We start from the raw sequence: 107,411 nt of genomic DNA on the forward strand, positions 1-107,411 counted from the left end.
TATCCATGTGCTTGCGTTTCATAGAGCGCTTGGGCAATCGTATTTAATAGTTGCTCTTGATTTTCTACCCTTGAAGTGACCGTCATTAGCTGTTCAACTGATTCTGCAAACCGTACCTCGTTATGCTCTAAAACCGTCGAAATTTTATCGTAAAGTGCTTTACGGTCCACTTTTTCATCATGAACAAGCGCCACATGGTCACTTAATCCTAAACTACTCATCCGTTGATACACAACATCGAGTGCCGCGCGCTTTTGACAAACGACCAATATCTTTTTCTTTCGATGAAGGGCGTCCGTGATGAGATTAACAATGACTTGTGACTTTCCTGTTCCTGGAGGTCCGTGTACGACTAACCCTTTTTGATAACGCGCCTCTCGTAAAATTTCTTCTTGTGAACCATCTGTATGTAATAGATTCAGGATTGCTTCTTTTTCTCTCGTTTTTTCCTCTTCTTCTATGCCACTTGGTAATAGCCCACCAGTAATCGAGGAATTTTCTTTCGGCTGAATTAGGTCTTGCACAAGCGAAAGAGAGCTATTTTCGGATAGGTTCAGCAATTCGTCATAGTCACGAACAATCGAAGAACCACCTTGAGGAAAATCACCAATCACCGCATTTTCTACTAACGTTAAATTCGCCACTTCTGGAATATCACTTGCCTTATACTCTTTTAATGGTCGAATTCCCGTCTCAGTAAACTGGACCTTCAACTGATATTTTTCTAAAAAAGCAATCATGGTATTAAAATCGTGGGAACTGGCAATTGGAACGGCCTCTTCAAAAATTTCCTCAGAAAAACCAATTTTATTTAATTTCTTTAAGGCTAAAAACAGTGTCCGATTTAACTGTGGTTCCTCTTCTTCCACATGTAACACCCAATTTTGCATCGCATGTTGGTCTTTTTCCAACCGAATTGGGTATAAGAAAAGAGGGGCTTGAATAAAGGTTCCATCAAAGAGAACACCTGATAAAAACGGATAACCTAAGTAAAAATCATGAACCCCCGACTCATCTTCCATTGCTTTAATTTGCCGATAGAGATCCGTTAACTTTTGGGATAACATCATGGACTTGTCATTATCAAGAGAGGGATTTACTAAAACAATCTTCCCTTTTGATTTCTGCTCGATAATTTTCGTGACAATGGATTGGGCATCTTCTTTTCCATTGATCGAATCGATAGAGGCAAGGTCAAAACTCCATTTCTGATACATTTTCAATAAGCGAATGGAGCGATTTCGTTTATTAATATTGTTCAGCTTATCGCGCATATGCATTAAATTAGCTTTCAATTCAATCACTTCTTTTCTGTTAATGCGATACTAGATACTCATCTATTTGGTGATGAAACAATCCATCATTGCTATAACGTACGTCAAACTTTTATAAAAAACAGTATAGACAAGATAACTTAATCGTAATACTAAATATAATGAGCATTATTATAAGTCTCTACTTTACGACTACATAGTTAAAATGGAAAGAAACCGCCTGGATAAAATTAGTATCCAAGCGGTTTATTTTTTTCCTTATACAGAATACTGTTTCGTTAATTCTTGTAGATTTGAGCATGTCATGGCTTCTGACATTATGCAATAACCTTTTGCACCGGTTGCCATGATTTCTTTTACTTTATCCTTTGTGATCCCACCGATTGCAAAAACGGGAATCTGGACCTTTTCGCATACCTCATGTAAAAAACAAAGACCTCTTGGCGGAAGATCTTTTTTACTATTGGTGGAGTATATATGCCCAGCAACTACATATGTTGCACCTAAGTTTTGAGCTTCTACAGCTTCCGACACCGAATGAACAGAAGCGCCAATCTGAAGAAATGGCTGCAATCGATCTTTATATTTCCTTAAATTCGGCATGGATAAATGGATGTTCGGTACGTTTAGTTTTTCTGCGACGGTAATATTTTGATTTATGATCAGTGGCACGTCATGTTTTTCACAAATCGCGAATACTAGTTTAGCTAATGTTTCATAGTCTTGTAGATTCAAATCCTTTTCTCGTAACATGATTGAATACGGTTTACTTCTTGCTATTTGTTCAATTCGTTCTAAAAAATTATCTTGGCAAAGTGTGCGATTCGTGACACAAATTAGCATAATCCCACTCCTAAAGGCGGATATAATCCGAATATACCGGTTGTAGCCCTTTATTAATTAGCATTTGGTGAATATCAGCAACCGTTCGTTCATCCGATATTTCAAATTGCTTATCCCCTTTTTGCTCTTCTTCATGACCACCGACACCAACATTAACACCTGCTGACATCTTTGTTGCAACAAGTCCTACTACATGATCACGGAATCCAGCACGTTCTCTTGTAGAAATCGTAATGCCTGCATATGGCATAAACAATCGGTATGCAAGCATTACTTGTAGTAGTTGACGTTCATGCACATCCTTCGAGTTATTCTCTTTGTTGTTAATATAAGGACGCAAACGTGGCACAGAGAAACCGATTTCTGCATGCGGGTATTTTTGTTGAATAAGGTGTGCGTGTAACCCGGCAGCAAATGCATCTTTACGGAAATCATCTAACCCAAGAAGTGCCCCAAACGATACGCCGCGCATCCCCCCTAATAGGGCACGTTCTTGTGCATGGAAACGATAAGGGAAAATGCGTTTCGATCCCCAAAGGTGAACCTGTTCGTATGTCTCGGGATTATACGTTTCTTGATAAACTGATACAAAATCAGCGCCACATTGATGTAAATAAGCATATTCATCAATATTTAACGGATATATTTCAATACCAACTGTCGTGAAATAGTTTGTTGCGAGCTTAACAACTTCACCAATATAATCCACATCGGATAGATGGCGTGATTCCCCTGTAAGAATTAAAATTTCTTCTAACCCTGTTTCATGAATGGCTTTTAATTCTTTTTCTGCTTCAGATAGCGATAAAGCCGCACGATGAATTTTGTTTGTCGCTTTAAATCCGCAATACGTACACTCATTTGCACAGTAATTTGCGATGTATAACGGTGTAAATAAACTAATCGAATTGCCAAAGTGCTTTTGCGTTTTGCTTTTTCCTCGTCTAGCCATCTCCTCTAAGTACGGAAGGGCAGCTGGTGATAATAAGGCACCATAATCATGAAGTGATAGCTGATCTTTCGCTAAAGCCGTTTCCACATCTTTAGCGGTATAACATAAGTAGTCGTACTGATCGACTGTCGTTAGTACTTTTTCCATGATGTCAGAAGGAATCTTTTCCATTCCATCTAAATACTCCATATGATTGACTCTTTTTTTCGCCATTTTTAATCCTCCAAAAATCCTGTCAGTGGACTGGATGCTTCGGCTGTTTGTAGGACACGTCCCAAGCCAGCAAGGTAAGCAGCACGACCAGCCTCGATCGCTTGTTTAAAGGCTTTTGCCATTGTAGGAATATCATTAGAAGTAGCGATGGCTGTATTACACATCACGGCTGCTGCACCCATTTCCATTGCTTCACATGCCTGCGATGGTCTTCCTATCCCCGCATCCACGATGATTGGAAGGTTAATTTCATCTATTAATAGTTGAATAAAGTCTTTTGTTTGAAGTCCTTTGTTGCTACCAATTGGAGAACCAAGTGGCATGACAGCAGCTGCTCCTGCGTTCACAAGTGATCGAGCAACTTGCAAATCTGGATACATATAAGGCATAACGATAAAGTCTTCTTTTGCTAATATTTCGGTAGCTTTAACTGTTTCATAGTTGTCGGGTAGTAAATATTTTGAGTCATTGATTACTTCTACTTTTATAAAATCGCCACAGCCAATTTCTCGTGCTAAGCGTGCAATTCTTACAGCTTCTTCAGCCGTTCTTGCACCCGATGTATTTGGCAAAAGTGTCACGTTTTTCGGGATATAATCAAGAATATTTTCTGCACCACCGACATTGGCACGGCGTAAAGCAAGGGTAATCATTTCAGCACCGCCGTTTTCTACCACCGCTTGAATAAGATCTAATGAAAATTTCCCTGAACCTAAGATGAATCGTGATTGAAACGTATGTCCGCCGATAGTAAGTGTGTCGTTCATATTTTTTAATCCTCTCCTCATTAAATGTCTTCTGTTCCTACTAATAGTCGTAAAACCATATTTGCTTGATGACCTGCACAAATTTGTACGCGTGGAGCCATTAAACCTTTCCCAACTTCTGCTGCATTTTCTAAATCACCACATACATATAAGCGCTTCATGGGCCTTGTTGTTCGAATTAAATTTGAGCTTTCATAGCCTGCCATTCCAGAGGCTGATACAATTTTGATGGATGGAAGTTGTTCTAGTGCAGCATTAACGAGCATTGCTTTTTGATCCGGCTTATCGAATGCCTCACAAATGATGTCAAAGTCACAAAACAACTCACGAACATTATTTGGTGTAATTTTAACGGTTTTGGTGTTGATTTGAATAAAAGGGTTAATTTCTTTTAGTTGTTCTTCTAAAGCGATTGTTTTAGGCATTCCTAAATGTCGTATGTAGTAGCTTTGTCGGTTTAAATTACTTGGTTCTACAATGTCAAAGTCTACTAATAATAGCTCCCCAACACCGATTCGAGTAAGCATGATGGCGATATTTGATCCAAGCCCTCCAAGACCAGCAATTGCTACTTTCCCTTGTTTCAGCATGTTGTGAACATGTGGTGTATGTCTTGCCATCATCATACTTTCAAGTTCTTCTTGTTCTGGCATAACACCTTTTGAAATGATGGTTAGCGTGTCGTATTCCTTGATAGGATGGTTCTCGCTTATTTGAAATCCGTTTAAAATGACAATATCACTTCCATTTCCTAGTTCAGTTCGAATATCAAAAGCAGTTTGAGCATCTGTCTCATATTGTTTTCCATTCACTGTAACTTTCATCAATCAGCCACCTCCTACAAAATGGACAATTTCTAACTGATCATTTTCTCCAAGGATGGTAGATTGATATAAATCTTTTGGTACAATTTCTCCGTTTCTTTCTACGGCAATTTTCGTTAAATCGTAGTTTTGTTGACGTAGGTAATCGATAAGGCTTTGATGTTGTGTCAACGTTGTTATTACGCCATTTACTCTCACTTTTTTCTCCTCCTTTTTTGCAAATGAACCCAAAAAAAGCGCAAAAGGGGGTAACACCCTTTCGGTGGTGTTCCCCATTTTGCGCTTGCTATTTAATTTGGATTATTTAATTAAAATAATAGACTAGTCTGAATTCTTCGTCAAGGATTATCTTTAAAGTACAATTTTTTCTTAGATTCGTATACTCCGATATGATCATTTGTTAAATCCCCCAAAAAAACGGCAGCCGCAGCCACCGTTTAATTTAAATCTCATATTTATTTACTTCTTCTGTTTCAAATCGGTTGTATCGTTTTTTCACTAAACCGTATAAATGGGATACAATGACCTTTAATAAGGCATACCCTGGAATACCGAGGATAACCCCTGCAACACCAAATAGGGATCCCGCTGTTAAGAGGACGAAAATGATGGTAATGGGATGGACAGATAATGATTTCCCCATAATGTTAGGGGTAATAAATTTCCCTTCCACTAATTGTACAATCGTCCAAACAATAATTAGTTTCACTAGCATAAACGGCGAACTTACGATAGCAATAACGATGGCAGGTGTAATGGCAATCACTGGTCCTAAATATGGGACAACACTTGTAATCATTGCTAAAAATCCTAGTAAAAAGGCATAATCTAAGCCAATGATTACAAATCCAATGGTCATCATAGCACCGATACAGATAGAGACTAAAATTTGCCCTTGTATGTAAGAACTCACTTGTTTGTCCATTTCTTTCATTACTTGCCCAACTTCCGTACGCATTTTTGGAGGAAGAATACGTAAGACGAATTTTGGTAATTTTTCACCTTCATATAATAAGTAAAATAAAATGAATGGTACTGTTACAAGAGATAATAAAATTCCTGTAAGTGTTGATACAAACCCTGTAATCCCTGAAGCGACAGAGGAAGCGATATTAGCGAACGTATCTTTCACAGTTAAGACAAGGTCATTTGTAATATCTGTTAACACTTTATCGTAATCAAAATCTAGCTTTGTAAATAATTCATTAAACTTTGAATTATTTAAGAAGGATACGATACTTTCGATTAGAGACATAAAATAGACAGGAAATTCTTGTACCAAATTCATAAATTGGTCTCGTAAAAATGGATAGACTAGTAACGAAATTAATGTGATTAAGGCTGCTACGATGATGTATAGCATTAATATAATGATTCCTCTCGGGACTACACCTTTTCCCTTCCCTTTTTCAGCTAAACGAATAAATGGGCGAAGCAGGTAATAACCAATGACGGCCAATACACCTGGTAAAATAACTACTTCAAACAAAACTTGCAATGGGTAAAAAATAAACTTAATCTTTTCAAAAATAAAGATCGCTAACCCGAGTAACACTAATGAAATTAACGAAAATAATAAATTTTTCCCGCCTAAAAAACGGATAAATCGTGTTGCAAATAGATGCGACTTTTCACTGGGCAATCGATCCCCAAACCCTTTTTCTCTTTCCAAAAAACCACCTCGCCCAAACTATGAAAATTAATAATTATCTCTATTTTATCACGGATTACCCCCAATTGAATAAATATTACTCCTCTTCCAATTGTAAAAAATTATGAAGCTGTTGTTTATTTGTTTCTACATCGATTTCTAACACTTCCCCGGCGTGCTGATAGTGTCCGATTTGGTACGTCCCTTCAGTAGGAATGGTCATTTTTTCGATTTCAACATCCCCTCCAGCCACTACAGATAATACCGTTTTTATTTCTTCTTTTTTCGTTAAATCTGTTGTAATGTACCCTTGTGTCGCCCCTACTAGTTTTGGCAGGTTTGGTAAGTTCTTTGGAGATAATAATTCGTCCTTTAAAGCTTCGATTACTTTTTGTTGACGTTCTACTCGTCCAAAGTCTCCATTCGCATCATAACGGAAACGGGCATAACCTAATAGTTCTTTTCCATCTAATTGATGAACACCTTGCGTTAAATTCACATCAATAAACGCGGACATATCCTTTTCCACATCGATTTCAACCCCGTTTGGCGCTAAAATATCGATGAGCGATTCAAAGCTTTTAAAATCAATAATTGTATAGTGATGAATTGGAATATCAAACATTGTATTTAACGTGTCCTTTAACAATTGGACGCCGCCTAAATAATAAGCCGTGTTTAATTTATACGATTGGTACCCTGGTATATCGGCATAGATATCTCGCATAAAGGAGACCAATTTTAAGCTATTTGTATCCCGATTCCAAGAAAGGACCATCATTGTATCAGAACGTGATTGTTCCTCTCCCCTTGTATCAATCCCAATAATTAAATAATTGGAAATGGTCTCTGTCTTTTCGTCGCCCTCAAATTCGATTACTTCTTCTTCAATGGGTGCTTCCAATTCTTTTGATTGTTTTGCTAGTTGAAGCCCACTGCGATATTGGTAGACCGCAAATGCACTAACGACTAAAATAAACGAAAACAAAAATAATAAAAAGATCCTACCCTTCCGCAATTTTCTTTTTTTATTACGGTGTTGTCTAGTCTCCACATTGTGATTATCTTCCATAAAATTCTCCTTTATTTCACTACAAATTACGAGACGAAATAGATTATTGAAAGGTTCATTTTTCCATTATTATACTACTATTGATTGGAAGATTGCTCAAAAGATTATTGTTCAAAACGTAAAAATTGTTTCATTTCTACTAACATGTTACAATACTTTTTATTTTAACCATGGGAGGCGTAAAAAAGTGGAAAAAGCGACATTTGCAGGAGGATGTTTTTGGTGTATGGTCAAGCCCTTTGTTGAATGGGATGGGATACATAAAGTAACATCAGGCTATATGGGTGGCCATATTGAAAACCCTACATACGAACAAGTAAAAAAAGGAGATACGGGGCATTTAGAAGTTGTCCAAATTGAATTTGACCCATCCATATTCCCGTATGATAAATTGCTAGAAATTTATTGGATGCAAATCGACCCAACGGATGATGGTGGACAATTCCACGACCGTGGAGAGTCTTATAAAACAGCGATTTTCGTTCATTCAGAGGAACAACGCGTATTAGCCGAGCAATCAAAAGAACAGCTCTCTTTAAGTGGACGCTTTAAAAAGCCCATCGTTACGCCTATTTTAGAAGCAAAAACATTCTACGAGGCAGAAGAGTACCACCAAGATTTTTATAAAAAAGATCCTGACTACTATAAAGAAGACCGTGAAAAATCAGGACGTGATGAATTTATACGAAGTCATTGGAAATAGGAAACGAGCCGACACACGTTTGTCGGCTCGTTTTTATACGTATTCTTTTATCGCAGCAATAAAGAATTCGCCATATTTCACTAACTTGTTCTGCCCTACCCCACTAACTTCTAAAAACTCCTCTTCATTCATTGGCATTTTGTCGCACATGTCCCGTAACGATTTATCTGAAAAGACAACAAATGGTGGAACGCCTTCTTGTTCTGCAATGTGCTTACGAATGCTCCGTAATTGTTCAAATAACGGATCGTCTTTTTTCGTCACGCTCGCTTCCACTACCGCGCGTCGTAACACTTTTCGTTCCGCTAAAAGGACGCCTTTTCCCTCTTCAGATACATAAATCGTTGGGTATTGACCAGGTTTTACAAGGAGCAATTGTTCCGCAATTAAAAAGTCGATAAACTGGGCAATTTCTTTCGCATTCATATGTTTTAAAATGCCATAGGTTGATAGATGCTGAAAATCTACTACCTTTTTATTCCGAGAACCTGCTAGTACTTGTGCCGTAATCGTTTTTCCGAATTTTTGACCCATACGCACAACACAAGATAATACTTTTTGCGCATCTTGTGACACATCGATTTTTGGTCGTTCATCCGCGCAATTTGCACATTTGCCACATTCGGTCACACCTTCATCACCAAAGTACTCAACAATATAACTTTGTAGACATTTCTCGGTATGGCAATAATCAATAATATGTTGCAGTTTTTGTAGTTCAATTGGAATTCTCGCTTGGTCTTGGGCTTGATCGATTAAAAAGCGCTGCGTTTGTTCATCCGATGAACTATAAAGCAAAATACATTCACTTGGTAAACCATCCCGTCCCGCGCGTCCTGCTTCTTGATAATAGCTTTCAATATTGCGCGGCATTTGATAGTGCATCACAAAGCGTACATTCGTTTTATTTATTCCCATCCCAAAAGCATTGGTAGCCACCATCACTTGGGCTTCATCGTTAATAAATCGATTTTGCTCATGATTCCGTTCTTCTTCATACATGCCCCCGTGATATTTCGCAACGGCAATACCACTTTGATAAAGCATACTATAGATGGATTCAACGGATTTTCTTGTAGCCGCATAAATAATTCCAGCTTCATTTCGATTATTTTCAATATATTTCTTCACGTACCGCTCTCGATTTTCTCCGGTTAACACTTTGAACGTTAAATTGTCTCTCGAAAACCCTGAAATAAACACATTATCAGGATCAATCTGTAATAGCTGGCAAATATCTTCACTTACATTTGGTGTAGCCGTTGCCGTTAATGCAATGACAGTTGGCTTTTTTGACCATAACGTAAAAATTTTATGAATTGAACGATAGCTTGGTCGAAAATCGTGCCCCCACTGAGAAATACAATGGGCTTCATCAATAGCAATTAGTGAAACATTTAACCCCATTAAGTCCTGGCAGAACATATCATTTTCCAATCGTTCCGGTGCTATATAGAGAAGTTTTGTGCCTCCATTCCGAACACTTCTCATGACTTCGGCTACTTCTTGAAAGGATAAAGAACTATTAATAAATGCAGCTGGAATGCCATTGGATCGTAGCATGTCCACTTGATCTTTCATAAGGGAAATAAGTGGCGAGATGACAATCGTTAAACCTTCTAAGGCGAGGGCTGGAATTTGATAACATAAGGATTTCCCACCCCCTGTTGGCATAACACAAAGGGTATCTTGTTCATTTAGGACATTGTCAATCACTTGTTGTTGAACCATTCGAAACGTATTGTATCCGAAATATTGTTTTAAAAGTTGCTCTGCTTGTTGCAATAGACGATACCTCACTATGTACTGTTGTCACCTTATTATACTACGAATTATAGTCAATCTGTTCAAACACTTTAGTTTACATAATAAAATTATATAAACCTACCATTATAAAGAATAGTAGGTTTAAGAGTTTTACGAGCTTGTTAGTTGTTGTAAAAGACCTTTCGCAAAGTTAGCCGCATCCATCATTGCCTTTTCATCCATTCCGGTCTCGATGTTCATCTCATGAAACAGTTTCACTAACCCTTCTGTTGAGACATTCCCAGTAGCACCTGGTGAAAATGGACATCCCCCTAACCCTGCGATCGAGCTATCAAATTTTGTAATCCCAGCTTGGAGGGCTGCTAAAACATTGGCATAGGCAAATTGATTTGTATCGTGAAAATGGGCAATGAATTGTGTCTCAGGAAAATCATGCTTCATTCTAGAAAACCGTTCATACACAATGCGCGGATTTGCCTTACCATTCGTATCACCAATTGAAATTTCATCGGCACCTATGTTAACAAAATGACGGACAACTCGCGCTACTTGTTCATAAGCAACCGTTCCTTCATAGGGACAACTAAAACCCATGGACACATAAGCACGAATTTTCATGTTACAGGCTTTCGCTTTTTTAAAAACCAATGTACATTCACCTAATGAATCGGCAATCGATGAACGAATGTTCCGTTGGTTAAAGGTTTCCGTCGCACCCACAAAGACAGCAATTTGCGGTACGTTGCAATCAATTGCCCGCGCTAATGCTCTCATGTTTGGCGTTAACGCAATATAATCAATCCCTAGTTCATTACTAAAGGTTGCCAATTCTACGGCATCGGCCATTTGGGGTACAGCTTTTGGATGAACAAAGGAAGCGGTTTCAATTCGACGGACCCCCATTTTTGATAACTTTCGAACGAGTTCTTTTTTCATTTTTGTAGGGACAAAAACAGACTCATTTTGTAAGCCGTCACGTGGACCAACTTCAATAATTTCTACTTCTTTTGGAAAAATCATTGCATCCTCCCACCTTCATATTTTAAGAAAAATAGACTTTACTCAAAATATTTCAGGATGGACTGTTCTATGACAATTTTAACTACATAGAAAACTACTGATTATAGGCTATATCATTGGATTTTAGTATGGTTTAATAGCTTTTATAGTCACCTCATGCTATAATTGAAACATTGTGTACAAAAGAGAAAGCAATAATGACTTTTTAAAACAATCGAAAAATTGAATGAAGGAGGAACTTACATGATTCAAGTTAGTAATGTAGGTCTTCGTTATGGCGATCGCAAATTATTTGAAGACGTAAATATTAAATTCACACCTGGGAACTGTTACGGTCTAATTGGGGCAAACGGTGCAGGTAAATCAACATTCCTTAAAATCCTTTCTGGTGAAATTGACCCTCAAGAAGGTCACGTTTCTATGGGGAAAGATGAACGTTTATCCGTTCTGAAACAAAATCACTTTGAGTACGATGAATTTAATGTACTTGATACGGTTGTAATGGGAAATAAACGTCTTTGGGAAGTAAAAGCTGAAAAAGACGCAATTTATGCAAAAGAAGATTTTTCTGATGAAGACGGCATGCGTGCTGCAGAATTAGAAGGCGAATTTGCAGACTTAAACGGGTGGGAAGCAGAATCAGAAGCTGCAACTTTACTTAACGGTTTAGGTATTGGTGATGAGCTTCATTACATGCAAATGGCAGACTTAGAAGGTTCAGATAAAGTGAAAGTATTACTTGCTCAAGCTTTATTCGGGAAACCAGATGTTCTATTACTGGATGAGCCTACCAACCACTTAGATTTAAAAGCAATCAAATGGCTAGAAGAATTTTTAATTAACTTTGAAAATACAGTGATCGTTGTATCCCATGACCGTCACTTCTTAAACAAAGTTTGTACGCATATTGCGGATTTAGACTTCTCTAAAATCCAAATTTATGTGGGGAACTACGATTTCTGGTATGAGTCTAGCCAATTAGCACTTAAAATGGCACAAGATCAAAATAAGAAAAAAGAAGAGAAAATTAAAGAGTTACAAGCATTCGTTGCACGTTTCTCTGCGAACGCTTCGAAATCAAGTCAAGCAACTTCACGTAAAAAAATGTTGGATAAAATCGAACTTGAAGACATTAAACCTTCTAGCCGTAAATATCCTTTCATTAACTTCCAAATCGGGCGTGAAATTGGGAACGACGTATTAACAGTGGATGGTTTATCAGCTTCTCAAGAAGGCGAAGTGTTATTTAAAGATATCCGCTTTATGATGAATAAAGAGGATAAAATCGCTTTACTTGGTAGCCCAAATGCAAAAACTGCATTAATGGATATTTTAATGGAGCAACGTGAAGCTGATAGCGGAACATTTAAATGGGGTGTAACAACATCTCAAAGCTATTTTGAAAATGACCATGATAAATATTTTACAGGTAGTGAAAAATCATTAGTTGAATGGTTACGTCAATATTCACCTGAAGATGAAACAGAGTCATTCTTACGTGGTTTCTTAGGCCGTATGTTATTCTCTGGTGAAGAAGTGAAAAAGTCCCCTTCTGTTCTTTCAGGAGGAGAAAAAGTTCGTTGTATGCTTTCGAAAATGATGTTATCGAATTCGAACGTCTTATTATTAGATGAACCTACGAACCACCTTGACTTAGAATCGATCCAAGCACTAAATGAAGGATTAATTCGCTTTAAAGGCGCAATGCTGTTCACTTCACATGACCATCAGTTTATTCAAACAATTGCCAACCGTATTATTGAAATCCAAGAAGACGGTTCAATTTTAGATAAGCAATTAACATATGATGAGTTCCTTGAATGGAAAGACGCACAAGGAATTAAATAAGCAACTTAGGGTGTCACATTAGTGTGGCACCTTTTTTATATTCTCCTATAGTTTACATAATAATATTATTTATTAACCATCTTATAAAATGCAATCCGAAAAATAATACGTTATAGTATTATCAAAAGGAGGATGACATTGTGAAAAACGTACTGATTATTTTTGGATTATTGCTTCTAATTGGTTGCAGTGACAATAGTGAAAAGCAAACTGTAGACTCTTCCCCACCTTTAGAAGAAGTTAAAGAAGAACCAACAACTACTGATGAACAAGTTAGAGACGAAACGACTCCGTTAGATTTCAAACAATTTTTCAAACCAGACAATACAACAGCGACCTTTTTAGGTGAAGGAAATGAATTTGCAAGTTATACAGAAAAAACGAAATGGCTTTCCGATGAATTTGTTGCAACCATGATCGATAATGGCGGCGCTGTCACGATGAAGGTATATCGTGTGTTTAAAGACCGAATTGACAAAGTATACGATGAGCTTGTTGAGGGTATACCTAATGAGGTAGTTTATCCAGAGCTGTCTAAATTAGAAAATGCAGAAGTCATTGAAACATTTTTAGCTGGCCCTATTGAAGTTGGGACGACTTTTGGCAAATGGAAAATCATTGAGGTAGGTACCACATTAGAAACTCCATATAAAACTTTTGAGAACGTTTTTGTCATTGAAGAAACTGGTGATGGATATGTAAATCGAAAGTATTTTGCCGAGGGTTACGGGGATGTTAAAACCGAATCCATTATGAATACGGATCAAAACGAAGAATTTATTGTTACTTCCACATTAGAGAGTATTAAATAGGAAAAATAAGAGATACTAGTTGTAGGGATTGGTTCACGTAATTACCGTTTAGAGCCAATCCCTTGTTAACTTTGTAGGCAAAATAAAAGAGACATCCCCATCTTGGAATGCCTCCGATTAACGAATGTAAGTTTAATTAAAAATTAAAGTTTAACAACGTTAGCAGCTTGTGGTCCGCGGTTGCCATCTACAACTTCGAATTCCACTTTTTGACCTTCGTCAAGAGTTTTGAAACCTTCACCTTGGATAGCTGAGAAGTGTACGAATACGTCGTTTTCACCTTCAACTTCGATAAATCCAAAACCTTTTTCTGAGTTAAACCATTTTACTGTACCTTGTTTCATTTAAGAAAACCTCCAAAAAATAAATGTTAACAATATGTGATTGTTTACCGAAATAAAAATTCACATATTACGAAGAGTACCGACTTTACACCGATCACTCTTTGTAATATGTGAATCAATTTGTACCCGGTCAAGCAATTTTATTGTTAAAATAAGTATACCATCATATTACAAATTGTCAAACAGTTTCTAAGACTTTATTTACAATTTTCTCTACTTTCTGTTAATTGATCGGCTTAAGTTTATTGTGTACCTATTTTTCGATAATTATTCCGTGGAAAATTTGGGCATCATCTTCGCATGCTTCACAATACTCACATTCATCCTTTGACCAAAATGCATAATACTTCCCTTCCCTACTTTCCTCATGGTCATATTTATTCCGAAAATCGTCTAACATATTGTTTAATGCTATATTGAACTGTTCTTCAGTATTATATACATGTGTTGTTACAATATTTGATTCCCAACCGTCAAATTTCCACCATGGTTCAAAATCTGCTTTCATATATATTAACTTATACATATATTTCAAACCCTTTCCTTCTAATACTTTGTATTTTAGTTAAATCATGATGGAATGTCTATTTTCTAAAACTACTCTGTGATAAAATAACCTTAACAAGTGGGATAAGGAGAGATATTATGTTTTCATCTTTAAAACCTAAAGCAAATTTAGACCAATTATTCCAAAGAGGTACTGACATCCAAGCTTCTGGGCGTTTTTTAAAAACACTCGAATATAATCATTTTGCAACTTCCGACCAACAAAATTTACAAGATTTATATAACAAATTACGCAACACAACGAAGATGGATGAAATTTTTACTCATTATTTAGAGGAAATCTCACCTGATGGGAAAAATCATATTCCGAATGAACAAATTAATACATACTTACATCGATTTTTTGTAGCTGAGCGTAATGAACAATATGTGAATGACACGATCCAATTTTTCAATTTGTTCAGAGCCAATCATTATGAATTAGGGAAATTAATCGTTGTATTTAATCAATTTTCGTTTTATATCACTACCCATGTGCTAAATAACTTTGGGTTAAAACCAATGAAGGCATTTGACTATATGAAATCCTTATCCGCAGCAGTGAATATTGATCAACAATTATTAGTCGAAGTTTTGACGGAAAAGGTTATTGAAAATGTTGTAAGTGAAATTTCGTCTTTAATGGATGTAAATGCAAAAATTATGTACATGAAAGATCTCATTGTAAGTTTAGATAAACAGTTTTTAGAAATCCAAACGTCCACTTCGGCAACAGAGGAATTAACTGCTTCCATTGCAGATGTTGCTCGTTCTTCCAATTACATATCTGAAAAAACGTCAGAATCCGTTCAATATGCCACGAATAGTAAACAGGCGATTGAGCATGCATTAAATGAAATCTTTAAAACAGGCGATACCTTTGCAGAAATAGTCGACTCATTCGATCATTTAAAAAGACATGTGGATGATATAGAAAATGTCGTGACGCTCATTAATGAAATTGCTGATCAAACAAATTTATTAGCACTAAATGCCTCTATTGAAGCAGCTCGTGCTGGAGAGCATGGAAAAGGATTTTCCGTAGTAGCCCAAGAGGTTCGAAAATTAGCTGAAAATACGGTATCCGCATTAAGCCAAGTATCTAAAAACGTCGGGTCCTTAAAATCTTATTCTACGGATGTAGCCAAATCCATTACAGACACAAATGATATTATTAAACATGCCACAACGGAAGCAAAAGAAACATTACCGTTACTTTCACAAATCGTAGAAGCAGTGGAACATATTAATCAGGATATTTCCAATACAGCAGCCATTACCGAACAACAAGCAGCTGCAATTGATGAAATTTCACAACGCATGAATCAAATCCTTCACTTGCAAGAGGATATTCGACAATATAGTTCTAATACGTCTCGAGATATTCATTTATTGGGTCAAGAGATTAATCGTTTCCGTAATGATGTCATTCACAATAATACGTCCACATTATCCAGTACGTCCCTATTACATCTATCAAAAGCAGATCATATTTTGTGGAAATGGAAAGTATACAATATGTTTTTAGGTTTAGAGAAGCTCCAACCAGGCGACGTATCATCTCATAAAGAGTGCCGCTTAGGTAAATGGTATCATTCCGAAAAAACGCGTGAACGTTTTGGCCAACAGAAATCTTACATTGAATTAGATCATTATCACGAACAAGTGCACTACTTTGCTAAAGAAGCGGTTACTCAATATACACATGGGAATATTGAACAAGCAGAAAGTTGCTTAAAGGAAATTGAAGTTGCCTCCGAACAAGTTTTATATTATTTAAATGATTTAATTCAAAACATTTCAAACGAAGCAAAAAACTAGTTTCATAATAAAAGGAGCAAGATTTACATGGCAAAACGGGCACATATTATTTTTTTCGGAGATGTCGATGGGACAGGCTATCGCTTTTTTATTAAGCAAAAAGCGATCGTCCTCGGGTTAAAAGGCTTCTGCAAATTAAACGCAAAAAAACAAATTGAAGTTGAGGTTGAAGGAAAAACAAATTCCATCGATGAATTTTTAAAATTTGTCGAAAAAGGCGTCAGTCCTCAGGCGGATTCAAACGGATTTACCGTTGAGATATATGATGAATTAAAAGGATATGTTACGATGGAGTCGGATATTGTTTAACCGACTCCACTTTTATTGTAAACTAAAATAAAACATATGAAACTTTTCCATGCTAATGTACGTATTACAATTATAGAACAATAGGAGGTACGAGTATGCTTGGAGCAATGAATTTTATTACCCGTCATGCGCTCAATTTTTTAATAAGCTCTTCAATTTTTGTAGTATCGATTGTTAATTTGGATCTTGGCATGTTTTTCGTGCCCGTTTTAACAATTGCTTCATACTACTTAAGTAATAAAGGGATTAAAGCGTTTCAAAAATCAAGAAAAAGTAAAGAGTTCGGCATGTCCCGCTCTGAATATAAACAAATTGAAGCACAACTAAAAACGGCGAAAGGTCATTTAAATGCTTTAACACAACAATTTGTTCGTGTACGTTCTTTACGTTCTTTCAAATTACTAAATGAAATGACAAAACTTTCGAAACGCATTATTAATATCGTCCAGTCTAATCCAAATAAGTTTTACTCAGTTGAAGATTTCTTTTACTCCCATTTACCGTCTGCGGTAGAGCTAACAAAAACATATACAATGTTAAGTCAGCAACAAGTAAAAGATACCGAAATTCATTTAGCCCTAGAAGATACACGAAAAACATTAAAAGACTTACATGGTACAATGGAACAAGATTTAAAAGCAGCATTAGAGTCTGATTTAGAAAGCTTACGAATTGAACTCGATTTTGTTAAACTTGAAAATGAAAAGAAACGTCAACAAATTGATTTTCGGGGTGACCAACGATGACAGAAAAAAAGAGCTCTAACAATCCACTTGAAGCGCTTCCAACTAGTGGGGGCTCTTTTTTTGATGTGGAATTAAGTCAAAACACCACATCCTCCCCTACGTTTTATACGTTAAATACAGAAGACCAATCCCGCGCACTTCTCGTTGCAAGTAAACTGGATGTTTCCGTTTACGAGAATGTGCTAAAGTTTGGAAGCGATGTTCAACAATCATTAAAAAACTTTACCCATAATATGCTAGTGCGCGTACAACGAAACGATACGTCTCCAATTCGTGAAGTGCTTCATAAATTAATGGAACACCTCGAATCCATTAATCCTGATGATTTAATCGAAAATGAACGAGGATTTTTTAGTAAATTATTTAAAAAGACAAAATCATCGATACAAGAAGTGGTTTCGCAATACAATCGACTAAGCAAACATATTGACCGCTTAAGTATTCAATTGCAGCATGCTCAAAAAGGTTTGTTAAATGATATGAACATGTTAAATGATTTATATCATTTAAATGAAGACTACTTTCACAATTTAACGATTTACATAGCCGCTGGGGAAATGAAGCGGGATGATTTATTAAAAAATGAGTTGCCTAAATTAGAAGCCCTTGTGGCGACGTCGTCAAACCCGATGGATCAACAGCGTTTAAATGACCTAAAAACGTCCATTGAATGGATTGATAAACGAATTTATGATTTACAAATATCTCGTGAAATCGCGATCCAAACCGCACCACAAATAAGGCTAATCCAACAAACGAATCAAATGTTAGTTGAAAAAATTCAAAGTTCCGTCATGTCCACGATTCCGTTATGGCAATCACAAATTTCGATGCTCATTAATATAAACAACCAGCGACGAGCAAACATGACAACCCAACGCTTAATGGAAACATCCGATAAAATGATTCAAAAAAATGCTAAGATGCTAGACGTAACCGGAAAAGATGCAAAACGTTACAAAACGATTACCCACGAAGACGTCGATCATTTTAAAGAAACACAAATGAAATTACTCCACTCCATTGAAGAAACATTACGTGTACAAGCAAAGAGCAACGAACAACAAGCGGCCATCGATGTAAATATAGAGCAGCTTAAATAAAGACAAAAGACGCATCTCTCGAATTACGAGAATGCGTCTTTTTAATAGTAAAATCACTCAAAATAATCTTTATAATACCCGCCAACATTGCCAGTGTTATCAATGACAAAAATAAATTCTTCTGTTTCATTTTTCACTTCATATTCTTTTCCAACTGTTAACACGTTTGACACTAAATATTTTTCAGCGTTCGTATTCACACATGTTACTTTACGAATTGTTGGAGCATCTTTCCATTTTAAATTTAGCATTCAATTTACCTCGCTTTAACTTTCTTTCATGTTTCTATATTATATACGATTTCGGTTGTTTGTGGAAATTAAATCTAAAATTTACCCCTCCTATTCTCATCTATTGTGTTTTAGTTGTCGATAATGCTACCATTTAGATAGATTCAACGAAAAAGGAGGTTTTTACTATGGCTTTTGGCGGTGTACCAATGTGGTTTTTTGTCATCGCAATCATTTTTGCAATTGTCTTTATTATCATATCTGAATGGAACTCAAGAAGCTGAGCGAACTATTATATATTCATACTAAATAGAATGGTAATCATTAATATGCCGATCGATGAACAAATTAATAAATACAACGCAGCATTATTTTGTGCATATTTCTTTTCAATGTAAAAACTAATTGCGATTGTAACAATGAAGACAAGCAGTATCCAGTATAAGTGAATGATGAATTGTAATAGAATTGTCGAAATTAGGAATACACCATATAACGTTATGCATCCATAAATAATTGCCTTTGCAATCTTATTTTCCCCGCCATATACGATTTTCTCCAAATCATATTTTCTTTTTAAATATCTCTCTAAAACAAAAGAAATGATGGCATTAGCAAGAATAACAATTGAAACCCAGCTTGATATCTGATTGTCATCTAATACTTGCCAAAGTATGTGATCTAACGTTGCCAATTCCATGTCATCTTTTGTTTCAATAAAGTACCATTGTTTCTCGTCTACATTGTAGAGATAGCCTATTTTATTTTGTAATATTTTATACTTCCCTTCCGATCCATCATCATACTTTAATATAACATCGGAATAGATCCCATTTTGATAAATTGCAGAAGGCTTTGGTACATCCACTTTTATCATTTTCTCTAAATACGTTTCGAGCTTCCCTAATTGCTCTTGATCATCATTTTTATGAATATAGGTATAGTAGTTCGAGTTTTTCGCTTTAAATTCATCGTATTCAGTGTCATTGATAAAAAAGATTGCTTGTAGTGTTGGATTAATAACCGTTCCTTGAAGCGGTTTTTCAGTAAATTGTGTTGAATTTAATAGCGCAAACACTAACATCACGATTGCAACTGTCACAAAACCAGATAACACTTTAACTCCAGATTTAGGCTTTTTCATTTTCTTCTCAATTTTTTGCCAGGATTGTTTTTCATTGTTCGGATTGCGTGGTAAATCGTTTAGTTCATCCCAAATTGACTTTTTGTTATTCATCCTCCTCCACCCCTTTCCATATACCTCTTAACGCTTTTAAGGCTGCCCTTTGCGTATTTTTCACTTTATCAGTACTCCATCCTAACACTTCGGCTGTTTCTTCAATTGATAGTTGCTCAATTTTCCTTAACACTAATACTTCACGGTAGCTTACTTTTAATTTCGATAATGCATAAAATAGTTCTTTTCGATTTTCGTTCTCCACGATGTACGCTATTGCGCTATCCTGTACGATTTGTTCATGCGATTGTATAAAGGGGATGAATTGAATAATACGCTTTCGTCGCAAATAATCATACACTACATTTCTCGCAACTTTTCGAAGCCAGGTCAGCTCGCTCGCTTCATTGCGAAAGTGATCGTAATTTTTATACGCTTTTAAAAACGTATCCTGCAATAGATCTTCAGCAATCGTTTCATTTTGAACAAGATAAAATATGTATTTAAAAATGCTTCTATTATGTGCTCGATATAATCGTTCCAATACCTTACCTCCTTCCCTACAACTATAGACGAATATGTGTTGGAAAAAGTGTAAAAATAATGCTAAAAAACGCTAGAGTATGTTATTAAAGGCTCTATTAACATGTTGAATCCTTAAGATACAGTAACATACTCCAACTTTAAAGACGCGGCCTACCATTGTAAGCCGCGTAATAAATCTAGAAAGTTTTGTTGATTCTATCTTATGTGAGCGGACCTTACACTAAGCACAATAACAAGTCGAAAGACACGTTTCAACGTGGCTCTGCGGCTTGTGTGCTAAGTCCGCTCACAAAGCAACTCCCAATAAGAATATTCATTAGTAATTCATTAAACATTTTCTACAAGGCCAAATCCCTAAAAAAAAGGCAAATCCCACATAATATGGAATTTGCCCTTTAATTATTTTAATGTACGTTTTAAAAACTCTTTTGTTCTTTCATGTTTTGGATTGACAAGGACTTGCTCAGGCGGTCCTTCTTCCACGATGACCCCTTTATCCATAAAGACAATACGATCGGATACTTCTTTTGCAAACTCCATCTCATGGGTAACAATTAACATCGTGTTTCCTTCATCGGCTAATTGACGCATGACCTTTAACACTTCCCCAACCATTTCTGGATCAAGCGCAGACGTCGGTTCATCAAATAACATCACTTCTGGATCCATCGCAAGTGCTCTCGCAATGGCAACACGTTGCTTTTGACCCCCAGATAATTGTTTTGGTTTTGCATTTATGTACTGATCCATTCCAACCGTTTTTAAGTATTTTAAAGCATTAGCTTTGGCTGCATCTTTCGAACGTTTTAGTACCTTCAGTTGTCCGACCATACAATTTTTCAAGACATTATGGTTGTTAAATAAGTTAAACTGTTGGAAAACCATTCCTAAATGAGTACGGTATTTTCTAACATCGTGTTTATCGTCTAAAATATTTTCGCCATTGTAAATGATCTCTCCACCACTTGGCACTTCAAGAAGATTAATACAGCGTAATAACGTCGATTTCCCTGAACCAGAAGAACCGATTAAGCACACTACTTCACCCTTATTTACAGTAAAGTTTACATCGCGTAGTACTTCATGATTGCCAAATGATTTATTTAGATGTTTGATTTCAATAACTTTTTCCATCATTCTATCTCCTTACGCGAATTATAGCATTTGTTGTTCTCTTCGTTGTTCTACTTGGTATGCATTTTGACCATCCATCTTCTTCTCAATTATACGTAAAATTCGTGATGCGATAAATGTCATAATTAAATACATAATACATGTAATTACGTACGATTCGGCAAAGCGGAAGTTCGCCCCAGCAATGGATTTCGTTGTAAAGAATAATTCTGTTACACTAATTACGCTTAATACAGCAGAATCTTTAATATTCATAATTAATTGGTTACCTGTCGCTGGTAAGATGTTACGGAATACTTGAGGTAAAATAACATGAATCATCGTTTGGAAATGGCTCATACCAATTGCTTCCGCTGCTTCGTATTGACCTTTTTCAATCGATACAATACCACCACGTACGTATTCAGCCATATATGCTCCCGTGTTTAACCCGACAACGACTACCGCTGCTACAAATCGATCCATTTCGTATCCGTAAGAAGCAACTCCATAGAATACGACCATTGCTTGTACAATCATTGGTGTGCCACGGAAGATTTCTACGTAAACAGTCAATAGGAAGTTGAAGATTTTAAGAATAACAGACTTAATTGATTTCTTACGCATTGGGATCGTATGCATAACACCGATGAATAATCCGATAAGAGCACCAATAATTGTACTAAATAGCGCAATTAATAATGTCATATAAGCGCCACGTAAATAACTTGGCCAATTTTCTTGTAGAATTGAAAGTATTATTTCAAAACTCATAAATATCCTCCTAAATTGATAAGCAGCATACGCTCACGAAAGCCCTTGAGGAGCTTGCGCCTGTAGCTAGACACTGTTCAAACTCTCAAAATTTATCGTTTTCTTGTTCTTTAAAAAAGTTATCACTGGCCGAGTGCGACCAGTGATAATCCACTTGCTATTATTGAGCAGCCGGTTGGTTAGCAATTGCTGCTTCCATAATTTGTTGTCTTTCTTCTTCAGAAATACCAGCTAAAGCTTCGTTAATTTTAGCAATATTTTCGTCACCTTTACGTAGACCAATTGCAACGGATACATCTTCTTCTTTTGTTTCAAATCCTTTTTCTAATTCCACAAATGCAAAGTTTGAATTTGCAGAAGTTGAAGAAATTGCTTCAGGTCTTTCCGCAACATATCCATCAATTACGCCAGATTCTAAAGCTACACGCATATGTGCGAAACTTTCCATTGCTGTTTCTTTTTGAACACCAGGAATTTGATCGATTACATCATAGTTCGTAGTGTTCAATTGAGATGTAATTTTAGCACCAGTAAAATCTTCTAAAGTTTTAGCATTTGCATATTTCCCATCAGCTTTTACTACAATAACAAACTCACTTGTATAGTAGTTTTCAGTAAAATCGATTGCCTCTTTACGTTTTGCAGTTGGACTCATACCAGCAATAATTGCATCAATTACATTCGATTGTAATGCAGGTAATAAACCATCCCACTCTGTTTTTACGATCACTAATTCTTTGCCAAGAGCATCTGCTACACGTTTTGCGATTTCCACGTCATAACCGCCAGCATACTCTTCTGATCCACTAATTTTCACTGCACCATTTGAATCATCTTGTTGCGTCCAGTTAAATGGAGGGTATCCAGCTTCTAATCCTACTTTAAAAACTTCTTTTGATTCTGATGAGTCAGTTGTTGAAGAAGATGTACCTTCTTCTTCAGAAGAACCACATGCAGCCAGTACCATTATTGCGAATAATGTCGTCATGAATAATAATAATTTTTTTGACATAATAATTCTCTCCTTCTATTTTTTATAAGAATTAAAGTATACAAAAAGCGACCTAAGATGAGACTCAGGTCGCTTATACTTTAATAGCCTAAATCCTCTTACAATCCCGCTTGAGATAGCACAACTCAGCAAGTAGGGTACAAGCTGAGACAGTCCTGCAATTATTCACTGCAGGCCCAGCATGAAGTAGTGAGCCTAATTCATACTTCGGCGATATTTCCTCATTTTTATTTCATTGTCTGCTCTTGACTCCATAAAAACTAATAAAGATCGCGCCTCTACCCCACTAGAAATGTGAGGTTTTAATATTAAATTTCTATTAAAATGTTACTATATTATCATTCGACTGTCAATGTGCATTTTTCTGATAATAGAAAAATACTAGAAAAAATTATGACATTTAGGTATTGTGACGAGTTTGGCTAATAATTGCACAAGTTTGGCTAATAGTTAGCTGTGTTTGGCTAATATCCCCCGCAACCTGGCTAATAATTACCCCAGTTTGACTAATATAACTCAGCCTCACTCTCAAACCATAAAAAAACTCTAGCGAATATTCACCCGCTAGAGTTTTGTGTTATTAAGAATTTAAAAGTAGATCTTCTGGATTTTCGATTAGTTCTTTAACTGTTTTTAAGAATCCAACTGAATCTTTACCATCGATAATACGGTGGTCATAAGATAATGCCACGTACATCATTGGACGGATTTGTACTTCACCGTTTACCGCAACTGGACGATTCACGATTGAGTGCATTCCTAAAATACCAGCTTGTGTACCGTTCATGATTGGTGTTGACATTAATGAACCGAATACACCACCGTTAGTGATTGTAAATGATCCACCCGCCATGTCGTTTAAGCCTAATTTTTTGTCACGAGCTTTTGCTGCAAGTTCAGCAATGTTTTTCTCGATTTCCGCGAAGTTTTTGCTGTTTGCATCACGTACAACTGGTACTACTAAACCTTCTTCAGTTGATACCGCAATACCGATATCGAAGAAGTTGTTTAAGTGAATTTCGTCACCTGAAATTTGAGCATTTACATAAGGATATTTCTTAAGAGCTGCAACTACTGCTTTTGTGAAGAATGACATGAAACCTAATTTGATGTCGTTATCTTTCACAAATTGCTCTTGTTTACGTTTACGAAGAGCCATAATGTTTGTCATGTCGATTTCGTTGAACGTTGTTAACATCGCAGTTGATTGTTTAACTTCAAGTAAACGTTTTGCGATTGTTTGACGACGACGAGACATTTTCTCGATTGTAACACGGTCAGTTTCTGCAGCTGGTGCAAAAATAACTGGACCATTGCTTGTTACCACTGGAGCCGCTACAGGAGCTGCTGCTGGTGCAGTACCATGAGCTGCTACATCTTGTACACGTACGCGACCTTGTGGATCTACTGGAGAAATTGCACTTAAGTCAATTCCTTTTTCACGAGCTAATTTACGTGCAGCTGGAGAAGCTACAACGCGTTCATTTGAAGTTTCTTCAACTACAGGTGCAGCTGTTGTTTGAGCTGCTGCTGGCGCTGGTGCTGCAGCCGGTGCTGGTGTAGCCTCTGCTTTTGGTTCAGCTGCTGGTGCTGGTGCAGCGCCTTCTCCTGCTTCCACTACTGCGATCACTTGACCTACAAGTACTGTGTCGCCTTCTTCAGCAAGAATTTGAGTTAAAACTCCTGCTTCTTCAGAGATGATTTCTGCATTTACTTTATCTGTTTCTAATTCAACGATGAATTCGCCTTTTTCAACGCGATCTCCAACTTTTTTAACCCACTGGGCAATCGTTCCTTCTGTAATCGATTCTGCTAACTCAGGGACTTTAATTTCAGCCACTTTAATATCCTCCTTTAATAACTCCTGTGCATTTCTTTTTTACACAAGAGATCGCTACAACTTTTCGTAGCAAGTATGATCAATGATTGAATATTAGTTTTATTTTGCTAAAGCTTCGTCAATAACTTTTGCTTGAGCGATTTTATGTGAATCCATATCACCTTCAGAAGTAGAAGACATTTCTGGACGACCAACATATCTTACCTTTTTACCGTCAGCAAGTTCAAGTAAATATTCTAAAGCATATTTCCATGGTCCTTGGTTTCTCGGCTCTTCTTGTACCCAAACAATTTCTTTCGCATTAGGGTACTTCGCAATAATATCAGATAATTTTTGTGTAGGGAATGGATATAGTTGTTCTACACGAACGATATGAAGATTATCATAACCTTCTCCATTTTGTACACGATCTGCTAAATCAATTGTTACTTTACCAGATGCTAAGATAATGCGTTCAACTTTTTTCGCATTTGTACCTAATCCAGGTTGTTCAATTACTTCTTCAAATTTGCCATTTGCTAATTGCTCTAAAGACGCAGCAGCTAATGGATGACGTAATAATGATTTTGGAGAAGTAATGACTAATGGACGCATTGCCTCTGTGCCTAACATTTTTGCTTGGCGACGTAATAAGTGGAAGTAGTTTCCAGCATTAGAAACGTTCGCTACGATCCAGTTGTTTTCAGCAGATAATTGTAAATAACGTTCAATACGTGCTGAAGAGTGTTCTGGTCCTTGTCCTTCCATTGCGTTAGGTAATAGAAGTACTAATCCTGATTTTTGTCCCCACTTAGAACGAGCAGATGAGATGAAGTTATCAAACATAACTTGTGCCATGTTTGCAAAGTCACCAAATTGACCTTCCCAAATTGTTAACGCTTTGTCATTTTCTAAATTATAACCATACTCGAAACCAACAATACCAGTTTCAGTTAATGGTGAGTTGTGTACTGCAAATGAAGCTTTAGCATCTGTGATGTGATGTAATGGTGTATATTCTTGACCATTATCTTTATCGTGCAACACTAAATGACGTTGAGAGAATGTACCACGCTCAGCATCTTGACCAGTAATACGGATTGGATTGCCATCACGTAAAATTGCTCCAAACGCTAATGTTTCAGCATGACCCCAGTCAATTTTGTCTGTTTCTAATGCTTCTACACGTTTCTTTAAGATTTTTGCTAATTTATTTTGTGGGTTGAAACTTTCTGGCCAAGCAAGAAGATCATCGTTAATTTGTTGAATATCTTCTTTCGCTAACCCTGTTTCAACTTCAGGATATTCATTTTTAACAGCTTCTGGCATTTCAATTTCGAAATGACCTTTTTCTGCTCCAACCTCTTTTACATGGTCGTAAGATTTTTGCATTTCAGCATAAACATCATCGTCAAGTTTTTTCACTTGATCTTCTGTTACAACGCCTTCTTGAACAAGTTGTTGACCATAGATAGCACGAACAGTTGGGTGTTTTGTAACGATTTGATATGTTAATGGGTTAGTTACAGTTGGATCATCTGTTTCATTATGACCAAAACGACGGTATCCAATTAAGTCTATTAAAATATCTTTGCCAAAGATTTCGCGGTATTGGAATGCTAATCGAGCAACTTGTACTACTGCTTCAGTGTCATCTGCATTTACGTGAATTACAGGAATGCCGTAACCTTTTGCAACATCTGAAGAATATTTCGTTGAACGAGAATCATAATGCTCAGTTGTAAATCCAATCATATTGTTTGAAATGATATGGATTGATCCACCAGTTGTGAAACCAGTTGTATTTGCATAGTTAAATACCTCTTGAACGATCCCTTCACCAGCAAATGCAGCATCACCATGTACAAGTACTGCTAATGCTTTACTTGGATCATGAACTGGTCTACCTGGTTTTGTTGTATCTTCTTGGGCTGCACGAGTTGAACCTGTAATCACTGGGCTAACAACTTCTAAGTGCGATGGGTTGTAGGCTAATTTAACTTTTAAACCTGATTTTTTTGTATGTGTCGCACCCATGTGATACTTCACGTCGCCAGTCCAACCTTTAGAAATCTCTAAAGAACCGTCTTTCGGGAAGAAGTAATCATTTGGTACGTGTGCAAAGTCAGCAAACATCATATCATATGGCTTATTTACCACATGAGTTAAAACATTTAAACGACCACGGTGAGCCATACCAATTTGCATATAGTTCATTTTCTTTTCATCAGCAGCTTTTACGATTTCATCAAGTAAAACAACTAATGTGTCTAACCCTTCGATTGAGAAGCGTTTTTGACCAACGAATGTTTTATGAATAAATTTTTCAAAGTCTTCTACACGAGTTAATCTGTCTAAAAGTACTTTTTTCTCTTCTGTAGTTAAGTTACGTTTAATAGCACCTGATTCAATTTGTTCTTGAATCCATTGGCGCTCGCCATCAGCTACATGATCATATTCATAAGCGATTTTTCCTGTATATATTGAACGCAAGTAATCAACTGCTTGTTTCCCATTGATAACGCTTGCAGGGGCATTATTAAAGAATAATGATGCTGGCATTGCAGCAAGATCTGCATCTGTTAAGTCATACGTTGAAAGTTCAATTCTTGATGAATCAAGTTTACGATCTTTTAAAGGGTAAATATCTGCAGCTAAATGTCCGTAAGAACGGATTGCATCTGCTAATTGTACTGCAGCAAAGATTTTTTTAATATTACCTGATTGTACGTTTGCCGCACCCTCAGTCACAACAGCTTCAGAACCTTCTACGAAAGGAGATCCAAATTGTTGGAAAAGTGCTGCTAATTCCGGCTCTACTTCAGCTGGATTTTGTAAGAACAAATCATATTGTTCCATTACATAGCCTAAGTTAGGGCCAGAAAATGCTGACCAAGGGGAACCAGCAAATAATACATTGTTCGACATGAGAATTACCTCCAAATTTTTGCCACATGGCAGTTCCATTGTTCTACTTGAAATATTATTTCATATTTTAACATTCTTCGACAATACAAAATAACATATTGCTTATAAGTGAAGAACGTTTTTTTTCCATCTCAATCTTACTACTCTTCACAAAAAATACAACTATTTTTCACAAATTAAGCTAATTTTTTTGAAACGTACTACTTTCAAGTCAAATATTTATAATATAATTTCATAATGGGAGCATTAAAGTAAAAGTCGTTCCGTCTACTTCGCTACTTTTAACCTCTATTTCCACATTGTATTTTTCTGCTAGCATCTTTGTAATACTTAAACCTAAACCAGTTCCGCCCCCCTTATGTTCCCGTGACGCATCTGCTCGATAAAAACGATCGAATATATGGGGCAAGTGCTCTTTACCAATACCAATACCATTGTCCGCGATCGTCATAATAATTTTTTCAGATAAATATTGAACATTGATTTTAATTTTAGGTGTTTTATGGTTGTATCGAATACCGTTTTCCACTATGTTGCGTACAATTTGGGCTAGTGCATTTTCAGTTATATTCGCATTGATTGGATTGCCTACCAAGTCTACATCGATTGAAGCTTCTGAGTAGATTATTTTAAATTCCTCAATTAACGACTGTAGAACTTTGTCAATATTTGCGGATGCATATTCATCTCTCTTTTCACTCCTTGCTAAATCTAACAACTCTTCTATCATCTTTTTTATACGTGACACCTCTTCAAGGGATGTATTAATCGATTCTTCCAGTACTTGCGGATCATTTTTCCCCCACCTCTTAATTAAAGATAAATGCCCTTCTATTGCTTGAATAGGCGTTCTCAATTCATGGGAAGCATCCGAAACAAATTGTTGTTGTTTGAGAAAAGAACTCTGCAATTCTTCCATCATAACACGATAGATTTTTAATAAATCACCTATTTCGTCATCCGCTTGATAAGAAAAATTTATTTTTTCCTCAAAGCCTTTATCTCGTACAGAAATCATAGAATCACGCAAATCTTGCAAAGGTTTAATTAATAAATTCGCTAGATAGTAGCTGATGGAACCTGCTAATAACATTGCCCCAACACCAGCAATCAACATCGCCGTTAATACATACTGCATCATGGATTGAAAGGTTGATAAAGGATGAATCAATTGCATAACGCCAGTAAAACCACCAATTTGAATAATTCGATGTGCTATGAAGACATCCTCCCCATCGAGCTCATCTTTTAATATAACTGCATTTGCAAGCTGTTCGGGTGATAATTCTATTGGGGCAGCGGGTGACACATCATTGATTCGTAAAACTTCATACCCATCATAATTAAAGATTCGGACGGTTTGGTCTTGATTGACAATTGCTTTTAATAAACCTGTATTCCCTTGAAATTCTTCGATAGAAATAAAATATTTGGAATGAAAAAAGGATGTTAAATCATCCATAGAGCGAATGGCATTATTTTCTTCATTTTGAATGAGCCACGAATAAAGGGCAAAATAGGTTAACATACAGATGGCGGCATAGCTTATGAAAATAACGATCGCCGTTGACAATGTCCATTTCTTTTTTAAAGATTGGTTAACGATCAATACTTTTAGTTTATTCATTCTCTCACCACATACCCTACACCACGCACCGTTTCAATATATGGTGATTGTTCTGTTTTTAGTTTCATCCGTAAATGGCGAATATAAACATCGATTACATTTGTTTCAACTTCAGAGTCATATCCCCAGACAGTTTGTAAAATCATTTCTCTAGGGCATACTCGATTTTTATTTTCACAAAGTAATTTTAATAAATCGTATTCGGTCTTTGTTAGCTCTAATTTTTCTCCTTTAAAATAAACCTCATAAGAAGACGGGTAAATGACAATATCTCGAACTTGAACCTGTTCTTCTTTTTCAGTCACTTCATTATTACTAACGCGTCTTAAAATTGATCGTATTCGGGCTAGTAACTCCTCGATTGCAAAGGGTTTGACAATATAATCATCCGCTCCTGCATCTAGACCTGCCACTCTGTCCATCACAGCATCCCGAGCAGTTATTAATATGATGGGTACGTTGGATTGGGCACGGACTCTTCGGCACACTTCAATGCCATTTAACCCGGGCAACATGACGTCTAACAAAATACAGTCAAAGGATTCCTCTAATGCTTTGTTTAACCCTTCTCTCCCATCGTATGTGACGGTTACTTCAAATTGTTCATGTTTTAACTCAAGTTCAACAAAACGTGCAATATTTTTTTCATCTTCAACGAGTAATATTCGTTTATTCATATGCTCACCTTTTGTCATCATTTATTTAAATAGAAAAAGCCTCGTTCTAAGTTTAACTTAAAAACGAGACTTTGGTAAGAAATGTGGAGTTGATTAGACACTATTCAAACGCTAAACAATTATACATTTATTCTAAAAACCACAATTAATCTTCATAAAATTTATAGTTATTTTTGGACATTGATTTTGTAGCATACAGCGCTTGATCCGCACAGTCTAGTAATGCTTCAAGTTTTGAGCCATGATCGGGATAAAACGAAATACCAATTGAAGTCGTTGGTTTGAAATGATGGCTTGAAATCATCCATCCTTTTTCTAAAGTTTCTTTAATTCGTTTGATAATTAGTTTTACTTGTTCATTGCGTTTTTGCTGATTTTTTACAAGGTCAGTAAGGATGATACAAAATTCATCGCCACCAAGTCGTACAACTAAATCATTGGAACGAACACTACTTGATAGGGCATTACCGAATTCAGTTAAAAATTCGTCGCCAACCTCATGACCAAATCGATCATTTACCTCTTTAAAATTATCACCATCGACATAGAGCACTGCAACGGATTGATCCTTTATTTTTGCTTTTTCTAAAAGTATAGGAAATTCCTTTTGAATATAACGTCGATTTGGTAATTGCGTGAGTGAATCATGGAAAGCAAGGAATAGCAATTGATTTTCAAACTTTTTACGCTCTGTTATTTCTCTAGCAACCATAATAATTCGGCTTCCGCGATTTCGTGAATAATCGTTGACAATTGTATAGTTACATTCACACCAAGATATATCCCCATCTTTAGATTTGTGTATAAGTTCAATTTTTGAATTATTCTTCGATTCTATATTGTATATTTCAGTATTCCAAATTTCCCTACTCTCGGCAGTTAATAGTTTCGTATAAAATTGTCCGATTAACTCTTCATCTTTATATCCAAGTTTTGTTGTATAGGCATTAGAAGCATAAAGAATAATCCCATCTTCATTTGTAATAACAATTAAATCACTCGTATTTTCGGTAATCATACGAAACATATGTTCAATATTCCGTAATTCCGTTAACATTTGTTTTTTTTGTGTGATGTTATATCGAACCGACATATACTGTTGTATGTGCCCCATTTCATCTAAAAGCGGAATAATCGTTGTATCCACCCAATATGGAACGCCTAGTTTTGTTCGATTACAGATTTCCCCACGCCAAACATCACCATTTTGAATGGTATCCCATAGATTTTTGAAAAACTCAGCAGAATGGAACCGGGAATTTAAGATTTTATGGGTGTTTCCTATTAGTTCTTCTCGGCTATAGCCCGATTGTTCAATAAATCGTTCATTTACCTCGATAATGACACCCTCTAAATCTGTAAGGGATACTTCCGCGGTACTATTAATGGCATATTTAAAATTGGATAGCCCATTTGAAGTAATGCGCAATTGCTGCTCTTGTTGGAGGAAATCAGTAATTTCTTGCAAAATAATAAATATTCCTACAACAGTGGATTCTTGATCATTTTGATAGATTGGCGAAAAAGTAGCTGAAAAACTTCTTTTTGCACCCTCTTTATCAACAAAGGATAAAAGCTTAGAAGATAAGTTCTTCCCCTCACAAGCCTCCTTCAATAAAAGTTTTAATTGTTCAGGTTCTTGATTAGAAGTAATTGGCAAGTCAACAAAGTATTGCCAACGAACTTCTTCTATATCCAAATTAAAATCTTGTAAAAACTGCGGATTTGCTTCGAGTAAACGCCCATCACTCGATATTAAGACCGTAGATAAAAATGTATTAAAAAATACGGACCGCATAAATAAATATTTATCCTGCAAATCCCGATCAAAAGAAATTTCTTTCGTAATCGCTAAAATACATTCTTTTCCATCATGAATGATTGGCAAGACCGATGTTTCATATTTTCGAACTTCAGAATCTACATAGCTATAATCCTCATAATTTACTTGTTCTTTCTTTTCTAATGCTAGATTATAGTGTTCAATAATCAGTTCATATTGGCCTTTATTCATGATTTCCGTCATGTTTTTACCAATTGCATCTTCCGAAAGTAGTTGTAAAGACTTCTTATTTATATAAATATATTTATAATCTTCCTCATTTTTTTCTAGATAATAAACAAAATCATTGCTTTTCCCAAATAATAATTCAAATTGTTCTTTCGGAAGAATTGTTAACGACATTTTACGCACCTCCTAATGTGCGGTTCAAGACAGAGAAGCAAGCTCTTTATTAACTAGTTGAATACACTTTTCATATTGTTTTTGCTCTTCTGTATCTTTTCGATTAATGAATTGATAGTTATTTTGTTCCGTTTGTAGGACATATTCAGAGACGATTGTAGCATTTCCGATTAACGTAAGCTCAAAAGCATCGGTATCTTTTTGTATGACTTCACATTTGACGAATCCACCAGGGTTTAAAACAGTGACAACATTCGTATCTACTAACCCATTAAGTTTTGACACAAGGGCTGATGCAGTCATCGCTGTTCCACAAGCATTTGTAAATCCAACACCACGTTCAAATGTTCTGACAAAAATTGTGTCATTTTTCAATTTGTGCACATAACTTACATTTACGCCGTCTACACAATAGTCATTTTCACTATTCAAAAACTGTGCCAGTAATTTTTGGTGATACGTATCCTCAATATAACGTTTTTCTACAATACCAATTAGATGAGGATTTGGCACCGAAACGGCTGTAAATTTAATTGAGGGTGAAAATTCCTTAAGTATCTGATGTTTGATTTCTGTTTGATTATGATAGTTCATAGGTAAACTACTCAGTTCAAAAGACACAGGAGATATTTCGACAGCATATGTTGGGATATCTTCAAAAATAGAATGTTCTTTTCGAACTTCTAAATCTGCTTTCATTGTTTCGATCACTGCTTTATCAAGACCTAAATTGTCACAAACAAATCTCGCTACACAACGTAGTCCATTTCCACACATTGAGGCTTCGGAACCGTCAGCATTAATTACGCGCATTTTAGCATCCGCATGGTTTGAAGGAAGTACTAATAATAACCCATCTGCTCCACCTTCATTGTCTTTATCGCATAGCCATTTTGTTAATTTAACCCAGTCCATTTCATTTTCGTCAGAGGTATTATATAAATAAAATGAATTCCCAGATCCATGTACTTTAAAAAACGTTCTATTCATAGGCATTCTCTCCCTACTTTATTTACTTCTATCATAATTGTAAATTTATCTTGAAGCAACATAATCTACTCGTATAGAATTTTAAGTTTTGTTTACAATTTTTACACATAAAAAATCTATTTTTTTAAGGGAAATTATTTGTATAAAATTGATTTTTTATAATATGATATTATCATAAATCATTTTTTAATATAGTTATTTCACCTTAGATTTCGGTGCAAATAATCTTCTATAAATAACACAATCTATCTTACAAAAATGTATGTAATTTCGCACTATTTTTAAGCTGGTTTTTTGAAAATTCAAACTTATTCTAACAAGAAAAAAAATTGTTTGACGTCGTTATCCTTTCCGTATATTATTTTGATTTGTTGCCATACATGAAAAAGTTTTTTGATTTGCAACTATCCTAAAAAAGGAGGCGTTTCTCATGTTAAAACATCGGGACCTTTCAGAAACTAACGAATTATACCAATTAATGATCCACCCAACCGTTTATCCATTTGTTCGTCAGAAAGCTTCCTCAGCTGAAGAGTATTTATTTATGACAAAACAATTATTGGAAGAAGAACAAATAGGTAAGACAATTTCAAGGACCATTGTTGGTGACTTTGGTCAACCAATAGGTACGATTAGTCTGTTTGACATACAAGATGGCGCCGGTTTCCTTGGAACATGGATAGGGGCACCTTATCAAGGAATGGGCTATAATCGAATTGCAAAACATGATTTTCTATCAGAACTATTCTTTGAAAAAGACTTTCATACGGTTTTCTTAAGAATCCGCAAAGAAAATGAAAAATCAAAGCGCGCTTCTTTAAAGTTGCCTTATGTTGTATGTGCACAAGATTCACATCCAGCACTTTACGAAGAAATTAATACAGGTGATGTAAAATTTGATCTTTTCAAAATACCAAAAGACTTGTTCTATATCGTCACTGCCAACGAAACGACAAACGAAGAAGAACAGGCAATGTAATTTTACAATACGCTTATGTGTACAAATACATTATAAATAAATGAAATATGTCATAAAAAATTCAAAAATAAGGCTTCCGAAAAGTAATTTTCGGAAGCCTTATTTGCGACAAGGATCGTGACAATTTATTGTTACTACCGCAGGAGCACAGATTTTTAGCAATATTATATCATTAGAAGTATAGGTGACCAGAAAGTGTAATACTTTCTGAACGCCCCCTTTACTACTTAAGTTTTTACATTTCCTTCTGATATTGGGTAATTAACATAACCATCTCTTCAGGTGTTTTTGGACTTTCTGCTTTTTCCATTGCATCAATGATGATCGATTCTCTTCTTACTAACGTCTCCACTGACTTCATAAAACTATTTTTCGATAATTGTTCTTCCTCGAGGGTCACCGCAAAACCTTGGTTCTCAAAAATAGAAGCATTCAATATTTGATCTCCCCTACTTTTCGATGCCGATAGAGGGATTAAGAGCATTGGCTTTCTTAATGCTAAAAATTCAAAAATGGAATTCGAACCTGCTCGTGAAACGATTAAATCTGCTACATATAATAAATCAGGCAACTCAGTCGTCACATAGTCAAACTGTTTATACCCTTTCAAACTATCTAAAGAAGTATCCACATTGCCTTTCCCACAAAGATGAATAATATTAAATTTCGTCAATAACTCCGGTAAATTGCTGCGAAGGGCATCATTTAATACAATCGATCCTAAACTCCCCCCCATCACAAGGAGTACTTTTTTATTTTCTTCAAAGCCACAAAGTTGTAATCCGCGCGATTTGTTTCCTTCAAACAATTGATTTCGAACAATCGAACCTGTACATGTCGCTTTGTCTTCGGGTAAATATTTTAATGTATCTTCAAAGATCGTAAATACATGGGATGCAAAAGGTAAAGCAATTCGGTTTGCAAGGCCCGGCGTAACATCCGATTCATGGACAACAACCGGCACATTTGCTAATTTAGCAGCAATTACAACGGGCACTGATACAAAACCACCCTTTGAAAAGATAATCGATGGTTTGACTTTACGTATTACCTTAAAGGCTTGCCCCACTCCAGCAAGTACTTTAAAAGGATCGGTAAAGTTCTTCATCGAAAAGTACCGACGTAGTTTTCCACTTGAAATACTATGGTAGGGTACGTTTGGGAAACTATTCGTAATTAATTCTTTTTCTATGCCATCATGAGAACCTATATAATGTACATCATAACCTTCTGAAAGGAATGTTGGGATAATGGCTTGATTTAATGAAACGTGCCCAGCCGTTCCACCGCCTGTTAAAATAATTGATTTTTGTTTCACACAAAATCTCCTATCTAAATAAAGCTTTAATTCTTACTATATGATAAAAATAAACGATCCATGATGAAACGATCCAACTTGGACTTTAGTCAATATTGTACCATAATTGTCAATCGGAACAATGAGAAAACAAAAGTAGTATTAGAAAAACACGGTTTGTCGCCACAATACGACAAACCGATGTCTTTTCTTATGCGGATATCCGTAAACTTATACTTTCCTATCCGCAAATAAAAAACCAGCCACGAATGACTGATTTTTTATTTAATGATCCCTACTTTTAATATTTTTCCTTTAACATTTACTGCGATATCCAATTCTGCAAATGTTTCATGCCAATTTTCATCAAACATTTCAGGCTTCGCTACTCTTACAAAATTGCCCACTCCAAGTACATCACTTTTCTCTTCCTGTAAAACCGTAATTACTTTTTCAATTTCTTCTGTTATTTTCTGTTCAAGAAATTTTTCAATCTCAGGTATTTTTTTCGTATCCGTTAAGTTATCGCCGCTTAATTCTTGAATATCCATTTGTAAATCATAATCAAGTTTTATTGAATTTGATGATGTCACTTTCCATTTCTTCTTTACATCCATCACTGTAATAGAGAGTGGTTTATTATTATAAAAAAATGAAAATTGTATTTTACGTCCCTTTTTTTGTAACAATAGACCAATAACCTTGGACTGATCAGGTTTTAGTACTCTTCCTGTATACTTTCCTTTTGAAAACAACGCAACCCCCCCTAATTGTGGTCTTTGCTGTTTCTCATCTAAAGTAATATACGGTAATACTAAATCAGTCCCTTTCGAGTTTAATGTTGCTCCTGTCGTTTGAAGTGTGTATTCAGGTACGTATGATAGTATTTCTGCGCTTCGTATAAGCCTTGAGTAATACTCTCCTGCTTCAGCAGACCAAGATTTACTTGCATCAATATAATCTTTCACGCTTCCCTTTGCGATTACAACAAAGGCTGTTAATGAGTTATATGGGTCCCGATAAAATACATCTAAATATTTCTCAAGGCCGTCAGTAGCTAAGTCTTCACCAAGTATAAATGCAGATAACATGGACAAATCAATTGATTGTTCAACTTTCATTTCTGCATTTAATCGTACTTCTCGAGGAGATTTTCCTTCAGCCTCAATAACCGTGATCTCAGTACTATCTTGTAACGCTTCCGAATAAGCATAAATTCCTTTCATATCACCCAGAGTACCCTCCATACCTGCAAGAGAAACTACGGAATGCTCCTTATATAAACGTTCATCCCAACAACCTGTAAGTAAAACAATTATGATGATGAATTGGATGAATCGAATATAGTTCGCCCCCTTACTTTATTCCATGTAATGATCATTATAGGTAATAGTACTCCGAATATAGGAAAGGTAATCCAATAACGTACCCTAATCCATTGTAAATCCGCAAAGTTTGCAAAATAGTATGCAAATATAAAAATAAGAATATGGTACAAAACAATTCTCATTTTTGTATATTTTCGTTTCTTTTTAAAATGAACTAATTTCACTACAAGTATAAAATTAATAATCGTAATGATTGTAATTAATACCCAGAAAAATACAAAAATAAGATCTAAACGCTTAATAAAGGTAACCTCTTGCGTATGCAATATATAGAGTAGTGGCTCTGAAATAAATCGAAATTCATCTAGGCTGAAATACAAACTAACTGTTATGATGGAGAACATATACATGAAAAATAAAAGGAATACAAAATAAAATAGGGGTTTCCCAGCAATTTTTTCATTCTTCATCACGTATTTTCTTAATATCAAATAGCATTCCATATTTCGATAAGCGCTAAAACTATAGATTAACCCCCATATCCATTCTTTCAACCCACTTTCAGAAGTTGGTACGAGATTTCTGTATTCGAAATCATCCGCAGCATTTAAAATAAAAATAATAAAAAAAATAATAAATGTTCCAAAAATAGCACCTATATTTACCGCTGTTTCTGCCCTACTTAAACTAGCATATAGACTAGGTATTAGTAACATTAGTAGTAATGCATATTTTGGCGTATTCGGACTCATCCAAGTCGATACAACAAATATTGTATAAGAGACTAGAAGTGATAAATGGAATAGCCAATAAATTTGATATATAACCGACGACACTTTGCCTAAAATAAAATACTTATAGGTTTTTTCATATAAAATAAACAATAAATAAACCAATATAGAGGCAACAATAAAAATTAGCCAAGCTGCTCGCTTACCACTGTCAATGATTATCGATTGAATAGAAATATATACAAACCCAGTAAACAGTGGGAACAATAACATGAAAAATTGTATACGTGAAAGACTTATCTTCATAGTTTTCGATCCTCTTTAGGCGAAAAGCTTTTCACTTGTTTTCCTGGCTTGAAAAATGGCTCACGAATAAAGATTTTATATAGTTCCTTCGGTAAGAATGGAATAAGTGGTGTAAAATAGGGCCTTTTTAATGATGTTAGATTTAAAAGATGAATTAGTAAAATGGCCGCTCCAAATGCAATGCCTAAAAAACCAAAGAAAGATGCCAAAATCATAAAAGGAAAACGCATTATTCTTACAGTTCCATTCATTTCCGTCGAAGGGATTACAAAGCTTCCTATTGCAGTAAAGGCAACCACAATTACCATCATATTCGAAACAAGACCAGCATTTACAATGGCATCCCCGATCACAAGTCCTCCAACAATCCCGATCGTTTGACCAACCGCTGTTGGTAATCGTATACTCGCTTCCCTTATTAGCTCTAGCGTCAGCTCTAAAATAAAAGCCTCTAATATCGGTCTATAAGGAATGTTATTAATATCCGTTTTTATTTGATTAGAAAGCTCTAAAGGTAAAATTTCAAAATGAAAGCTGATTACGGCTATATAAAACGCTGGTAAAAAAATGGCTAAGATGAAACTAAAAATACGCAACATGCGATAAAAAGAACCAGTAATAGCCCTACCATTAAAATCATCAGGAGTTTGATAAAAGGTGAAAAAAGAGACAGGTCCGATTAACGCCGTCGAAGATAAATCTGATATCACCGCAATCCTTCCTTCAAGTACTCCAGCTGCAATCCGGTCTGATCTTTCTGTTTTCAAAAGTTGTGGAAAAGGAGACCAGACATGATCTTCTAAATAATCTGTCAGTTGACCCACACTATAAAGAATATCGATTTTAATGTTATCTAATCTTTGTTCAATTAGTTGCAACGCCTCTTCGTCCACTAGATCTGCCATATAGAAATAGTAAACCGTTGTATTGGTTTCATCCCCTATTGATTTTTGTTTTACGACTAATTTATGACTTTTAATACGTTTCCGAATTAAAGATAAATTAACATCAAAGTTTTCAACTAACCCTTCCCTCGAGCCTTGTAAAACGTGTTCACTAGTTGGTTCATCTGTTTGTCTATAAGCCATTTCAGGAAGACTAATTCGAATCATTTCTTTTGTTTTTAGGCGAACAACAACCGTTTCACCATCGCAAAGGAATTTTGCCAGTTGTTTTTCATCTAAAGGGATGACGGTTGTATAAACAGATTCTCCCCAATATAAATTATCATCACGTATATGTTCCTTAAAAAAATACATAATTCGTTCTACATCTGCCTTATTGACAATGGAGGAGTAAAAACATAAAATAGCGATTTCATTGTCCCACCAACTAATTGGCTTTGCGACAAAATCAGCAGAATTATAAAAGCTATTTTTTAATTTCGTTAAAATGATTTGTTGTTGATCCTGCTGTTCAGTCATTTCAACCCCCTCCTCTAAGTAACTTCAAGTATTTCCATTTATTACTCAAAAATAAACAAATTATGGAGAAAATAAAACAAAGAAAAAACCGAGCAAGAACAAAGTCTTAACTCGGCTAATATTTGAAACGATGAAATTATTTTTGGATAAATTGTTGTGTCCAGTAGTTCCCATCCGCAACATACCCTACACCGATATGTGTGAAGCTACCATTTAAAATGTTTGCACGGTGACCTTCAGAGTTCATCCAAGCTTGGACTACTTGTTCAGGTGTTTTTTGACCTTGTGCAATATTTTCACCTGCTGCTTTATAAGAAATGCCAGCAGCTTTCATTTGATCAAAAGGACTACCATATGTTGGGCTAGTATGTGAGAAATAATTATTTTTTGACATATCTGCTGATTTCTCACGTGCTACGGCCATTAATGGCGTATCCATTTGAAGTGGTGCAAGACCCGCTTTTGCACGTTCTGCATTTGTTAATTCTACAACTTGTTTTTCAAATTGTGATGCTGAAGTATTAACAGGTGCACTCGTTGTCGGTTTTGTAGCTTGTTCTGTTTTATTTTGCGTAGCGTTATTGTTTGCTGCTGGTTGTGGAGCAGGTGTTGTAACAACAGGCGCTTCTTTTTTATCTTCAGTTTTTGTTGGTACTGTTTGTTTCACTGGAGTTGTCGTTGTTTTCTTTTCTTCTACAGTATTTTTATTTGCTTGTGTTTTTGAAACTGTTTTATTAGCCTCTACTAATTTTTTCACTGCGTCTTTATTTAATTTAATGTTATGCGAAGCGAGTAATTTCTCTAAATCTACATTTGATTTTAGTAGTTTAAGAGAAAACTTTTGTAACTCTTCTTTATTATTAAGTGCTTTAAACACTTCTTGTTGATCAATTTGAATTACCTTTACATAAGATTGAATTGAGTCGTTTTTTACCTCCTCTTTGTTTGCTGCAGCATCTGCTGCTGGAACTTGAGTTGCGAATAAACCTAAAGCACAAAATGTGATAAACCATTTTTTCATTTTGTATTGCCCCCTCTCACAACTAATCATAAGGGAGGTTTTTTGTCATAATTGGTCCATATGTTGGTAACAGAACCAAATAATCTTGCAAATCTATTAAACTACATAGTTTCAACTCTACTATTTACATAAAATTTTCCTATTGAAGAAACAACTACACGCAAAATGCTATTGACAACTTTTTGCGTTACGCATTAAAATACAATACTTTTTCAATTATTACACGAACATTTCCTTTATTCGTCTCCAATTACATGGATGTGCTGAATATTTTCACCGATCATCACGACCTTTGGAGGCATATTGATATATTCAGGTAACCATTGTACTAATCCATACGCATATTGGAATAACATCGGTCTAGAAATTCCCTCAATCGGTACATATCCCTTTATTCGATAAACGGTACTCGGTAATGATCTTACCCAGTCTTCAAATTGTTCTTGCGTAAAACTATGATTAAATTCGATTAAACGCGAACTCAATTGCAGCTGTTTCCCAACGTGAACTGATTGAATTTCATTACTAGATTTTTGGGTAGAAGATTGTAAACTTTCTAGTAGATGTAATGGAACTCGTCCATTCGTTGTTTGTAAAATGAATGCATTAGGATTTAACCCTTGCATTTCAAAAACGACTTTTCCCTGCTCTGAATCATTTAATAAATCCATTTTATTGGCAAGTAACAAATGGGCATGTCGAATTTGTTCTAAAAATAACGTACGCACTTGCGGTGTTAACGACTCTTTTTGAAGCCAAAGCTTACTATCTGCCACCGTAACAATCCCTTTAATATTAAGTTGTTCTGCAAATAATGGGGAATATACCGCGTCTAATGCTTCTACAGGATGGGCAGCTCCAGTCGTTTCAATGATTAATACGTCAAAATCTTCATCTGCTAATAATGATTGAATTTGCGCCTCTGTTTTTTCTGCGCCAGAACAACATATACAACCTTCTAACATTTCCTTCAGTGGGACATCTTCTCCAACTGCTTGTGAGTCGAAGGGTAGCTTCCCCAGTTCATTCATAATAACTGCAGGTTTTAATCCTTTTTCTTTAAATTGTCGTAACACATCTGTTAACATCGAAGTTTTACCACTTCCTAAAAAACCACTAAATAAATACACATCTTTCATCTGTATCATTCCTTCCTAAAATAGTAGAAAGAGCTGACAATTGCTCGTAAAGACGAACAAACGCAGCTCTCCCCATACATTATTTTTTTGCTGTTCCAGACAATAATTGCTTTGCTTTTTGTAAGTGAGGATCGTCTTTTTCCATTTTTTCGCGCAATGCATCCATTAATGCATACGTTGTCTCCCCTACAATTGTACCGGATTGTTCTAAATTATGCTCTTTTTGGAATGCTAAAACAGCTTCCTTTGTCTGTTGATCGAATGCATCGTCAATAGTTCCTACTTCATAGCCTAAAACATTTAACATTTGTTCAGCAGAGTTAACCGCTGATGATACATTTCCCACTTTTATTTCGGTTTTTGGGTCAATGTATGTTAAAGAGGCATACTCCGGATATGGTACTTCTTCATCGGGTTTGATTCCCTTTTCGTTAATCCAGTTGCCATTTGGTGTTAACCATTTTCCCGTCGTATATTTTAAATTGGATCCATCTGGTAAATAACTCACGGTTTGAACAGTCCCTTTACCGAAAGAAGTTAAACCTACAATTTTCGCACCAGCCGATTCACTTAAAGCACCCGCTAAAATTTCAGAGGCAGAGGCACTTCCGTTGTCGATTAATACAACAACAGGTAAATTAAATTTTTTCCCGCCTTCAGCTAACATGGCCTGTGGTGGTCCATTACGTTCTTGTACTTGTACAATCGGTTTTCCTTCATCAATAAATAAGTTGGCAATATCAATCGCTGACGTTAAGAAGCCTCCAGGATTTTGACGAACATCTAAAACGATACTCTTCATGCCGTCTTTTTCGTATTGATTTAAAATTGTTAATAATTCATCGTAGGTTTTTTCACTAAAAGAAGTAATTTGAATATGAGCAATTTTATCCTCACCCATTTCACCATATACCGTTTCAATCGGAATATCATCACGTATAATTGTTACTTCAATAATATCATCATTCGCACCACGTTGAATTGTAAGCGCAACGGGTGTACCTTTTTCCCCGCGAATTAATAAAACTGCTTCAGAAGCACTCATTCCTTGAATACTTTTTCCATCAACAGTGAGTATAACGTCTTCAGGCAATAAACCTGCTTTTTCTGCAGGAGAATTTCTTATAGGCGAAACAACAACAATATTTCCGTTTCGTTCTTGAATTTCTGCTCCGATTCCTTGGAAGCTAGAAGAAAGGTCTGTATTGAATTGTTCAGCCTCTACTTCATCCATATAATCTGAATATGGATCTTCCAATGCATCAAACATTCCATTAATGGCACCTGTAATGACTTCGCTATCATCTATTTCGATATAATATTTTTCTTTTAATTCATCATAGGCATCATACAGCTTCGAAAATTCATCTCTTTCAACAGGTGCCGCTACTTCGACAACTTTTTGATCGCCAAAAGTTAAAGCAAAGATCGTTACACCTGAAGTTAATAAAATTGTTAAAAACATTAACATGATGAACGCAAAAGGCTTAATGCGCAAATACTTTTTGGCAGGTTTTATTTGTTCTTGTTGCTCCTGTTGTTCTTCATGTTCTTTTTGCTCAGATTGTTCGTTACCTTGTTGGTTTTGATTATCCATATTGTTCACCACTCTCATTTACACTTACTAAAATATTTAGACGTTATTACCATATTAACAGTTTCTCGAGATTACGAAAAGAAAAGACTGTCAATAAATAGACAGTCTTAAAATAACTATGCATTTGTGCTCACATTACTCTTGAATTGCAGCCTCTAATGCAACAACAATCATATCATTGAAAGTAGTTTGTCGTTCTTCAGATGTTGTCACTTCACCTGTAATAATGTGATCTGAAACAGTTAATACAGAAAGAGCCTGTCTTCCAAATTTAGCTGCAAGCGTATAAAGGGCAGCCGATTCCATTTCAATAGCTAAAACCCCATAACGAGCTAGTTTTTCGTTTTGGTTTTCTTCCGAATAAAACATGTCAGCAGTGAAAATATTGCCGACTTTTAAATTTAATCCAGCTGCTACACCTGCATTATATGCTTTTAATAGCAAATCAAAGTCTGCAGTTGGAGCAAAATCAATTCCGTTGAAAATAATTTCATTCATTTTAGAGTCAGTCGATGCGGATTGAGCTAAAATAACGTCACGTACTTTTACATCTTTTTGGATTGCGCCACAAGTACCTACACGAATTAGTTTTTGTACATTATATTCTTGCATTAACTCCGTCGTATAAATTGAAATCGATGGCACACCCATACCAGTTCCTTGTACAGAAACGCGCTTACCTTTGTATGTACCTGTATAGCCAAACATATTTCGCACTTCATTATAGCATGTTACATCTTCTAAAAAGTTTTCTGCAATATACTTCGCACGTAAAGGATCTCCAGGTAACAAAATAATTTCTGCGATGTCTCCCTGTTTTGCGTTAATGTGAATACTCATTTGCAATCCCTCTTTCTAAATTTACTAAAAACACTTGTATTCCAAAATAAAATATACTTTCTTTTAAAGCTTTGTGCAATGATTTGCCATCTTATACATGTATTGTACTAGATTTTCGATTTTTCATTCTCGTTCACTTTACTCATTTTTCATCTCATACAATGACCACAATTCATCAAAAGCTTGTGTCGTCATGTGCTCATGGACAAGCGTCTCGATATAACTTGATAATTCATCAAAGGAAGTACTTGTTTTTGGAAAACTATGATCTAAAAACGCTCCTTCTGCAAAACGTGTTTTACGATCTTCCCAATCCCCTCCTCGAAAAGTGAGGACAAATAAATAAAAGCTAGTTTTCATAATGGTTACTCCTTACTACTATAATAATTCCAGTAAATAGGACTTTTTACTATAAAAATGTTGGAAAATATTTCGAATATAATGTAAACTTTTAAAGTAACGAAAGTTTAAGAAGGATGGTGACATTATTGAGCAAAATTAATAAGACGTCTCGTGAGCAAAACATTAATGTTTCTTCTAACCATAAAAAATTATCTAAAGATAAAAAAAGTAAAAAGAATCATACGAATGCTAGTTTTTTTCATTTAATTCGTGGACGAGTTGTACTTATATTCAGCATTTTACTTGTAATAATCATTGGGATGCAAGCGCTATCGTACATTAGTATTTCAAAACTGCAACAAAACCTAAAAGACTTTGCAGAACAAAACATGCAAGAACAAGCTCAAATTAATAATTTAGGTAACAACATTTTAAATCTATCAAACTATGAACAAGCTTATATTATTCATGGTGGAGAAGATGCTTTAAACAATTATAATGATATGAAAAAAACAATTACTTTAAAGTTAAAAGAACTCGAAACGACTTTTGAAAATCGTGCAGAGGAAAATGAAGTACTTGCTTTAATTAATCAGTACTATACCATCTATATAAATTATTCAAATAGAGTGCTAGAAACAAGAACGCAATTCGGCTTTGAAGGTGCACAACGTTTAATGGATTTAAACGATGCGGAAAACGTAAAATCATACATTAATAACGCATCGCAAAATTTAATTACATTATTAGAATCAAAAAATGCAGAAACTATAAAAGAACTTGAAAGTTTAGCGAATTATTCCCGTATTGGGTCGATCATTTTATCGCTTATTGCCTGTGTGTTAACCATTACATTTGGTGTTATCCTCTTTAAATCCATTCGTCGGAACACATTTAAAATCAATCATTCGATTTTAGATATTGCCCAAGCCGGTGGAGATTTAACTCGTCGTGTCGAGGTGAAAACGAAAGATGAATTTTCTCAAATTGCCAATTCTACTAACCTATTAATAGATTCCATTGCAAATTTAGTCAAAAGGGTGTCAAACTTAGCAGAAAATGTTTCTGGCAGTTCCCAAGAGTTGATGGCATTGGCAGAGGAGAACGCTAGAACAATCGATGAAATTGCTAATAATACACAAGATATCGCCAGTGATAGTGACCTAACACAATCGCGTACAAGAACTGCCATCCATAAAATGCAACAATTAGAACAAGCGATGAACGAGCTGACAATAGAAGCAAATGAAGTTCAACGTACAGCAGAGGAAATGAAAAAAGCTGCTTTCAATGGTGGAAAGTCCGTTGAGCAATCCTCAATCGTGATGCAATCAATAGAAGAAACGATGTCCAATACATCAACAACAGTAGAAACATTAGGAAAAAAATCGACGGAAATTACGTCTATTATTGAGACGATTACGTCAATTGCAGGTCAAACCAATTTATTAGCACTAAATGCAGCGATTGAAGCCGCGCGTGCAGGTGAACACGGGAAAGGTTTTGCAGTAGTAGCAGATGAAGTCCGAAAACTAGCGGAACAATCTGAAAATGCCGCAAAAGAAGTAACTGGGATCGTGACATCCATTCAACACGAGGTAAAATCCATCATTGAACAAAATCACGAAGGTGTTCAATCGGTTATTCGTGGTGTCGAAGTAACGAATGAAACGAATGGTGTGCTTGAAAACATTCTAGAACAAACGAACAAAACGACAAGTGTCATTGCGTCAATGGTCGAAAAAATCTCTATGACATTAAATACAAGTCATGAGGTGGCCGCTTCTTTCGTTGAGGTAAATACAATTGCCGAAAACACAGCATTGCATACAGAACGCTCCGCATCAGCCGCGTTACAAGGCTCTGCATCCATGCAAGAAATTAACGCATCCGCAACAGAACTTGCCAAACAAGCAGATGATTTACGAAACGTAGTAAGTGAGTTTAAGATTTAACTTCAAAATGCGAGAAGAAAGGCAATTTTGCTTTCTTCTCGTATTTTTATTTTCCCCCAAAAACTACTATCGTTATATTTTTAAACTTTAATGTCTACACTAAATTTTAACAAATAATGTTAGAGGTATATCGAATGGTTAAAATCGGGCAAATTGGCTTATTACATGTCATTTTTTTAGTAATGACTTTTATCGGTTTAAAAAATCATGTCACGATTCTTCCACCTTTATTAGAACATGTAAAACGAGATGGCTGGGCATCTGTTATCTTTGCTGCTATCCTCCTATTCCCTTGGCTATTTCTACTTCTTTATATTCATAAAAAATCAAAACAACGACCGATTAAAATTTGGTTAAAGGAGAAAGTAGGGAAAATTGGATCAGCAATTATTTTATATTCTACGGTAGCTTTTATTTATTTAATGGCAGCATTTACGTTAAGAGAAACCGTGCTTTGGATTTCAAGTACATTTTTAAATCAGACACCTAAATTAATATTGATTGCTTTATATATTATCCTTTGTTTTTTATTAGTTTCTACTAATATTCAAACAATCGTTATCGTCAACACCTTTGTCTTATTTTTTGTAGTGGTATTTGGATTTTATGTAGCATTCGTAAATATTCAAGTGAAGGATTACAATTTATTACGTCCATTTTTTGAACATGGATTTGAGCCTATTGCCAAAGGATTTGTTTATCCCGCCTCCGGGTTTATTGAAATATTTTTATTATTATTTTTACAACATCATTTTAAAAGTAGGATGAAATGGTATCATCTAGCAATTATGCTTTTCATTTTAGTTGGCTTAACTTTAGGACCTTTAATGGGGGCAATTGTTGAGTTTGGTCCAGAAGAAGCAGCGAAACAAAGATATCCTGCCTATGAAGAATGGGGATTAGTTTCAATTGGTCGTTTTATTGAACATATGGATTTCTTATCTATTTATCAGTGGCTTACAGGCACGTTTGTGCGTGTTGGGTTATTATTATTTATCGCTACGGACATATTAAACTTTACGGGTGATGTAAAGAAGATTTGGAAATATATGCTCCCACCCTTTTTCTTCACTAGCTTAGGTCTATTTTTAATCGATGATAGTTTATTTTTACAACTAAATGGTAATGCAATGTTGATTCTTACATTTGCTTTCTTCTTCATTTTATCTGTTCTATTTGGTTGTATTGCGACTTTAAAAAAGAAAGATCCAAAAAATCAAATTCCGAAAACGTCCACACAGAAAAATCAGACATCAGAAGGTAGTGATACTTAAGTATGGATCAAGAGGAACCATTAATACACAATATAACGACTTTAAAACAGCTTTTTAAAAATTCCGCAGATGTACTTTTTAATGAATTCACGTTTCATCAATCCAATGTTTTTTTTATAAAATGCGATGCTATGGTAGATCAAACGATGCTCTATACAGTCGTTCTACCAACTATTGAAAAACTATATGAAAATGATGATGACATCAATATGCAAGCGAAAATAGAAGGCTTACCCATTCCTGAACTAAAAAAAGTTAAAAGTACGGACGAAATTATCTCTCTTGTTTATAGCGGCAACCTCCTAATGTATTTTGAAGATTGTCAATTACTCTATACAAGTAATATTTCGCGTAAACCGAATCGTTCTCCAGAAGACACGAGTATGGAAGCAATTGTTAAAGGAACACGAGATAATTTTATTGAAGATCTTTCAACAAATATAGCACTTATTCGAAAACGAGTTCCAACTAATTCGTTATGCGTCGAGAAGATGGAGATTGGGAAACGTTCTAAAACCCAAATTGCCATTCTCTACTTTGACGATATTGCGAATAAAGATATTTTGACTGAACTAAAAAAACAACTACAAAAAATCGATACAGATATTGTTCTTAGCCCAGATTCTTTAATGGAACACGTCAATAAAAAAAACTGGTTATTACCAACAACACATGCGACAGCTCGAGCAGATTTTGCTATACAGTCATTAGTTAGGGGGCGATATATGCTCATGGTTGATGGCGCATCCTATGCAATTATTACCCCCTCTAATTTCTTTTTGTTATTAAAGACTGCTGAGGATTATGAAAACCCTGTTGCTTTTAGTACTTTTGAAAGATTATTGCGTTTAATAGGAATCTTTATTGGCGTTACACTTCCGGCATTTTGGCTTGCACTTACTCTTTTTCACCAAGATCAGCTACCCTTCCAATTATTAGCAACAGTCGTTGTTGCTAATAGAGGGTTACCTTTCCCCGCTGTATTAGAAATGCTTGTGTTACTTATCATGTTTGAAATGTTTAGAGAAGCCGGGATGCGACTACCTACTAAACTTGGAGGTACAATTAGTGTAGTTGGGGGCATTATTATTGGGGATGCTGCTATTCGGTCAGGTATTACTAGTCCAGCTATGGTTGTCATTATTGCTATATCAACTATTGCTTCCTTTACAATTGCTAACCAATCTCTTGTAACGATGGTAAGTCTTGTACGGATTTTTTTCATTTTACTAACATCTATTTTTGGGCTATTTGGTTTTTTTATATGCCTTTATTTAACCGTTTTATATATCGCAAATATGCGTATTTTTGGTACTCCTTATTTAAATTTAACAGCTGATTTAAGTTGGTCAACAGTCAAAAAGACATTATTTAGATCCAGAAAAGATAAATACAACCAAAGACCAAATATGTTAGATCCTCAAGATCAACAACGGATTAGTAGCGGGGGGAAAACGAATGAATAAAAATTTGTTTTTATTGCCCATAGTTTGTTCAATAATCTTTTTATCAGGTTGTTGGGATCTCAATGAGAGCGAAAGAATGTATTATATCCACAGTCTTGCGATTGACTACATAGATGGAGAATATGAGGTTTATATGCAACTAATTAGCTTTGGAAACGTGGCTAAATCAGAGCAACTAAACCAAGACATCATTCAATCAGAGGTCTCATCTGAAAAAGGAAAAACTGTAGATGAAGCTTTTTTTAAACTTTACCATGCAATTGATGAGAGGATTTTTTGGGGACATCTAAGTTTTATTGTTTTGAGTGAGGAAGCCTTGAAAAATAATCGCATTAATTCTTTGTTAAATTTGCTCACTCGTTATCGTGAGACACGGTACCAAACTTGGGTTTATTGTACAGATGAACCATTGAATGAATTTTTAAAGATTGTTCCGCTTTTAAAACGTTCTATCACATTATCTAAATTGGCAGACCCATTAAATTCTTATGAACAGGAATCATTTATAGAACCGATGAATCTTAGGCAATTATTGATCCAAATAAACGAACCTAGTTATGAGGCGAAAATCCCATATGTGAAATTAAAGGATGATTGGGAGACTCAAAAAGGATCCAACAAATCTGTAAAAGTTGCTGGTGTTGGCATTATTTCTCGGGAAAATTATAAAGGATCTATTCTAGAGGATAGCGCACATGGGATTAAATGGTTAACTAATAAAACTGCGAGAGGTCCAATTACATCTAGACTTGATGATAGTCAATATATAACCGCTGCAGTCGAAGATTTAAAAGTGAAGGTCAAACCAATTGTTGAGGGTAATAATGTAAGATTTGACATTAATCTAACATTAACAGTTGGACTAAATAGCTTTTCAAGTAAATTAACTGTTACTGAAATAAAAAAAGCTATAACTAAGGAAGTACAAAAAGAAATAAAGGATACTTTTAAGAAAGGTTTGAAGCTAAATGTAGATATTTATCGACTTTCAGAAGTGCTATATAGAGACAATGTGAAGGTTTGGAAGAAACTACAAAAAGATGGGAAAATTGAACTTACAGAAAATTCCATTCGCAACATTAATGTAGCTGTTGAAAAAGTAGCTACAGGAAGAAAATCATTTGAACCAGTGGTGGAGTAATTTCTCTATGAAAAAGGGACGCTCAGATAATGAACGTCCCTTTATTTAGATTTATTTAAATAAATCTAAATATTCCCCATAGCCTTCTTCTTCTAGCTTATCTTTTGGGATAAAGCGTAATGCAGCGGAATTAATGCAGTATCGTAATCCCCCTAATTCGCGAGGACCGTCTGGAAATACATGTCCTAAATGAGAATCAGCTGTTTTACTTCTCACTTCTACACGACGCATTCCGTGAGATGTATCAAAATGCTCTGTCACTTCTTCTTTTTCAATCGGTTGTGCAAAGCTTGGCCACCCGCAGCCTGCATCGAACTTATCTTTTGAGCTAAATAAAGGTTTACCTGATACGATATCAACGTAAATCCCTTCTTCAAAATGTTGATCATATTCATTTTGATAAGGTGGTTCTGTGCCTTGTTGTTGCGTTACATAATATTGCATATCTGTTAACTGTTTTAATCGTTCTTCTTTATTCATTTTTATTCCCCCAATGTTGTTGAATAAATGCGGCTCTACCCGAACCAATATGGTACCGTTCATAATGCATCGGATTTTTCTTATAGTACTGTTGATGATATTCTTCAGCAGGATAAAAGGTACTCGCAGGTAAAATTTTCACTGCAATTGGTTTTCGAAACTTCCCTGATTGCTCTAAACGCGCCTTTGATTGTTCGGCGATTGTTTTTTGTTCGACATTGTGGTAGAAAATAGCTGTTGTATAGGATTCTCCCCGATCGTAAAATTGGCCACCTGGATCAGTTGGGTCAATTAACGTCCAATAGGTTTCTACTAGCTTCTCATACGGATACACTTCAGGGTTAAATGTGATTTGAACCGCTTCTAAATGCCCTGTCGTTTCACTACATACTTGTTCATACGTTGGGTTCTCTACATGGCCACCTGTATATCCTGAAACTACACGTTCAATGCCCGCTTGTTCGTCAAACGGTTTTACCATACACCAAAAACAACCACCTGCAAATGTTGCAATCTCATAATTCATTTTTTGCCCTCCTACTCGTTCGGTACAATCACTTCTAAAAGGATACGATTATGCTCTAAATCAATTTCCTTTACTTTTACTTGGGACCCTTTATAAAAGCGGAGTCTTGATAAATCTACAAATATTTCTTCCTCATTTGGACTAACTATTATGTATGATGGAAATTGTACGGAATCACTTAATAATTTTAATACCGTTATAGGTGGTATGTTCAGTTTACCGACATTCATTGTTGTTTGTTTTAAATGAATGTTGCCTTCCGCGTTGACATTCGGTTCAAACTCCATCGAAAACGGAACCGTCACCCCAAAAACCGTTAATTCACTATGCAATTCAATGGTTTCATTTACGGTAAATTCCACAGGTAATGCCGAATTATTTAAAGCATCTGCTAAATAATTCATGGCGATCTTTTCAAAATCATCTGCTGTGGTCTCCACGAGTAGTACACTGTCCGTTGCATCAATCGTAGCCCTTTCAGAAGGGATTGGTACATCATCAGTTGGTGAAGTCGCCCAAATAATTACTATTGTTAATGATACAATGATTAGCGCTGCAAAGACAAAAAAGGCGACTTTCCATTTATTCATTCCACTTCACTCCTAACAAAAAGTTCTACGATTATGGCAACAAGATCGATTAACTAAGTTACGATATGCTCTCTTGATTTACTGTAAGTTGAGGTTCTTCATTAAAGAGAAATAATCCTTTTGAATCCTCTTCTATGTTACATGCTTTCATAATCGAAATAATTCGTTCTGTCATCATTGTATAACCATTACCATTTGGATGGAAGAAATCTGTATGATAAACCATATTAGCGTTTTGATCAAACAAATCCTCTACATCTACAAAACATGCATTTTGGTGACGTTCTGAAATGGTCTTAATGGTGTTGTTCCATTCGGATATAATGGCTTCAAATTCTGAAACTTCATCTGTCACTACCGAGAACGGGTTGTATAAACCAATCAAAATAATTGGAACATCCGGATTTTCAACGCGTATTTTTTGAATAATTTTATCGTATCGCTGTTCAAATTCAATTAACTCTTCATCAAAAGGCTCTCTTTTCAAATTGAGAATATCCTTTTTCACTATTTTCATAATATCATTGCCACCGATTGTAATTGTAATTAATTCGGAGTTTTCAAGCTCTTTATCGTAATGACCTTTTTCAAGAAGAGCCAGTAGTTGGTCACTTCTTCGCCCTCTTTTGCCTCTATTGTCTAATACAACGTCTGAGATTTCTGTCCACTGCTCAATTTTCTCCGCTAATCGTTCAGTATACCCATTTTTTTGCTCTTCATCCCCAACACCTCGAGTTAATGAGTCGCCTAATGCTAAATAATAAATTTTTGATTCTTCCTGGTTTATTTCTTCTGGTTCCGGAAACTCATTTAAAATGTAGTCTTCTATAATTTCTTGAAATGTTTCAAATTTTGTTTCTTCATTTGTAACCGCGTCGTTTGGTTGAGATAGATTCACTTTTTCCTTTGATTGTTCGTTTTGATTACTTGTGGCTGATTGATCAGTTTCTCCAGCTAACGATTTCAATTCGTTTATATCATTCTCGTTTACCACTTCGACACAGCCAGATAAAATTAAACAACTCATGATAAGGGTAATAAAATATTTCACGTAGGTTCCCCCTTTCTACGATTATGATTTTGATGATTTATCATGAATTTTAAGTTTCATTTTCGTTCATACGTAACGCTAAACTATTCCCATTTTTATATACCCTTTTTATTCCTATTATATGCAACCTATCTATAACTAAGTTCTTCCCTATTTCTCAAAGTTAAAAAAGTGCCAATCCCTTGTCACAGAAGGAACACGGCACTTTCTCTTATTTATTTCAAGGTAACTTTAAGCTCTATTTTTGAAAGAATCACAATAATGATTTTGACACTTTTCTTACTTTTTATACAGTAGATGGAACATTGTTTTTGAGAGCTCCTCAAAGGAAAAGTGCTCCTTACGTTGATTATACCATTTTCGTATCGCTTCGGCTAACCAAAATGGGACAGGACGCCCATCAATTAAATGATAATATTGTTCATACCCCTTCTTTAAATGCTCCCACCTAAAATCATTTCCTGGCACTGTATATTCCGATACATCCAGTACTTTCGCTCTTCCATTTTGTAATAAAATATTTTTTAAATGAATATCACGTGGATTTAACCCTCGCTTACGCACATACTCCCTAGCATCATCCACATCCTGTATGATCTGTTTCGGAATATGAATGCCTTGTAAAATGCAATCAAAAAGTGAAGTTCCCGCCTCGTAACTTAAAACGAGATATTCCTCATCGGCTGCATAACACGTTGAAAAATATGGAGAACCTCCTAATATATAATAAACATTTTGTTCAATTTTTACTTTTGATTTTTTGTCTTTTGCGTACACTTTAAATGCATATTGGGGGACATGTACCGATTGAAAAACTGCTGCATCAGTGCCTATACCAATACATTTCAAATCATTTGCTATACCATGTATCGTAACAAGTTCATTATTTGGGTTTGAAACAACGGTAATTTTTGATAATGAATCCCTCGCGATAGCCCAGTCGTTTCCCATTAGATCGATCCCTTCATTCATATTGAAGGTAATACATAATCTTAATTGGAACAGATTATTTTACACTTCTTAAAGATAAGTTTATTATTCTGATTGTCTTTAAATTATTACTTGTGTAAATATTTTAGGGATGCATGTTTAGATTTTTTAAGTAGATTGCATACTATGTATTGATTTTAGATTAATTGCATGTAAAAACTCCCTTTCTTATCGAAAGAGAGTCTTTATTTTCATATGTGAAGATGATCTTACTTTTTCTTACCGAAAGCTTAGCTTACGAATTGCGGCCGCGTAATTGACTTTCCGCCATTTGTACAAGGCGTTTTGTAATTTCGCCACCTACTGAACCATTTGCGCGAGAAGAAGTTTCTCCCCCAAGTTGTACTCCAAATTCAGATGCAATTTCATACTTCATTTGATCTAATGCTTGTTCAGCACCAGGTACAGCAAGTTTGTTACGATTACCGCTATTGTTGTTTGACATATTGATTGCCTCCTCTTGAGAGTAATTTTTTTACTGATAAATGATTGTTTTTATCAGTGTTTATAGTATATTTAAAGGCTACATTATTAAACGTGGTAATTTATAGCAATGCGATTTTAGAAGAAAAATTTAAAATTGCGGGAATTGAGATGTGACTTAACTAAAAATAAGTCGTATATCAAAGTTGCTTTTTAAAGAATCATATTAAACATTGCTAAAAATGAAGCAATCGTATTGACCGTGCCATGAACCAACCAACTAGTGATGATTGACCCACCTGATTGTTTTTCATTAATCCACCCCATTAAATAACCTGCTATAGATGTTATGAAAATGACAATGATTGCTCCAACTACACCTGCTATCGGTACGATCATCATTCCATGTAAAACGCCAAAAAATAAGCCTTGTAGTATATTTCCAATTTGAAAACCAAACTTATGTATGAGCCTTTTTGTTAAAAATCCTCTAAAAAACAATTCTTCTGAAAAACCTGTTTGGAGAAAAGCGTATATTAAGGCAGGTATCAAAGCTCCTATTCCTTTGTTCGTAAATTGAGATGTTGCTAACGATGAAGTTTCAATAAATAATGGAATAATAATCAATGAAGGAATCAGCAAAATTATAATGATCAATGCAAAAGTGATCGCATATTTCTTTTTATTCAAAATGTTAATCGGTGTTAGGCCAAGCCATGTAAAAAAACGTTTTTCCTTTTTACCAGAAAACCACCACCAAACAAACGGAATGATGGAAAATAAAATTACTTGAACAACGGCACTCAGTAATAAATTGATAATCTCCATTATGTACACATCGCTTTCTACATTTTAATTGAAAAGGAGAAAAGGCCAACAATTAGGACAATTAGAACCTTCCATAATTTAGGCTTTGTAGTTTGTTTTTTATAAATACGATAAGCTAAATAAACGATTATCCCCCATGAGAATAATCCCGTTAACGTTTCAATAACATTAAAATTGATGAACACCGATCTCCCCCCATGTCTGTTTCCTTTTATACGATTGAAAGCCAATTAAGTTCCAATTTTTCCTGAAGTAGGATTTATCCGCCAAATTATAGTAAATATCCGCCAAAAACTTCTATTTATCCGCCAACTTTTTCAAAATATCCGCCAAAATTATTAATTTATCCGCCAACTAAAAAATACACTATCTCTCCTACGCTATTTAATAGATAAAATTCTATTTATCAAATGTATAAATTTTACTTATATTACCTATAATTCCATTAAGGAGTGATATATATGAATACAAATATTGAAGAACTATTAAAACGAATCGAGTTCAAAAAACAATTCGTGGAAGAATATCAAAAGAAATGTATTGAGCGAGCGGAAGTATTCTCAAGTTATAAAGAGCTAAGCCAGTATTGTGATGCGAAACTTGATGCCTATAAAAGCATCATTGCTGATATTCATGATCTGTTTCCTTCAGCAATAACAGCTTCACAAGATGTATAAACATAAAAAGAGACGACTGCGTAATTTGCAGTCGTCTCTTTGCATCTCTACGGCAATTTCATTAAAATTTTCTTATTTCTCTAGTAACAACTAATTTGCAAAACTTACGCTTCACATTTCATTATATTTTCTTGTAGGTTTGGTCACACTGATTTTGTCTATAAGACTTAAAGAAAGAATGACAAACGAGGAGGTCAAATGATGAGAGCAGCTGTTGTAAGTGAAGATAAACAAAAATTAGTAGAAGTAAAAGACATAACATTACGCCCATTAGAAAGTGGCGAGGCATTAGTTGACGTCGAGTACTGCGGTGTTTGCCATACAGATTTACATGTTGCAAAAGGTGATTTCGGTGATGTAACTGGACGTGTGCTTGGTCATGAAGGTGTTGGAATCGTGAAAGAAATCGCGTCGGATGTAACAAATGTAAAAGTTGGAGATCGGGTAAGTATTGCATGGTTTTATAAAGGTTGTGGTGCCTGCGAATATTGTATCACTGGCAACGAAACGTATTGCCGAGATGTCAAAAATGCAGGTTATAGTGTAGATGGCGCAATGGCAGAGCAATGTATTGTGAATGCGAAATATGCAGTCAAAGTTCCTGAAGCGTTAGATCCTCAAAAAGCGACGAGTATTACATGCGCGGGTGTAACGACATACAAAGCTATTAAAATCGCTAATATTGAGCCTGGAGAATGGATCGCCATTTATGGAGTTGGTGGTCTAGGTAATTTAGCCATCCAATATGCTAAGCATGTATTTAATGCAAAAGTAATTGCAGTTGATATTAATGATGATAAGTTAGCACTTGCAAAGGAAGTTGGAGCTGATTTAACCCTTAACTCCAAAGATGTAGATTCTGGTGAATGGATTCAACAGCAAACAGGCGGAGCACATGCAGCCGTGGTAACAGCCGTATCTAAAGTGGCATTCAATCAGGCAGTCAATTGTGTGCGCCCTGCTTCTAAAATTGTCGCTGTAGGTCTACCTCCAGAAACGATGGATTTAGATATTATTAAAACCGTATTGGATGGGATCGAGGTTGTGGGATCGCTCGTTGGGACAAGAAAAGATTTAGAAGAAGCCTTAATGTTTGGCGCAGAAAAAAAGGTAGACCCAGTTGTACAAACAAGAAAACTAGATGAAGTGGCAGAAATCTTCAAAGAGATGGAAGAGGGCAAAATCCAAGGGCGCATGGTGATTGATATGAAAGCAGTATAAAGCTAGGCAACTACAATTAAATGGGATGTCCAGCCTACACTTTCTGGATATCTATGCTTCTAATGATAAACTATCGCTAAAAAGCTTTGCTCCTGCGGTAGTAACAATAAATTGTCACGATCCTCGTCGCAAAGGAGCCGTCCCGAAATAACTTTCGGGACGGCTCCTTTTTGCACTTATTCATCTTCAACTAAAACGAATTATAAGGACCCTGCCAAATCGTTACTTGGTTTCGTCCGTTTGTTTTTGATTGATATAACGCTTTATCTGCAAATATAAATAAATCTCCTAATGATTGGGTATGGATAGGAAATTCAGATATTCCCAAGGATACCGTAATCGACTTTCCTATAGGACTAATGGTATCCGCTATTGTCGTTCGAATCCTCTCTGCCATCATATAAGCTTCTGAAGTATTCGTATCTGACATTAATAAAACAAATTCCTCTCCTCCATACCGGAAAAACATATCCTTCTCTCTAATTAAAGATCGAACTGTTTTAGCCAAATATTTTAACACCTCATCCCCACCTTGATGTCCATAGGTATCGTTAATTGATTTAAAATGGTCAATATCCATGGCGACTAAGGAAAATAATTGTTTCTGATTTGCTAAGGAAACCATCATTTCATTCAATTTCCTTCTATTTGGTAAGCCTGTTAGAGAATCCGTCATGGCTTCTTCGACGAGTTTATTCTTATTTTTTTCAACTGCTTCCACAGCAATAATTAAACTCTTTGTTAAAAGATCGGCTTCTCGATTCCAATGAGATTGATGAACAGGCGGCTGAATTTTTGTATCTGAACCAAACTGATTTACAACATCCGCTAAATCGATAAACGGTTTCGCAAGCTTTTTAGCAAAGCTTATAGAGACCACGAGTATGATGAAAAAAGGAAACAATATGGTCAATAGTAAATTTTGAATGTGCTTTTTTAAAAGTCCATCAATATAGGAAACTGGGGTCTGTTGTACAACTCCCCACCCGATCTCAGGAATAAAGTTATACGCTGCTAACATTGGTACACCTTTACTATTAACGATACGTTCCATTCCACTTTGACCATTTAACAGCTTCGGTATCATCGGATTTCCTTCGACAAACTCCCCAATACGTTTTGAATCTGGATGAAATAATAGCTTGCCATTTGGACCCACAACAAAATAATAAGAACCTGTTTCATCAATGATGTCATTACCTAGAATTTCGCTAAGGACGTTTTGTTCCTGTAAAAAGATCGCTCCACCAATAATCCCTCTATAATTACCGTTGTGATCAAAGTAAGGTTCGCTCATAAATACCATCATACGCCCAGTTAGTCCGGTAAATGGGGGCGCTAGCATGGGAACTTTTGCATTGACCGAATCTTTTAGCACACCTGATACATAATTTCCCTTTAACCCAACCGTAATAGGTGCTACATTTCGCACTAATCCGGTTTCATCTGTCCAGGATAACGAATTAAAATAGCGACTATTACTCCTTAAGAGCTCAAGATACTGTTGGATTTCTTTATCCGTCATCTCAGGGTGATCTCTTAAATACTTCGTCGTTTCTTGCAAGCTAATTCTCATAGATTTAGACAAAAAATTTACGGAACTGCTAATTTTTTCAGACTTTGAGGAGTTCAAGGATAAATAAGTATCCGTCAATGATTTTTTCTCAAACTGATAGGATGCAAACAATAAAAAAACCGTGATTAATACAACAGAAGTACATATCAGGCTAATTAATAACGTTGTAAGTTTAAATTTTCGTTTAAATAGAATTTTCATAAAGTAAACCATTCCTGCAATTGTTTTGGAATAACCAATTAATTCTAACATAATAAAATTAGTTTTTCGTTTATTATGATTTACAAAATATAGATAACAAATAAGCAGCCAGAAAAAGGACTAGAAATTAACCCCGAGCTTCTTACACACCTCAACTACCGGTGGATCTTCTTTCCTTCTATCATACTGCTTCAATAACTCTACTCCCCTTTGTTGATCCCCTGTTTGAACAAGCAAAACCACACGATGAAGCTTGTTAATATACCGATCTTTGGATTGTAAAGCGGCTATAACTGATTCAAGGCTTGTTAATTCTAGAAAATGAGGAATAACATATTGTGAAATATCATTCTTCATCACTTCAATTAATCGGGGGATATCTACATACATCATATTAAATCGATAATTCATCTGCCGTTTTTCGCCCTTCAAATCACCAATATCCTTATGTAGCACTGTACTAATGTTAAGGGGGATAGGTGGTTTCTGAATGTTATGTAGACCAAATTGGGTAATATGGTTCTTCAATGTGTCACGAAAGCGTTGAAGGTCGATATAATCTAAATTCAGTCGGTACCAGACATCTCTATGTCCACGCAAAGTAAAAATTCTGGAACTTTCGACACAATCTGAGGTAGTGGGTATTATGGGAAGATCTAGTGCGTAGAAAACCTTATAGACTGTTGGTACAAATACACCGAAATTAAATGTGAAAACCAACTCTTTTTTTGAATTTATCCGACGATCTGTTTGAAGTTCGATACACCAACCTAAATCATCATTCACCTCTTTATAAAATTTATTACCCGATTTTTTAAAGCATTCTGATTTGAGAATAGGTGTAATTGTATCTTTCACAATTTCTTTCAATAAATTTTGAACAGTCATTTAGGAGTTGTTCCTTTCTTAGGAAAGTACATTCTCATCTTAGTTCTTTCTGGTCAAATCTCATTAGCTGAAGTATTTGCTTTCATAAAAAAAGTAAGATTATGCCACAATATATGTTCAGTTTTCCCATATTCCTCTGCTAATTTTTCAAACTGCGTATTCTTTTTAATGCTTCCAAATCCAACAGAAACCCGTTCTACAGAAGGATTTCTTAAAAGTGGAACATAATCGTCTACATTCATATTCATTGCTGACCAGTGTGTAAATTCAACTAAGGTAGGAGCATGTTCTAAACTACTTATGTCTTTTAACCCTTTCATATTTTCAAATGCCACTTTCTTTAATTGTGTTAGGTTACTTAAAGATGGCATTACATTTACGTTTGGTAGATTTTGAAGAACTAAATATTGAAGTCCCGTTAATTTAGATATAAACGAAAGATCACTTAACCCCCTTATTTGAAGTAACTCCAAATATTTAATATTATCCAATCCTTCAATAGCCGAAAAATTACTTATACCTCCAAAATTGATATTGAGATACCACATATTTTTTAAAGATATTAAAAATTCCAGATTCTTTGTTGTAATGGAGGTGAGTGTTAATTGCTCAATACTCGTCAAATCACTAATCACTTCAATATTCTTTTTGTGCCCTACTATAAGAAGCTTTCGAAGGTTCCTAAATCTTTCTAAAATCGATAAATTAGGTTTTTTTGATTTTGTTTGTCCTAAAACTAATTCTTCTAACGTATCAGGTATTTTAGATAAAATATCAAAGCTTTCAAGACCATAAATGCTCAACATTAATTTTTTCAATTTCTTTAAATTGGTGATCGCTTCTAAATTTTCTACCATCTGATGACACTCTGCATAAAAGCGTGCTAAATTTGGCAACTTTTCAAGAAAACGAAAATCACATGTAGAATTGTAGAAACCATACACACGAAGTACAACATCCTCACGAACAGAGAATAAAATATCATTTAACATTTGAAATGTTTCATGTTCGATTACACTTTGAAATTGTATCACTTCAAGTTCTTTATAATTTAATAAAGCCTGTATCTCTTCCTCGGTTAAAAATTTTTTTATTTCTACCCTTCCCTCCGTGATTATGCTGTACATGAACTGTCCCCTAACTATAATTAGTAAATGCGCCTTATTTAATAAGCTCATTCAACAATGGATGAAGATACGAACAGATACTATGAATTTTGTCATTGATACAATTATTCAAGAAACGAAAAGGAACAAAGGCGCCATTTACCAACTTATCGATACTGAGAAAATGGGTGTGTTTGTTTACTCAATGGGTGGCTTAGCAAGTGGTTGGCTTGGTGGGGAACGGAATGATATTGATGCATCAGTTATTCTAGAAATATTTTGTACGAAAAACACTGCAATTAGCCCTACAACTCCCAGTAGGAATGAAGTTATAAACCATTTTGTGAATTTATCTATGTCGTTCCCTCCTCACCTACTTGCTCAGTCCATCCAATAAAAGAACGCATCAAATACTGTATAATGTCTCGGATCAGTGAAGGTTTGAATTTTTGTTTTAAATGGAAGTGGTTGAGACAAATATTCCTTTTCTAAAATACTATAACCTGCATCCGCTAGTTTCTGTTTGATTTCTCGAAACTCTTCTACCATAAATGGTGGTGGTTCATTTATCACTTCTTGCGGTCTACTAATCATGCTCATTCCGCTAAAAAATTCATCTTGAATCTCTTCCGTATTAATTATAGCTTTATGTCGGATATCTTTCCCAATAATCGCTACCGGAGCTAATCTACTTATATAAATCACAAGGCCTTCTAATTGAATAGACGTTAGCGAATCTTTTTCAATATACTTTTCATTTATCTTACTACTTCCGTCTTTTTTATAACAAAAAAAGTCAACATAAGAAGCATAACCACTTCCATAATGGTCAAAGATGGCTTCACATTTAATGGATTTAGAACGACTGATTATATAAAACAAATTTTGAATATAGTTTTCAATTTGCTCTTTATCGTTTGTGTTATAGGGATACGTCTCACCAATAGGCTGTTCTGCTATCATTGTTTGAAGTTGTTCATTCGAAAATTTCAACAGTATTCACCTCTTTTTTTCGCTCGATGAACTACACGGACATCCCTTAAGTTTAGTTAATGGGTTATGATAATAATTTTCATTATCCCTTCTAGGTTAATTGAGACTGAATTTTCCATAAGTAGGACATGGATAAAGAGACCACGATTGTTCCTATCTCCTTAGCACTCAGTCCCATTGTTTTACAATCACAGGCATGACTGCGGAAAAGTTAAACTACATTTGCATCGCTAATAATTGTGTAAACGACATCATTAGTAATGATTGTTCTTGGTTGCATCGTTTCTTCCCCCTTCTTATTGAGCATTTAATTATTATATATCACTTGTTTTATGGTAAAATTTCAATTTAAAACTATAACTTATTCGATATTTATCATTCTATGTATATCAAAGAGGTAGCATTTCCTATGTTCACTTTACCAGACTTAAATAACATCTTTCTATTAGAAGGACACTATTCTGCATTTTTAGTAATCCTTTCTATCATTATTTCTTGCTATGCTTCTTATATAGCGTTGTCCATGAATAGACGGATGAAGGATCATACATTTTTCCATAAAAATTTTTGGCTCTTTCTATCCTCTATAGCGATGGGGCTTGGTATCTGGTCTATGCATTTTATTGGAATGAGTGCTTTTATGTTGCCCATTCCAATGAGTTACGATGTCGGTTTAACGATTGTGTCTGCACTTCCAGCTATATTAGCTTCTTATACGGCCTTTTATTTTTCCAATCAAGCTAAACCAACACATAAGCTTAATATTCTGTCTGGGATTATTATGGGAATTGGGATATCAGCCATGCATTATGTCGGGATGGCTGCGATGGAGATGGAAGCAGCGTATACGTATAAGACATGGATGTTTGTGCTATCCATTCTAATTGCCATCACTGTCTCCTATACTGCCTTGTATATCTTTACTACACTACAAAAACATATGGACAACCAATTAATTAAAATGATCACCTCCATCATAATGGGACTGGCCATCACGAGTATGCACTATACCGGCATGGCAGCAGTCGTTTTTTATGTAAATGAACCACTACCAAACCAGTTGCATCATATGGATATGACATTTCTTATTATCGTCATAACAGTAGGAATCTTCTTCTTATTAACGATTACAGGTTTAACGAGTTTACTCGATCGTTATGTAAATTACCGACTAAATTTCTTTGATGCATTAACGTTATATCCTAACCAAAGATTATTTGAAAAAGACTTATACAATGTGAAAACAAGCGGTAGTTTAGCTATTATCCACATCCATGACTTAGAAAAATGGACGAACGTGCATGGATACGCTTTTGGAGATAAAATCATAAAGACTGTAGGAACTAGTTTGAGTACAATAAAGCCTATATCTTCAAAGGTGTCCCACATTGAAAGAAATCGTTTTGCCATCTTAAATAGTGAGAAAAATGAATACGAAAACATGAAACTATCTATAAAACAGATTTTAGCTGATTTACAAAATCCTTTTCTAATAGATGATCATAGTATCTTGGTTGAGATGGTTTGTACCATTTCACATACAAGTGATAAAAAAGAACTGAGCGAATTATTTTTTAATAATTTGGCAGTCCTTCATCATCCATTAATCCAGTATACACATGAAGTAATCGAATTCGACCCGTCCATCCATACTTACGGTTTTGAAAGAAAAATTATAGACGATATCGATCAGGCGATTAAAAAGAACGAACTATTTCTCGTATACCAACCTAAAGTTTGCTCAAAAGCGTTAAACGTTACGGGGGTAGAGGCACTATTACGTTGGCAACATCCAATTTACGGTTTTGTTTCTCCAGGTCTCTTCATTCCGATATTAGAAAAAAGTGACAAAATATTTGATGTAACCGACTGGGTGATTGAAGAAGTAAGTCGTCAAATATCTATTTGGGTAAAAGACAATGTTCCCTTTTCCCATGTATCCATCAACATACCCGGAACTTATGTCACTTCAACGAGATTATTAAATGTACTTAAGCAAAATCTTTTAACCCATAAAATTAATAGTAGCTCTATTGAATTGGAAATTACGGAAACAAGTGTGATTCATAATATGGAAAATGCAATCGCGTCAGTTAATGAATTTAGAAATCTTGGTTTTACAGTAGCATTAGATGATTTCGGTACAGGATTATCTTCGTTGTCCTATTTAAGAAGGATCCCCATTTCAACGATAAAAATTGATAAATCTTTCGTAAAAGATATAACACATTCCTCAAAGGATTCTGAAATACTAAAGGCCATCATTACTTTATGTAACTCATTAAATTTAAAAATCGTTATAGAGGGCGTAGAAACGGAAGAACAAGTAAATATCATTACTGAATTAACGGAAACACCCCAAATACAAGGCTATTATTTTTCTAAGCCATTAGTAGCAGAAGAATTAGTTTCTTGGATCAAACAGGAAAATTTAAAATCGTAAATGGATCTGTAGTACGAAAAAACCCATTTTCTCAAATACTGAGGAAGTGGGTTTTTGATGTAGTTTGGCTATTTTATGTAGTTCACGGAACCCTATAAAACAAGTTGTGCAATATAAAGCGCAATGAATGCAAGGGGCGCTTGAATGATAAATCCTAATATGAAATAGACAAAAAGCCTTTTATATGTAACTACTCCCTCTGCAATAAGGTGCTTCGCTGTAATAAAAGAATAAGGATACAAAATAATGATGGATGTAATGACACCTGGAACATACTCTTTGAAAAAAATGAGCTGTAATAAGTGACCGATCCCATTTGCCAAAAGAATTCCAGGTACTAAAAATGCAAGGTAAGTAGCAGGGGCCATGCCAATAAATTTTTTACCCACATACGCTTGATAACAACCAATTGAAGCAACGATCCATAATAGTATAAAAGCAAATGAAAACTCTAAAGTTGTGATGCTAAAGGGTATAATACTAGAATGTTCCTCTAGAAATTGCTCCACTGTTAGGATTTCTTCAATATCATGAAGTGAATATAAAGGTGGAAAAAGTAATAGAAGCATCTTAAACTTTGAAATTCGAACTTTTTTAAGCGTATTCATTCATTGACCCCTCTAACTGCAAGATCACCTCATATAATTGATTCATTGATGTTATTGCATAATCTGCATCATCAAAAATTGCATGATGACCATCTTCTATAAATAGTATCGTATGTAATCCAATCCTTTTTGCCGGTACAATATCCTTTTCATAATCATTGCCAACCATTATACATTCTGCTGGTGTAAGATTTAACTTTTTGATAATTTGATTGAAAAACTCAAGGTCTGGTTTTGAAACACCGAGTTCTCGAGAAGTAAACAAATGTTGGAAATAATTTTTTATATTTATTCGGTTTAAGGCTACTCCCATTCGTTCTGCATTTGAATCACCCGCATTAGAAGCCACACAACAAATATAATCCGCGCTTAAATTCTTTAATGCTTCTTCAATGCCCGGAACTCCCTCAACTTTTTCCCAATAAGCCATTGCCCCTTTATATTGAGGAAAATCACGCATAAGAGTGTCTCCCCAATCAAAAATTACCGCTTTTATTTTTCGTGTCATCATTTTTTCTCCCTAGCACACTTAATTTTATTTAAATAATTTCGACAGCAAATTTCATAACTCCTTCTAATTTGGGTAATGTTGGATTTCCCCTAAGAATGATATACATATACCTTTGCCGCACCAACCTCATATACATTTAAATAAGTATAAAATCTCTCATCCAAATAATGCTTCGTTTTTTCAATTTTAAAAATATAATACGTGACTGTCTGACAACAAAAAAAGCCAATTCCTAGATTAAAAGGGATTGACTCATTACTATTCCTATCTTAATCTTCTACCCAAAGTTTATTGCCTTCCATTCATTCTCTAAAATACTCATTTCCCATAAACTCCAGTATTCGTCACCAATTTTTCTTGAATCTCTTAGTAACCGTTCTTTTTTGAATCCCACTTTTTCATAACAAGCAATTGCTGGAGCGTTAAAATCAAATACACCGAGACTAACTCTTCGTAATTTTAACTCTTCAAATGCAATATTGAGAATTTCCTTCATCATCATTAAACCTATACCTTTTCCTCTAACATTTTTATCTCCTACTAACACTTTTCCTACTCTTGCCGATTTATTATTTCGATCGATATTGCCCAATGATATATGTCCTATTACATTACCAGTTTCCAATTCTATAACGCTGTAAACCAAAACAGAAGAGCTAGCATTGTTCGCATCTTTAAGGTAAGTCTCTAACTGTTGTTCGGTTAGTGGGAAATTAAATTTAGGACCTGCCCATTGAAGTAAAAATTCTGGAGTTTCAATCCAATTTATAAGTTGTTGAAAATCCGAACGTTCGAAAAATCTGAATTTAATCATAATCAAGTTCCCCTCGTTTCTAAGTATGAAGTTCATTAATTACTCAAAATATTTAATACAGCACTATACAGAAGGAATAATGCAACAGCAAAATTGAAAATGCTCGATAATAGTTTTTGCGTTCTCTTATATTCTCTTAATCCGATAATAATAAAAATTCCACTCAAAAATATGAAGGATAATGGAAGAAAACTGAAGTTCTCCGTAACTAAACAGTAGCTACTAATCGCCATAGCAAGCACTGTAAAAATAAGTTGAAGTAACATTAAACTATCCAACTTTTTATCTTCCATGATCTCACCTCTTATAAATTAACGTATTAAATGGATTTCTATGGTGCTCATCAAACTTCTTGTACAATCTGTTCACTAGCACAGGAAGCGATTACACTTCTTTTTTAATTCACCATAATCTTTGAAATTCCTTAATAAATAACAAAAAGATGTAACCACCTACAAATACAAATCCTAAGGAAAAACCTATTAAAAGTAGCCAACACGCCGTCAAGAAAGACCTATTGAACCATTTGTTGTCTAGCCACTTCACGCCTTCTCCCCATCCCTATACTTCTTACAAAAAAGTTCTTGTTAAATTGTTAAACGTATCATTTGGAATATAGTTCCATCAATTATACTAAAGACACAGCAAAAAGGCGTTAACCTTTTTTAGATCAACGCCTCCGATAGCTAGTGTAAAAGCGACTGCACTGGTTCAATTCTCTCCTGTCTTTCTTACTTTCAAAAGATTAATAGAATATAGTGCATAATATGAAATAAAAAGCCCTAAAATAAAGAAGGCCAAAACAACACCATAATCCTGACTTGATACTTCACTACTCACGAACTCACTTACCGATGTTTTAATTACCATATAGATTAGGATAAAAAATAAGAGTAATCCAAACCTTTTAAGTTTGTTGCCTTCTTTTAAAGAATCTTTCTTTAAACGCATAATGTAGCGGAAATATCCAACAAGTAAACCAATAACAAATAATACAATAAAAATAAACCGCAAAGGGTGAACATCAATAAATACCTTTATTATGGTACTCACAAAAATAACGAAAAGTATAAGCCATACTGTAATATAATAATTTAATGAGTATGATTTCACTTTTAACGCCCCTTTTTTCTTTATATATCCATTAAGAATTTAATTCATCTCGTTCTCTAAGCAATTTTTCTTAATACAAAGTACAAAGCGAAATAGATACATAGTTGCCCCACAAATAGATAACTTAAAATCTTGATATATTCCGTCATATTTAATGAAGTAAAAATAATGAGCGTAATGGCTTGGATCATCATTGAAAAATTAAAAGCTTTCGATCGGGCTTCCTTTGAAATATAAATATTTCGTTCGTCATTACTAGCAATACTCCATTTTTCAGCATACTCTTCATTAGTTTTAATACGTCTTATTTGAATCAAACGCAGCATTGCAAAAATGAATAATGCTAACCCCAAACCTCCCCAAAACGAATCAAGCTTTCCGAATATTTCAGATAATAAAAATAACACTCCCCCAACTATTAAAATTATTACATACGAAAATACTCTCTTTTCCAACTGAATCGTCACCTCTCTTAATCTTCAAATATAAATACTTCTTCAATTGGTTTCCCAAAAGTTTTTGCAATTTTGTAAGCAAGCAAAAGTGAAGGCGTATAATTACCTTTTTCAATAGAAATTATTGTTTGCCTACTTACACTAACTTTGTCAGCCAAGTCTTTTTGCGTCAGTTTATATTCTGCTCTTAATATATGAATTCGGCTTGACAATAAAGGTTCTTTTAAACCCACAAAGCTCTTTCCCCTTCCTAATTATGGAAAATCATACCTATATGGTAAAGTTAAATTAACAAAAAGTCAAGTTTACTTTACTTTTTGTAGATAAATTTACAAAAAGCAGCGCAACACGGATTAGAGTTTGCCCTGCCAGTATTAGCATGTTTAATTAAATTGTTTTTTTGATCTTATTAACTAAATGAAAATGATTCTAACATGGCAAAAATTCCTACTTTTATACAAAATAACCTTAGTTATTGCTCATTAATCTTAATTTAATACTGTTTATGCTATCTAACTAGGTAATTAGTTTATAATAAATACAAATTTAGGAAATTAGAATTGACCTTTTTAATTCCAATTTTATTGGTCCATTTTTCTTAAGTAAATAATGTTCAATCCAAAGTTAAAAGTGTTGTTCAAAAATTTCATATTAGAATTGTGGTGCATATTAATGTCTATGAAGTTAAAAATCTATCTTTTAACGACATCTCTTGTTTTATTTACAGCAATTATTTTAATAATTCTTAGTGTTAATTCTTTATGGAGTCATATTGAAGAGGAGAAATTCCAAGAAGTCTCTTCACTTGCTCTTCTTCTCGATGAAAATATTGAAGGTACATACGATGACTTAGTTAAAAAGAATGGAGAAAATGGAGTGACGACTGAAGCATTAAACGCGGAACTCCAACCATTTATTGATAAGATTACAACCGCCTATCCTGGCTATGGTACTGGCTATTACGTTAAGGAATTAAATTCAATTGTTGCATTTGGACCAAATTTTAACAAGGACGGATTAAAAGATATTAGTGCCGATTCATCAGCAAGGATCGTCTATAAAACAAAAGAACCTTATCAATTTCAAAATTACTCCCAAACACGAGATGGTATTGTCCTTGCGAATATTCGCCCGATCATTCGAGATGGTGAAGTGATTGGTCATGTATGGGGAAATGTTCTAGTTGAAGATATGAATTCTCTTTTTATAACAGAATTAAAAAAAGGGATTGGGTTATTAATAATTATAATGCTCATTGCGTTACTTGGTTCTAATTTAATTACTAGACAATACATAAGAAATTTAAAGAATTTCCGTGAGCGGGTTAAAAGTATCGATTTAAATCAGCAACAAGCTCCTAAATTTGCTGCAGAGTTAATGGAAGTCTATGATGAAGTCGTTTCTAGCCGTGTAGCATTAATCGAAAGTGAACAACGTTTCCGTGATGTGGCAAATGCCTTTGAAGAATTCGTTTGGGAAACAGATACGAAAGGGAATTATCTTTACCTCTCTGAACGTGCAACGAATATTTTAGGGTATGAGCCACATGAGTTAATTGGAAGAAATACAGTAGAAGATGTAATTAAAGAAGACCAAGAATTAATCCGGAAAACCTTAGAAATACATTCAAAGGGAAAAACAGGATTTCGCAACTTAGAATATCGTAAAATGACTAAGTCCGGTAATGTGGTCTATTTAAGTACTAATTGTGTACCAATATTTAATTCGAATCAAGAATTTATCGGTTTCCGTGGTGCTGCAAGAGATATCTCTACTAAGAAAAAAGCTGAGCAACGAATTCAGTATTTAGCACACTATGACTATTTAACAAATCTTCCAAATCGTGCGTCTTTAGAAAAGGAAATTAATAAACTAATTGAGCAAGATAAACCATTCGCTATCCTATTTATCGATGTCGATCACTTCAAAACCATTAATGATTCTTTAGGACATACGATGGGTGATGATTTATTACGAATTATAGGAGAAAGGTTAATAGAAAGCATTCAGCAAACGGACCAAGTTTATCGTTTTGGTGGCGATGAGTTTATTATCGTGATGCAAAATTTCCAACATGCGGATGAGATTAAAATTCGTACTCAAAAAATAGTAAATAATATGGCAAAACCGTTATTGCTCAATGACCAACCATTGTTTACCTCAATAAGTGTCGGTATTAGTAAATATCCAACTCATGGAAATGACTATGAAGCTTTAATTAAAAATGCAGATATGGCGATGTATACTGCTAAAGAAAATGGTCGTAAACAGTATATTATTTATGCGGATGAATTCGGTGAGAATGTCTATGAAAAATTTGAAATAACAAATGATTTTTATGATGCGCTAGATAAAGAACAGTTTAAATTAAATTATCAGCCACAAGTTGACCTACATTCAGGCAAAATTGTTGGCGTGGAGGCATTAATTCGTTGGCAACATCCAACAAAGGGCGTGATTTCCCCTGCAAAATTCATCCCGGTCGCTGAAGAAACTGGATTGATTATTCCACTAGGTTCATGGATTTTACGCAAAGCTTGTTTAGATCGAAAACAATGGCTTGAAGCGGGGATTCAAGATATTCGAGTTGCGGTCAATATTTCCATGAAGCAATTCCAACAAGAAAACTTTGTTGAAACAGTGTTGTCTATATTAGAGGAAACAGGTTTAGATCCGACCTATTTAGAATTGGAGATTACGGAAAGTATCGCGATGAATAAACATCAAGATGTAATAAAAAAATTAACATTATTAAGGGAAAAACAAATCTATGTTTCCATTGATGACTTTGGAACAGGGTATTCTTCTTTAAGTTACTTAAAAGAGCTTCCAATTAACCAATTAAAAGTAGATCAATCTTTTGTTCAAGGTATTGATCATGGGAATTATCAAATTTTACAATCGATTATTACCCTTGCTCAAGCAATGCAACTTAGCGTTGTTGCTGAAGGGGTAGAAACAGAAAAACAAGCACAACGATTGAAAGAATTCAAATGTTCAATTGCACAAGGTTATTTATACTATAAACCAATGCCTGTAGAAGACTTACTACCTGTATTAAAATCTATATAGAAACCATAAATTATTTAAATTTTACCTCCTCGGCTATTTAACGTCTGAATTTCAAAAGCGTTAAGTAGCCGCCTTTCGTTAGTAGAAAAAACTAAAAGTAAAAATATTGAGATCCACACTAGTTGAATGGTCATGAAAATAATCCCTTTGCTGCTTTTGTACATATAATGTTTAGGATTTAACAAAAGGGTGTGAACTATGTGGGCATTTTGGCAATTCTATGGGATTAATCCGAGATTTATAGATGCTGTTACCTGCCCTTCTCCCCCTACCCTATACTAGTTTTCATTTGGAGGATTTGTATGACAAATTTTTATTCATTTCATGGAACTGTTACGGCGATTAGTGATTTTTTCACAGGTCAAAATGGTAATAGCGAAGGCTGTTATAAATTATTCACTCTAGAAAACGAATCGGGTTCTATTGTAAATTTCGTTATTTCACCCTCAACTTATTTTGTGGATCAACAAATGGTCTTGGTAGGAGATCGCGTGACCGGATATTATGATGGAGATTTACCCGCAATTTTTATTTACCCTCCCCAATACCAAGCGCTTGTCATCGTAAAAGATAACCCAAATCAGAATGTAAAAGTGGATTATTTTAATAGCCAATTGGTAAGTACTGATGGATCTTTAAAATTAAATTTATCTCCTTATACAAGAATACTATTAACGAATGGTCAACCTTTTTCGAGATATCCGGCAAATCGAGATTTAATTGTTCTATATGGCCCTACTACAAGAAGTATCCCTGCACAAACAACACCTTATCGTATAATCGTTTTATGTTAATGGATTCTTCTATTAAAACTCGTTCAGTATTGGCGAGTTTTTTTATATTTTTCTGCATAGTAAAAAAGGAGTCGTCCAAAAAGGCATTTTGGGACGGCTCCTTTTCGACGAGGATAGTGACAATTTATTGTTACTACCGCAGGAGCAAAGCTTTTGAACGATATTTTATCATTAGAAGCATAGATGCCCAGAAAGTGTAGGCTTTCTGGGCATCCCCAAGTTAAATAATCGATTAGCAATTATTAAGCTAAACTTAATTCATACTGATAAAATTGGGAATCTCTTACGTAACCATTTTTTTCATATAGGCTTTGCGCAGAATAGTTATCGGGTGCTGTACTTAGACTAATACTTTTGGCACCGGTTTGAATCCCGTAATCTTTTACTTTTTGCAGGAGCATTTCACCGATCCCTTGTTTTCTCGCTTCTGCAGCTACATATAAGTCGTTCAGTATCCAAGCTCTTCTCATCGAAATGGACGAAAATGTAGGATACAGTTGAGTAAAACCTACATACTCTTGTTCGTTTTTAACAACAAATATAACAGAATCTTTGTTTTCTATACGTTCCTTTATGTAAGCACTCGCACCTTCTAGATCTGATGGTTGCTCATAAAACATTCGGTATAAATTAAATAATTTTGATACTCCTTCTAGATCTTCAATGGTAGCTTGATAGATTTTCATTCAAATCCCTCCCTCATTTGCTCATATTATACACCTTTGATAGGGAAATGTTGTAAAATTAAACACCGGTATTACTGAATAATGGCGATTTCTATCATGACGAAACTACTGATTGAAATGTTTTCCTCAAAAAAATAGGCTCTACTACGAATAGTAGAACCAGTTGAATCTTAAGTATTCCTTCTTTTTAAGAAAAAGGTCAATGCAAAGGTATACCCGAAAATAATAAGTGTACATCCAAATAAAGCAGCTGCTAACATGCCCAGTGCGATTCCGTACCACGGATCTACAACCATTGCAACGATAAAACTACTGATGAATACAAGAACAGTAAGAAGTACACTCGCAATCGAAGGATAATATCTTCTTCTTGAATGATAGAACGATAAATATGTGCTGATTAAGCCTAATAAGATTACATACAGAATAGCCACTGTACTACCGTTTGCAAATATATCAATTGATTTTGATAACAGATGGCTTGATTTTCCATGAGGCAATTCCAATTCTATTGATTGTATTTTTTCCGTTTCCAGATCTATTACTTTTAACGTATGTTCTGCAGGATCTTGTGGCCAATTAGAATTTTCTAAAAAGGCAATTTGGGTTTGGTCCTTGAAAAATTCCGGTGAGACAACCGATGAATCAAGATTTGTTAACCTTTTGCTTTGCCCATTTTCAAGATCAAGTAAAAATAGTTCATATTTAAAGAGTGAACTGTCCAGTGATTCCTTCGAAATGCTTGTATAAGCAATCCTTTTTCCATCTGGTGAATACCGGAAAGAATAGGTATCATCCGGTAGCAGAGTGGAGCCTGGTGCTTCTTTTTCTGAACCATCTTCTAAAGAGAAAGCTGTCACTACTTCTCTATTCCCATCAAACAAGCTGTAATAAATTTCTTTCCCATCTGGTGAAACAGAAAGATAATTCATCGTAAAGTGGTCTTGATTCGTTAGTTGTTTAATCTCTTTTGAAACGATATCCACGACAAACAAATCAAAGCCTTCTGTCGTTTCACCTTCAGCTTTTTTAAAGTCTTCTGCAGCTGTTCCAAAAAAATAGATTTCTTCACCTGTGTTTGAAAAGACAGCCTCTGATACATGCGTTGTAGCGTTTGTTAGGATTTCCTGCCCCGTGCCATTTTGACTGGCTACAAGTAATGAGTTGATCCCTTCTGCATTTTCAGCTAAATAAAGAATTTTCGTTCCATCTTTAGAATATCTGGGACTATGAAAATTTTCGGATGCGGATTCTGTTAATTTTTCTACGTCTGTCCCTTCACTAGTTGAACGATAAATATCTTCTTTGCCATCTACAAAATAGGAAAATACGTAATATTCTTCATTCGGTGACAAATCAAATGAGCTTCCCATCCCAGTAAAATAGCGATATGGATCATCATCCCGCAATATGCTAAGCACAATCGACGCTGCAAGCAAAAGGAAGGTAACCGAGATTAAACTAATTAATATTCTTTTTTTTTTCAAATTGTCTATCTCCCTTTTTCTATTATTAGATCTAGTTTGGCTAACATTTCCCTTTGTTTGACTAATATTTTGCGCACTTTGGCTAATATATTCATTTACTAGGATCTTTTACATAAACACACACCACATGCAATCGCCCACAATAGTACAACATGTCCAATGAATATTCCTATAATTCATTAGGATTTATTATGAAAACAGTCTTCACATATAAATTTGCCTTCGTTATTTAAATAGGCTTTTATTTCTGTAAACCCTTTTTGCTTAGGGTAACGCATTTTCACAAAAACAATGTCGTCTTCTTTAATCTCTTTCTCACACGCCATACATTTTGGTTGATCCCAAAGCACACGAACGCACCTCCTGAGAATAATTTTATTTATTAGCTTATTATCTATACGAATTACTTCTATAAAAGTTTCTTACAAAGTCAGCTCTAGTTTGGTTTGTCTAATATTTCCCTTTGTTTGGCTAATATCCCTTAAGATTTGACTAATATTGTGCTCATTTTGGCTAATAATCTATTTAGTTTGGCTAATATACTCATGAATAAAAAATTTCAATATTTCAATAATAAAAAGGAGTATTTTTCAACTTGGGAAGGGGAAGTTTTGATGAAAAAATTATTGTTGATGGGACTTATTTTGTTTTTCCCTCTAAATATGGTGGTTGGAATATCGAGTGCCGACGCAGCACCTAAGGAAAAGTCTATGAGTCAAGCAGAGGTAAAGTTTGAAAATGACTTTAGGAGACTTTGGATTGATCATATATTGTGGACAAGTAACTATATTACAAGTGCCACAACAGCAACAGCAGAAGATCAAAAAGAGGTATTGGCTAGACTACTGAAAAATCAAGAAGACATTGGGAATGCTATAAAACCACTATACGGAGAGAAGGCTGGGAACAAACTGACGACTTTGCTTAAGGATCATATTGTAATCGCTGGAAAGATCGTTGATGCGGCTAAAAGTAAAAATGAATCCTTAGTAGATCAGCTAAATAAAGAATGGCTTAAAAATGCTGACGAAATAGCGGCTTTCCTTAGCGGGGCAAACCCCCATTTAAAAAATGAAGAGCTAAAAAGTCTACTCACTATGCATCTGAAATTAGTAGCAAATGACTTATCGGCTAGCTTGAATAAAGATTGGAACGCAAGAATCGCTTCAATTGATGAGGGCGTTACACATATGATTATAATGTCAGATACGATTTCTGAGGCAGTTGTGAAGCAGTTTCCGGATAAATTCAAATAATAATCTTAAGAATCTCCAGCTTGTTGTTGGAGATTCTTTCATTTTAATTTTCATCTATCGCCCCCCTATGTTTCCTTCTTGCTCGAAACATTTCTCCATATGCTGCACCCCCTAAAATCAACACAGCTCCAACTATCTGCACAAAACTTAACATTTCTCCTAAAATCGTAGCGGAAAAAATTAATGCCGAGAGAGGTTCTAAGTATCCTAAAATTGACACTGACTGCACGGGCAAATGACCAATGGAAGAAAAATAGAAATAGCAACCAATTCCAGTATTTACAACACCTAATATCAATATAGGTATCCAGTTTCCTTCTAAAAGATTAACCGCGAATCCTTGCTTCAATCCTACAAATATAGCCACTGTTAAAAAGCTCACAACTAACTGGCACATCGCATTTTCCAATCCTGTTATAGTTACAGCCTTTTTGTTGAAAATGACCATAAAAACATACATGACTGCCGATAATATACCGAAGATTAATCCCCAGGAAATTTCCCCCTGTGCAAAAGCTTGCCCGTTTACACAAAATAAAAATAAGCGTATCCCACATCTGAAAGGTACGCTTATTATGATAATCAATTTAGTTTCATTTTTATCGCACCCTCTTGTTAAAGGGAACTTTCTACTATTCTATATTTTGCAAATAGCAACGGAAATTCTGTATAATGCTTCCGCTATGTTCAATAGATCTTAAAAAATATATTATTTATAAAGTAATAAGCATCATTCAAATCTTCTGCTTTTCAAACATTGATACTCCTTCATATGATTTAAATGGTTTTCCCTCAAAAAAATCCATAATCATTTCATTAAAAATATCCTTTTCCATCGTGCTTATTGGGTCGAATGCGTTTTTAAATAAAGCAAGCGTAGCATTTGGGATATTGTTAAAGAGTATTTGGGAGCCCTTTCTTTCATCTACACCCATCACTTTTCTATCACCGCCCATAACCAAAGTTGGAACGTTAATATTTATTAATTCATTTGTATGGGTAGGAAATTCAGAATTTTTAGCAAGAAGAAACATTTCTTTATTAAATGTAAACGAGTCACGTAATATGTTTTTCGTGAATTCTTCCTTACCATAGACTTTCAACATTAAGTTAATAATCGTATCATAGGACATCATTTTAAAAATCGTATTGGACACTTTCAAGACCCAGCCTGATACCTTTGTAGGGACTTCGCTGTAACCATTCGATAACACGAGCTTCTCAATATATTTAGGATACTTTGATGCGAACAATTGAGCTGTAACTGAACCATAAGACAATCCAACCAGATGCGTCTTCGTTATATTGAGTTCGTCTAAAAATTTTTTTACATCTTCAGCCATGACTCTTGCAGTGAATTTGTTATCTGGGAAGGTTTTCGTAGATTCTCCGTGCCCCCTCATATCCAACATAATCATCTTATATTTGGAGGAAAAAGATTCTATTTGGGGTTCCCACATCTTCCAACTAGCTCCTAATCCATGCAGAAACACAATCGGATCACCTTGCCCCCTTACTTCATAATTTATCTGTACTTTATCAAACTCTACTTTTGGCATACTTTCCCTCATTATTTCTATTAATTATTTTTTTACAAAGAAGAATTCTGTATTGAAGAGGATTTTTCCTTTAGCAAGCACCATAGTTCAGAATCTGGTCCCTTTAGCTTTTTTCTAACTAAATGAGAATTTTTCATTGATAGGCTAAATTATTCGGGATTGCTATGATCACTTTAGCCTTTATCGTGTCCGATTGTGGGATAAAGAATGTTTTACTTTGCCTGTGATAAAAAAGTAAATAGTTTAGGGACTCGATCTCTAAACGATACGTAGTTATGTTCTGCTTCTTTAACAATTTGAAACTCTACATTTGGTACTTTTTCTTTTAAGATTTCATATATGACTTTATTTGAAGCTAAAAATTCCTTATTAATTACTTCCACATCCCCAGATTCCCTAGTTCCGCAGTCTAAATAGATATTTTTAACTTGCGATAAATCCGTGCATTGTATTAACTTTTCAATCTCCTCTTGATTTCGATAAAAAGCAGAGGATAAAATCGCGATGTTTCTGAAAATTTGTGGATAACGACACATCGCGAATGTTGAGATAAGGCCTCCTAAGGACATTCCCGCCATCGCTGTACGTTCTGTTAATGTTCGATAATTATTGTCTATAAATGGCTTTAGTTCACGAACGATAAAATCTACATACTGTATCCCTTTTCCACCAGCTAATGATTCCTGTCCTAAAAATTTCTTACTGTATTCCCCACATATCCATGGACAATATTCATTTATTCTTTCTTCACTATTTTGGTCTATTCCGACAACAATAACATTCAATTCATTTTCATCTAAGTAATTTTCAAGATTTAAAGAAGTACCGCCAATTGCATCCTTATCATGGAAAACATTTTGACCATCATGCATATACAAAACTGGGTAACGCTGATCGTCCTTATTGTAGTTTTTTGGTAGATATATTCTTATCAGTCTTTTTTGCTTGAATGCAGTTATATAAAACGGAATTATTTCTAACACAACCATCCCACCCTTTTCATATCACTTCAATTATTAATTAATAATTTTTGATTTAAGTAGATTACACCACAACCCACCCTGAAGTTAAACATTAATTTCCATTTTTGAAGTGAAAGTTGTTGTTCAATATGAAAAATGAATCAACTTGGAATTTTATTTTCCAAGCTGATTCATTTATATAGTTAATTTCCAATTTGTTTTTCATTCACATAGTTTAGAACTTCCTGTGCTTTTATAAAATCCTCTTGTGAATCAGTAGGAATCCTATCAATATCTGGTGGTGTTGAGACTCCTGTTTGCGCCATAACGGTTTCATATGTTAGCAAAGCTTGAATATATTGTTCGTATTCTTCCTCTGTTAAAATCTCTTTACTAGATGGGAGATTGTTTAATTGGTCAAAGTAGGGCTGGATTTCATAAAGAGCTACTTTAATTTCCTCTAGTTGTTCTTCCGGGACTTCCGAATAATCAATATTTCCATTTTTATCACCAAGTTCGAGTTTTGCACTTGTGATGACAGTTAATAGTTCTTTAAATTGTTCGTATTGCTCTTTTCCTAGGTTACCTTTTGCTTGTGTTAATTTTGCATCAAATAATAAATAACCTTTCATTGTGATATTTGCTATATGTTTTTTTACATTATCAAACGAACCATATAAATCATCTGCAAGTAACGACTGATACGCAAATGCACCTGTTGGCACCATTAAACAAGCTGCTATCATCGCAACGGCCATTCGTTTTTTTACAAAACGTTTCACACTTCCGCCCATTTCTGATTTTGCTTTTTGGATGCCAAGTTTCCCCCTTTCGTGAAGCTCTTCTGGAATTTCAATTTTTGTTAGCTCTTGTTTAAGTTGATTATCCATAGTTTTCTACCTCCTTTATATTTTGGCGAAGTTTATTTAAAGCGCGGTATAATACAGACTTTGCAGTTCCAAGTGGGATTTCTAGTATCTCTGAAATTTCCTTTAACGTACGATCGTCATAATATTTTAATAAGATGATACTCTTCTCCTCTTCTTGCAAAATATCCATCAGCTTATGTAAAGCTAAAGAAAGTACGATATCTTCATTTTCTTCTATAGTGGGTATATCAAACTCTGGATTTAGTTGAATCACCTTTTTGTTTTTATTGATCAAGTTCAACGCACAATTGATTGTAATTTTCATGAGCCATGTCTTGAAATATTCTGGTTTACTCAAGGTGCGAATGTTCTTAAAGGACTGATAAGCGACTTCTTGAACAATATCTAATGCATCATCTTTATTTTTCACATAGACATAAGCCATTCGATAAATATCTTTTTCGTACTGTTGAAAAAGCTCTAAATATGCTTTGTCATTTCCTTTTTGTGCTTTTTTTACTAAGCGTTTAATATTCATCGTAATTCCTCCTTTCGTTTTGGGTTTACATGTATTAGACAAACAAGAAGGTCATTTGGCTTAAGATTTTCAAATTTTTTTATTGAAGAATCGCTCTCTTTCAATGAAATAACTAAAATTTACCGTTGTTTATAGTAATCCGATAAAAAGATACATAGCAGTTCCCCAGATAAACAGTGCGGAACATTTGTTAAAGATTTTCATTAAACTTCCTGTACCATCTAGTTTTTTGATAATTGTACCTGCTAGCGTTAATCCAAAGAACCAAATCCAAGAGATTGTAATGCATGCCATTGTAAAAAGTACCCTTTCTGTTCCGATATATTTTAATGCACTTGTCCCAATAACACCTACAATATCTAAAATGGCATGTGGATTAAGTAAGGAAACAGATAAGGCAAACATAATCTGTTGACGAGTCGATAATGCTTTATTCGTTTCAGCTTTTGTTGGTTCAGATCGCCAAATTGCAAACCCCATGTAAAGTAAAAATAATATCCCTATACTCATTAGGCTTATTCGTAGCCATTCAAATTGCATAACAATAACGGATAGCCCAAAGACAGCTAACAGAATTAAAAACGTATCGCACAGTGCGGCTGTCACAGTTGCCGGAAGTGCTCGGAGTAGTTTTGGTTGTGTGGCTCCTTGTGAAAATATAAATACGTTCTGTACACCTAAAGGCAAAATGAGACCGAATGCTAAGATTATTCCGTGAAGAATAGCTTCCATATAAATAATCAACTCTCTTTCAATTTCTAGTGTACTATGATAAAACTGAAAGAAAACAACCAATTGGATGGTTTTTCATCCACCCAATTTACGGAGGGATTGAATGAAGTGGCAACCAAATCGCGATTCCCATTTGAGCATTCAAGAGCAAATAGTAGATTGGATCAAATCTCGTATTGAACGAGGCGACTGGACTGTTGGCACAAAAATTCCAACACAGCGGCAACTCGCAATGGATTTTAATGTAAATCGAAGCACCGTACAACTTGCACTCGATGAATTAAGGGCGGATGGTTTACTAGAATCAAAAATGGGGTCAGGAGTATATGTAGCTAATAATTCATGGAATGTACTTTTAGACAAGGCTCAACCAAATTGGCAGCAACACATTGAATCAAGTATCCATTTACCAAACTACCATACAATTCAACTCATCAATGAATATGAGCAAATGGATCATATCATCCGTCTCGGAACAGGGGAATTATCCCCTGACTTACTACCAACCAAACAACTTGAAGCGTCATTAAAGGCGATTTCTCTTGATTCAAAGGCAATTGGCTATTCATCACCAAAAGGAAGTGAAAAGCTAAGAGGAATTTTATGTAGTTATTTAAAAAAACGAGGGATTCAAACAGTACCAGAGAATATTTTAATTGTTTCAGGCGCACTTCAAGCACTCCAATTAATTGCAATTGGATTATTAGAAGAAGAATCTATTGTCTTCCAAGAACAACCTTCGTATTTAAATTCTATCCATCCCTTTCAATCAGCCGGAATGCGTTTAATTTCACTGTCACGGGAAGGACATTTAACAGACAATTTACGTAAATTCAAAAGAAAAAAACAATCTATCTTTTACTGTGTACCAACCTTACACAATCCAACAGGGTACAATTGGTCAAAGGAAGAAAAGCAACGTCTGTACGATGCGTGCAAAGAGTTACAAATCCCGATTGTCGAAGATGATGTCTATCATGAACTATTGTTTGACTCTTCTTCTCCTGCCATAAAGTCGTTTGATACATCGGGACAAGTTCTTTATATCGGCAGTGTATCCAAAACGCTAAGTCCTGGATTACGGATTGGTTGGGTTGTTGCACCTTCTCCCGTTATCCAGCGATTAGCTGATATTAAAATGCAAACAGATTATGGTTCAAGTGCCTTTTCTCAAGAAATCGTCTCATACTGGATCTCATCAGGTTTATACGAAAAGCATCTAGTAAAACTTCGTGAACAATTGAAAAGAAGGGCTACATTTGTAGAAGAAATATTAGAACGGCAATTTCAACAATTAGCCAGCTGGAAAAGGTCTGAGGGTGGCTTCTACATATGGCTTCGGTTTCATGAGCCTATTGTAAATAAAAATTTATTTCTGAATTTACTTAAACAAAATGTTTTGATTAATCCAGGTTATATTTATGAATCAAATGATTTACATCATATTCGTCTTTCCTATGCTTATGCATCATTAGGAGAATTAAAAGAAGGATTAAATACTTTACTAGAACTAATTAGCAGTAACTCTCAGAAATGATACTTTTATTATGAAAAAGCCCAGCTTCTCTACGAATTAAAGTAGAGAAATTGGGCTTTTCCTTTTTACACACTTTCAGGAACTTTTTTATACACGGAATTCAACCCAGCTACAACAATACTGTTAATGGCATTAATGTAAGCGAATGCGCTTGCCTTCAAAATATCCGTGTCAGCAGCTTTGGCAATATATTTTGTTCCCTCATGTTCAATGACAATTTTCACTTTTCCAATTGCTTCTTTACCACGAGAAACAGAACTAATATTATATTCCACAAGTTTTACATCAATATTTGTTACGTTTGCAATCGCTGAATATAATGCATCAATCGGTCCTGAACCTACTGCACTCGATTTCAGGATTTCATCGCCTTTTATGATTTTTACACTAGCAGAAGGAAATGCCGAGTTACTAATCACTTGCAAATCCTCAAGTGCATAAAATTGACTGCTATAGTTTTGACGATTCGGGTTATTTTTCTCCACTTTTTCGTAGTACTCTTCCACAATGACGTATAGATCATGATCATATACTTCTTTCTTGGCATCTGCTAACTGTAGAAACCTTTCAAAAATTTGTTCGAACTCTTCTTCTGTAAAATAATGGAAGGAAAGATTTTGCAGTGCATTTTTCACTGCGTGGCGGCCTGAACGCGCTGTTAATACTAACTCCATATCCTCTAATCCTACATCTTCTGGATGGACAATTTCATACGCATCGCGCGATTTTAATAGCCCGTCTTGGTGGATACCCGATGAATGTGCAAATGCGTTATCGCCTGTAATTGCTTTATTTACTTGAACATCTAGCCCCATGAAACTTGAAACAAGACGTGATGTATTCATAATTTCTTTTGTATTAATATTCGTTGAAACGTTTTGAACTACCCCCACTTAGCTAAAGTTTGAAGTGGAGGATTCCTACGAACACCGATGTATCCATTAGTTTTTTTAGTAGGCTATCCCCGCAGTTCCTACGGTTAGAAGTCGAATCGCTTCATTTCTAAGATTTTGTCCTGCGTTAAGATCTCGTTGGTGAAAGGTACCACAAGAAGGACATTCCCATTCTCGAAGGTTTAGGTTCTTAACGTCTTTGTTTTGGTAACCACAAGTTGAACAAAGTTGTGAACTGGCAAATGTTTTAGACACAACCACGACTTCTTTTCCATACCATTTTGCTTTGTATTCAAGCATCGTTCTAAATTGTGACCATGATACTTCACTAATTGCTTTGGCTAACTTGTGATTTTTTAGCATGTTTGACACGTGCAAATCTTCAATCCCTACAACATCGTGATTTTTGATGATGTGAGTGAAGATTTTCTGTAAGTAGTCTGTTCGGGCATTGGTGATTTTTTCATGAATTCGAGCCACTTTCACACGTTGCTTGTTCCAATTAGTCGAACCTTTCACACGCTTCGACAGAATACGTTGTGCTTTGGCTAACTTTCCATCTAATGTGCGAAACCATTTTGGATTCGAGAAGACCTCTCCGTTGCTCAACGTCGCAAAATCTTTTAGGCCTAAGTCAATCCCAACGGAAGAACCTGTCTTTTCGAGTGGTTTATTTTTTGTCTCAACAAGAATTGACACAAAATATTTCCCACTTGGATTGCGTCTAACCGTGACGTTAAGAATACGCCCTTCTACCTCACGACTTTTGGCGAAACGAACAAGTCCAAGTTTAGGCATTTTGATCTTGTTGCCGATGATTTCTATATTTCCGTTCGTGTACTTCGTTGTATAGGATTGTACCTGATTCTTTTTAGACTTAAAACATGGTGGATTAGTTTGCTTCTTAAAGAAACGATGAAATGCATTGGAAAGATTCTTTAATGCGGATTGCAAGGAAATACTGTCCACTTCTTTTAACCAGACCAACTCTTTTTTTAGCTGTGTTAAATCGGCGGAACAAGATTGATAGGATAATCCTTTACCAGTTTCCCTATATGCTTCATTCCAGCGTGCTAAGAAGTGATTAAAAACAAAACGTGAACAACCAAATGTTTTATTAATCAGAATAACTTGTTCTTTTGTTGGATAGATACGAAATTTATAGGCCTTATTGACGATCACAAATTGCACCTCCTCAAAATAAGAACATTCGTTCCTATTTTAACATAAAGAGAATGTTTTGGCTACTGCCAACCACCATTCATCTCCCACCTACTCCTTGGAGATGTCCCCTACTCATTCCTTGAGGTGGGAGTCTTCTGGCGGAAAATGATAAACTACCTTACTTATACATAGTTGACTTATGCCTTTTGATCAATCAACCATTATCTAACAATCTAATGTACTTAAATGTGCTAAAGATAATTTACTCACTATTTCATACCCATTTCCTTTTCCTTTAGGCTTAATAATAACTGTCCCCATGTAAGGTATTTGATCTAAACCGACTCCTTCTGGGAAATTATGAGCAACGACTACCTTATTTTTACACTTTTCTGGAATTATTTCTAAAATAGATTTAAGATTACTCAAAATTCTTTTCCGATCATTATTAGGTAAATTTCCACTCAATCTATTTATCTCAGCCCAAAAAGGATTAACTTGAACATTACCACTTCCAAATGCTAACTGTGCGGTTTCGATTGTTCTGCAAAAAGGACTTGCGGAAACAGGGTATTGAAACGGGATTTGTAGGTATCGAAAAACTTCTCCATAGTAAATAGCTTGCCTGCGTCCCATTTCAGAAAGATTTCTTTGGGTTAAACAGTTTTGAAAATTTAAATTGGCTAAATCGTTTCCAATAGTCGCTTCCCCATGCCTTGTATAAAATATAAATCCCCCAGTTCTAAGGGAATTAAGTAAGGATCTATTCAAAATACATTTCTCCTTTCTATAAATATCATAGTTTAATGCTAAGGTATGACATGGGTTATAAATAAATAAAATACCCAATACATCTAATATTTGTTAAAATTAAATTAAAAAGGAAATGTAACTATGTTCAAAAGAAAAACGCCGTGTTCAACGAATCTACCCAATAGTTTGTATTCACTTGAAACAATCCCATTAGGAGGCATTCAACAATCCATCTTAATCCGAACAGATGACCAAAATCACCCCATTCTGCTTTTTCTCCACGGCGGACCTGGAACAGCACAAATTGGGTTTGCAAGAAGATTTCAACGACAATTGGAGAAAGAATTTATTGTAGTGAACTGGGATCAAAGAGGTTCAGGAATATCCGGATCAGGTGAGCTTACACTAAAAACATACCTGGATGATGCCAAAGAACTTATTCAATATCTATTAGAAAGATTTGGGAAAGAAAAAATTTACTTGGTGGGTCACTCATGGGGTAGTATCCTTGGCTCTATATTAGCTCAAGAATATCATGATTATCTTTATGCCTATATAGGCGTCGGTCAGATTGTTTGTACGGTAGAAGGTGAAAAAATTTCCTTTGAATTTGTGAAAGATCAGGCAGTCAAAAAGAGGGACAAAAAAGCTCTTGAATTATTAAATAATCTTGTGTTTGAACCTGATTCCTTGGACTATTTATTTTCACAACGCAAATTGCTTGATAAATATAAGGGGTCTCTTTATTCGATGACAGGTACTCAATTGTTTTTCAGTAAATTTTTGACCAATACCGAGTATCTATTGTCAGATTGGTTTCGTTTTATCAAAGGGAACAAAACATCAATAAAATATATGTGGCATGAAGTAGCTAAAATCAATTTTTGGAACGTCATCGATTATTCCATTCCAATTTACTTTTGCGCCGGCAGATTTGATTTCAATACACCTTCTCAACTGGTGGAAGAGTATTTCCAACGCATCCATGCACCAGTAAAGGAACTAGTTTGGTTTGAAAACTCGGGACACTGTCCACCGTTTGAAGAGTATGAAAAATTTAATGAATTGTTGTGTCATATAAAAAAATCTGTCGGATAAGACAGATTTTTTTATATAGATATTAGGTTGAAGAATTTATCAACTTATATAAGATGGTAGGCCACCAATCCATAACTCCCCATTTACTTCCAAGACGAATAGCGATTGTATTGTTTTCTGGGCTAACATATAGAACTTGACCTAATGCCCCTAAAGCAAAATAATCATTATTCGTTTTGTTATTTAGATGTCCCCACCACAAATATTTATAATATGCTTTATTTCGATTGAACCACATTTTTCCCCACGGATGTTTTTGATAATATCGGAAATGGTCACCAGTAGATGGCACATTATTTGGACTTACGGATTCCTTAATCCAATCTTGGCTAATAATCTGTTTTCCTTCCCATTCCCCATTTTTTAAGAATAACCTGCCAAACTTGGCTAGATCTATTGCGGTCATTACTAATCCGCTTTCAATCTTTTCAAATAGATGCTTTTCACTATCTAATATCATTAAGCCTGGAAATTCCATCCCTAATTGACTCCATATCTTCTCATAAAAGAAATCTGTTACACTTTTACCTGTTGTCCTTTCAAGAATCAAACCTAGAATTAACAAATGATAGTCATTATAATGGAAAAATTTATCATTCGTATCCTCTACAGCAGAGAGAGCCAATTTCCTTCCATTCGGATGCAAATATACTTTTGCCTCGTCTCGCCAAGGAAAATGACCTTCTTTGAACTTTATGCCTGCATCCATTTGAAGAAGCTGTTTGATTGTAGTATTTCTTAGTTGTAATTCTGGTACATAAGAAGAAACGAAATCATCTACACTTTTAATATATCCCGTATCAATAGCGATTCCAACAAGAGCAGAAATAAATGACTTTGTAATGGAGAACAACTTTTGAGGAGTCTCTCTTTTATGTCCATTAAAGTAACTTTCATAAACAATCGTGTCATTTTTAATAATAAGTAACGCAGTAGTACCACTGTTTTCCATAAGTTGTTGAAAGTCAGCAATTCTTTTCTTTCCTTTATGTAAGTATTCAATCGTTGAAAATTCCATCTTATTTGGAGCTTCTTTAAAGAAATATGGATGATGATTTAAAGGGAGTTTCTTTGTTGAGAAGAATTGATAATCATCGTATGCAACTGTAAATTTATTTTTCAACATATATGAGAGATACGTATGGATGTAATTTTTTTTATCCAAATTGGAATTTTCCATTAAATTTTCCTCCAAAACAATATTAAGAATCGGTGCCTCTACATAAATTCTCTTTCGCTTCTATTTATCCTTCTTTAACAAACCTGCCACTAAATTAATATCATAAAAAACGCTACTCCCCCCACCAAATTAAAGCGTTGGAAGGGGGATGGGTAGCGTTAAATCTGTTCAATCCATGCTAATAAAAGAGACTCGTATAAACATCATTTTTATTTTATTAAAAACTAATAAAGTATCCTGTGAAGATTCCTTTTTGTTATTTACTTTTTCAATTTAGGAATTCGACTCAAAATGAATCAGATTTTCCTGCAACGCCTTTTGTATAAAAAAGTTTGGTTTTCCTACGCTATAAAGTTGCAATTCATGCATTGCTCTCGTACAAGCGGTGTAAAAAATCCTACGTAAACTCTCATCTCCATACACGTGCTCCGATGCATCGTAAATAATGACCGCTTCAAATTCAATACCCTTCGCTAAATATGAGGGAATTACTACAACCCCTTGTTCATATTCTGCTGAGCCAGATTTTATAAGCTTCATACCGTTAATGCTGTTTAACGCCTCAAACGCAACCTTACTTTCCTCCGCTGATTTACAAATGATCGCAATACTTCCATAGCCTTCACCTTGCAATTCCGATACTTTAGACAGAATGTAACGGTGCAATTCTGTATGATTTTTTACTTGAGTCAACACCGGCAGCTCACCCGCACGTTCAAACGGGATAATGCTCTCCCCATTGGCAATGAGACTACGTGTAAATTCGATAATTGGCTTCGTCGAACGATAACTACGTGTCATATTGATTACTTCGGTTTCTTCCTCGCCATATAAGCGATTAAGAACTTGGAAATCTACTACTTCACTCGCATGGGCAAAAATGGCTTGATTAAAATCACCCAGTACTGTCATCTTTGCAGAAGGAAACAAGCGCTTTAAAAACTCAAATTGAAATGGTGAATAATCTTGCGCTTCATCAATGAGGATATGCTTGATGGAACGATTCGTTTGGAAGCCTTGCATTAATTCCTGCAACAATAAAAATGGTGTCGCATCTTCATAATATAGTTTCCCCGCTTCTAGCATTTGACGTGTTGCGTGGCAAATAGCTTCCCACTCCTCAGGTACTTCTCCTTTTAACAATTGTTGCATCAGTAATGGATCAGCAAAAAGCTGCTTATAGATCCCTTCTAGATCAATAAAGTCCAGCGCTTGAATTTGTTTTCTTAATGGTTTCAATTTCAGGCCAACAATTACTCGAACAAGCGCTTTATGATCCATCTCATAAATTCCCTGCTCTTCTCGTTCAAAGCCATTTTTCTTAGCTAAATATTTGTGAATTTTATGATACGCCTCATTGCTAAGTAGCTCGATTTCCTCCTCTACCCACGGCTGAAAACGTTCTATTTTTTCTATTTCTTTTAGTTGATTCATTAGCCAATCCTTTAATTTTTCCAACCTGCTATGAAAATCGAGTGAAGTATTGCCACCATAAAATGTATCTGATAATTGTTGTGCCGTAATGATGATTTTCCCTCTGAACTTTACATCTTTAAATAGCATACCTGATTTTTCTAATGTTTCTCTGTATAATTTGATTGCCTCAAAAAATTGGTTAGATGCTTTAAATTGAATCCCTTTAACCCTTATATTATGTGAAGAAGTATTCGCTGCTGTTAACACATATTCCAATTGATCATATGGATTTTCTAGTTGGAAATCTTTACTTAAACGATGGTCCAAATATTCCTGAAATGTCACTTGCTGCATATTTTCTTCACCGAGCTCAGGAAGTACGTTGGAAACATAGCTATTAAACATCGCATTCGGCGAAAACAATATTATTTGGTCTGCTTTTATACGATCACGATATTTGTACAATAAAAAGGCAATTCTCTGAAGTGCTGCAGAAGTTTTACCACTACCAGCCGCACCATGCACAATAAGCAAGCGCCCTTGATCATGGCGAATAATTCGATTTTGCTCCTTTTGGATCGTTGCTACAATACTTTGCATATACTTATCCGTGCCTTTTCCTAAAACCTGTTGCAAAACATCGTCACCAATTGTAAGACTGGTATCAAACATAGAGACTAGTTTCTCTTCACGAATCACATATTGCCACTTTTTCTCTAAGTTTCCATAAACCTCGCCCCCTGGTGTCATATACTGTGCAGGTCCTGGCTCGTAATCATAGTAGACGCTTGAAATCGGTGCTCTCCAGTCATAAATAAGAAAGTCCTCACCATTTGAATCCATCAGTGAAGAAATACCAATATAGATTTGTTCCGGTTCTGAATATCCCTCTTCAAGAAAATCAATTCTTCCGAAATAAGGCACGGACTTCATACGGCGTAAAGTAGCTAATCGTTTTGCTGCGTGACCATGTGTACTTTCGCCGACAGATAATGCTTGCGCTTCTTGTCTTAAGCTAATAACCGTTTCTAGAAAGTCATCAAACGAATCTGTATTCACTTTAATTTCATCCCAAAAATGCTTGCGAGTATTTACCACTTCATTTCGTAGCTTTAACGTTTCCGATTCAAGTTGAACTATTTGATCAGCAATTACGTTCATAACGCCATTCAATCGTTTTTGTTCATGTTGGAAATCTAAATTCATAACATTCACTCCTTGAAAAAATTTAAGAGTTGACTAATGGATAAATTTTTTGTATAATTAAAATAGGGATAATATACACAATAAAAGTTAATTGTTGCATATCTATATAAATTTACCACGTGTCTGCATTTTTTTCAATGCATTTGGCAGGTGTATTTTTTTTGCCCAAAATAAAGGACTGAAATTAAATTAAGAGATTAAGTGCGGGTTTTTCGTCTAGGCTTTATAATAAAATAAAGGGCGGTGATAGCATGCTAGATAAAGAAATCACGCAACAACTTGTTGATACAATAAATAAACAATTAAATACGGATTTCATTCTATTATTTGGCTCGTTCGCAAAAGGGAATGTTCGTGAAGACAGTGATGTTGATCTTGCTTATTTTAGCGAAAAGCAGCTATCCTCCTATGAACGTTTTATGCTTGCTGCTGACTTGGCGGCGGTTGCTAGTCGTGAAGTAGACTTAGTGGATATTAAACAAATCGATACGGTGTTTACGATGCAAATTTTTACCCAAGGTGTACCGATTTATATAAAGAACAAAAATGAATTTACACGTCAAAAAATGCGTGCGTATAGTATGTACACTACATTAAACGAGCAACGCGCTCCAATTATCGAAGCAATTAAAGAGCGAGGAAGTGTATTTGGCGATGAATGATGTAATTTTAAACAAAACAACTACAATTGAGCGTTGTGTGAAGCGTATTCACGAGGTGTATGAGGGAAATCCGGAGAACTTAACAGATTTTACAAAACAGGACAGCATCATTCTAAATATTCAACGTGCATGTGAAGCAAGTATAGATTTAGCCATGCATATCGTTAGTGAACGAAAGCTCGGTGTTCCAAAAGCGAGTCGAGAAGGGTTTAAGCTACTACAAGAAGCTGGTTTAATTGATGCAACTTTAGCAAAAACATTAATGAATATGGTCGGTTTTCGTAATGTTGCGGTACATGATTACCAAGCATTGGAACTCTCTATTTTAGAGGCCATTTTGGAGAAGCATATTAATGATTTTAAACAATTTACGAAGGTCGTTCTGCAGCTCGAGTTGTAAATATTTCAAACTAAATAAGATCATTTTAGAAATAGGTTAATTAACATTATACACCAGCTAAAACGTTTGAATTTCACGTTTTAGCTGGTCGTTTTAAAATCACACTTACTTATGATACGGTTCATCGCATTTGATGCCCCTTTCTTCAACTAAGTAGAATTTCATAGAATAACTATAATCAGTTCTTAATCCTAAAATTACTTAATTCTTCCTTCACTAAGAATCGCTAGGTTAAGCGTCCCATTATGATCCCGTCATTATATTTAGCTCTTTTTAGATTTAGTACCAAATAGACCTATTGCAACTGCTACCCCAATCCCTACAGCAAACCATGAAGCAAAACTCATCGCATTCACCACCTTTTTGTACTTTAATATTACGCTTAGCTACTCGAAAACTTTCAAAGAATTGATATGCTCAATAAAGATCTGTCTCATACATAAACATAAAAAAGGCGCAATTTCTAATCTAGAAACGCACCTTTTTAGTGAAAAATAATCTTAAATTAATAATGAAAGAATCGGTTTAATACGGAAGGTTAAGTTGCCAAGAAACGCCGAATTTATCAGCTAACCAGCCAAACTTTTTGCTAAATCCATACTCACCTAATGGCATTAGTGGTCCACCGTCTTCAATTAAACTCTCATAAAGCCTGTTAATTTCATCTTCTGTATCACAAGTAATATATAGAGAGAATGATGGCGTAAATGTAAATTCGTGCTTCACATTACTATCGATGCACATAAATTCTTGTCCCTTTAATGAAAAGGCAGCTTGCATGACACTTCCCTCATCACCTGCTTCGTTTGCTCCATAACGAGTAATACTTAGTATTTCTGATTCTTCGATGATTGAAGTGTAATAGTTCATCGCTTCTTCTGCATTTCCTTGAAACATTAAAAATGGTATAACTTTTTGCATCTTTATCATTCTCCTCTTCACAAAAACATATGTTCGCTTATTCATATTATAAACGATCATATGCTTATGAAACAACCAAAGAAAATAGCATAATCAATTTATGAAGTATTCTCCCTTTTTTATTCCATAAACCTTTATTAGTAAGCGATCCCTACACGTGATTTTATATAGTTGTTGCTTTGTATTTGCTTATATGCAAACTCTGCTGTATCCGATACCGTTATCTTAACTCCATCCACCGGCAAAAAGTCACGCTCCACACGATATTCACCTAAGAGTTCTCCATCTGGTAGATACGTAGGACATACAATCGTCCAATCAAGTGTTGAATGTTTAAGCATATCGTAAACTTTATGATGTTCTTCTGCTGCGCGGGTAGATTTACGCTTTGATTCACTAGATTGATATCGAAGTACGCTCCGGGTGGTTCTACTTTGTAGGATTCCTGCCGTTCCAATCGTAATAATTCGTTTAATCCCCTTATTTTCCATTGTTTCGATAATAAAAAGTATACTTTCTGACAGAGTGGTTGTCCCATCTGTATTAAGTGCGCTTATAACAATATCGATTCCATTCATTGCACGGATGAGATCATCTTTATTTAAAACATTTCCTTGAATAATCGTTAAATTTTCATGATTTATTTGAATCTTCTCGGGAGTTCGGACTAGTACCGTAACATGATGACCGTCTTGAAGGGCATACGTAACGATTTGACTTCCAACTCGACCAGTGGCACCTAAAATTAAGATATTCATAGACTTAATTCTCCTTCAGACTAAATTATATTACGTTTTTTAATTTTATTATAAAAAATAGTAACACAAATCATTACTTAGTTTGTACTACTATAGTATCTTCTTGGAAAAAGTAATTCATTTTTTGTTAATATTCTTACAAACTTATTTTTAATTTAGTTTATATAATAAAGCGTCGGATAATATGCTAATGTTTTAAAAGTTTCTTAACTATTCCCTTTCGATAAGGATTGGTATGATTTTAAATTTAACTCAAATAATAGTTACGAGGTGCAACGATGTATAATAGTCGAAAATATTTGATAATCATCCTTAGTTTAATCTTAACAATTTGCATGCTAAGTCCCGCATCACATGTGGAGGCAACCGTTAATCCCCAAGAACTAAAAAAATTAAAAGAAGAAAATGAGCAATTAAAAGCAACGATTGAGAAACTGAAACAACGGATTAATAGCCTGGAACCTGCTCAGCCTGAAACGCTTCAAGACCCGCCTTGGGAAACGTTGCAAATGCCATCAAATCCTTTGCCGATTACGGAGGTTATTCAGAAAGGGACAAAGATTCCTTTTGATGTCATCGTTGATAAACCGGATTATGTTAGACCTGCCTATGAAAAACATTGGCACAGTTCCTATGGTGGTGGAAGATGGAGTTATGTTCCTATGCGGATGCACTATGCACTACATCGACTATTTACTACCTATGATATAGGGATTTCTGCTTGGTATGACTTTGAACATAATATTGGTTTTTCTGTCCCCATGTTTCAAGATCCACAAGCACTTGATTTGTATATAGTTGCGTTTCAAACGGAAGTAACCGCCGTCTATACACTCGGCAATCAAGTGGTCGTTGTTGGTAATCCAAAAAGACAAGGTGTACAGGTCGTAACTATCACCACAGCAGATATAAAACCAACTAATAAAGACGAAAACTTACTCGTTCAATTAGCAACAAATCAGGGGCATGAAGTCGATTATTCCATTATTTCATACGTTCAACCAGATTTTTGGGCAAAACCAAAATAGGCGTTCCTGCTTGTTACAGAAACGCCTTCGTTCTTATACTCTATTATTCAATCCCTCTTAAACCAAATCGAATTTCCTGCACTTCATTATTCCAATGCCAAAATTCTATAAATTTATTGTTATGTACATAAACCATTATTTCCACACCTTGTTCTGTACGATTATAATAATTTTCCCCGTAAGATATTTTTACACTTTCGATTGAATCGCCAACTGTAATCCCTCTACTTGTCTTCACTGTTTTGTTGGATTCATGTGTAATTGCTATATTGTTTATATTTCCGTTTTCATCTTTTATTAGCCGTATGCCTGATAAGTAATTAATACTTGGGTTATTTTTGTCTTGCGAGATGGCATTTGTATTTAGCTCATTTATATTTTGATTTAGATGAATTCCATTAATATTTTCATCATCAAGGTTTATATCAGGCGTAAATACGGATAAAACAAAATTTGGTGCAATGAGATAAGTGACAGAAATACAAATAAGAACCATCACTGTTAATATAGTGATCCGTAAATATAAAGTTCTATTCATCAATTTTCCACCCCCACAGTTCTTTTACGATAAAGAAACCCTGTAATGACATTTAATATGATTGTGCCACTAAGAAGAATTGCTGGAGTAGAAGCGATCACACTTACTGTATCTTCAAGAGCAGCCCAATCCTTAGCTTTGACCCTTTCATACAAACTACAAATTTGAAAAAACAGTACAGTAGAACAAACACTGATACTCAAAATGATAAGCGTAATCCAATACTTAAAACGCTTTTGATAGTTCATTATATTAACAGTAGGAAATATCCAAGCAATCATATCTAATTCCCTCTCATGGTTATATTTCAATGTTCATAATTCTTTGTTGGTTTTAAGCACCTATTCTTCTTTAATTTGACGGTATAAGTTGGTAGAAGTTCCAAATTGGACAATCAGCTCTCCTACACTAACAATTATATTTGTGAAAAGACTATTCGAATTGATAGTTTTCCATTTCCTTATACACTATGTATTTTTTGTTTATATAAATTAGTGTCGGATAATCTGCGTGGTTCAAATAAAAAAAGTGCCAACCTTTTTGACACTCGTTACTTTAGATACAGCTCTTGGAAGAGGGCTCATTGCAAACTTACTAAATTTCTAATCGCCCATTTTCATAGGAAGGCCGCGCAATATAGCTCCCCTTTGGAAATATAAACGTCCATGGCATACTTACTTTTGACGAAATGGCAAGTACAGGTAAAGTGAACGTCTCCTCTGCAATACGCTCACCCTCAATGTAGTAACTTACTTTTATATTATTAAATGTAAGTAGCTGATTGGAAAAATTATGAACCAATACAGTTACAAGCAATGCCTCCTTATGGTTGATTGCTACTCGTAAAGGGGAGCAATGTGTTTCGGGACTTTTAATATGTTTCGTTTCATTAAATAGTTCTTCTATATTTTGTCGATCTTGAGTAGACAATGCTTTCTCCCAAGATGCTTCAAATAGTAATTCTTGCATTAAATCACCTCTTTACACATTGTACACGTTCCTTTTACCGTTCCCCATAACGTTTAGCAAAAGGAGACATCGATTGTTTCGTTGGAGAAGGTGCATATGGGTTAGTTGGCTCAGGTTGTTTTAATCCTGTATAAGCAATTAATAGCGCTTTTGCTTGTTTTAAAGATATATTCGCTTTAGGATTTCTATATTGGTCATCTAAGTTGCCTAAATGTGGTAGACTTTGGAAGTCCTCTTTTGAAGGAATCAGATGAAATAAGTATTCTCCACAAGTAATTAAAACCGTCGAAGTTTGTTTTGCCAATTTAGGGTTTTTCGAGAAATGTAATCCGATTTTTTCCGCTTTCCCTTCAGCTAACAATTTTTCTATTGTTTTTTTCTTTAAATCATATAAAAATTTTGGCTCAATTGCTGTTTTTGCATGTTTATTTACAACGAACAGAGCTTTCGATAAATTTTCCACTGTAAATTCGAAGTTAGGATTTTGATCCTGCTTATATCTTTTTCTGTTAGAGTTCATTTGTTCATCTCCTATCCCTAACGTTCAAAACTCATTAAAGAGAGCATTATTAGTGTAACATTTTTTAATCTCTAAGTTGCAATTTCAAAAAAATGAAACCAAACAAATCTTTAGACGTAAATTCAAATAAAGAAAATTACGAACGTCAGCAACTATTTTTAAGAAGGGTTGAGTCGTATGAAGAATTGGTGGAATAAAAAGAAAAATAAAACGAGAAAAGGTAAAAAAAGTAGTAGTGATTATACAGTTTTAGATGGTTTTCTTGATGTACTATTTATGATACCAGAATTAATTTTCTTGCCTTTCAGATTAATTTTTTGGTTATTAAGAGGCGTAGGAAGATTGTTTAGTAATATGTTTGATTTTCTATAAACTGCATGGGAAATTTACTAAATATGGGGGATTATTGATATAAAATTTAGAATGAAAAGCAAAAAAGCGTAATTCACAATAAACACCAACATCTATAAGCAACCACTTGCTTCATGAAAACCTCCCCCTATGAAGTTCATCCAATCTTTGTGTTCTAAAGGTTTTTAAAATTTTTTTGTACTTTAACAAGAACGTATTTTTCACTCCACATTTGGGTAGTCGCAATTAATCTTTCTCCATCTTTTTCAAAGAACAGACCACTGCCATCCTTCTCTTTAAACTTCCACCCATTTGAAGCGATCATTTGTTTAACATTTTCGTCCGCTATGAAAACACCTTGATTCTCTGTTCTGGTGATATACCAAACCGTATCACCTTCTACTGCAATTTCCACTATCTTGTTATCGGAATCTTCCAACTTTTTAATTACCTCTTTAGCTGATAAATGATCGATTGGAAAAGAAGGATAGTATGATTTATTTACAAAGATAAACACAGCAAAAATAACGATTACAATAGCCAAAATAAATCCAACCCGTTTCACTGAACTCCCCCTTATTTTTAAATAGAGATATTTAAAAATAATCTTCAACTAAAGTCCGATGTCAATAAATTAAAATATCTTAACATAGAACTAACCTATTTTCTACAAAAATAAGGTCCAAGCCAACCTGTTTCGTGCGTACTTACATAAGTCCAATTGAATCCTTTATCTACTCTTATGTAATTCCTTTAAGCTATACAAGCTAAAATCTCTAACGTCCCTATTTTTACTTTGAGCGAATTCATCCAATACTTCTAGCAAATAATTATCTTCTATTATTCCTTTATTCTCGCCTTCTGCACAGCATGATAAAAAAAGCAGTAAATAAAAATGAACTTTTGGCTTTTCGTGTTGTCTCATTTTTTCAACCATATAGCGAATCAACTCGTTATTCGTGGAGAGAATTTTTGTGAAAACACGGTCAATTTCCCCTGGTTTTCCTTTTTGTATGACTTCATCAATTTTCGCATAGTAATCTTTTATTTCCTGCTCCGAAAGTTCTGAATCATAAAGATTTAATTCTTCTTCCTCAATGTGATCGACAAGTCCCTTGATAAATTCCTCAAAATTCTTTGCTAAATGGATTTCTTGATTTTGTTCAACATCGATAAAAACGACAGCGGGATGCTTTCTTCTTCGATAATCTAAACAAATGAACATAGGAGCGTCTGCGGATATAATCAATAATTTTTTACTCCTTATTCCCCACTCTTTTCGCAAATAAATCGTATCAAGGATTCCTGGATTTTCTCCAATTCCATATAAAAAATCGACATGGACAGAATTAGTAGCCCAACTATTCGGTATGTCGGTAGGATAGTATTTCTTTTTTAAATAAAATCCATTTCTTTTCTTCATTAATTGAATATAGGAATCTGGCAAATCTATCTTCAATTCTTTTTGAATGGTTTCTATCGTTTCTAAATCAAATTCCCCTTGATTATAGTCATCTAATTCTTTTCCCCATAATCCTTCTACCTTCATTTTTTCACACTCCAATTTACTATACAGACTATTCTACATATGACAATCTAACTTTGTTCAAAAATTTGAAGATAATTTAATAACTTTTTTCCTTTTCTTTTGAGTACAAGTTTTGTTTGCAATGGAGAAGGTAGAATGACAGTTACATGTTCGAAATCTTTTTCAGTAATAGTTGCTTCATTATATTATCTTTATTTAATAAGTCTGTTCTTTTTATTGTAGGTTTCTTATTCATGCTTGGAGCCACCCTTTCTACTTTTTATATAGTTCAATTCCATCTACAAATTCATCCGAAATGGATATTTTCCCCACGTCACTGAAGCATTAATTCCCTTAGTTGATTAGTAACCTTTGACGAAGTTAGGTAGGTCTCCCCTTCTCCTACCATATACATAAGGGTACTTTTTTCCCCTTCCTCTCCTAACCATAAATGAATGGCGTGAGTAGGCAATCCTTCCTCATATTCAACCATTACATCATAATCAGGGGTTGTTTCAGTGCTATCTGATTGTTGTTTAACGGCAGTTTTGATCGCTTTTTCAAACACTTCAATTGCTTGTTCATCATTAAATGAAAAAATAATGTCTTGATTCATATCACCAATTCCACCTGATTTGGATACGTTGATTTCTTTAACCTTTTCATCTAAAAGAACCATCGTATTGTCTTCACTATTTTGACAACCTACAATTAAGGATACGCCTGCAAGCAAAAGCAAAGCATATAAAATTCTCATTGTCATCCCTCCCTAAAAATATATTTCAATACTTATCTACGAAACAACGACTAATATGGTCTCAATTTATTTTGAATGTTAAAAAAGCGTCTCCATTCATAGTAGAAACGCCATACTTACATCATTCAGATTTAATTTCTCTATGTAATTTTTGGGAAAATGCCTTTTGTGATTTTTTGAAGTATATAATTCAAAATAAATACCGCGAGCCAAAGTGTAATAATAATTACTACGACACGAATGATCCATAGAAGAAAACCATTTTGAATATGCTCCGTCAAGAATGATGTACCATAATAGATGCAGCATTCAATAATAATCGTTGTAATTAAAAAAGACATTAAAACCCCTATCCTCTGCATAATATTAAGATTTGTGAGGGCTTTACTGTCTTTGATTTGAAAATAGATGATCACTCCTACAAATGAAAGTACTGTGAATATAACATCCATTAGAATCCCCTCCTACCCATTTTATTTTACCAACAATTGGTAACCCCTTAGTTCTGCCCCAATTTTAACACAAAAAAGTTCCAATCGAGCCTTTTTGTAACACAAGAGATTTGGTGGGTTTAATTATATAGGCTCGGTTCACTATTACATTGGAATCAAGTCTATTTTTTATTCACCTTCAACTACTACCTATTGATTTTAGGAGGGTGTAGTTGAACTCTCTGCCACATCCTCGCCCGCTCCCCCCCTTTTTGTACTAATAAAAAAGTTCTTACCATATTGTTGTATAAGGAAAAACGGAAAAAAGGTGGTAGATTGTTGATAAAAGTTAAAGTTGGTTTACAGCCGATTGTGAGTAATATCAATTTACCCACTGTTTTGAAAACAGCTATTCTTCCAGGGGATCAATTTGAAAGATTATTTATTGCAACTCAGGTCGGGGAAATCTTTTACGTGGGAAATGGAGTTATCAAAACTTTTTTAGATATTCGCTCCCGAATTATACAACTAGGTGCTTCTAGTGGTGGATATGATGAACGAGGTTTGCTTGGGCTAGCCTTTCATCCTAAGTTTTTCTATAACGGTTTGTTTTACCTTCATTATTCCGTGGCTGGCACTCAAGGTTCAGGCGCTCTTCAAGGGTCTTTTACACCGAACCCCTGTGACCCGAAAACCTTAAATCTCAAGTGGTTGGATAGAGAAAATCATTATGATCATATTGATACAGTTGAAGAATGGATTTTACCACAGAATGGTCAACCTCAAAAAAGACGGACATTACTGAATTTACGAAGACCGTTTATGAATCATAATGGAATCAATAGCTTAAACTTTTCACCTGAAACAGGAAAACTTGTTTTAACAACCGGTGATGGCGGGTCTGGCTATGATCTATTTAATTTAAGCCAGGATGATTTAGAAATCGCCGGTAAAATAATTGAAATTGATGTAGATCGGAATTTATTTATCAATAACCCACCTGTCGTCACACGCTTTAATGAACTTCCCGCATCCATACAGGCAACACTTACGGTCATTGCGAAAGGTGTTCGAAATATACCAGGCATTTCATTTCAACAGTTTTATAATCAGTATATAAAATATGTGGGAAATGTCGGACAGGATTTGGTAGAGTCCCTTTTTTCATTCGTTCATTATAAACCAATACCGGTTACTCAGCTTGTTCAAAATGCTCTTCTGAAAGCTGAAAATGAAGGATTGATTAATTTTGGCTGGCGAGGGTGGGAAGGCACTTTTCCTACTTCGTTGATCAAGGAATGCTCTGCAAATCCTTCTTTGGATGAGATATCCACTGCCTATTTCAACGATGCCGTAAACACTTCAGTAAAACGTCTTCAGCCATTAACTTGTTATTATCATCAAGAGTCCCGAGCGGATAAATTTAGAGGAACCGCGCTTACAGGAGTGCAAGCCTATATGGGGCATGCAATCCCCGGTTTAACAGGAAGCGTTGTCTTTACGGATTTCGCTCGCGATGAGGGATCTCCACCTCCAGCTAGAGGCGTTTTAGCTTATTCCAGGGCAAGAATAGATGGTCAGTCAAATGATTATAGTGTTATTCAAACTGATTATAATTTTGGGTCTCAATCCGCTTATTATGTTAGTTTAGGAACGAATTTGGATCAAACGAGACTTTATTTAGGGGTTTATGGCTCAGCGAATGTAACTGATTATAATAAAGGTACTGTCTTTGAAATTATTCCGTGACTCCTTACGATAAAAGTACGAGTAATTTACGGAAAGAGGCGTTTATTTTGAAAAAAATAAACAAAATGAGGTTCATCAGCATTGGGGGTATATTAACAACCATCACGGTCATATTCCAGGCGGCACCAATATTTTTACCTGCGATCGGCTTGCTCTTTAGTCCATTAAGTACATTACCTATTGCAATAGCGGCTTTTTATAATATTTCACTTGGATTGACTGTATTTTTTTCTTCTGCGTTCATTCTTGTTTTAGTGAATGTGCAAGAGGCCATCATTTTGCTGTTTACCACCGGACTACTTGGGATCGTTTTAGGCATATTCCTTTATAGGAAGGGATTGTTTATCTCTATTTTATATTCTAGCATAGCATTATCTTTAGGAATGATTTCACTAACATATATAATAGGGATTTCAGCATTTGGAGATTTTATTAGTTTCGAATCAATCCCTTTAACTTTATTCCTTTATACTTTATTTTCTCTCATTTACGTCAGCACGTGGAATATATGCCTTAGAAAATTCATCAATTACCTTATTAGGCTTAACGTATTAACTTTAAACCCTTCCACAAAGGCAATCGAATTTATCCACTTTAAATGAGTCCTACTTTTATCCAAAGTTTAGGCTGGATTTCCGCAATAGCGAGATCTAGCCTTTTTCATTTAACAATTAACAAAAGAGAGTCAATTCCCTAACTCCCTTGTTGTATGTTCGTAATCATATAATCTTTAAAATAGCTCTTTATTTTCCCTAAACTTTCCGCGCTATACAAAACGATTGCTTGTGCATCGTGGTCGAATGTTAAAACAATTTCTTCATTTGTTTTAAAAATCCGATTACGTCCTGTTCGAATATCGAGCTTGTTTTGAGATACGATGAATGTATCATCTTGATAAGCTAAGTATAGTAACTCTTGGAACACAATCCTTAATTCTTCTTTATTTTTTACTGTTAAAAAGAAGCCTGGAACTTCTGCATGGTACATTCCTTTTGAAGAGAGCGTAAACACACGTTGCCCAGAATCGATATATTCCACATCATACTTAGCCCATGCTTCTTGCATTTGCTCCTGTTCGTCATCATATGTTTCAACATAAATCGAGAGAGGGTATGAATAAATTCTCTCAATTGTTTCCAATGCAAGTTGCTCGATATAATCATGGTCTGTACTAATAAAATAAGATTTAGCTTGTCCTTTTAAATCCACATCTCGATCTATGTCTTCTTCCTGAATATAAATATCTACTTGAATCGGTAACTCACTAACCTGCATCACCTTACATGGCAGCTCTACTTTTTCATAAAACGTCACATGGCTATTAAAATCCGCAATAACTTTATCATTTTCATCATAGAAAACACTTGTACATTCACTTATATCATTTTCTATAATCCAGCTTTTTGTTCTGTCATCTAAAAAGAACTTATAACATTTACCACGATGCTCCGTTTTAATTCGTTTGTTTATAAAATGCTTCCTCATTGTTTTTATAAGATACTCTTCATCTAAGCCTTTGTACACCCATATATTCAAAGTAGAAGCCTTCATAACAAAATAATCATAAAGCATTTTTCGCTGTTTTCTTACTTCCGCATCTCGTTTATCAAACTCAGGTAAATCGACATCCCATTCATTCGTTTGATCTAAAATATACATGATTGCACCTCAGTCCCTATTTTTTTATACAAAGGCTCTGTTAAATAACTATGTTGATTTCTGAACAGTCTTACCTCTCTCACTTGATCATATCCATTATCTATTTTGCTCTATTGTTAAATAGTTTTTAATCTTTATACTTTTATTTCGAATCATAGAGTTATAATCCATTGTTTTTGGGAAATTTGTTAAGATTTCAAACAGTTCTTCGGTTTGTGCGTATTGATTAAAGTCCACTTTCTTCTTTCTTATGATATCAATGATAATATTTAAGTAGTTATCGATAGTAGAATGATCTTCGAAAAATTGTTTTTCCATCAGCCGTTTGATTGAACCAAGCATTTGCGTTAAAAACCAATTCAAATCTTCATCAAGTAATCCAAAGTAATGCAATCCTGCTGTCATATGGTATTTATGCCATCCACCTAATAGCGCTTTTTCAATTTCTTCTCTTGAAAACTCTTCATATTCGCTGCTCATATCATATGACTGTATTTCCCCTTCAAGTTCTGATAATTTACTAATAAACTCAGTAAAATCCTCGGCAATTTTTAATTTTTGTTTTGTATCCGTATCAATATAAACAACTGGTGGATTATCACCTGTATATCTACGATAATCTAAGGCAATCCAATTATGACTGTCTCCATGTAGATAAATAAACTTGTTCGATAATCCCCATTCTTTACGTGTATAGGAATCAATTAATATACCTTCTCCACTCTTTTGTCCTATACCATATAAGTAATCAATTTCAATGAAACCGTCTTCAAAAATATTATGTACAAACTTTTTTAGTGTAAGCTCTCCACCGTTTTGCTCGTTCATCAATTCAATATACGCAGTTGGGAGTTTCACCTTTAATTTCCCTTCTGCTAATTCGATGATCTCGCTTGATAAATCCTCTAAACGATAATTGTCAAAATACTCTCCTGTAAAAATGCTCATCTTTTACCTCCTTAAATCCTTTACATCAAAACTGTTGCTTGTCAATAATAAAAAGACCACTATAACGATATCTCGTTCAGTTCAGTAGTACAAACATGCAAAATAACATGTAAATTAGCAAGATTTTTATATCTAAATTAGCAGTGCAATTATTATTCTTTAAGTTGTAGTTCATTCGGTTGTTACAAAGAAGTTTTGGGATAACTTAACCTCCCTTCATTGCATTCCATAAAAAAGTAAGCATTCTTTTTAGCTTACTTTTCACGACTTTATTAATCTCATGATTTCTGTCAACCTCTTTGATGACTGCTTCCAATGTACTTGATTGGTATTTAATGAACCACGTTCCATCGTAAGAAGATATAAAAGCAGTTGGCCCAATTAATTTTCCATCACGTATAAGAAACTTACTTCCATCTTTACAAATAAGTACATCCCCTGATTTGATTTGGCTTAAGTCGACCATTTGATATTCACCTATCTTTTTTCTATATTAAAGATTACTACCCTGCTATTTGAATAACCTAAAATTTAACAAACCCCTTATACTATACGGTGATTTTATTAATATTCCTACAAAAGTTTTTAACCTTGAAATTTCAAACCCATATTCCATTTACTTTTTCTTCTTTTAACAGTCCAATTCGCACTAATTTTTCAACTAACAGTAAACATTGTCATATTGTTAATTTATGTGCTAATGAGTATGTTAAAAATGAAATAAATTCATTAATAATCGCTTCATAACAATAAAAAGGGCCTGCTGAAAAGTACACTAATCAACAGCCCAATTATGTGTTTAATTTAGATTTTGTACCAGACAACTGAACGGTTTACTATAATAGCAATCTTTGTTTTTATGCTATAGCCATAGTAAGTGAAAAAACTCTCATTACTACTCACCTTTGTACCTTCTCATTCGCAATATAATGATTGCAACAACGGTCATTAAAATAAGAAAAGGTAAAATTTTTGTAGCAAAATCCATCCAATGAAAAGGTGCTTGGTGAACATAAACCGCTTTAACCCACTGTTTTTCTTCGATTTCGACAGCAATTGCAGATTCAGTTGACGTACCCATTATTTCATAATATTTTGTTCCTTTTGGATAAGAATTTGAAGCATCACCATAGTAATTCCCTGTCATCTCATTAGGATTCGTTTTTACTTCTCCTATGACCTTTACTAATTCACTTTCAAGTACATTCTCTTCTGTAACTTCATAAACATTCCCATTCCAAACAACAAAAGAATATGCCCAACTTAATGCCTGAACAGAGGATGTAAACGAAAATATACATAATATAAAAACTAATATAGTTCTTATCAAAAGCCCCCCTTCCCCTTTAGTAGTTACAAAACCGTATCCAACAAAATAGCTTGTTAGAGAAAAAGCGACTGCTTTTATTTAGCAATCGCTTATTATTAGCTTTTTAAATCCTCTATTTTTTCTTTAATGTAATAAAAGTAATTACACTTACTAATAGAAATATACCTATTACAACATATGTAAACGGATGAACAACAACAAAGTAACGGATCTTTAAGCTGATAATTCCCATTTCAGAGTTGCACTTGTACCCCCATCCTGTTAATCAGTTCCTGTTAAGAATTGAACTATGCTTGTGTATATTAATCAATGCTACTGCACTTGATTTGTAATCGTGCAAAAGTTCTCCTGTTCTGAAATAACTAATGGTAAAATTTCACCAAATATGGTTATCATAGAAATAGCTTATTTTATGAGAAATGAGTTAATTTTCATCCAATATCTCAAAAGGTAAACAACTTTAATTAAATATTGCGAGTGAAAAACCAACACATACAATACCACTAAATAAAAGAATTAAACTTAAACATAAAATATAAGACAAGAAACTTGTTAGACTTAAACAGCCCCATAATTCTACGACAAATACAACTACTTTTCTCCATAGTGAAAGTTCTTTAACATCTTTTAAATTCTCCTTGAGCTCATTGAAACCAATTGGAAATAATATTAACCCAACAATAAAAAGAAATCCCCCTATGATTAATCCATCCACGTTCATTTCATCCAGTCCCCGCTTCACATTGAAAATTCAACTATAAATACGATTGGAATTGGAAAAAGTTTCAATTCCCTTTATTGAAGTATTCTGACCGCTAATTGAATCTGAACTCCTTAGTCAGAGATAATGATTACATTTTGTGCAACTTGGTTCTGATCAGTAGATTCTGAGTTTACCACTAAATCAAAAGATACTTTTTGACCTTGTTTAAGAAATCTCAATCCATCCGAAAATCGTTCATTATCAGGTAAAATCGAACTGAAATGAACAAACACATGGTTTCCATCCTCGCCGTCAAGCACAATACGACCATACCCCTTTTCTGCTTTAAACCATTTAACAATTCCCTCTCTTTTCATCTCTTTCCGACCTCCCATTGATAGCTATTTAGTTGAAAAAAACAATCTAATAGAAAAATAGGCGTTCCTGCTTGTTCCTGAAACGCCTCGATGGTTTGAATATGATTTTTCATAAACTCAACTTTATTGATGATTCTTATTACATATTTGTCGCCCAATTAAATTCATTTTATTTCTTTTCATTCTCTTTAAAGTAGTCCAGGACTTCTTGCATTTCAGTGCCTTGAATTTCATTCCATCTACCATCAATTTCTTGACGAAAAACCCTAAAATTATTAGAATTCATTTCTTCACAGACCAAATAATAATTGCCATCTTCCCTAACTTCCATTACGACATTAAAACTTTGGTCAGCATCTCCCCCATCTGTTCTATAAGGCCCAGTAACACTTATCATAACTGGCATTGGCTCTGGATGAAAAACGTTTGTATGATTTTGTAGAGAACCAGCAAATAACGGACTACCCCCTCGAATTACTCGTTGCTCAGAATACAAATCATAAGACCATTTGAGATAGTCGAAAGGATTTTTCGTGTCTATCATATTTTCTGCAGGAGGAGTAACAAGAATAGTTTGATTAATTTCTCCATAATAGTCTTCTAACTTTGATGTCAATTCAGATTTAGAGTAACTTCTAATACCCATATAAGAACCAACCAGTAAAAACACAATTATTATACTCAACATCCTTTTGTTCGAACTAAAGATAACAATTATTAAAGTAATCATTAGAGGGAACCAAACCCAAGGATCACCAGCCTCAAATATGACATATTCATGTGCTTTAGGTGATAAAGGATATAACAATGTAACCTCATGAGTCAAAAAGTCTATGAAAATATGACCGACAATTGTTGCTAAACTGAGTACAATCCAAATTTCCCACCATATCATTTCTCGAAATATTACTTTTGTAATCAAAACAACAGGTAAAACGAAAATAGGAGCAAATATTATAGAATGAGACCAGGGAGTAGATGTCCTGAAACCTAAAGTATCAGGTAATATGCCTGCAAAACCACCGATAACAACTAAAATTACTTTTTTGGATTTTGAGAGGTTTTTTGCATCCTTTAGAAGAAATACTATAATAGCTCCAAATAGTGCATGAGTAAGAACATGCATAAATAAAAGAATCATTTTTACCCTCCATATTTTTTTTAAAAAAATTCCCTATTGTGTTATGTATCCTATTTTCTTCTCTTCATCTGTTCTATCACTATCTTTATTTTAAATAATAAACCATAAAACTTTGTGACGTACTTCTTGAGATTTCCTTAACATTCAGTAGAAAAGTATCCTTGAGGTTTTTCAATATCCACAAACCTTCCCCATTAGTTTAATTTACTTTATTTAACAATACTATAAAAATATAGAATTGAGCATCTAAATAATTATAATTAAATAATGTTCTATTAGTAAAACATGGATTTCATATCATTTTTAATTCTTTGTTAAGGTAAAGCGAAACGGCAAATATCGAGGAAGACAACGTTACTTCTGCCGTGATTGCAGTAAGTCGTTTAACGATTTAACAAATACTCCAATCTCTGGTTCACGTTATCTTGGAAAATGGGCTAAATACTTTCATATGATGATTGAAGGTTACACATTACCAAGAATAGCTAAGGAGCTTAAAATTCACATATCAACTTGTTTCTATTGGAGACATAAGATTTTATTTGCATTAAGGTCTCTTGGTTTTCAAGGTTTAAAAGGAATTGTCGAGAGTGATGAGACCTTTTTCAAAGAGTCCTTCAAAGGACGCAAAGTTGAAAGTAGAGAACCTAAAGAACGTGGTGGAAGAGACCCTAAAAGAGGTATAAGTGGTCTTAAAATCGCAGTTGTTGTAGCCCAAGACCGTAATGGTTAAGTTGTTGTCAAAAAGGCTGGTCGTGGTCGTGTCCGAGCTGAAGAAATCGATTCGGTAATCGGGGAATATATAGACCCCTCTGCTTTGTTATGCACTGATACTGCTACTAACTATAAAAAATTTGCTTTAGTTAAAGGACTAAAACATGAAACAATTAATGTCAGTAAAGAAGGTTATGTCAAAAAAGGCATATACCATGTTCAGCATGTCAATAATTTTCACAAACGTCTTGGAGATTGGATGGATAGATTTCAAGGAGTCGCTACTAAATATCTCGACAATTACTTATATTGGTTCAAATTTATAGAACAATATAAGAAATTACCTACTAAAGATAGAGTTAATGGAATGATGTTAGGTTCCTGTCAAAAACCTAATAACACTACGGTCCAATATTTACGAGAAGTATAAAAATAGTTAGATTGAATAAAAAAAGCCATATCATAGATATGACTTCAGATTGTCGACAAAAGGCTTTCAGAATGGTCTCATTCTGAAAGCCTTTTGTCATTTTTCCGGATTTTTGGGTATTATATCGATTTATTTTAAGCAAAAACATTCCTCGGATATTATCATTTATGCCCTTTCTGGAGCTTGCCAAGTCCAATTGGCAAGCTTCTTTAAATTCATGGCAGCAAAAGTAAGCATCGCCTGCATGGACAATTTTTTAATCCCACGT

General features: G+C 34.8%; 110 protein-coding genes, 2 pseudogenes and 1 riboswitch (1 of these 113 only partly in view). Of the genes and pseudogenes, 28 read left to right on the forward strand and 84 right to left on the reverse strand.

The features are described from left to right. The 8 genes from EK386_RS07520 to EK386_RS07555 form a co-directional block, all read right to left on the reverse strand. A protein-coding gene (locus EK386_RS07520) for a PDDEXK-like endonuclease domain-containing protein (RefSeq protein WP_126658523.1) crosses the window boundary here: on the reverse strand, nt 1-1,295 show its start. 2,473 nt of this gene lie to the left of the window's left edge; 1,295 of the gene's 3,768 nt are visible here — the first part of the coding sequence; its start codon is at nt 1,293-1,295; the stop codon falls past the left edge of the window. 237 nt (nt 1,296-1,532) lie between these two features. Next, on the reverse strand, nt 1,533-2,117 hold the full coding sequence (locus EK386_RS07525; protein WP_126658525.1) for a thiamine phosphate synthase: 585 nt from the start codon (nt 2,115-2,117) through the stop codon (nt 1,533-1,535). A 10-nt stretch (nt 2,118-2,127) separates the two neighbouring features. Next, entirely contained in the window at nt 2,128-3,282 is a 1,155-nt protein-coding gene (gene thiH / locus EK386_RS07530; protein ID WP_126658527.1) for a 2-iminoacetate synthase ThiH, read from the reverse strand. Nucleotides 3,283-3,284: 2 nt separating this feature from the next. Then, nucleotides 3,285-4,049: a thiazole synthase gene (locus EK386_RS07535; RefSeq protein WP_126658529.1), complete on the reverse strand. Its 765-nt coding sequence runs from the start codon at nt 4,047-4,049 to the stop codon at nt 3,285-3,287. A 20-nt stretch (nt 4,050-4,069) separates the two neighbouring features. Then, the gene (thiF, locus tag EK386_RS07540; protein WP_126658654.1) at nt 4,070-4,873 is read right to left on the reverse strand and encodes a sulfur carrier protein ThiS adenylyltransferase ThiF; all 804 of its coding nucleotides are present in this window, start codon (nt 4,871-4,873) and stop codon (nt 4,070-4,072) included. A 3-nt stretch (nt 4,874-4,876) separates the two neighbouring features. Beyond that, complete coding sequence (gene thiS, locus EK386_RS07545) at nt 4,877-5,071, reverse strand: sulfur carrier protein ThiS (RefSeq protein WP_218939069.1); 195 nt, start codon at nt 5,069-5,071, stop codon at nt 4,877-4,879. 244 nt (nt 5,072-5,315) lie between these two features. After that, on the reverse strand, nt 5,316-6,545 hold the full coding sequence (locus EK386_RS07550; RefSeq protein WP_246027613.1) for an AI-2E family transporter: 1,230 nt from the start codon (nt 6,543-6,545) through the stop codon (nt 5,316-5,318). Nucleotides 6,546-6,621: 76 nt separating this feature from the next. Beyond that, entirely contained in the window at nt 6,622-7,596 is a 975-nt protein-coding gene (locus EK386_RS07555) for an LCP family protein (protein ID WP_126658533.1), read from the reverse strand. A 187-nt stretch (nt 7,597-7,783) separates the two neighbouring features. On the opposite strand from EK386_RS07555, the gene msrA (EK386_RS07560) reads away from it, so the two are divergent. Continuing rightward, on the forward strand, nt 7,784-8,299 hold the full coding sequence (gene msrA, locus EK386_RS07560; protein ID WP_126658536.1) for a peptide-methionine (S)-S-oxide reductase MsrA: 516 nt from the start codon (nt 7,784-7,786) through the stop codon (nt 8,297-8,299). A 33-nt stretch (nt 8,300-8,332) separates the two neighbouring features. Here the strand turns inward: msrA (EK386_RS07560) and recQ are convergent, their stop codons facing one another. Both recQ and EK386_RS07570 read right to left on the reverse strand, forming a co-directional pair. Beyond that, nucleotides 8,333-10,084, reverse strand: coding sequence for a DNA helicase RecQ (gene recQ / locus EK386_RS07565; protein ID WP_126658656.1), 1,752 nt, complete (start codon nt 10,082-10,084; stop codon nt 8,333-8,335). Nucleotides 10,085-10,216: 132 nt separating this feature from the next. Beyond that, complete coding sequence (locus EK386_RS07570) at nt 10,217-11,086, reverse strand: hydroxymethylglutaryl-CoA lyase (protein WP_126658538.1); 870 nt, start codon at nt 11,084-11,086, stop codon at nt 10,217-10,219. Between the two features lie 243 nt (nt 11,087-11,329). Between EK386_RS07570 and EK386_RS07575 the strand changes: the two genes are divergently transcribed. Together EK386_RS07575 and EK386_RS07580 are read left to right on the forward strand one after the other, a co-directional pair. Further along, nucleotides 11,330-12,934, forward strand: a complete 1,605-nt coding sequence (locus EK386_RS07575; RefSeq protein WP_126658540.1) for an ABC-F family ATP-binding cassette domain-containing protein — start codon at nt 11,330-11,332, stop codon at nt 12,932-12,934. A gap of 140 nt (nt 12,935-13,074) precedes the next feature. Next, on the forward strand, nt 13,075-13,746 hold the full coding sequence (locus EK386_RS07580; RefSeq protein ID WP_126658542.1) for a hypothetical protein: 672 nt from the start codon (nt 13,075-13,077) through the stop codon (nt 13,744-13,746). Nucleotides 13,747-13,889: 143 nt separating this feature from the next. On the opposite strand, the gene EK386_RS07585 is transcribed toward EK386_RS07580, so the two are convergent. Beyond that, on the reverse strand, nt 13,890-14,090 hold the full coding sequence (locus EK386_RS07585; RefSeq protein ID WP_036179813.1) for a cold-shock protein: 201 nt from the start codon (nt 14,088-14,090) through the stop codon (nt 13,890-13,892). A 253-nt stretch (nt 14,091-14,343) separates the two neighbouring features. After that, nucleotides 14,344-14,616, reverse strand: a complete 273-nt coding sequence (locus tag EK386_RS07590; RefSeq protein ID WP_126658544.1) for a DUF1033 family protein — start codon at nt 14,614-14,616, stop codon at nt 14,344-14,346. A 119-nt stretch (nt 14,617-14,735) separates the two neighbouring features. Here EK386_RS07590 and EK386_RS07595 point away from each other — a divergent pair, with 119 nt between their 5' ends. The 4 genes from EK386_RS07595 to EK386_RS07610 all read left to right on the forward strand — a co-directional run bounded on the left by EK386_RS07595 (nt 14,736) and on the right by EK386_RS07610 (nt 18,615). Beyond that, nucleotides 14,736-16,457: a globin-coupled sensor protein gene (locus EK386_RS07595; protein ID WP_126658545.1), complete on the forward strand. Its 1,722-nt coding sequence runs from the start codon at nt 14,736-14,738 to the stop codon at nt 16,455-16,457. Between the two features lie 27 nt (nt 16,458-16,484). After that, a complete protein-coding gene (locus tag EK386_RS07600) occupies nt 16,485-16,766 on the forward strand; it encodes an acylphosphatase (RefSeq protein ID WP_126658547.1) in 282 nt (93 codons plus the stop codon). Between the two features lie 95 nt (nt 16,767-16,861). Continuing rightward, complete coding sequence (locus EK386_RS07605; RefSeq protein WP_126658549.1) at nt 16,862-17,512, forward strand: 5-bromo-4-chloroindolyl phosphate hydrolysis family protein; 651 nt, start codon at nt 16,862-16,864, stop codon at nt 17,510-17,512. Next, entirely contained in the window at nt 17,509-18,615 is a 1,107-nt protein-coding gene (locus EK386_RS07610; RefSeq protein WP_126658551.1) for a toxic anion resistance protein, read from the forward strand. The genes EK386_RS07605 and EK386_RS07610 overlap by 4 nt, the downstream gene beginning before the upstream one ends. 53 nt (nt 18,616-18,668) lie before the next feature. Here EK386_RS07610 and EK386_RS07615 read toward each other — a convergent pair whose 3' ends face one another. The 12 genes from EK386_RS07615 to dapF all read right to left on the reverse strand — a co-directional run bounded on the left by EK386_RS07615 (nt 18,669) and on the right by dapF (nt 33,693). Then, complete coding sequence (locus EK386_RS07615; RefSeq protein ID WP_126658553.1) at nt 18,669-18,866, reverse strand: DUF6501 family protein; 198 nt, start codon at nt 18,864-18,866, stop codon at nt 18,669-18,671. A 271-nt stretch (nt 18,867-19,137) separates the two neighbouring features. Next, nucleotides 19,138-20,082 (reverse strand): hypothetical protein, encoded by a 945-nt coding sequence (locus EK386_RS07620; protein WP_126658555.1) that lies wholly within the window; start codon nt 20,080-20,082, stop codon nt 19,138-19,140. Next, the gene (locus EK386_RS07625; protein ID WP_158674390.1) at nt 20,075-20,566 is read right to left on the reverse strand and encodes an RNA polymerase sigma factor; all 492 of its coding nucleotides are present in this window, start codon (nt 20,564-20,566) and stop codon (nt 20,075-20,077) included. Before EK386_RS07625 ends, EK386_RS07620 begins: the two co-directional genes overlap by 8 nt. Nucleotides 20,567-20,967: 401 nt before the next feature. After that, nucleotides 20,968-21,702: an amino acid ABC transporter ATP-binding protein gene (locus EK386_RS07630; protein ID WP_126658559.1), complete on the reverse strand. Its 735-nt coding sequence runs from the start codon at nt 21,700-21,702 to the stop codon at nt 20,968-20,970. Between the two features lie 21 nt (nt 21,703-21,723). Beyond that, a complete protein-coding gene (locus tag EK386_RS07635) occupies nt 21,724-22,455 on the reverse strand; it encodes an amino acid ABC transporter permease (protein WP_126658561.1) in 732 nt (243 codons plus the stop codon). A gap of 160 nt (nt 22,456-22,615) precedes the next feature. Further along, nucleotides 22,616-23,467: a transporter substrate-binding domain-containing protein gene (locus EK386_RS07640; RefSeq protein WP_126658563.1), complete on the reverse strand. Its 852-nt coding sequence runs from the start codon at nt 23,465-23,467 to the stop codon at nt 22,616-22,618. A gap of 108 nt (nt 23,468-23,575) precedes the next feature. Beyond that, nucleotides 23,576-23,756: riboswitch (Lysine riboswitch) on the reverse strand. 291 nt (nt 23,757-24,047) lie between these two features. Next, entirely contained in the window at nt 24,048-25,307 is a 1,260-nt protein-coding gene (gene odhB, locus EK386_RS07645) for a 2-oxoglutarate dehydrogenase complex dihydrolipoyllysine-residue succinyltransferase (RefSeq protein ID WP_126658565.1), read from the reverse strand. Between the two features lie 99 nt (nt 25,308-25,406). After that, complete coding sequence (locus EK386_RS07650; protein WP_126658566.1) at nt 25,407-28,214, reverse strand: 2-oxoglutarate dehydrogenase E1 component; 2,808 nt, start codon at nt 28,212-28,214, stop codon at nt 25,407-25,409. Nucleotides 28,215-28,446: 232 nt separating this feature from the next. Next, on the reverse strand, nt 28,447-29,841 hold the full coding sequence (locus tag EK386_RS07655; protein ID WP_126658568.1) for a HAMP domain-containing sensor histidine kinase: 1,395 nt from the start codon (nt 29,839-29,841) through the stop codon (nt 28,447-28,449). Beyond that, a complete protein-coding gene (locus tag EK386_RS07660; RefSeq protein ID WP_126658570.1) occupies nt 29,838-30,518 on the reverse strand; it encodes a response regulator transcription factor in 681 nt (226 codons plus the stop codon). Before EK386_RS07660 ends, EK386_RS07655 begins: the two co-directional genes overlap by 4 nt. A 145-nt stretch (nt 30,519-30,663) precedes the next feature. Further along, complete coding sequence (locus EK386_RS07665; protein ID WP_126658572.1) at nt 30,664-32,703, reverse strand: diguanylate cyclase domain-containing protein; 2,040 nt, start codon at nt 32,701-32,703, stop codon at nt 30,664-30,666. A gap of 24 nt (nt 32,704-32,727) precedes the next feature. Next, nucleotides 32,728-33,693: a diaminopimelate epimerase gene (dapF, locus tag EK386_RS07670; protein ID WP_126658574.1), complete on the reverse strand. Its 966-nt coding sequence runs from the start codon at nt 33,691-33,693 to the stop codon at nt 32,728-32,730. 430 nt (nt 33,694-34,123) lie between these two features. On the opposite strand from dapF, the gene EK386_RS07675 reads away from it, so the two are divergent. Continuing rightward, nucleotides 34,124-34,672, forward strand: coding sequence for a GNAT family N-acetyltransferase (locus EK386_RS07675; RefSeq protein WP_126658576.1), 549 nt, complete (start codon nt 34,124-34,126; stop codon nt 34,670-34,672). Nucleotides 34,673-34,907: 235 nt separating this feature from the next. On the opposite strand, the gene murG is transcribed toward EK386_RS07675, so the two are convergent. From murG to EK386_RS07720, 9 genes are all read right to left on the reverse strand, one after another. After that, a complete protein-coding gene (gene murG / locus EK386_RS07680) occupies nt 34,908-35,990 on the reverse strand; it encodes an undecaprenyldiphospho-muramoylpentapeptide beta-N-acetylglucosaminyltransferase (RefSeq protein WP_126658578.1) in 1,083 nt (360 codons plus the stop codon). 260 nt (nt 35,991-36,250) lie between these two features. After that, on the reverse strand, nt 36,251-37,312 hold the full coding sequence (locus EK386_RS07685; RefSeq protein ID WP_126658580.1) for a Ger(x)C family spore germination protein: 1,062 nt from the start codon (nt 37,310-37,312) through the stop codon (nt 36,251-36,253). After that, nucleotides 37,285-38,334, reverse strand: coding sequence for a GerAB/ArcD/ProY family transporter (locus EK386_RS07690; RefSeq protein ID WP_126658582.1), 1,050 nt, complete (start codon nt 38,332-38,334; stop codon nt 37,285-37,287). Before EK386_RS07690 ends, EK386_RS07685 begins: the two co-directional genes overlap by 28 nt. Further along, nucleotides 38,331-39,758, reverse strand: a complete 1,428-nt coding sequence (locus tag EK386_RS07695; RefSeq protein WP_126658584.1) for a spore germination protein — start codon at nt 39,756-39,758, stop codon at nt 38,331-38,333. The genes EK386_RS07690 and EK386_RS07695 overlap by 4 nt, the downstream gene beginning before the upstream one ends. A gap of 136 nt (nt 39,759-39,894) precedes the next feature. Continuing rightward, nucleotides 39,895-40,779: a CAP domain-containing protein gene (locus tag EK386_RS20810; protein ID WP_126658586.1), complete on the reverse strand. Its 885-nt coding sequence runs from the start codon at nt 40,777-40,779 to the stop codon at nt 39,895-39,897. A gap of 236 nt (nt 40,780-41,015) precedes the next feature. Continuing rightward, entirely contained in the window at nt 41,016-41,918 is a 903-nt protein-coding gene (locus EK386_RS07705) for a CobW family GTP-binding protein (RefSeq protein ID WP_126658587.1), read from the reverse strand. Nucleotides 41,919-41,997: 79 nt separating this feature from the next. Further along, the gene (locus tag EK386_RS07710; protein WP_126658588.1) at nt 41,998-43,515 is read right to left on the reverse strand and encodes a lmo1851 family serine protease; all 1,518 of its coding nucleotides are present in this window, start codon (nt 43,513-43,515) and stop codon (nt 41,998-42,000) included. A 135-nt stretch (nt 43,516-43,650) separates the two neighbouring features. After that, nucleotides 43,651-44,355: a purine-nucleoside phosphorylase gene (deoD, locus tag EK386_RS07715; RefSeq protein ID WP_126658589.1), complete on the reverse strand. Its 705-nt coding sequence runs from the start codon at nt 44,353-44,355 to the stop codon at nt 43,651-43,653. A 138-nt stretch (nt 44,356-44,493) separates the two neighbouring features. After that, a complete protein-coding gene (locus EK386_RS07720; protein ID WP_126658590.1) occupies nt 44,494-44,715 on the reverse strand; it encodes a YozE family protein in 222 nt (73 codons plus the stop codon). A gap of 128 nt (nt 44,716-44,843) precedes the next feature. Between EK386_RS07720 and EK386_RS07725 the strand changes: the two genes are divergently transcribed. From EK386_RS07725 to EK386_RS07740, 4 genes are all read left to right on the forward strand, one after another. Continuing rightward, nucleotides 44,844-46,652, forward strand: a complete 1,809-nt coding sequence (locus EK386_RS07725) for a methyl-accepting chemotaxis protein (RefSeq protein ID WP_246027614.1) — start codon at nt 44,844-44,846, stop codon at nt 46,650-46,652. Between the two features lie 134 nt (nt 46,653-46,786). Next, entirely contained in the window at nt 46,787-47,926 is a 1,140-nt protein-coding gene (locus EK386_RS07730; protein WP_126658592.1) for an endospore germination permease, read from the forward strand. Nucleotides 47,927-47,928: 2 nt separating this feature from the next. After that, a complete protein-coding gene (locus EK386_RS07735) occupies nt 47,929-49,392 on the forward strand; it encodes a spore germination protein (RefSeq protein WP_126658593.1) in 1,464 nt (487 codons plus the stop codon). Continuing rightward, complete coding sequence (locus tag EK386_RS07740; RefSeq protein WP_126658594.1) at nt 49,385-50,533, forward strand: Ger(x)C family spore germination protein; 1,149 nt, start codon at nt 49,385-49,387, stop codon at nt 50,531-50,533. Before EK386_RS07735 ends, EK386_RS07740 begins: the two co-directional genes overlap by 8 nt. 51 nt (nt 50,534-50,584) lie before the next feature. Here EK386_RS07740 and msrB read toward each other — a convergent pair whose 3' ends face one another. The 8 genes from msrB to EK386_RS20190 form a co-directional block, all read right to left on the reverse strand. After that, complete coding sequence (gene msrB, locus EK386_RS07745; protein WP_126658595.1) at nt 50,585-51,013, reverse strand: peptide-methionine (R)-S-oxide reductase MsrB; 429 nt, start codon at nt 51,011-51,013, stop codon at nt 50,585-50,587. Continuing rightward, a complete protein-coding gene (gene msrA / locus EK386_RS07750) occupies nt 51,006-51,539 on the reverse strand; it encodes a peptide-methionine (S)-S-oxide reductase MsrA (protein ID WP_126658596.1) in 534 nt (177 codons plus the stop codon). The genes msrB and msrA (EK386_RS07750) overlap by 8 nt, the downstream gene beginning before the upstream one ends. Before the next feature lie 11 nt (nt 51,540-51,550). Beyond that, nucleotides 51,551-52,129 carry a YpmS family protein gene (locus tag EK386_RS07755; RefSeq protein WP_126658597.1) on the reverse strand — a complete coding sequence of 193 codons (579 nt, stop codon included), beginning with the start codon at nt 52,127-52,129 and terminating at the stop codon, nt 51,551-51,553. Between the two features lie 58 nt (nt 52,130-52,187). Beyond that, nucleotides 52,188-53,180 (reverse strand): GDSL-type esterase/lipase family protein, encoded by a 993-nt coding sequence (locus tag EK386_RS07760; protein ID WP_126658598.1) that lies wholly within the window; start codon nt 53,178-53,180, stop codon nt 52,188-52,190. 279 nt (nt 53,181-53,459) lie between these two features. Further along, entirely contained in the window at nt 53,460-54,131 is a 672-nt protein-coding gene (locus EK386_RS07765; protein WP_126658599.1) for a protein kinase family protein, read from the reverse strand. Between the two features lie 274 nt (nt 54,132-54,405). After that, a complete protein-coding gene (locus tag EK386_RS07770; protein WP_126658600.1) occupies nt 54,406-54,615 on the reverse strand; it encodes an alpha/beta-type small acid-soluble spore protein in 210 nt (69 codons plus the stop codon). A 191-nt stretch (nt 54,616-54,806) separates the two neighbouring features. Further along, a complete protein-coding gene (locus tag EK386_RS07775) occupies nt 54,807-55,421 on the reverse strand; it encodes a CPBP family intramembrane glutamic endopeptidase (RefSeq protein WP_126658601.1) in 615 nt (204 codons plus the stop codon). Nucleotides 55,422-55,438: 17 nt separating this feature from the next. Then, the gene (locus EK386_RS20190; RefSeq protein WP_158674391.1) at nt 55,439-55,606 is read right to left on the reverse strand and encodes a hypothetical protein; all 168 of its coding nucleotides are present in this window, start codon (nt 55,604-55,606) and stop codon (nt 55,439-55,441) included. A gap of 276 nt (nt 55,607-55,882) precedes the next feature. On the opposite strand from EK386_RS20190, the gene EK386_RS07780 reads away from it, so the two are divergent. Further along, nucleotides 55,883-56,098: a hypothetical protein gene (locus EK386_RS07780; RefSeq protein WP_126658602.1), complete on the forward strand. Its 216-nt coding sequence runs from the start codon at nt 55,883-55,885 to the stop codon at nt 56,096-56,098. A gap of 201 nt (nt 56,099-56,299) precedes the next feature. Further along, complete coding sequence (gene adhP, locus EK386_RS07785) at nt 56,300-57,319, forward strand: alcohol dehydrogenase AdhP (RefSeq protein ID WP_126658603.1); 1,020 nt, start codon at nt 56,300-56,302, stop codon at nt 57,317-57,319. Nucleotides 57,320-57,509: 190 nt separating this feature from the next. On the opposite strand, the gene EK386_RS07790 is transcribed toward adhP, so the two are convergent. The 3 genes from EK386_RS07790 to EK386_RS07800 form a co-directional block, all read right to left on the reverse strand. After that, nucleotides 57,510-59,147 carry a sensor domain-containing diguanylate cyclase gene (locus EK386_RS07790; RefSeq protein ID WP_126658604.1) on the reverse strand — a complete coding sequence of 546 codons (1,638 nt, stop codon included), beginning with the start codon at nt 59,145-59,147 and terminating at the stop codon, nt 57,510-57,512. Nucleotides 59,148-59,216: 69 nt separating this feature from the next. Next, a complete protein-coding gene (locus EK386_RS07795; RefSeq protein WP_126658605.1) occupies nt 59,217-59,984 on the reverse strand; it encodes a DUF4304 domain-containing protein in 768 nt (255 codons plus the stop codon). 53 nt (nt 59,985-60,037) lie between these two features. Continuing rightward, entirely contained in the window at nt 60,038-61,111 is a 1,074-nt protein-coding gene (locus EK386_RS07800) for a hypothetical protein (RefSeq protein ID WP_126658606.1), read from the reverse strand. 82 nt (nt 61,112-61,193) lie between these two features. Here EK386_RS07800 and EK386_RS07805 point away from each other — a divergent pair, with 82 nt between their 5' ends. Further along, nucleotides 61,194-61,487, forward strand: a complete 294-nt coding sequence (locus EK386_RS07805; protein WP_126658607.1) for a hypothetical protein — start codon at nt 61,194-61,196, stop codon at nt 61,485-61,487. Here EK386_RS07805 and EK386_RS07810 read toward each other — a convergent pair. Beyond that, nucleotides 61,472-62,083 (reverse strand): hypothetical protein, encoded by a 612-nt coding sequence (locus EK386_RS07810; protein ID WP_126658608.1) that lies wholly within the window; start codon nt 62,081-62,083, stop codon nt 61,472-61,474. The genes EK386_RS07805 and EK386_RS07810 overlap by 16 nt on opposite strands. Before the next feature lie 409 nt (nt 62,084-62,492). Here EK386_RS07810 and EK386_RS07815 point away from each other — a divergent pair, with 409 nt between their 5' ends. Continuing rightward, a complete protein-coding gene (locus tag EK386_RS07815; RefSeq protein WP_158674393.1) occupies nt 62,493-64,526 on the forward strand; it encodes a bifunctional diguanylate cyclase/phosphodiesterase in 2,034 nt (677 codons plus the stop codon). A gap of 92 nt (nt 64,527-64,618) precedes the next feature. On the opposite strand, the gene EK386_RS07820 is transcribed toward EK386_RS07815, so the two are convergent. The 7 genes from EK386_RS07820 to EK386_RS07850 all read right to left on the reverse strand — a co-directional run bounded on the left by EK386_RS07820 (nt 64,619) and on the right by EK386_RS07850 (nt 68,260). Beyond that, nucleotides 64,619-65,134 carry an HXXEE domain-containing protein gene (locus EK386_RS07820; RefSeq protein ID WP_126658610.1) on the reverse strand — a complete coding sequence of 172 codons (516 nt, stop codon included), beginning with the start codon at nt 65,132-65,134 and terminating at the stop codon, nt 64,619-64,621. Continuing rightward, on the reverse strand, nt 65,121-65,642 hold the full coding sequence (locus EK386_RS07825) for an HAD family hydrolase (RefSeq protein ID WP_218939070.1): 522 nt from the start codon (nt 65,640-65,642) through the stop codon (nt 65,121-65,123). Before EK386_RS07825 ends, EK386_RS07820 begins: the two co-directional genes overlap by 14 nt. Nucleotides 65,643-65,922: 280 nt before the next feature. After that, entirely contained in the window at nt 65,923-66,459 is a 537-nt protein-coding gene (locus tag EK386_RS07830; protein ID WP_126658612.1) for a GNAT family N-acetyltransferase, read from the reverse strand. 35 nt (nt 66,460-66,494) lie between these two features. Then, a complete protein-coding gene (locus EK386_RS07835; RefSeq protein ID WP_126658613.1) occupies nt 66,495-66,752 on the reverse strand; it encodes a DUF3953 domain-containing protein in 258 nt (85 codons plus the stop codon). Between the two features lie 418 nt (nt 66,753-67,170). After that, the gene (locus tag EK386_RS07840) at nt 67,171-67,572 is read right to left on the reverse strand and encodes a hypothetical protein (RefSeq protein WP_126658614.1); all 402 of its coding nucleotides are present in this window, start codon (nt 67,570-67,572) and stop codon (nt 67,171-67,173) included. 56 nt (nt 67,573-67,628) lie between these two features. After that, nucleotides 67,629-68,027 carry a hypothetical protein gene (locus EK386_RS07845; protein ID WP_126658615.1) on the reverse strand — a complete coding sequence of 133 codons (399 nt, stop codon included), beginning with the start codon at nt 68,025-68,027 and terminating at the stop codon, nt 67,629-67,631. A 17-nt stretch (nt 68,028-68,044) separates the two neighbouring features. Next, on the reverse strand, nt 68,045-68,260 hold the full coding sequence (locus tag EK386_RS07850; protein ID WP_246027615.1) for a helix-turn-helix transcriptional regulator: 216 nt from the start codon (nt 68,258-68,260) through the stop codon (nt 68,045-68,047). Nucleotides 68,261-68,699: 439 nt separating this feature from the next. Between EK386_RS07850 and EK386_RS07855 the strand changes: the two genes are divergently transcribed. After that, complete coding sequence (locus EK386_RS07855; RefSeq protein WP_158674394.1) at nt 68,700-71,099, forward strand: EAL domain-containing protein; 2,400 nt, start codon at nt 68,700-68,702, stop codon at nt 71,097-71,099. Between the two features lie 302 nt (nt 71,100-71,401). Further along, nucleotides 71,402-71,893 (forward strand): hypothetical protein, encoded by a 492-nt coding sequence (locus tag EK386_RS07860; RefSeq protein WP_126658617.1) that lies wholly within the window; start codon nt 71,402-71,404, stop codon nt 71,891-71,893. 242 nt (nt 71,894-72,135) lie between these two features. Here the strand turns inward: EK386_RS07860 and EK386_RS07865 are convergent, their stop codons facing one another. From EK386_RS07865 to EK386_RS07875, 3 genes are all read right to left on the reverse strand, one after another. Beyond that, complete coding sequence (locus tag EK386_RS07865; RefSeq protein WP_126658618.1) at nt 72,136-72,579, reverse strand: GNAT family N-acetyltransferase; 444 nt, start codon at nt 72,577-72,579, stop codon at nt 72,136-72,138. 170 nt (nt 72,580-72,749) lie between these two features. Next, on the reverse strand, nt 72,750-74,066 hold the full coding sequence (locus EK386_RS07870; protein WP_126658619.1) for a PD40 domain-containing protein: 1,317 nt from the start codon (nt 74,064-74,066) through the stop codon (nt 72,750-72,752). 179 nt (nt 74,067-74,245) lie between these two features. Next, the gene (locus tag EK386_RS07875) at nt 74,246-74,392 is read right to left on the reverse strand and encodes a Fe3+ hydroxamate ABC transporter substrate-binding protein (RefSeq protein WP_126658658.1); all 147 of its coding nucleotides are present in this window, start codon (nt 74,390-74,392) and stop codon (nt 74,246-74,248) included. A 288-nt stretch (nt 74,393-74,680) separates the two neighbouring features. Here EK386_RS07875 and EK386_RS07880 point away from each other — a divergent pair, with 288 nt between their 5' ends. Beyond that, nucleotides 74,681-75,322 carry a glycosyltransferase gene (locus tag EK386_RS07880; RefSeq protein WP_126658620.1) on the forward strand — a complete coding sequence of 214 codons (642 nt, stop codon included), beginning with the start codon at nt 74,681-74,683 and terminating at the stop codon, nt 75,320-75,322. Between the two features lie 43 nt (nt 75,323-75,365). Here EK386_RS07880 and EK386_RS07885 read toward each other — a convergent pair whose 3' ends face one another. From EK386_RS07885 to EK386_RS07910, 6 genes are all read right to left on the reverse strand, one after another. After that, a complete protein-coding gene (locus EK386_RS07885; protein WP_246027616.1) occupies nt 75,366-75,908 on the reverse strand; it encodes a DMT family transporter in 543 nt (180 codons plus the stop codon). A gap of 148 nt (nt 75,909-76,056) precedes the next feature. Then, a complete protein-coding gene (locus EK386_RS07890; protein WP_126658621.1) occupies nt 76,057-76,881 on the reverse strand; it encodes an alpha/beta fold hydrolase in 825 nt (274 codons plus the stop codon). Between the two features lie 212 nt (nt 76,882-77,093). Further along, a complete protein-coding gene (locus EK386_RS07895; protein WP_246027617.1) occupies nt 77,094-77,870 on the reverse strand; it encodes an alpha/beta hydrolase in 777 nt (258 codons plus the stop codon). A 176-nt stretch (nt 77,871-78,046) separates the two neighbouring features. Next, nucleotides 78,047-78,733 (reverse strand): DUF3600 domain-containing protein, encoded by a 687-nt coding sequence (locus EK386_RS07900; RefSeq protein ID WP_126658623.1) that lies wholly within the window; start codon nt 78,731-78,733, stop codon nt 78,047-78,049. Continuing rightward, the gene (locus EK386_RS07905; RefSeq protein ID WP_126658624.1) at nt 78,726-79,250 is read right to left on the reverse strand and encodes a sigma-70 family RNA polymerase sigma factor; all 525 of its coding nucleotides are present in this window, start codon (nt 79,248-79,250) and stop codon (nt 78,726-78,728) included. Before EK386_RS07905 ends, EK386_RS07900 begins: the two co-directional genes overlap by 8 nt. Before the next feature lie 129 nt (nt 79,251-79,379). Continuing rightward, on the reverse strand, nt 79,380-79,982 hold the full coding sequence (locus EK386_RS07910; RefSeq protein WP_126658660.1) for a LysE/ArgO family amino acid transporter: 603 nt from the start codon (nt 79,980-79,982) through the stop codon (nt 79,380-79,382). 103 nt (nt 79,983-80,085) lie between these two features. Between EK386_RS07910 and EK386_RS07915 the strand changes: the two genes are divergently transcribed. After that, a complete protein-coding gene (locus EK386_RS07915) occupies nt 80,086-81,519 on the forward strand; it encodes an aminotransferase-like domain-containing protein (protein ID WP_126658625.1) in 1,434 nt (477 codons plus the stop codon). 65 nt (nt 81,520-81,584) lie between these two features. On the opposite strand, the pseudogene EK386_RS07920 reads toward EK386_RS07915, so the two are convergent. The 3 genes and pseudogenes from EK386_RS07920 to EK386_RS07930 all read right to left on the reverse strand — a co-directional run. After that, nucleotides 81,585-82,409, reverse strand: a pseudogene (locus EK386_RS07920) (alpha-isopropylmalate synthase regulatory domain-containing protein); the annotation flags it as partial. 60 nt (nt 82,410-82,469) lie between these two features. Then, complete coding sequence (gene tnpB / locus EK386_RS07925; protein ID WP_179966014.1) at nt 82,470-83,591, reverse strand: IS200/IS605 family element RNA-guided endonuclease TnpB; 1,122 nt, start codon at nt 83,589-83,591, stop codon at nt 82,470-82,472. Between the two features lie 210 nt (nt 83,592-83,801). Then, nucleotides 83,802-84,347 (reverse strand): histidine phosphatase family protein, encoded by a 546-nt coding sequence (locus tag EK386_RS07930; RefSeq protein WP_126658627.1) that lies wholly within the window; start codon nt 84,345-84,347, stop codon nt 83,802-83,804. 123 nt (nt 84,348-84,470) lie between these two features. On the opposite strand from EK386_RS07930, the gene EK386_RS07935 reads away from it, so the two are divergent. Next, nucleotides 84,471-85,427: an alpha/beta fold hydrolase gene (locus EK386_RS07935; protein ID WP_126658628.1), complete on the forward strand. Its 957-nt coding sequence runs from the start codon at nt 84,471-84,473 to the stop codon at nt 85,425-85,427. A gap of 22 nt (nt 85,428-85,449) precedes the next feature. Here the strand turns inward: EK386_RS07935 and EK386_RS07940 are convergent, their stop codons facing one another. Together EK386_RS07940 and helD are read right to left on the reverse strand one after the other, a co-directional pair. After that, nucleotides 85,450-86,607 (reverse strand): serine hydrolase domain-containing protein, encoded by a 1,158-nt coding sequence (locus EK386_RS07940; RefSeq protein WP_126658629.1) that lies wholly within the window; start codon nt 86,605-86,607, stop codon nt 85,450-85,452. Nucleotides 86,608-86,880: 273 nt separating this feature from the next. Next, complete coding sequence (gene helD, locus EK386_RS07945; RefSeq protein ID WP_126658630.1) at nt 86,881-89,229, reverse strand: RNA polymerase recycling motor HelD; 2,349 nt, start codon at nt 89,227-89,229, stop codon at nt 86,881-86,883. Nucleotides 89,230-89,480: 251 nt separating this feature from the next. Here helD and mntA point away from each other — a divergent pair, with 251 nt between their 5' ends. Next, nucleotides 89,481-89,891 (forward strand): type VII toxin-antitoxin system MntA family adenylyltransferase antitoxin, encoded by a 411-nt coding sequence (gene mntA / locus EK386_RS07950; protein WP_126658631.1) that lies wholly within the window; start codon nt 89,481-89,483, stop codon nt 89,889-89,891. Continuing rightward, a complete protein-coding gene (gene hepT / locus EK386_RS07955) occupies nt 89,884-90,291 on the forward strand; it encodes a type VII toxin-antitoxin system HepT family RNase toxin (protein WP_126658632.1) in 408 nt (135 codons plus the stop codon). The genes mntA and hepT overlap by 8 nt, the downstream gene beginning before the upstream one ends. A gap of 525 nt (nt 90,292-90,816) precedes the next feature. Here the strand turns inward: hepT and EK386_RS07960 are convergent. Both EK386_RS07960 and EK386_RS07965 read right to left on the reverse strand, forming a co-directional pair. Beyond that, nucleotides 90,817-91,212 carry a VOC family protein gene (locus EK386_RS07960; RefSeq protein ID WP_126658633.1) on the reverse strand — a complete coding sequence of 132 codons (396 nt, stop codon included), beginning with the start codon at nt 91,210-91,212 and terminating at the stop codon, nt 90,817-90,819. 137 nt (nt 91,213-91,349) lie between these two features. Next, nucleotides 91,350-91,970: an NAD(P)-dependent oxidoreductase gene (locus tag EK386_RS07965; RefSeq protein WP_126658634.1), complete on the reverse strand. Its 621-nt coding sequence runs from the start codon at nt 91,968-91,970 to the stop codon at nt 91,350-91,352. Between the two features lie 278 nt (nt 91,971-92,248). Here EK386_RS07965 and EK386_RS07970 point away from each other — a divergent pair, with 278 nt between their 5' ends. Continuing rightward, on the forward strand, nt 92,249-92,998 hold the full coding sequence (locus EK386_RS07970) for a coiled-coil domain-containing protein (protein ID WP_246027618.1): 750 nt from the start codon (nt 92,249-92,251) through the stop codon (nt 92,996-92,998). Between the two features lie 43 nt (nt 92,999-93,041). On the opposite strand, the gene EK386_RS07975 is transcribed toward EK386_RS07970, so the two are convergent. The 4 genes from EK386_RS07975 to EK386_RS07990 all read right to left on the reverse strand — a co-directional run bounded on the left by EK386_RS07975 (nt 93,042) and on the right by EK386_RS07990 (nt 95,025). Then, on the reverse strand, nt 93,042-93,536 hold the full coding sequence (locus EK386_RS07975) for a hypothetical protein (RefSeq protein WP_126658635.1): 495 nt from the start codon (nt 93,534-93,536) through the stop codon (nt 93,042-93,044). Next, complete coding sequence (locus EK386_RS07980; protein WP_126658636.1) at nt 93,536-93,817, reverse strand: hypothetical protein; 282 nt, start codon at nt 93,815-93,817, stop codon at nt 93,536-93,538. Before EK386_RS07980 ends, EK386_RS07975 begins: the two co-directional genes overlap by 1 nt. A 313-nt stretch (nt 93,818-94,130) precedes the next feature. After that, the gene (locus EK386_RS07985) at nt 94,131-94,505 is read right to left on the reverse strand and encodes an SLAP domain-containing protein (protein WP_126658637.1); all 375 of its coding nucleotides are present in this window, start codon (nt 94,503-94,505) and stop codon (nt 94,131-94,133) included. A gap of 34 nt (nt 94,506-94,539) precedes the next feature. Continuing rightward, on the reverse strand, nt 94,540-95,025 hold the full coding sequence (locus tag EK386_RS07990; RefSeq protein ID WP_126658638.1) for a YkyB family protein: 486 nt from the start codon (nt 95,023-95,025) through the stop codon (nt 94,540-94,542). A gap of 177 nt (nt 95,026-95,202) precedes the next feature. On the opposite strand from EK386_RS07990, the gene EK386_RS07995 reads away from it, so the two are divergent. Then, entirely contained in the window at nt 95,203-95,397 is a 195-nt protein-coding gene (locus EK386_RS07995; RefSeq protein WP_126658639.1) for a hypothetical protein, read from the forward strand. Nucleotides 95,398-95,551: 154 nt separating this feature from the next. Here the strand turns inward: EK386_RS07995 and EK386_RS08000 are convergent, their stop codons facing one another. The 5 genes from EK386_RS08000 to EK386_RS08020 all read right to left on the reverse strand — a co-directional run bounded on the left by EK386_RS08000 (nt 95,552) and on the right by EK386_RS08020 (nt 98,113). Then, nucleotides 95,552-95,941: a hypothetical protein gene (locus tag EK386_RS08000; RefSeq protein ID WP_126658640.1), complete on the reverse strand. Its 390-nt coding sequence runs from the start codon at nt 95,939-95,941 to the stop codon at nt 95,552-95,554. 95 nt (nt 95,942-96,036) lie between these two features. Then, a complete protein-coding gene (locus EK386_RS08005; RefSeq protein ID WP_246027621.1) occupies nt 96,037-96,120 on the reverse strand; it encodes a DUF4275 family protein in 84 nt (27 codons plus the stop codon). Continuing rightward, on the reverse strand, nt 96,107-96,925 hold the full coding sequence (locus tag EK386_RS08010) for an SMI1/KNR4 family protein (protein ID WP_126658641.1): 819 nt from the start codon (nt 96,923-96,925) through the stop codon (nt 96,107-96,109). The genes EK386_RS08005 and EK386_RS08010 overlap by 14 nt, the downstream gene beginning before the upstream one ends. A 313-nt stretch (nt 96,926-97,238) precedes the next feature. Further along, a complete protein-coding gene (locus EK386_RS08015) occupies nt 97,239-97,661 on the reverse strand; it encodes a YhfM domain-containing protein (RefSeq protein ID WP_126658642.1) in 423 nt (140 codons plus the stop codon). A 140-nt stretch (nt 97,662-97,801) separates the two neighbouring features. Next, nucleotides 97,802-98,113, reverse strand: coding sequence for a hypothetical protein (locus EK386_RS08020; RefSeq protein WP_126658643.1), 312 nt, complete (start codon nt 98,111-98,113; stop codon nt 97,802-97,804). Between the two features lie 318 nt (nt 98,114-98,431). Between EK386_RS08020 and EK386_RS08025 the strand changes: the two genes are divergently transcribed. Both EK386_RS08025 and EK386_RS08030 read left to right on the forward strand, forming a co-directional pair. Next, on the forward strand, nt 98,432-99,841 hold the full coding sequence (locus EK386_RS08025) for a PQQ-dependent sugar dehydrogenase (RefSeq protein WP_126658644.1): 1,410 nt from the start codon (nt 98,432-98,434) through the stop codon (nt 99,839-99,841). 47 nt (nt 99,842-99,888) lie between these two features. Continuing rightward, nucleotides 99,889-100,443, forward strand: a complete 555-nt coding sequence (locus EK386_RS08030) for a YybS family protein (protein WP_126658645.1) — start codon at nt 99,889-99,891, stop codon at nt 100,441-100,443. Nucleotides 100,444-100,534: 91 nt separating this feature from the next. On the opposite strand, the gene EK386_RS08035 is transcribed toward EK386_RS08030, so the two are convergent. The 7 genes from EK386_RS08035 to EK386_RS08065 all read right to left on the reverse strand — a co-directional run bounded on the left by EK386_RS08035 (nt 100,535) and on the right by EK386_RS08065 (nt 105,999). Next, nucleotides 100,535-101,500: a hypothetical protein gene (locus tag EK386_RS08035; protein ID WP_126658646.1), complete on the reverse strand. Its 966-nt coding sequence runs from the start codon at nt 101,498-101,500 to the stop codon at nt 100,535-100,537. Nucleotides 101,501-101,596: 96 nt separating this feature from the next. Then, nucleotides 101,597-102,448: an SMI1/KNR4 family protein gene (locus EK386_RS08040; protein ID WP_126658647.1), complete on the reverse strand. Its 852-nt coding sequence runs from the start codon at nt 102,446-102,448 to the stop codon at nt 101,597-101,599. A 205-nt stretch (nt 102,449-102,653) separates the two neighbouring features. Further along, nucleotides 102,654-102,914 carry a hypothetical protein gene (locus tag EK386_RS08045; protein WP_126658648.1) on the reverse strand — a complete coding sequence of 87 codons (261 nt, stop codon included), beginning with the start codon at nt 102,912-102,914 and terminating at the stop codon, nt 102,654-102,656. A gap of 429 nt (nt 102,915-103,343) precedes the next feature. Continuing rightward, the gene (locus EK386_RS08050) at nt 103,344-103,778 is read right to left on the reverse strand and encodes a hypothetical protein (RefSeq protein ID WP_126658649.1); all 435 of its coding nucleotides are present in this window, start codon (nt 103,776-103,778) and stop codon (nt 103,344-103,346) included. 460 nt (nt 103,779-104,238) lie between these two features. Continuing rightward, on the reverse strand, nt 104,239-104,493 hold the full coding sequence (locus EK386_RS08055) for a hypothetical protein (protein WP_126658650.1): 255 nt from the start codon (nt 104,491-104,493) through the stop codon (nt 104,239-104,241). 119 nt (nt 104,494-104,612) lie between these two features. Next, the gene (locus EK386_RS08060; RefSeq protein WP_126658651.1) at nt 104,613-104,858 is read right to left on the reverse strand and encodes a cold-shock protein; all 246 of its coding nucleotides are present in this window, start codon (nt 104,856-104,858) and stop codon (nt 104,613-104,615) included. A 169-nt stretch (nt 104,859-105,027) separates the two neighbouring features. Next, nucleotides 105,028-105,999, reverse strand: coding sequence for a metal-dependent hydrolase (locus EK386_RS08065; RefSeq protein WP_126658652.1), 972 nt, complete (start codon nt 105,997-105,999; stop codon nt 105,028-105,030). Between the two features lie 313 nt (nt 106,000-106,312). Between EK386_RS08065 and EK386_RS08070 the strand changes: the two are divergent. Next, nucleotides 106,313-107,143: pseudogene (locus EK386_RS08070) on the forward strand (IS1595 family transposase); the annotation flags it as partial. Nucleotides 107,144-107,411 lie beyond the last annotated feature (268 nt).

Source organism: Lysinibacillus antri, from assembly GCF_003977595.1.
Taxonomy (GTDB): Bacteria; Bacillota; Bacilli; order Bacillales_A; family Planococcaceae; genus Ureibacillus; species Ureibacillus antri.

Excerpts from the sequence above, each read along its gene's own strand:
- EK386_RS07525 (WP_126658525.1), bottom strand. The coding sequence starts at position 2,117 with ATGCTAATTTGTGTCACGAATCGCACACTTTGCCAAGATAATTTTTTA.
- thiH (WP_126658527.1), bottom strand. The coding sequence starts at position 3,282 with ATGGCGAAAAAAAGAGTCAATCATATGGAGTATTTAGATGGAATGGAA.
- EK386_RS07535 (WP_126658529.1), bottom strand. The coding sequence starts at position 4,049 with ATGAACGACACACTTACTATCGGCGGACATACGTTTCAATCACGATTC.
- thiF (WP_126658654.1), bottom strand. The coding sequence starts at position 4,873 with ATGAAAGTTACAGTGAATGGAAAACAATATGAGACAGATGCTCAAACT.
- EK386_RS07555 (WP_126658533.1), bottom strand. The coding sequence starts at position 7,596 with ATGGAAGATAATCACAATGTGGAGACTAGACAACACCGTAATAAAAAA.
- EK386_RS07570 (WP_126658538.1), bottom strand. The coding sequence starts at position 11,086 with ATGATTTTTCCAAAAGAAGTAGAAATTATTGAAGTTGGTCCACGTGAC.
- EK386_RS07575 (WP_126658540.1), top strand. The coding sequence starts at position 11,330 with ATGATTCAAGTTAGTAATGTAGGTCTTCGTTATGGCGATCGCAAATTA.
- EK386_RS07585 (WP_036179813.1), bottom strand. The coding sequence starts at position 14,090 with ATGAAACAAGGTACAGTAAAATGGTTTAACTCAGAAAAAGGTTTTGGA.
- EK386_RS07590 (WP_126658544.1), bottom strand. The coding sequence starts at position 14,616 with ATGTATAAGTTAATATATATGAAAGCAGATTTTGAACCATGGTGGAAA.
- EK386_RS07595 (WP_126658545.1), top strand. The coding sequence starts at position 14,736 with ATGTTTTCATCTTTAAAACCTAAAGCAAATTTAGACCAATTATTCCAA.
- EK386_RS07600 (WP_126658547.1), top strand. The coding sequence starts at position 16,485 with ATGGCAAAACGGGCACATATTATTTTTTTCGGAGATGTCGATGGGACA.
- EK386_RS07605 (WP_126658549.1), top strand. The coding sequence starts at position 16,862 with ATGCTTGGAGCAATGAATTTTATTACCCGTCATGCGCTCAATTTTTTA.
- EK386_RS07610 (WP_126658551.1), top strand. The coding sequence starts at position 17,509 with ATGACAGAAAAAAAGAGCTCTAACAATCCACTTGAAGCGCTTCCAACT.
- EK386_RS07615 (WP_126658553.1), bottom strand. The coding sequence starts at position 18,866 with ATGCTAAATTTAAAATGGAAAGATGCTCCAACAATTCGTAAAGTAACA.
- EK386_RS07620 (WP_126658555.1), bottom strand. The coding sequence starts at position 20,082 with ATGAATAACAAAAAGTCAATTTGGGATGAACTAAACGATTTACCACGC.
- EK386_RS07630 (WP_126658559.1), bottom strand. The coding sequence starts at position 21,702 with ATGGAAAAAGTTATTGAAATCAAACATCTAAATAAATCATTTGGCAAT.
- EK386_RS07635 (WP_126658561.1), bottom strand. The coding sequence starts at position 22,455 with ATGAGTTTTGAAATAATACTTTCAATTCTACAAGAAAATTGGCCAAGT.
- EK386_RS07640 (WP_126658563.1), bottom strand. The coding sequence starts at position 23,467 with ATGTCAAAAAAATTATTATTATTCATGACGACATTATTCGCAATAATG.
- EK386_RS07650 (WP_126658566.1), bottom strand. The coding sequence starts at position 28,214 with ATGTCGAACAATGTATTATTTGCTGGTTCCCCTTGGTCAGCATTTTCT.
- EK386_RS07655 (WP_126658568.1), bottom strand. The coding sequence starts at position 29,841 with ATGAATAAACTAAAAGTATTGATCGTTAACCAATCTTTAAAAAAGAAA.
- EK386_RS07660 (WP_126658570.1), bottom strand. The coding sequence starts at position 30,518 with ATGAATAAACGAATATTACTCGTTGAAGATGAAAAAAATATTGCACGT.
- EK386_RS07665 (WP_126658572.1), bottom strand. The coding sequence starts at position 32,703 with ATGTCGTTAACAATTCTTCCGAAAGAACAATTTGAATTATTATTTGGG.
- dapF (WP_126658574.1), bottom strand. The coding sequence starts at position 33,693 with ATGAATAGAACGTTTTTTAAAGTACATGGATCTGGGAATTCATTTTAT.
- EK386_RS07675 (WP_126658576.1), top strand. The coding sequence starts at position 34,124 with ATGTTAAAACATCGGGACCTTTCAGAAACTAACGAATTATACCAATTA.
- EK386_RS07690 (WP_126658582.1), bottom strand. The coding sequence starts at position 38,334 with ATGAAGATAAGTCTTTCACGTATACAATTTTTCATGTTATTGTTCCCA.
- EK386_RS07695 (WP_126658584.1), bottom strand. The coding sequence starts at position 39,758 with ATGACTGAACAGCAGGATCAACAACAAATCATTTTAACGAAATTAAAA.
- EK386_RS20810 (WP_126658586.1), bottom strand. The coding sequence starts at position 40,779 with ATGAAAAAATGGTTTATCACATTTTGTGCTTTAGGTTTATTCGCAACT.
- EK386_RS07705 (WP_126658587.1), bottom strand. The coding sequence starts at position 41,918 with ATGAAAGATGTGTATTTATTTAGTGGTTTTTTAGGAAGTGGTAAAACT.
- EK386_RS07710 (WP_126658588.1), bottom strand. The coding sequence starts at position 43,515 with ATGGATAATCAAAACCAACAAGGTAACGAACAATCTGAGCAAAAAGAA.
- deoD (WP_126658589.1), bottom strand. The coding sequence starts at position 44,355 with ATGAGTATTCACATTAACGCAAAACAGGGAGACATCGCAGAAATTATT.
- EK386_RS07720 (WP_126658590.1), bottom strand. The coding sequence starts at position 44,715 with ATGAAAACTAGCTTTTATTTATTTGTCCTCACTTTTCGAGGAGGGGAT.
- EK386_RS07730 (WP_126658592.1), top strand. The coding sequence starts at position 46,787 with ATGGTTAAAATCGGGCAAATTGGCTTATTACATGTCATTTTTTTAGTA.
- EK386_RS07735 (WP_126658593.1), top strand. The coding sequence starts at position 47,929 with ATGGATCAAGAGGAACCATTAATACACAATATAACGACTTTAAAACAG.
- EK386_RS07740 (WP_126658594.1), top strand. The coding sequence starts at position 49,385 with ATGAATAAAAATTTGTTTTTATTGCCCATAGTTTGTTCAATAATCTTT.
- msrB (WP_126658595.1), bottom strand. The coding sequence starts at position 51,013 with ATGAATAAAGAAGAACGATTAAAACAGTTAACAGATATGCAATATTAT.
- msrA (WP_126658596.1), bottom strand. The coding sequence starts at position 51,539 with ATGAATTATGAGATTGCAACATTTGCAGGTGGTTGTTTTTGGTGTATG.
- EK386_RS07755 (WP_126658597.1), bottom strand. The coding sequence starts at position 52,129 with ATGAATAAATGGAAAGTCGCCTTTTTTGTCTTTGCAGCGCTAATCATT.
- EK386_RS07765 (WP_126658599.1), bottom strand. The coding sequence starts at position 54,131 with ATGGGAAACGACTGGGCTATCGCGAGGGATTCATTATCAAAAATTACC.
- EK386_RS07770 (WP_126658600.1), bottom strand. The coding sequence starts at position 54,615 with ATGTCAAACAACAATAGCGGTAATCGTAACAAACTTGCTGTACCTGGT.
- EK386_RS07775 (WP_126658601.1), bottom strand. The coding sequence starts at position 55,421 with ATGGAGATTATCAATTTATTACTGAGTGCCGTTGTTCAAGTAATTTTA.
- EK386_RS07780 (WP_126658602.1), top strand. The coding sequence starts at position 55,883 with ATGAATACAAATATTGAAGAACTATTAAAACGAATCGAGTTCAAAAAA.
- adhP (WP_126658603.1), top strand. The coding sequence starts at position 56,300 with ATGAGAGCAGCTGTTGTAAGTGAAGATAAACAAAAATTAGTAGAAGTA.
- EK386_RS07790 (WP_126658604.1), bottom strand. The coding sequence starts at position 59,147 with ATGTTAGAATTAATTGGTTATTCCAAAACAATTGCAGGAATGGTTTAC.
- EK386_RS07795 (WP_126658605.1), bottom strand. The coding sequence starts at position 59,984 with ATGACTGTTCAAAATTTATTGAAAGAAATTGTGAAAGATACAATTACA.
- EK386_RS07800 (WP_126658606.1), bottom strand. The coding sequence starts at position 61,111 with ATGTACAGCATAATCACGGAGGGAAGGGTAGAAATAAAAAAATTTTTA.
- EK386_RS07805 (WP_126658607.1), top strand. The coding sequence starts at position 61,194 with ATGAATTTTGTCATTGATACAATTATTCAAGAAACGAAAAGGAACAAA.
- EK386_RS07815 (WP_158674393.1), top strand. The coding sequence starts at position 62,493 with ATGTTCACTTTACCAGACTTAAATAACATCTTTCTATTAGAAGGACAC.
- EK386_RS07820 (WP_126658610.1), bottom strand. The coding sequence starts at position 65,134 with ATGAATACGCTTAAAAAAGTTCGAATTTCAAAGTTTAAGATGCTTCTA.
- EK386_RS07825 (WP_218939070.1), bottom strand. The coding sequence starts at position 65,642 with ATGACACGAAAAATAAAAGCGGTAATTTTTGATTGGGGAGACACTCTT.
- EK386_RS07830 (WP_126658612.1), bottom strand. The coding sequence starts at position 66,459 with ATGATTAAATTCAGATTTTTCGAACGTTCGGATTTTCAACAACTTATA.
- EK386_RS07835 (WP_126658613.1), bottom strand. The coding sequence starts at position 66,752 with ATGGAAGATAAAAAGTTGGATAGTTTAATGTTACTTCAACTTATTTTT.
- EK386_RS07855 (WP_158674394.1), top strand. The coding sequence starts at position 68,700 with ATGTCTATGAAGTTAAAAATCTATCTTTTAACGACATCTCTTGTTTTA.
- EK386_RS07860 (WP_126658617.1), top strand. The coding sequence starts at position 71,402 with ATGACAAATTTTTATTCATTTCATGGAACTGTTACGGCGATTAGTGAT.
- EK386_RS07865 (WP_126658618.1), bottom strand. The coding sequence starts at position 72,579 with ATGAAAATCTATCAAGCTACCATTGAAGATCTAGAAGGAGTATCAAAA.
- EK386_RS07875 (WP_126658658.1), bottom strand. The coding sequence starts at position 74,392 with ATGGCGTGTGAGAAAGAGATTAAAGAAGACGACATTGTTTTTGTGAAA.
- EK386_RS07880 (WP_126658620.1), top strand. The coding sequence starts at position 74,681 with ATGAAAAAATTATTGTTGATGGGACTTATTTTGTTTTTCCCTCTAAAT.
- EK386_RS07890 (WP_126658621.1), bottom strand. The coding sequence starts at position 76,881 with ATGCCAAAAGTAGAGTTTGATAAAGTACAGATAAATTATGAAGTAAGG.
- EK386_RS07895 (WP_246027617.1), bottom strand. The coding sequence starts at position 77,870 with ATGGTTGTGTTAGAAATAATTCCGTTTTATATAACTGCATTCAAGCAA.
- EK386_RS07900 (WP_126658623.1), bottom strand. The coding sequence starts at position 78,733 with ATGGATAATCAACTTAAACAAGAGCTAACAAAAATTGAAATTCCAGAA.
- EK386_RS07905 (WP_126658624.1), bottom strand. The coding sequence starts at position 79,250 with ATGAATATTAAACGCTTAGTAAAAAAAGCACAAAAAGGAAATGACAAA.
- EK386_RS07910 (WP_126658660.1), bottom strand. The coding sequence starts at position 79,982 with ATGGAAGCTATTCTTCACGGAATAATCTTAGCATTCGGTCTCATTTTG.
- EK386_RS07915 (WP_126658625.1), top strand. The coding sequence starts at position 80,086 with ATGAAGTGGCAACCAAATCGCGATTCCCATTTGAGCATTCAAGAGCAA.
- EK386_RS07935 (WP_126658628.1), top strand. The coding sequence starts at position 84,471 with ATGTTCAAAAGAAAAACGCCGTGTTCAACGAATCTACCCAATAGTTTG.
- EK386_RS07940 (WP_126658629.1), bottom strand. The coding sequence starts at position 86,607 with ATGGAAAATTCCAATTTGGATAAAAAAAATTACATCCATACGTATCTC.
- helD (WP_126658630.1), bottom strand. The coding sequence starts at position 89,229 with ATGAATTTAGATTTCCAACATGAACAAAAACGATTGAATGGCGTTATG.
- mntA (WP_126658631.1), top strand. The coding sequence starts at position 89,481 with ATGCTAGATAAAGAAATCACGCAACAACTTGTTGATACAATAAATAAA.
- hepT (WP_126658632.1), top strand. The coding sequence starts at position 89,884 with ATGAATGATGTAATTTTAAACAAAACAACTACAATTGAGCGTTGTGTG.
- EK386_RS07960 (WP_126658633.1), bottom strand. The coding sequence starts at position 91,212 with ATGCAAAAAGTTATACCATTTTTAATGTTTCAAGGAAATGCAGAAGAA.
- EK386_RS07965 (WP_126658634.1), bottom strand. The coding sequence starts at position 91,970 with ATGAATATCTTAATTTTAGGTGCCACTGGTCGAGTTGGAAGTCAAATC.
- EK386_RS07970 (WP_246027618.1), top strand. The coding sequence starts at position 92,249 with ATGTATAATAGTCGAAAATATTTGATAATCATCCTTAGTTTAATCTTA.
- EK386_RS07975 (WP_126658635.1), bottom strand. The coding sequence starts at position 93,536 with ATGAATAGAACTTTATATTTACGGATCACTATATTAACAGTGATGGTT.
- EK386_RS07980 (WP_126658636.1), bottom strand. The coding sequence starts at position 93,817 with ATGATTGCTTGGATATTTCCTACTGTTAATATAATGAACTATCAAAAG.
- EK386_RS07985 (WP_126658637.1), bottom strand. The coding sequence starts at position 94,505 with ATGCAAGAATTACTATTTGAAGCATCTTGGGAGAAAGCATTGTCTACT.
- EK386_RS07990 (WP_126658638.1), bottom strand. The coding sequence starts at position 95,025 with ATGAACTCTAACAGAAAAAGATATAAGCAGGATCAAAATCCTAACTTC.
- EK386_RS07995 (WP_126658639.1), top strand. The coding sequence starts at position 95,203 with ATGAAGAATTGGTGGAATAAAAAGAAAAATAAAACGAGAAAAGGTAAA.
- EK386_RS08010 (WP_126658641.1), bottom strand. The coding sequence starts at position 96,925 with ATGAAGGTAGAAGGATTATGGGGAAAAGAATTAGATGACTATAATCAA.
- EK386_RS08015 (WP_126658642.1), bottom strand. The coding sequence starts at position 97,661 with ATGAGAATTTTATATGCTTTGCTTTTGCTTGCAGGCGTATCCTTAATT.
- EK386_RS08020 (WP_126658643.1), bottom strand. The coding sequence starts at position 98,113 with ATGGATGTTATATTCACAGTACTTTCATTTGTAGGAGTGATCATCTAT.
- EK386_RS08035 (WP_126658646.1), bottom strand. The coding sequence starts at position 101,500 with ATGTATATTTTAGATCAAACGAATGAATGGGATGTCGATTTACCTGAG.
- EK386_RS08040 (WP_126658647.1), bottom strand. The coding sequence starts at position 102,448 with ATGAGCATTTTTACAGGAGAGTATTTTGACAATTATCGTTTAGAGGAT.
- EK386_RS08045 (WP_126658648.1), bottom strand. The coding sequence starts at position 102,914 with ATGGTCGACTTAAGCCAAATCAAATCAGGGGATGTACTTATTTGTAAA.
- EK386_RS08060 (WP_126658651.1), bottom strand. The coding sequence starts at position 104,858 with ATGAAAAGAGAGGGAATTGTTAAATGGTTTAAAGCAGAAAAGGGGTAT.
- EK386_RS08065 (WP_126658652.1), bottom strand. The coding sequence starts at position 105,999 with ATGATTCTTTTATTTATGCATGTTCTTACTCATGCACTATTTGGAGCT.